We start from the raw sequence: 115,343 nt of genomic DNA on the forward strand, positions 1-115,343 counted from the left end.
CGGATCGCCTGGTTGCCGAGTATTGGAGCCTCTTCATGGAGTGGCTGCAACGGGAAGTTCCGTCCATTAACGGGTGGATGGCCAAGGCGAGAGTTGACGTGCAGGGTACGCAGGTATCATTGATGTTGCTCGATAACATCGGGCTTGAACTGGCTCGGAAGAAAAACATCGACATGTATATCAGGAACTTTTTTCATAACTATTTTCAAACGGAATTATCTGTGAAGTATTCGCTCAGCGATGCGTCGGAAACCGAAGCGGAGTATGAGAAGTTCGCCAAACAGCGCGCTGAAGGGGAAAAATCGTTCACGCAAGAAATCATGATGTCGATTGAGATGGAGGAAGAAGATACCCTCGTTTCGGATGACGAGCTGAAGCTGGTCATGGGCTACGAAATCAAAGAGGTTCCGACGCCGCTCAAAGACATTCAGGAAGAAGAAAAGAAAATTACCGTGCAAGGAACGGTTTTCGGCCTGGAAGTCAAGGAACTGCGGAACGGCAATACGCTGTTCTCCTTTAACCTCACCGATTTTACGGATTCCATGGCGATGAAGATGTTCGCGAAGACGAAGGAAGACGTCAAGATCCTCAGCCTTCTGTCGAACGGGACGTGGGTGCGCGCCAGAGGGAAAGTCGAGTATGACCGCTTTATGCAAGTCCCTGAGCTGGTTATGATTCCGAACGACTTGACGGAAGTCATGGCGCCGAAGGACCGCATGGACGATGCCGAGGAGAAGCGGGTCGAGTTCCATCTGCATACGAATATGAGCACGATGGATGCTTTGACTCCTGTGGACCAGCTCGTGAAGACGGCTGCCAAATGGGGCCATAAAGCGATTGCGATTACCGACCACAGCAACATTCAGTGTTACCCGGATGCGGGCAAAGCGGCGAAAAAACACGGTATTAAAGTTATCTACGGCCTAGAAGCCAATGTCGTGAACGATGCCGTTCCAATTGTCATGAATCCGATTGATATCGAAATGAAGCAAGGCACGTATGTCATCTTCGACGTGGAGACGACGGGGCTCTCGGTGACGAATAATAAAATTATCGAGCTCGCCGGCGTCAAAATGCAGGACGGGAAAGAAATCGACCGGTTTGCAACGTTTATTAATCCGCATGAACGAATTCCATACAACATTCAACAACTTACGAACATTACGGATGAAATGGTCGCGGATGCGCCGGATATCGAAGAAGAGCTGCCAAAGTTCATTGAATTTGTCGGCGACAGCATCTTGGTTGCGCATAACGCGCGCTTCGATATGGGCTTTTTGCAGGCAAACCTGAAGCGCATGGGACTGCCGGAAGTGAATAATCCCGTACTCGATACGCTGGAGCTTGCTCGATTCCTGTTCCCGGCTATGAAAAATCACCGATTGAACACACTCTCGGACAAGTTCAAGGTTAGCCTTGACAATCATCACCGTGCGATCGACGATTCGATTGCGCTGGGCTTCGTTTTATTTCATTTGATTAATGAGGCCTATGATCGGCAAATCGTCTCCTTGGCGAAACTCAACGATTATGTCGGTAAGGACTTATCGAATCAGCGTCCGTTCCACTGCTGTATTTATGCACAGAATGCGGTGGGCAAGAAAAATTTATTCAGACTGATCTCATTATCTCATACAACTTATTTGCAACGTTCCGCAACGATTCCGAAAAGTGTGCTCGTCGAGCATCGAGAGGGGCTTCTCATTACCTCCGGTTGCGAAAAAGGTGAGTTTTTCGAGGCTGTGCTTAACAAATCGATCGAGGAAGCCGAACAGGTTTCTGAGTTCTACGATATTCTGGAGATTCAACCCGTCAGTTATAACATGCATCTGGTCGAAAAGGGGCTCGTCGGAAGCGCCGAAGACCTGGAAAACGCCGTCCGCCGTGTGTGCGAAATCGGAGCCAAAACCGGCAAGCCAGTGATTGCGACAGGCAACGTGCACTACCTGCATCCGCGAGAAAAAGTGTGCCGTGACATTACGATTAACGGGATTACCGGCTTTAGTCCGCTCAAGGGCACCAAAAAGCCTGATGCACATTTTCGGACGACGAAGGAAATGCTACAGGAGTTTATGTTCCTTGGCGATGAAAAAGCGCATGAGGTTGTCATTCGCAATACGAACGAGCTGGCGGACCGCTTCGAAGTGATCGAGCTGTTCCCGGACAAATTGTTTACACCGATTATTGAAGGCGCAGACGATGAAATTCGGACGACGTGCTACAATACGGCGAAAAGCATCTACGGCGAAGAGCTGCCGGAAGTGATCGTGGCGCGGCTTGAAAAAGAGCTTGTGCCGATCATCAAATACGGCTTCTCCGCGAACTATCTCATCTCTGAACGACTCGTGAAAAAATCGAATGCGGACGGCTACCTTGTAGGATCCCGGGGATCCGTAGGCTCATCCGTCGTTGCGATGATGCTCGGCATCTCCGAAGTTAATCCGCTGCCGCCGCATTACATTTGCTACAGCTGCCAGCACAGCGAATGGTTCCTGGATGGCAGTGTGCCGAGCGGATTCGACTTGCCGAACAAAGTTTGTCCGAACTGCGGCGAGCCGATGAAAGGCGACGGGCATGACATTCCGTTCGAAACGTTCCTTGGTTTTAAAGGGGACAAAGTTCCCGATATTGACCTTAACTTCTCCGGCGAATATCAGCCTGTGGCGCACAACTACACGAAAGTTCTGTTCGGCGAAAAGAGTGTATTCCGTGCCGGAACGATCGGTACAGTAGCGGAGAAGACGGCATTCGGCTTCGTGAAAAAATACGAAGAGGAAATCGGCGCGAAATGGCGCGGCGCCGAACTTAATCGTTTAGCTGCCGGCTGTACGGGCGTCAAGCGGAGTACGGGCCAGCATCCCGGCGGGATCGTCGTCGTGCCGGATTATATGGAAGTCGACGACATTACCCCGGTGCAATTCCCGGCCGACGATAAAAATTCCGAGTGGATGACCACGCACTTCGATTACCACGCCTTTGACGCGAATTTGCTCAAACTCGATATTCTGGGACACGACGATCCGACCATGATGCGGATGCTGCAGGATTTAACGGGCATCGATCCAACGACCTTGCCGATGAACGATGCGAAGGCGATGAGTATTTTCTCCTCGACGGAAGCGCTCGGCGTGACGCCGGAGCAAATTCGCTCCCCGGTAGCCACGTATGGCGTTCCCGAAATGGGGACAAAATTCGTGCGCCAGATGCTGCAAGAGACGCAGCCGAGTTCGTTTGCCGATTTACTGCAGATTTCGGGATTGTCGCACGGAACAGGTGTTTGGCTTGGCAATGCGCAGGAGCTGATCAAGAAAGGCATCTGCAACATTAAGACGGTTATCGGTTGTCGTGACGATATTATGCTCTATCTGATTTATAAGGCCGGCATGGATGCAGGCCTGGCGTTTAAAATTACGGAAAGCGTGCGGAAAGGGAAAGGGCTCACAGACGAGTGGAAGGAAGAGATGAAGCGCTGCAACGTGCCGGCGTGGTACATCGAATCCTGCGAGCGCATCGAGTACATGTTCCCGAAAGCTCACGCCGCCGCTTACGTTATTTCCGCGGTGCGTACCGCGTATTTCAAGGTGTACCATCCGATTGCCTACTATGCGACTTATTTTAGCGTTCGGGCGGCGGACTTTGATTTGGACCTGCTGTGTCAAGGCTACGATGCAATTCTGAAGCGGCTGATCGAGATCGAGGAGAAGGGCTTCCAGGCGCTGCCGAAAGAAAAAGCGATGATTTCGATTCTCGAAATGGCGCTGGAAATGACGGCTCGCGGCTTCAGTTTCAAGCCGATCGACATTTACCGCTCACATGCGACAAAGTTCATCATCGACGGTGATTCGCTGATCCCACCGTTTGCCGCACTGTCCGGCATCGGTGAGAACGCGGCGAAGAACATTGCGGCCGCGAAGGAAGAAGGCGGCGATTTCCTCTCTATCGAGGATTTCCAGAATCGGTCGAAGGCGTCCAAAACCGTCATCGAAATGTTAAACAGCATGGGCTGCTTCCGCGGTTTGCCGGAGTCGAATCAATTGTCCTTGTTCTAACCCCTGTCAAGTGAAAATCGTTTACAAGTTTGCTATTGTAATGCAAAACAAGGTTATGGTATAATTTTTCTTGGCAATAATGAGGATTATCATCTTGTGATTAGAGAGTGGGGCAACCCACTCTTTACATTTTGATATAGGACTTTTTCGGGTGCATCGAGAGAAAGTCGAATTTAGGAGGGTCATGGCCATTGGCTACGCAAGGGCAAATCAAATCCATTATTGAGGACATGCTGAAGCAATATTTCGAGGACAACGGATTTGAGCTCGTGGATGTCGAGTATGTCAAGGAAGGCAGCAATTGGTTCCTTCGTGTCTATGCTGACAAAGAAGGCGGTATTGATATAGATGATTGCGGCCGCATCAGCGAATTTTTAAGCGGGAAGCTGGATGAGAAAGATCCGATTCCGGATGCGTATTTCCTGGAAGTTTCTTCGCCTGGGGCGGAACGTCCGCTTAAGAAGCCGCAAGATTTTTATAAAGCCGTAAACAGTCATGTCTTTGTGACGACCTACGAGCCGATCGACGGCGCCAAAGAGTTCGAAGGACGCTTGCTGTCCTATGATGAAGAAACGCTCATTATCGAATTCGGCAAAAAGAAAGTCAGTGTTCCGGCTGCCAAACTGGCAAGCGCGCGCCTGGCGATTGTCTTTTAGGATTGCATTTATTGAAAGGGGGGACTCAGTTCAAATGAATTCAGATTTTATCGAAGCGCTGTCGGAAATTGAACGTGAGAAAGGGATTTCGAAGGAGTTATTGATCGACGCCATCGAAGCGGCGATGATTTCCAGCTATAAGCGCAATTTTAATACGGCACAAAATGTGCGCGTGGATATTAACCGGAACACGGGTCTCATTAAAGTTTTTGCGCGTAAAACCGTAACGGAAGATGTGCTTGACCCGCGTCTGGAAATTTCGCTTGATGCAGCACGTGAAATTAATCCGAACTATCAAATGGAAGATATTGTGGAGATTGAAGTGACACCTCGCGACTTCGGCCGCATCGCCGCGCAAACGGCGAAGCAGGTTGTCACGCAGCGGATTCGCGAAGCGGAGCGCGGCTTGATCTACAATGCGTTCATTGACAAGGAAGAGGATATCGTGACCGGTATTCTTCAGCGCCAAGATCAACGCAACATCTATGTGGACTTGGGCAAGGTGGAGGCGGTGCTTCCGCTGACGGAGCTCATGCCAACCGACAAGTTCAAACAGGGAGACCGTATCAAAGCGTATATTACCAAAGTGGAAAATACGACAAAAGGGCCTCAAATTGTGCTGTCGAGAACGCATCCGGGGCTGCTCAAGCGTCTTTTCGAACTTGAGGTGCCGGAGATTTTCGACGGCGTTGTAGAAATTCGTTCCGTAGCGCGCGAAGCGGGCTTCCGTTCCAAAATTGCCGTGCATTCCCGCAATCCTGAGGTTGATCCGGTCGGCTCCTGCGTCGGTCCGAAAGGACTTCGCGTTCAAACGATCGTGACAGAGCTTCGGGGCGAGAAGATCGACATCGTCCGCTGGATGGAAAGCGTGGAAGAGTATGTGGCGAATGCGCTGAGCCCTTCCAAAGTGCTGGAAGTTCAAATTCACGAGAGTGAGAAGATGGCGCGCGTTATCGTACCTGATTATCAACTTTCGCTTGCAATCGGAATTAAAGGTCAGAATGCGCGGCTGGCTGCCAAGCTGACGGGCTGGAAAATCGACATCAAGAGCGAGACGCAAGCCGAGCAAGAATTCGGCAGAGCGAAAACGTATACTGGAGAAATGCATCAGGATTCCGTAAGCATTGACTAAGGAAGTGCCGGAAGCAAGGGGTGAGCGTAATGAAGCAGAGAAAAATCCCTCTGAGAAAATGCGTAGCCTGTCAGGAAATGATGCCGAAGAGGGACCTTATCCGCGTCGTTAAGACGCCTGAGGATGACATTCTCATTGACCTGAAAGGGAAGAAGTCCGGGCGCGGCGCCTACCTGTGCGGGAAAGTTTCGTGTTTTAAACTAGCGAAGAAGAGCAAAGCCCTGGATCGTGCGCTCAAGCATACGGTGGGGCCTGATATTTACGATCAGCTCGAACAAGACTTTATTCGGGTGGAAGACGAGTTCCTCGCTTCTAAAGCGGAGGGGGACGACGAAGATGAATCCTAAGCTGCTGAATCAACTGGGACTTGCGATGCGGGCAGGCAAACTTGTCACCGGCGACGAAGGCGTATTGAAGGCCATTCGCTCGGGAGAAGCCAAATTGGTTGTCATGGCAGCCGATGCGTCTGCCAATACGCGGAAGAAGTTTCAGGATAAGTGTCAGTTTTATGGGGTGCCTCTCATGGAAACGGGGACGAAATTCGAGTTGGGTCGCAGCATTGGGAAGGAAATGCGTGTCACCATCGGCGTTACGGACGTAGGCTTCGCGCAGATGCTGCAGAAGAGTCAAGAAATTCCTGCGGAGGTGAAACATATTGACCAATAATCAAGATAATAAAGACAATAAAACCCGCGTATATGAATACGCCAAGCAGCTCAATATGAGCAGCAAAGAGATTATTACGATTCTCAAACGTCTCAATATTCCTGTTAACAACCATATGAGCGTTATGGAAAATGATGCGGTAAACTCGGTTGAAAAGTTTTTTAGAGATATTAAAGCCAATGCGGCTGCCAAGCGAGCAGCTACGGACGGAGGAAATGTGAGTTCAACAACGACGAATCAGAATCCTGCATCGCAGGCTCAAGCACAAGAGAATAAAGGTGCAGCAGCGGCTCAGAAGCCGACTGCTTCCGAGACATCCAGCCAACAGACTGCTACAGGCGGTACTTCCGCTTCACAAGGGCAGTCGTCCCCCAGCAATGAACGTTCCAATTATCAAGGACGCGATCAGCGTTCCGGCGGTCAAGGCAATTATCAAGGCAATCGTTCCGGCGGTCAAGGCGGCCAGCGTTCTGGCGGCTATCAAGGTCAAGGGCAAGGCGGACGTCCGCAAGGCTCCGGTCAGGGCGGTCAGCGTACAGGCGGGTATCAGGGCCAAGGCGGCAACCGTTCCGGCAGCGGCTATCAAGGTCAAGGCGGCCAAGGATCTGGTCAAGGTGGTCAGCGTACTGGCGACCGTCCTCCGTTCCGTTCCGGCGAGAACCGTCCATCCGGCGGCGGCGGTTATAACAATCAACGCTCCGGCGGCGGCCAAGGGAACTACCAAGGCGGTCAAGGCGGCGGGAATTCCGGTCCGCGCAGAGAAGGCGGCGGCGGCTTTCAAGGTTCACGCCCGGCGTCGAGCGGCGCACCGAGCCCGAGCGTGACGCCTGCGGCATCAACCGGTCGTCCGCAAGGTCCTAACCGCGGTGCCGGCCCTAATCGGCAGAACAAGCCATACGAGAGCCGTAACCATAACCAAAGCGGCAGACCTGTTGTTCAGGAAGCAAAGCCGCAATTCCATGTGGGCGCCAGCGCAGCGGAGCTTGATGATGCAGCGGCACGCGCTGGGGTTATTACGACGAAGAAATCCAAGCCTTCACCGAAGCGTTTTGACGACAACCGTCAAGGCGGCAACCGGAGTCAAGGCGGCTTCAAAGGGAATCAGCGCGGCAACCGCGGTCGTTACCAACCGGAACCGGTGAAGAAAGAGAAAATCGACAATACGCCGAAGAAAATTATCGTTCGCGGTACAATGACTGTAGGGGAAACGGCAAAATTGCTTCATAAAGATGCTTCCGAAGTCATCAAAAAGCTTCTGATGCTCGGTACGATGGCAACAATTAATCAGGAGCTCGATCTGGAAGCGATCGAACTGATTTCGTCCGAATTCGGCGTTGAAGTGGAAATTAAGATCAAAGTCGAAGAAGACAACTTTGAAACGTTCGAAGAAGTCGATGATGAAGCTGATCTGCTTGAGCGTCCGCCGGTCGTCACCATTATGGGACACGTCGACCACGGGAAAACGACGCTTCTGGATGCGATCCGCAAAACGAGCGTAACCGAAGGCGAAGCCGGAGGCATCACGCAGCATATCGGTGCGTACCAAGTGGAAGTCAATCAGAAGAAAATTACGTTCCTCGATACGCCTGGTCACGAAGCGTTCACAACGATGCGTGCCCGCGGCGCACAAGTAACGGATATTACAATTATCGTCGTAGCTGCGGATGACGGCGTTATGCCGCAGACCGTAGAAGCGATCAACCACGCGAAAGCGGCTAACGTGCCGATTATCGTAGCGGTCAACAAGATCGATAAAGAAGGCGCGAATCCGGATCAAATCAAACAGGCGCTTACCGCTTATGAGCTTGTACCGGAAGAGTGGGGCGGCGAGACGATTTTCTGCGAAATTTCCGCAAAACAGCGTATTGGCCTGGAAAACCTTCTTGAAATGATCTTGCTCGTTGCCGAAGTACAAGAATTCAAAGCGAACCCGAACAAACGTGCAAGAGGAACCGTTATCGAGGCTGAGCTCGATAAAGGCCGCGGTCCGGTGGCTCGCGTACTCATTCAACACGGTACGCTGAAAGTCGGGGACAGCTTCGTAGCGGGCGTATGTTTCGGTCGTGTCAGAGCGATGGTCAATGACAAAGGCAAGCGCGTGAAAGAAGCTGGACCGTCAACTCCAGTAGAAATTACGGGTCTAACCGAGGTTCCGCAAGCGGGGGATCCATTCCTTGCTTACGAAGACGAGCGCAAAGCGAGAGATATCGCAGACCGCCGCTCGATCAAGCTGCGTCAATCCGAAATGTCAGCGAATTCCCGCGTCACGCTGGATGACCTGTTCAAACATATTAAAGACGGCGAAATCAAAGATCTGAACGTGATCATTAAAGGGGACGTTCAAGGTTCGGTTGAAGCGCTGAAGAGCTCGCTCGAGAAAATCGAAGTGGAAGGCGTTCGCGTTAAAATCCTCCACCATGGCGTTGGCGCGATTACGGAAACGGATGTCACCCTGGCGTCCGCATCCAATGCGATCATTATCGGCTTCAACGTGCGTCCGGAGCCTGCCGCGAAAGCGACAGCAGATCAGGAAAAAGTTGATATCCGTATGCACAACATCATTTACAACGTGATTGAAGAAATCGAGCAAGCGATGAAAGGCATGCTGGATCCGGTCTTCAAAGAAGTCGTTATCGGTACGGCTGAAGTACGCAACGTCTTCAAAATTACCGGCGCCGGCGTTATCGCGGGTTGTATGGTTACCAACGGCAAAATCGCCCGGAATGCGCAAATGCGCCTGATCCGCAGCGGCATTGTCGTGCACGAAGGCAAGATCGATTCTTTGAAACGATTCAAAGACGATCAAAAAGAAGTTGCTCAAGGCTACGAGTGCGGTATATCTCTGGAGAAATACCATGATATTAAGGAGGGCGACATTATTGAAGCCTTCATCATGGAATCTGTGGAGAGGTGATAACGCATGGCTAGAGTTCGCGTAGGCCGCGTAGGTGAGCAAATCAAGAAAGAACTGAGTCAGATTGTGCAGTCCGAGCTTAAGGATCCGCGCATCGGATTCTTGACGGTGACGGGTGTAGAGGTCACGAACGACTTATCCTTAGCGCGCGTTTTCCTAAGCGTGCTGGGAACGGATGAGGAGAAGGCTGCGAGCTTAAAGGCGCTGAATGCCGGCTCCGGCTACATTCGCTCTGAGCTTGGCAAACGGATTCGTCTTCGGAAAGTACCGGATCTGCAGTTTAAGTTTGACAGTTCCATGGACTATGGCAGCCACATTGATTCGCTGCTTCATAAAATCAATCAGGAAGGAAATCCGAACGTATGAGTGATGGAATGAACCATGCCACCGAGTATGACCGGCAGCTTGCTTTGGCTGCCGCCTTTATCGAGCAGCATGATGATTTCCTGGTCGTATCCCACATTCAACCGGATGGGGATGCGGCCAGCTCAACGTACGCGACGGGGTGGATGTTAACCCAATTGGGCAAATCGTTCACCTTGATTAACGAGGGCGCTATGCCCTCCAAGTTTTCCTTTTTGAAACAGAGTGAAACTTGCCTCGAATTAAAAGATCATCCGTCTGATCGTCTATACAAAGCGGTCATAAGTGTGGATTGTGCTGATTTCTCCCGAATCGGAAGGGTCAGCACTCTTTTTGATGAAGATGTGCAGTTGCTGAACATCGATCATCATCCGACGAATGATTACTTCGGAACGTGCCATTTGCTCAAATTCGATGCCGCGGCAACCGTGCAAATTTTGTACGATCTGGCGCTGTACATGAAGCTGAAGCCGACGGTAACGTTCGGTGAATACATTTATACCGGTCTGCTGACGGATACAGGCGGTTTCCGTTACTCCAATGCGTCACCAGAAGTGCTTCAAATCGGCGCTTCGCTGCTCGCACTGGGTGTTCAGGGCTCGGACATTGCGGAGCAAGTGCTTGAGCGCATGACGTATCCGCAAATCGTGCTTTTGCAAAAAGCGCTGTCCACGCTTTCCTTTGCCTACGATCGGAGGATCGCTTGGCTTGCGGTTTCCTTGGACGATCTGGCGCTGACCGGTGCCTCATCAGAGGATTTGGACGGGCTCGTCAACTACCCGCGTAATGTGGAAGGTGTCGAGGTTGGCATGCTCTTCAAAGAAAAAGCGCCCGGGGTCATCAAAGTTAGTTTGCGTTCATCCGGGCATGTCGACGTCGCTGCGATTGCGCAATCCATTGGCGGAGGCGGACATGTCAGAGCTTCCGGCTGCACGGTTTACGGTACGCTGGAAGATGCTGTTGTGAAAATGATCCAAGAAGTAGGGAGCAAGCTGATATGACGGTAGAAGGCATATTGCCTGTATGGAAGCCGGCGGGCTTTACCTCGCACGATGTCGTAGCCAAAGTCAGACTCATCGTTGGGATGAAACGCGTCGGTCATACGGGAACGCTGGATCCGCAAGTTACAGGAGTGCTGCCGCTTTGCTTGGGACGAGCAACTCGTATGGTCGAGTTTATTCAGGATTTGCCGAAAGAGTATGAAGCAGAGCTGCGGATCGGTGTCTCAACCGACACGGAGGACGCGACGGGAACCGTTTTGGAGGAAGTCGCGGAAGTGAAGTTGACGGAGACGCAGGTCCGCTCGGCGCTTCAATCTTTCGTTGGAGAAATCGAGCAGGTGCCTCCGATGTACTCGGCTGTCAAAGTTGACGGCAAGCGCCTTTATGAGCTGGCGCGCGAAGGTAAAGAGGTGGAGCGTAAAGCGCGAAAAGTGAAGATTTACAAGATTGAGGTTCTCGAGATGGATCTCGCCGCGCAGCATCCTGTCATTCGTTTTCGGGCCCTCTGTTCGAAAGGAACGTACATACGAACGCTTTGCGTCGATATTGGAAGGGCGCTCGGGTACCCGGCAACGATGGCCAGTTTGATTCGTACTTCAACCGGCAATATCCGCAAAGAGCAATGTTATACGTTCGAGCAAATCGAGCAGATGAAGGCAGATGGGACATTGGAGCAGCGCATGATTCCTATGGATCAAGCGATTGCACATTTGCCAAGCGTTTCGTTGACGGAGCAAGAGTCCGTGAGCGCTCAGCAGGGCAAGCATGTGCGCTTGGATAGCGCAAGAATTGAGCAAGTGAAAGACAATCCCACACCGCTTTATCGCGCGTATGCGCCGGATGCACGGTTTTTGGGATTGTACGAATGGCATAGCAAAAACCGTGTCTTGGTCCCGGCCAAAGTGTTTCTCTGATGTTGACGTCCAGGGACGGGTTGAAACGGGTAGGTGAACTCTCTTAATGAAAATTGTACCAATCGCATATCCCTTGAATATGGATGAAGTCGGCTTTTTCGAGGGGAAGCAAGTTGTCGCGATCGGCGATTTTGACGGTGTGCATTTAGGCCATCAAGAAGTGATCGGACGTGCGCTCAGCACGGCGGAGAAGCTTGGACTTCCGTCCGCCATTATGACCTTTCACCCGCATCCGCGGGCCGTAATGGGGCAAGGTAAGTATGAAGCGGCGCTTACGCCGCTGGAGCGGAAAATGGAAATTTTCGAGTCGATGGGTGTCAATCATGCCTATGTGGTCACATTCGACGCTTCCTTGATGCGGCTTTCGCCGGAGCTGTTTGTGTCTGACATGTTGGAGAAGCTTGGTGTAGAGAGTGTCATTTGCGGCTTTGACTTTACGTTTGGCTTTCAAGGTAAAGGGACGCCGGATACGCTCTGTGAGCTTAGCCATGGCAAATTTTCAGTTGAAGTGGTGAGACCTTTTCATATGAATGGAGAAAAAGTAAGTTCAACGCGCATTCGCGAAGCGCTGCAGACAGGGGATTTGGACTCGGTAGCGCATCTGCTTGGGCGTCCGTACAGCATAACGGGAACTGTTGTCGACGGAGAGAAGCGAGGCAGACAGCTTGGTTTCCCTACAGCCAATCTACAGCTGGATGAACCTTATGTGAGCCCGTCCAACGGCGTTTACGCGATTAAAGCGACAGTTCGCGGGGCAACCTACCTAGGCGTTATGAACATCGGTGTGAAGCCGACCTTTACGACAGGCGAGCTGAAACCGTCTTATGAAGCCCACTTGTTTGATTTTGCCCAAGACATCTATGGGGAGAAAGTGACTGTCGAACTCATTTCATTCCTTCGTGCCGAACGTAAATTCAGCTCCCTTGATGAGCTCGTCGCACAAATTAAGCGGGATTCCGAGCATGCAAAGCAGAAATTAGCCGAAAACCTGTAGCAAGCATTTACTTTGCATAGATAATTATGATATACTACTCAATGTTGCCTGAAGGAAACATCCTTTTGGCATGAACCTTGGCTTGGATTGTCGCTTTCATCGGCGTTTTCTAGGCTTACGGGGATACTATAAGAAATTAGGAGATGAACACAATGGCATTGACGCAAGAGCGCAAAACACAACTGATTCAAACTCACAAAGTACACGACACGGACACAGGTTCACCTGAAGTACAAGTTGCGATCCTGACTGAGAACATCGTTAACTTGACAAACCACCTTCGCACACACAAGAAAGATCATCACTCCCGCCGCGGTTTGCTGAAAATGGTTGGTCAACGTCGTAAGCTGCTTGCTTACGTGAAGAACAAAGATGTAAACCGTTATAGCGCATTGATCGAGAAGCTTGGTTTGCGTCGATAAAACCGACAACGAGAAGCAACCTGTTGCTCCTTTGCTGGGCTTGAATAAAGCTTTGGCGAAGAGCAGCACAAGGTTGCTTTTTCTTCATACCTTTGTGTATTTTTAAAACGGTAAAAGCAGGAAATACTAAACATAGCGCAGAATTAGAGGAGTCATTACATACGAATTGAGATCATCAATTCCTTTAGGAGGATAACATGGAGAAAAGGGTACAAATGGAACTTGGCGGTAAGCCGTTCATCCTTGAAACAGGCCGACTTGCCAAACAAGCCAACGCCGCTGTCACCGTTCGCTACGGGGATACCGTCGTACTGTCAACAGTGACGGCTTCCAGCGGACCGAAGGATCTTGATTTCTTCCCGCTGACGGTAAACTATGAAGAAAGATTATATTCGGTAGGTAAAATTCCCGGCGGCTTCATTAAACGGGAAGGTCGTCCAAGTGAGAAAGCAATTCTGGCGAGCCGCTTGACAGACCGTCCGATTCGTCCGCTGTTCCCGGAAGGCTTCCGGAACGACGTGCAAATCGTATCCATCGTGATGAGTGTGGATCAGGAATGCCCGCCGGAAATCGCGGCCATGATCGGTACGTCCGCTGCGCTGGCTATTTCGGACGTGCCATTTAATGGACCGGTCGGCGGCGTGATCGTAGGCCGCGTTGATGGCCAATTCGTGATCAACCCAACTGGTGAAGTCGCGGAGAAGAGTGACCTGCACTTGACTGTAGCAGGAACAAAAGACGCAATCATGATGGTAGAAGCCGGCGCGAACGAAGTTTCCGAAGAGGTTGTGCTGGAATCCATCATGTTCGGTCACGATGTGATTCGTCAAATCGTTGCCTTGATCGAAGAACTCGTCGTCGAAGCAGGCAAACCGAAAATGGAAGTGACGCTGCACGCGGTGAACGAAGAGGTTAACCAAGCGGTTCGCGCGTTTGCACAAGCTAGACTGATCGATGCGATCAAAATTTCCGAGAAGCATGCTAGACAAGAAGCGATTGACATTGTGAATGCGGAGGCTGTTGAACATTTTACAGCTTTGTATGCGGAAACGCCTGAACTTCTTGGTGACGTGAAAGAGACGCTGTACGACATCGTCAAAGAAGAAGTACGTCGTTTAATCACGCACGATAAAGTAAGACCGGATGGACGGAAGCTGGATGAAATTCGTCCGATCGAGTGTGACATTGACCTGCTGCCGCGGACTCACGGCTCCGGCTTGTTTACGCGCGGTCAAACGCAAGCGCTTAGCATTTGTACACTTGGCGCGCTGGGCGACGTGCAAATTTTGGACGGCCTGGACTTGACGGAAACCAAACGTTTCATGCATCATTACAACTTCCCGCCATTCAGTGTTGGTGAAGCGAGACCGCTTCGTCCGCCAGGCCGCCGCGAAATCGGTCACGGTGCACTCGGCGAACGTGCACTCGAGCCGATCATTCCAAACGAAACGAGCTTCCCATATACGATTCGTCTCGTATCCGAAGTACTCGAGTCAAACGGTTCTACGTCCCAAGCGAGCATTTGCGCAAGCACATTGGCGCTGATGGATGCAGGCGTGCCGATCAAAGCTCCGGTAGCCGGTATTGCTATGGGACTGATCAAAGACGGGGACCATTTCTCCATTTTGTCCGATATTCAAGGTATGGAAGATCACCTCGGCGATATGGATTTTAAAGTAGCCGGTACGGCGCAAGGCATCACTGCTCTGCAAATGGATATTAAAATCGACGGCATCAACCGCAGCATCCTGCAGCAATCGCTCGAGCAAGCCAAGGAAGGCCGTCTGTACATCTTGAATAAAATGCTGTCGCGCATTACGGAGCCTAAATCTTCGTTGTCGCCATACGCACCGAAAATTATTACGATGAACATCAATCCGGACAAAATCCGCGACGTCATCGGAGCCGGCGGTAAAATCATCAACAAAATTATTGAAGAAACCGGCGTGAAAATCGACATCGAGCAAGACGGCCGCGTATTCATCGCTTCCTCCAATCAGGAGATGAACGAAAAAGCGCGTTCCATCATCGAAGGCATCGTGCGCGAAGTGGTGGTCGGCGAGACGTACCTGGGTACGGTGAAGCGCATTGAGAAGTTTGGGGCGTTCGTTGAGATTTTGCCTGGGAAAGAAGGGCTTGTTCACATTTCCCAAATATCCACAGAGCGCGTAGCAAAGGTAGAAGATGTGGTGAGCATCGGCGATCAAATTACGGTGAAAGTCACGGAAATCGACAACCAAGGCCGCGTCAACCTTTCCCGCAAAGCGACGTTAACTGCACAAGTTCCAGCACAAAGCTAAACAACATTGGCGCTTAGGTGCCATGCATAGTTTTGAATAAAGAGTCAGACGAGTCTGTCTCTTTTTTGTTTTTTCATAAGGCAGGGCTGAGCCGGACAGGCAAAGGTTCTACTCTTGTCCTCTTTCGCATAACAATCAGGAGATGAGGAAAGGGGACCTAAGTATGCTCCATAAAAAATGGCTGCTCATGGGGAGTTTTTTTGCTATGGTTCTGATCGGGTTGCAGGCGCTCCCTGGTATTGGCACATTCATTACAGATCGAAAGATTTCGTCTGCCGCTCAGCGGGCAGGAGAGGGTGGCGATGCTCGCCCTGTATTTGCACTGGCTCGTTCGGACAAACAGAGTGTCTTGCTTGATACGATTACGCAGGAGGCGGCGAAACGCAGAGTAGCGCCGATCAATGCCAAGATCGATCCGGTTTGGAAGGCCATTCCAGGCTACAACGGGCTTGAAGTGGACATCGACGAGACGCTCAAGTTGGCGGAACACGGGATTTCGCCAAATCAAATACATTACGTCATGAAAGAAGTCGAGCCGAGCATTCAGTTAAAGGATTTGGGGCCAAGCCCCGTGTATAAAGGAAATCCCAAAAAGCCGATGGCTGCTTTTATGATCAATGTCGCCTGGGGCAACGAGTACTTGACGCCTATGTTGGATACACTGCGTAAAGAAAATGTGCATGCGACGTTTTTTTTAGATGGAACCTGGCTTCGGAAAAATCCGGATATGGCGAAGCAAATTCTTAGTGAGGGCCATGAACTGTCCAATCATGCGTATTCGCATAAAGATATGCGAACAATTTCCCGCAGCAAGGCTGTGGAGGAAATCTCGAAGACTGAAGAGCTTCTAAAGCAGTTAGGGGTCAAAAATACATTGTTTGCCCCGCCTTCCGGCTATTTTTCGCAAGAAACGGTGCAAGTGGCCGCGGAATTCCAACTGCAGACTGTCTTATGGACGTTTGATACGATCGACTGGAAAAATCCCGGGGCCGACCGCATTTTGCAGCGCCTTTCGAGCAATGTGGAGCCTGGCACGCTGATTCTAATGCATCCCACATCTTCTTCCCGCGATGCTTTGCTGGGAATGATTAAGACGATTAAAAACAAAGGGCTGACATTAGGAACGGTCTCCGAAGTGCTCTCCTCCAAACGCCTCCCGGCAGAAGGACAGACGAACGTCAAATAGCCGAAAAACGTCCGCAAAGTTGAGGAGACGGCACATTTTTGTTAGACTGGTGAAGTATAATGGGAGAATAGGGAAATTAGGAGTTACTATCGAGGAGGAACCTGGGTGATTAAATATCGCTTGCATAATGGCTTGAGAGTCGTCATGGAACAAATTCCTACATTTCGTTCCGTGACGTTCGGAATCTGGGTGAAGACGGGTTCTCGCAACGAGTCGAAGGAAATGAACGGGATTTCCCATTTTATTGAGCATATGCTGTTCAAAGGGACGGCGCGTCATACCGCCAAAGATATTGCGGAGATTTTTGACGGGATTGGCGGCAACGTGAACGCGTTCACGTCCAAAGAATATACGTGCTACTACTGCAAGGTGCTGGATGAGCATCTGCCGCTCGCGATGGACGTGCTGTCGGATATGTTCTTTCATTCGTCGTTCGATACGGAAGAGCTGGAAAAAGAAAAGAACGTCATCTACGAAGAAATTTCAATGTATGAGGATACGCCGGATGATCTCGTCCATGATCTATTGGCCAAAGCTTCGTACGGCTCGCATTCCCTGGGCTATACCATTCTGGGAACAGAAGAAAACCTGTCCCGAATGAACTCGGACGATCTGCGCGCTTATATGAAGGCGAACTATAACATTCAGAATACGGTGCTCAGCATCGCCGGCAACATTGACGACAATGTGAAAGCGCTGATTGAGCAGCATTTTGGCGATTTTGCGCTGTCCGGCGAAGAAACGTCCTATCATGCGCCTGACTTCTTGAGCGAGTTGATCTATCATGCCAAAAAGACAGAGCAGAATCACATCTGCTTGTCACTTCCAGGTTTATCGCTGCAGGAAGACAACTTGTATCCGATGGTGCTGCTGAATAACGCGATCGGAGGCGGCATGAGCTCCAGGTTGTTCCAGGAAATCCGCGAGAAGCGCGGACTTGCTTATTCCGTGTATTCTTACCACACGTCCCACATCGACAGCGGCATGTTTACGATCTATACCGGCACAGCGCCGAAGCAGACGGAAGAAGTGCTGAATGTGACGATGGAACTGCTGCATGATATCGTCGTGAATGGCATGACGGACAATGAATTGAAAAAAGGTAAAGAACAGCTCAAAGGCAGTTTGATTCTAAGTCTGGAAAGCACAAGCTCGCGGATGAACCGTTTTGGGAAAAACGAGCTTATGACCGGCAAGCACTACAGTCTGGATGAAATGTTGGCCCGCATTGACAGCGTGCAGATGGAGCATATTCGCCAACTCACGAAATCGCTGTTCAGCACGCCGTTTGCGCTGTCGATGGTCGGCAGCTCGGATAACGCCATTCACAGCTTCAGGAGGGATCAGCTTGTCTCGCTATGAGTTTGACGTTCAAATTAAACGGCTTCCCGGAAACGAAGATGTGAAGCTTCCTCAAAAAATGTCCGACGCGGCAAGCGGCTTCGATCTGCATGCCGCTGTCACCGAACCGGTCGTGCTGGCGCCCGGTGAGCGGAAACTGATTCCGACCGGGTTCGCGCTTGCCATGCCCGATGAGCTGGAAGCGCAGATTCGGCCGCGCAGCGGGCTCGCGTTCAAGCACGGCATCACGTCGCTGAACACGCCGGGCACAATCGACGCCGACTATCGCGGCGAAGTGAAAGTCCTGCTCATCAATCATGGGCAGGAGCCGTTCACGATTCAGCGCAATGAGCGCATTGCGCAAATGGTGTTCCAGCGTGTTCCGCAAATTCAGTTGCGGGAAGTTGACGAACTGACCGAAACGGCTCGCGGCGCAGGCGGTTTCGGCCACACCGGCCGTTGACGCCAGTAGCTGCAGCGTGAAGCAAGAGCATGTCCCGTTATACCGCGTAAAGCGGCCGGGGGACATGCTCTTTTTGCTTTTCAAGCGAGCGGATTCAGAAAGTCACCCATCCTTAGGCGAACGCATACTATAACGTATCGAAAGGGCCGAGGAAGGGGTGTAAGCTAGAAATGCTTACTGGAATTTCGGTTGCTATTATGGGCGGTGACGCCCGGCAGCTTGAAGTGATTCAGAAATTTACGGAGCTAGATGCCACTGTGACGTTGCTCGGTTTTGACAACCTTGGGAGACAGTTTAACGGGGTTACGCATGCCAAGCTGGATAGCGCCGTCTTTCAACATGTCGATGTGCTGATATTGCCAGTCGTAGGCACGGATGATGCCGGCCATGTGGAATCCATTTTCTCCAGCGAAGAGCTGGTTTTGACGGATGAGCTTTTTTCGTCGTTGCCGAAGCATGCCAAAGTGTATACGGGAATGGCGAAAAGTTATTTGAAGCAGATTGGCAAAGCGCACGGCATTGAAGTTGTCGAATTGTTGGAAAGGGATGATATTGCCATTTACAATTCGATTCCGACGGCAGAGGGCGCATTGATGATGGCCATTCAGAACACGGATATCACCATTCACGGTTCCGTATGTATGGTGCTTGGCTTCGGCCGCACCGGTTTCACGATGGCAAAAACACTGCAAGGATTAGGTGCAACAGTCAAGGTTGGCGTAAGGAAACCGGAGCACTTTGCAAGAGCGTGGGAGATGGGTTTTCAGCCTTTTTATACGAAAGATCTATACTCGGAAGTGTCGAATATTGACTTGCTTTTTAACACAATTCCGACTATGATAGTCACAGCACAAGTAATTACCAACATCCCACATCGCGCGCTTATAATCGATTTGGCTTCGAAACCCGGCGGAACGGACTTCCGTTTTGCGGAGAAGAGAGGCATTAAAGCGATGCTCGCGCCCGGATTACCTGGAATCGTCGCCCCCAAAACAGCTGGCCGTATCATGGCGAACACGCTCAGTCAGCTGATCGAGGAAGACTTCAAAGACAGGAGCGATGTGGAATGAACTGGCAAGGAAAAACGGTCGGCTACGCCCTGACGGGCTCTCACTGCACATTGGAAGAGGTTATGCCCCAAATCAAGAGATTCGTAGATGCGGGAGCACGTGTAGTTCCAATAGTTTCGAACACGGTGATGACGACAGATACACGCTTCGGCAAATCGGCCGATTGGCAGCAAATGCTCAAGGACATTACGGGGAATGAGATCATTTCCTCGATTGTCGATGCAGAGCCGCTTGGGCCTTCCAAGTTGTTGGACGTCATGGTCATTGCACCTTGCACGGGCAATACAACAAGCAAGCTTGCGAATGCGATGACGGAAAGCCCTGTGCTCATGGCGGCCAAAGCTCAGATGAGAAATGGCAGACCGTTGGTTTTGGCAATTTCAACGAATGACGGGCTTGGTTTGAATGCGATGAACATTGCAAAGCTGCTGATTACGAAAAATATTTATTTTGTGCCTTTTGGTCAAGATGCCCCGGGAGCGAAGCCAAATTCGTTGGTCGCCCGTATGGATTTGATCGTGGAGGCTTGTGAATCTGCGCTTGAAGGCAAACAGCTGCAGCCGATGATTATTGAGAGATTTAATTACTAACATAGAATGTCTTTCTTGAAGGGGAGAAGCTGGCCGTTGAATGAACGAGTGGCTGGCGTTTCTCCGTCAAGAAATTGAGCTTCAAGCGATCTTTGCAGTCCAGGGGTTCTCTCTGTGGATTGTTTCAGATCGTACTGTCAGGTGCCTATTGGCATGCTGTACACATTGCTGAATATATTGCTAATAGGCAATCATCCAGCAGGCTGCTTAAACTCAGCGGCGAAATTGGGGGAAATTTATGCGAATTCTTGTCCAGAAATTTGGAGGTACTTCGCTTTCCACCGCACAAGCAAGAGATCATGTAATTAGTCATATCCAAGATGCATTAGAAGAACAGTACAAATTAGTCGTTGTCGTTTCTGCGATGGGAAGAAAAGGGGAACCGTATGCGACGGATACACTCCTGGACCTTGTTCGAAAGAACGGGAACGGGTTGCCTCTGCGGGAACTCGATATGCTTATGGGCTGCGGAGAATTGATTTCTGCGGTGCTTTTGTGCAGTTTGCTGCAAGAGAAGGGCATTCGTTCAACGGTTTTGACAGGTGGGCAAGCTGGACTCATCACGAATGACGCGCATGGCAATGCGCAGATCGTGGCGATGCAGCCGGAGCGTATTCTGGCTCATTTGGAGCAGGATCAAGTCGTCATTGTGACCGGTTTCCAAGGGAAAACGACGGAAGGCGAGTTGACAACGCTTGGACGCGGAGGCAGCGATACGTCGGCAACGGCGCTCGGCGCAGCTTTGAAAGCGGAGATTGTCGATATTTTCACCGACGTCAATGGCATTTTGACAGCGGATCCAAGAATCGTTGAAGATGCCAAGCCCCTGGAGCGGGTCAGCTTCACGGAAATTTGCAATATGGCGCATAACGGCGCCAAAGTGATTCATCCGCGAGCGGTTGAAGTGGCAATGCAGGCGAATATTCCGATCCGGGTGCGCTCTACGTTCACGAAAGATCCGGGAACGCTTGTAACAGCAGCCGATCCGGCGTCGCCGGAAACGGGTCGTGTGAAGGACCGTTTCGTAACAGGCATCGCGCATTTTCCGAACATTACACAGATCCAGGTGTCTGCCGTAGAAGGGCAGTTTGATCTGCAGCTTCGCGTGTTCAAGACGATGGCCCAACATCAGATCAGCGTTGACTTTATTAACGTGAACCCTTCGGGGGTCATATATACGGTTTTCGACCATGAAGCAGAGCGAGCTGTCAAGCTCTTGGAGGCGCAAGGCTACGAGCCCAAGTTCGCCAAAGGCTGCGCCAAAGTATCCGTCATCGGGGGCGGTATGAACGGTGTCCCCGGCATTATGGCGCATATTGTCGAGGCCTTGACGATGGAGGATATACGCATTTTGCAGTCGGCGGACTCCAATACCACCATCTGGGTCCTCGTCCAGGGCGAAGATATGATCTCATCCGTTAGAGCACTTCATCGAAGATTTCATTTATTCAAATGACATGATAGAGCAGGAGGCGTCACCGTGAGTTTTGGAAGAGTTGTCACAGCCATGGTTACTCCATTTGACGAGCAATTGCAGATTAATTGGGGACAGGTAGAAACATTAGTCAATTATTTGATCGAGGAACAGCAGTCCGATAGCCTTGTGATTTGCGGGACAACAGGGGAATCGCCTACGCTAAGTGAAGAAGAGAAGCTGAAGCTTATTGAGCTTTCTGTTCGCGTTGCCGGCGGCCGCTGCAAGATTATCGCAGGCACAGGCAGCAACGACACAGCGCATACCATCCACTTCTCGCAAAAAGTTGCAAAATTGGGTGTCGACGCTTTGCTCCTGGTCGCGCCTTACTATAATCGCCCGTCGCAAGAAGGGCTGTATCAGCATTTTAAAGCAATTGCTGAGTCTGTCGATGTTCCTTGCATGCTGTATAACGTACCTGGCCGTACAGGCGTCAATCTGGACGCGGATACGACGGTTCGCCTTTCGCATGTGCCGAACATTGTGGCGACCAAAGATTGCTCGAATACCGATCAAATGACACGTATTTTGAACAATGCGGCTCCTGGCTTCCTCGTGTACAGCGGGGATGACAGTGCAACGCTGCCGGCGTTATCCATTGGCTGCGAAGGCATTGTCAGCGTCGCGAGTCATGTGATTGGAAAAGAAATGCAATCTATGATAAAGTATTATCTGGAAGGCCATATCAAACAAGCAGCTGAACTACATCGCAAGCTTCATCCTGTATTTACCGGCATTTTCTGCGCGCCAAGCCCTGCTCCAATCAAGCATGCGCTAGCGCTGAAAGGTATTCAGACAGGTGGAGTCAGATTACCGCTAGTGCGCGTATCCGAGCAAGAAGGACAATTCATCCAATCACTTTTTGAATGATCATCCCTAATGAATCGGTGCCCCCTTGGCATCGGTTTTCTTTTTTAGGGAAACCTATAGGTTACTCAGATTAACTTGTATTTGCTGTTTTTTATCATGTATAATGGTTGCAAGTGACTCGTTCGGTTTTTCATTTAAAATTCGTCGTCCAATCTAATAAGGAGGTATAATCTTGTCCAAAAAAAATAACGATAAACTTTTGATCTTCGCTCTTGGCGGCGTGGGCGAAATCGGAAAAAATATGTATTGCATTCAATATGGGAACGATATTGTCGTCATTGACAGCGGTTTGAAATTTCCAGAGGAGGACATGCTGGGGATCGACATCGTCATTCCGGATATTGGCTATTTAACGGAGAATCGGGACAAAGTACGCGGCATCATCATTACTCATGGTCATGAGGATCATATCGGCGGTTTACCTTATGTGCTTAAGCATCTGAATGTTCCACTCTACGCGACCAAGCTGACGATGGGACTGATCGAGGCGAAGCTGAAGGAAGCGAATTTGCTCGGTACAACGAACCGCATTCTGATTAATGCAGATTCCGTCCTTTCTCTTGGGACGCTGACAGCAACATTCTTCAAAACGAATCACAGTATTCCAGACTCCGTGGGTGTGGCTGTGGATACACCGGAAGGTGTCGTCGTTCATACGGGTGACTTCAAGTTCGATCAGACACCAGTGAACGATCAATACGCAGACCTCCACCGCATGGGTGAAATCGGCAAAAAAGGTGTACTGGCCTTGTTGTCCGATAGTACAAACGCAGAGCGTCCAGGCTATACAGGCTCCGAACGCGGCGTAGGAATTGAGATTGAAGAAGTGTTCCGCAAGGCGAAACAAAGAGTTGTCATTGCAACGTTCGCGTCGAATATTCATCGTGTTCAACAAGTATTTGATGCCGCTGCAGCGACAAACCGGAAAGTAACTGTGATCGGCCGGAGTATGGTTAACGTCGTGTCGATCGCAAGTGAGCTCGGTTATTTGCATATTCCGGACGGTATGTTGATTGAGCCGGAGGAAGTTAACCGTTTGGCCGCTGACCGCGTCGTCATTTTGTCGACAGGCAGCCAAGGTGAGCCAATGTCCGCTTTGACGAGAATGGCCCGTTCCACCCATCGCAAAATTGATATTTTGCCTGGGGACACGGTCATTATCGCGGCGACGCCGATCCCGGGGAACGAGCGTTATGTAGGCCGTACCGTAGACGAATTGATGCGCATTGGCGCACACGTCATTTATGGTCCGGGTTCCGTAACGGGTGTACACGTTTCGGGTCACGGCAGCCAGGAAGAGCTGAAGCTCATGCTCAACTTGATGAAGCCAAAGTACTTCATTCCGATTCACGGGGAATATCGGATGCTGCGTCAGCACGGTTTGCTTGCTGAATCCGTCGGCATTGCGAAAGAAGATATTTTCCTCTGCGACATCGGTGATACAGTCGAAATTCAGAACGGTGTTGCCCGCAAAGGCTCCAAAGTTCAGAGCGGCAACATTTTGATTGATGGATTGGGAGTAGGCGACGTGGGCAATATTGTCCTGCGCGACCGCAAATTGCTTTCCCAAGACGGTATCCTCGTTGTTGTCGTGACACTCAGCAAGCAAGACGGGAAAATTTTGTCCGGTCCGGATATTATCTCCCGCGGCTTCGTCTACGTGCGTGAATCCGAAGGTCTGCTTGAAGAAGCAAACCGCATCGTGACCAATACGTTACAAAAGCTGATGAACGAGAATGTCAACGAATGGGCATCACTCAAAACAAATGTAAAAGATGTGCTCGGACGCTTTTTATATGAACAAACCAGAAGAAGACCGATGATTCTTCCAATTATCATGGAAGTCTAGGAATTTGAACAGTCACTTAAACCTATGCATATAGAAAGCTCTCTTCGCGTAAGCGGGGGGAGCTTTTTTCAGCATTGACGGCATGCATGAAAGTGCGTCCCCAACCTCATACTATGGGAGATTTGGCAAGCTATTGTAAATTGGAAAGGGGAACCCCCAGTGCCTACACCTACGAATCCATCCGCGCCGAGCGGAAAAGAGCAAGAACCAGGAGCGGAAGAAATCAAAAAAAATCCGGTGGTTGAAAACATTCAGCAGCTCGGCCAGACGAATACAATTACCGGAGAGGCATCGAACATTTTTTGTTTGACGATTATCGGGCAAGTGGAGGGCCATATCGTACTCCCTCCGCAAAATAAAACGACCAAGTATGAACATCTGATTCCCCAGCTCGTAGCCGCTGAGCAGAATCCGAAAATCGAAGGCGTCATGATCATTCTGAATACGGTGGGCGGCGATGTGGAAGCGGGGCTGGCAATTGCCGAAATGGTCGCTACACTGTCCAAACCAACGGTCACGCTCGTGCTGGGCGGCGGCCACAGCATCGGTGTTCCGATCGCGGTTTCTGCAAATTATTCAATTATTGCAGAGACGGCAACGATGACGATTCATCCGATTCGGCTGAACGGACTCGTCATTGGGGTGCCGCAGACGTTCGAATATCTGGATAAAATGCAGGAACGGGTCGTTCGCTTTGTGACGAAGCATTCGAACGTGACGGAGGAAAAGTTCAAAGAACTGATGTTCAAAACCGGCGAGCTGACGCGGGATATTGGTACGACGGTTATCGGCGCAGACGCAGTCAAGTACGGCCTTATCAATCAAGTCGGCGGCATCGGCGATGCGATCCGCGAGTTGAATAAGCGTATAGACGAGAAGAAGGCTGCGGACACCGGGGGGCTTGTCCAATGATTCACTACTCGGTGCTCCCTATGGACGTTGTTTTTGAGGGTATGTCATCATACACGCCGGAATTCGTGGATATTGAGCAGAACGGCATGTCCATGCAGGTTGAACCGATCGGCCGCTTTCAAGCCAAGATCGTAAGGCTCTACAGCTGCAATCCGCAGGACTACTTAAATGCCAAATATGCTCCCGGGACGATTATTTCGTACAATCCAGGCCTATAGACGAATTGACAGACACCCCCTTGTTCCCGTATCTTACCATGAGAGGATTATGGTATAATATGGACTTGGGGGTGAAAGTGTTGGCAAAACGCAAGAAGAAAACGAAACCGGTGAAAACAAGTCTGTTGTTTGAACTGTACGGCATTCTCATCTTGATCTTCTCTGTCATTGCGATTGCCCGTCAAGGGCATGTTGGGAACTCGCTTTATTATTTATTTCGTTTTTTTGTGGGAAGCTGGTATTCCTTAATCCCATTAATCTTTATTTATGTCGGCTTGTATGCCATGATTAAGCGGGATTGGCCGCTGTTGATAACCCCCAAGAAGCTAGGAATTCTATTGCTTATTCTAGGCTTGCTGATCAAGAATCATATCGATCTGTTTACCCAGCTGTACCCGGATAACAATTTCTCCTCGGGTAAAATCATTTCGTCGACGTGGGACGCGATGCTGGGCGGGTTGGCTCCGACCGACGCTGGGCATGAAGCGATAGAGCATGGCAGCGGAGGCGGCATGATTGGCGCATTGCTGTACAGCATCTTGTATTTCCTGTTTGACTATCTCGGTGCAAGATTAATTCAATATATGCTGTTTGTGATGGGCTTTATTCTGGCTACCGGGATTTCCTACATCGATGTAGGGAATATCGTTAAGGGGCGGTTTCAGAATGTGGGGCAAAACTTTAAAGACCGCATGAAGGAATGGCTGCAGGACCGAGAATCCAGGTCGCCGCAACCGGCGAGCGCCGCTAGCAGCAATGCGACGAGGGCAAAGAAACCGGTCTATGTGCCGGTTGACGATGAGTTTGATGAAGAAGTATTCCAACCGGTGAAACGGGCGAAGAAGACGCCGTTGTTTATGGAACTGATTAAGCCGATTAAAGAGGGACGGAAGAAGAAGGCCGCTGTGAGTGCCGGTTCGCACGAGGATGAGGATGATTTGGACGAGCTGTCCACAAACGAATCTCCATCCGCGAATGAGGAAGTTGTGTACAAAGTAGCAGGCGACGTGCACGAGCCGGAGGCGCCGCAGGCGGCTGCGCCAAGCCTGGATCCAATCATCCGGGACTTCCAGGAGCAAGTGATGCAGGACATACAGCTGGCGGAAAGAACGCAGCCTTCGAGCCCGGCTCCGGCCGCTGTGCCAGTGGCAGTAGCCGCTCCGCATGCGAAAGCGCAGGAGGACAGTGAATCGAACGAACCGGTTACCGTCGAGTTTCAGGAAGCGCCGCCTGTCATGACGAAGCCGTACGAGATGCCGTCGCTGGAGCTGCTCGCTAAGCCTGCGCTCGGCAAAGGCAGCGAATTGGCGGATTATAAAGCGAACGCAAGGAAGTTGGAAGCGACGCTGGAAAGCTTTGGCGTGAGGGCCAAAGTGCTGGAGGTTGTCCGTGGGCCGGCCGTGACGCGGTATGAGATCCAGCCGGATGTCGGCGTGAAAGTCAGCCGGATCGTGTCGTTGACCGACGATATTGCGTTGGCGCTCGCCGCAAAAGACATTCGGATGGAGGCGCCGATTCCAGGCAAATCCGCCATCGGTATCGAGGTGCCGAATTTGGAAGTCTCGGTCGTGACGATGCGTGAGGTCATGGAGACGTCAGCGTTCCAGGAGTCGAGTTCCCGCCTCTCTGTCGTGCTGGGCCGCGATATTTCCGGTCAGCCGATCGTCGGCAATCTGGCGCGCATGCCGCACTTGTTGGTTGCCGGGGCGACGGGCTCAGGGAAATCGGTCTGTATCAACGGTATTATTACGAGCGTGCTGTATAAAGCGAAACCGAACGAAGTGAAGTTCCTCATGATTGACCCGAAAATGGTCGAGCTTAACGTCTACAACGGCATTCCGCATTTGCTGGCTCCGGTGGTCACCGACCCGCGCAGAGCATCGCTTGCGCTGAAAAAAGTCGTTGTGGAGATGGAGAAACGGTACGAGCTGTTCTCTAAAAGCGGTACCCGGAACATCGAAGGGTACAACGCGATGCTAGCGGAAACCGGAACGGCGGCGCCGCTGCCGTATTACGTCGTTATCGTGGACGAGCTTGCCGACCTCATGATGGTTGCGGCGAACGATGTCGAAGACTCGATTTGCCGCTTAGCGCAAATGGCGCGCGCAGCCGGCATTCATTTGATTATAGCGACGCAGCGTCCATCGGTGGATGTCATCACCGGGGTCATCAAAGCGAACATTCCGTCGCGGATCGCCTTTGGGGTATCGTCACAGGTGGACTCCCGGACGATTCTGGATATGGTGGGCGCCGAGAAACTGCTGGGTCGTGGCGACATGCTGTACCTGCCGGTCGGCGCGTCCAAGCCGGTGCGCGTGCAGGGGGCGTTCCTGTCCGACCAAGAGGTCGAGCAGGTTGTGAGCTTTGTTCGCACGCAGGAGCAAGCCAACTATCGCGAGGAATTGGTTCCGCAGGTAGAAGAGGCGCCGGAGCAGCAGAACGAGATCGAGGACGAACTGTACGATCAAGCGGTTCAAATCGTGCTGGAAGCGAAGCAAGCCTCGGTTTCTTTGCTTCAGCGCCGCATGCGCGTCGGCTACACGCGCGCTGCGCGTCTGGTTGACGCGATGGAAGCCAAAGGCGTCGTCGGCCCGTACGAGGGCAGCAAGCCGCGTGAGGTGCTGATGTCCCTCGAGCAATATCAGCATAACCGAATGAGTTCATAAGGTTATATCTATTGAAGAAGGCACACGCTGGAGTGTGTCTTTTTCTTTTACCGCTATGCACAAAGTCTGGATCGTGAAAACGTATTTTCTGCATAATGGACGCCACGCTTTCTCATAATAAGCAAGAAAAGGTTAGGCAAAATGAAAAGCGAGGTTGATTACAGGAATGACGAAACGGATCCTTCTGATTGCATGCAGCATTGCAGTTGTACTTGTACTAGGCTTTCAACTCAAGGACAAACTCCGTCAGCCAGCCGAGGAAACGTTCAGTTCCAATGAAATTCGCTATGGCGCTACAGGGACGGATGTGAATGAGCTGCAAGGCAGGCTTAAATTCATCGGTTTTTACGGCGGCTCGGTGGATGGTGATTTTGGATATAAAACATTAACGGCAGTGAAACGGTTCCAAGGTGAATTCGGCATGAAAGTGGACGGGATTGTCGGTTCCAAAACGAAGCTGAAGCTATGGGAAGCGACGAAAAACTGGAAGCCCACAGGTCCAAATATGGGTGAGGCGAAAAGCGGAAGCTCCGGAAGCCCCGGAAGTGCGGGGACCGGTGGCGGCGGGGCAGCTGCCTCTACGGCAAACGATAAGCCTGCCAATTTGACGCCATCCAACAATTTAGGCTACTCCGAGCAGGATATTAACTTAATGGCCAATGCCGTGCACGGCGAGGCGCGCGGGGAGCCATACATCGGACAAGTGGCGGTGGCGGCAGTCATTTTAAATCGGGTCAAATCAGCCAGTTTCCCGAACACGATTTCGGGCGTTATTTTTCAGCCGGGCGCTTTCACTGCGGTAGCTGACGGCCAGATCTGGCTGACGCCGAACGAGTCGTCGAAGAAGGCGGTCAAAGACGCGCTGAACGGTTGGGACCCGACCGGCGGCTGCATCTATTATTTTAATCCGGCGACCGCCACGTCCAAATGGATTTGGAGCCGGACGCAAGTGAAGACCATTGGCAAACATATTTTCTGTATATAATAACGAAGGAACATGGAGAAGGAACCGGCATTGGTTGCTTCTCCTCTTCGTATAGGAATATAATGGAACTAACTTAACGATAGAAGGGAGACCGACCTTTGGAGCCAAAATTTGAGCGCAGTACTTTGAAGCACATTCGCCTGCACGTTTTGCCCACGGATCGATTCAAAACGTTTGCCATCTCCGTGTACATAGGCCGCCAGCTTGAAGAAGACAACGTGACCGGCACCGCGCTTACGCCATTTATTCTTCGCAGAGGTACGGCATCCTTGCCGGAGACGAAGCAGTTCCGCGAGCATCTAGACGATTTGTACGGAGCGGGCTTCGGATTCGATATTTATAAGCGCGGCGATTATCAGATCGTTCAGCTGAAAATGGATATTATTAACGACCGTTTCGTCAAATCGGCGGATTCCCTGCTGAAACAGGGGCTTGGGTTCGTCGGTGAAACGTTGACACGCCCTGCAACAGAAAACGGACATTTCCGTCAAAAATATGTCGATGCGGAAAAGCAAACGCTTCAAAAACGTATCGAATCCATCGTTAACGATAAAATCCGTTATGCAGCCGAGCGCTGCCTGGAGGAGATGTGCAGCAATGAGCCGTATCGCCTCCATCCGTTAGGCAAAATTGAAGATTTGGCTGAGCTCAGCGCGGCAAGCCTGTTTGAGCAGTACCAGAACTGGCTGCGCACGTCGCCGATGGATATTTATGTGGTTGGCAATACGACGCTCGCCGAAGTCGAAGGGATTGTGAAGCAGGCGTTCGATATTGACCGCGACGCAGGAGCAGCCTATGTCACTTCGGTGCCCCGCGGCGCCTCCGGCGAAGTCAAAACGATCGTCGAACGTCTTGATGTCAATCAAGGAAAGCTGAATATGGGGCTGCGGACTAACGTCTCCTACAAGGACGATCTGTACCCTGTAGCGCTTATGTATAACGGCGTGTTGGGCGGTTATCCGCATTCGAAGCTGTTCACCAATGTGCGCGAGAAAGCCAGCCTGGCGTACTATGCTTCATCCCGTTTTGATGGACATAAAGGCATCCTGACGATTCAATCCGGCATTGAGATGGCCAATTATGAGAAGGCGGTCGATATTATCCGGAAGCAGTTGAAAGCGATGGAGGATGGCGACATCACGGACATCGAGTGGGGACAGACACGGGCGATGATCAGCAATCAGCTGCGTGAAATTCAAGACTCGGCGTTCGAAATGATTTCGTTTGATTTTAACGCAATTTTATCGGGGAAAGAGCGTACGGTTCCCGGCTTGATCGAAGCGATTGAGAAGGTCGATATTCCGGCGATCGCCGAGGTGGCGAAGCGGGTTCAACTCGATACGATATACTTTTTACGGGATCAGAAGGGGGAGTAGGGCATGCAAACAATTCCATACGCGCAGCTGGGTGAAACCATTTATCATGAAGTGCTCGATAATGGCTTGCATGTGTTTGTTCTTCCGAAGGAAGGCTTTCAAAAAACATACGCCACCTTTTCAACGAAGTATGGCTCGATCGATAATCATTTTCAGGTGGCAGGCAAGCCGGAAGTGCAGGTACCGGACGGTATTGCACATTTTCTTGAGCATAAAATGTTTGAAGAGCCGGAAGGCGATATTTTCGCCACATTTGCAACGAACGGCGCCTCCGCGAACGCCTTTACCAGCTTTGACCGGACGGTATACCTGTTCTCGTCAACGGACCGTTATCTCGAGAATTTAACGACATTAATTAATTTTGTTCAGAATCCGTATTTTACAGACGAGAATGTTGAGAAAGAAAAAGGCATCATCGGCCAGGAAATTAAGATGTATGAGGATAATGCAGATTGGCGCAGCTATTACGGCCTCATTGAAGCCCTATACGCCAAGCATCCGATTCATATCGATATCGCGGGGACAGTCGCTTCGATTTCGGAAATTACGAAGGAAACGCTTTATGAGTGCTACCACACCTTTTACCATCCCAGCAATATGAGTTTGTTCGTTGTGGGTGGTGTGAATGCGGAAGAGGTAATTAACCTCGTTAAACAAAATCAAGCCGCGAAAACATTCCCGCCACAAGGCGCGATTCAGCGCTTCTTTCCGGAGGAGCCTGCTCAGGTGAGAGAAGCCCAAAGGTTGATGCATTTGCCTGTCTCCATGCCCAAGTGCTTGATGGGCTTTAAGGAACAGCCGCCTGCGGAAACCGGTAAACCGCTTCTGGTCCGCGAACTGACGACGAAGCTGATGCTCGATATTTTATTCAGCTCCAGCTCGGATATTTATCAAAGCCTGTATGACGACCAGTTGATCACGGATAACTTCGGTCATGAATACAACTGCAGCGAAGGCTACGCCTTCTCGATTGTTGGCGGCGATACGAAAGATCCGGAAGGGCTGACTGCCCGCATCCGCGAAGAAGTGGAGCAGCGCAAAGCAACCGGCGTAGATCCAATTGCCTTCGAACGGAGCCGCAAGAAGAAAATCGGCAATTTCCTCCGCATGATGAATTCCCCTGAATCCATTGCCAATGAGTACACGAAGTATCGGTTCAGAGGCATTGATTTATTTGATATTTTGCCGGTATATGAACAAATAACATTGGAAGATGTAAACGCGCGTTTCCGCGATCATTTTGACTGGTCGAAGCTGGCCGTTTCCATCGTTCGAAGCCGCGAATAGCGGGTATGACCAATAAACCGTTCCACGAGCAGACGGTGCTGATTACGGGAGCCAGCAGGGGAATTGGCGCCGCAATCGCGCAGCGTTTTGCCGCGGAGGGCATGCAAATCGTCATTCATTACAGGGAATCGCATGAGGCTGCCAATGAGGTGGCGCGGGCGTGCATGAAAAAAGGCGCAAAAGTGCTGACTGTTTCCGCCGATATGCAGTCTCGGGATCAGATTCTCAAGATGCGTGACAAATTGGAGCAGATGGGGATGGTGCCGGACATTGTCGTGAACAATGCGGGCATTTCTCATTATGGCTTGTTAACCGACATTTCCGAAGAAGATTGGGACTACGTGATGAATGTGAATCTGAAAGGCGTGTTTCTATGCTCTCAGGCGTTTGTCCCAGCGATGATTTCGCAGAAGTTTGGACGCATCATTAATGTCTCTTCCATCTGGGGCATATCCGGCGCGTCCTGCGAAGTTGCTTATTCCACAGCCAAAGGCGGACTTAACGCTTTTACCAAGGCGCTTGCGAAGGAATTGGCCCCGTCTGGCGTTACGGTGAACGCGGTTGCTCCCGGCGCGGTGGAGACGGATATGATGGCCGGTTTTCACGTTGACGAGAAAGTCGCGATTGAAAATGAGATTCCTGTCGGCCGTTTTGGGATGCCGGAAGAAGTCGCTTCGCTCGTTTACTTCCTGGCCCTGCCGGAGTCGGGCTATATTACAGGCCAAATTATTAGTCCAAATGGGGGCTGGCTGACCTGATTCTTATATTTTGCCATTTCTGCATACCTGGAAGCATCGCATAATTGAGGCTTGAGAAGCGCATATTACTTTTTGTAATGACCATTTCTCATAACTCAAAGGAGGCTTCTTACAATGGCAACTGTACTTAAAGTGTTCGACAAATGGAAAGAATTTTTGGCTGAACGCGTGAGTCAGGCTGGGCATGCAGGAATGAGCGAAGAAACGATCGCTAAGCTTGCCTTTCAGATCGGTGAGTTTCTATCGAACAAAGTAGATCCGGAAAACGAACAAGAACGTTTACTCAAAGAGTTGTGGGATGCTGGCGATGAGCAAGAGAAGCAGACAATCGCACGCCTTATGGTGAAATTAGTAGACAAAGGTTAATTACCGTTTTACAATTTAATCAGGTATAATGGGAAAGCCTCCTTTTCGGAGGCTTTTGCATGCTTTCATAGCAAAGAAAGGATTAACGACAGGTATGCGTACGCTTCGAAACGGAATGGTCATAATTTTACTTATCTGCTTGATTGCCGGCTGCACTAGCCGCGGTATTCCTACAATCCAACAAGATATGTTTGAACGAAAAATATCGGTGCTAATGCTTTCAAGCGCTGAACTCCCAGACGCAGCGAAACAATCGATTGGGCAAGCTTTGCTGAAATGGCGGGATCAAAGCTCGATCGCTTTCGATTGGGTAAAGGACTTGCAAACGGTGGATGCCGATGCCGTCGCGAAATTGAAAACGGCTTCGTACGATTACATATATGTGGCTGGGAATGGCCTGTTTTCATCGGCTGCGGCATGGATGGGGGCTAATCCAACCTCAGGGAAATGGACGTTTCTGCAGAGCGAGCCTGATGCAGCCAATCAAAGCGCTGCAATTGCCGACAAAGCGGCGCTGCTGCAAGTGGATACGGCTCAAATCGAGACGATGAAAAAGACATGGGTTCAAAGCCTGTTGGACCAACAGACGCCGATCGAATGGGTAACGAAGGCCGAGCGGCCGATTCCTTCCGTATGGGCGCCTTCCGAAGAAAGCGATCATATCGTATTGCTGGATAATAACCCGCAATGGTTCCAGCAGCTTGCTTTTCAGGTGAACCAGCATCATGCGAAATGGGTCGTTTTTTATGCTCAGGCTGAGGAAGCCCAGGTTCAGAAAGCGAAGACGCTCGGCATTTCCGTGATGGATTTGACGGCAGCCCTGTCCGCAAATTTGAGTTGGGATGACATTTTAGCGAATCGCTTAGGAGTTATGATGAATCATAGCTGGCAAGCAGGGGTGCAGAATTACAATTTGCAAGAGCTGAAAGAACTAAAAATGAAATAATCCGGCTTGTCCGTTGAGGTTGAGAAGGATATTGACGAATTTTGTAGAAATGTTTTAAATACGTAGATTAGTCGCTGTTTATGCGGCATACAACTTAATGAGGTGGAAGACGTGGACGTTAAAGAATGGTACATGGAATACAAAATTCATAAAAATCGGCCGGGTCTCCTAGGGGACATTGCTTCCCTGATGGGGATGCTGGATATTAATATTGTGACGATTAACGGGGTTGAGGATCGCACGCGCGGCATGCTTTTGCAGACCAACGATGAAGAAAAAATTGACTTAATGGGTAAAATGTTAAAAAAAGTAGATAATATTACTATTACTGCTTTGAGACCGCCCAAATTAGTGGATATTTTGGCTGTACGTCACGGCCGTTACATCGAGCGCGACTCCGACGACCGCAAAACCTTCCGTTTCACGCGCGATGAACTGGGGCTTCTCGTCGATTTCCTGGGGGAAATTTTCAAACGCGAAGGCAATCAGGTTGTGGGGCTGCGCGGGATGCCGCGCGTCGGGAAGACGGAATCGATTATCGCCGGCAGTGTTTGCGCCAATAAGCGTTGGACGTTCGTATCGTCCACACTGCTTAGACAAACGGTCCGCAGCCAGCTTTCCGAGGATGAAATGGCGCCTAACAACGTCTACATCATTGATGGCATCGTTTCCACTATTCGTTCCAACGAGAAGCACTATGGGCTGCTGCAGGACATTATGTCGATGCCGTCGACGAAAGTGATCGAGCACCCCGATATTTTTATTCGTGAATCCGAATATACGTATAGTCACTTTGATTATATTATTGAACTGCGGAACAATCCGGACGAGGAAATCAATTACGATTCGTTCACGTATACATCTGAACCTTTTTAGGGGATGTATCGTCCATTTACGAGGATATTCTTCTAGATGAGGAGGTGACCATGTGTCTGCTGACTTAGGGTACATATTGCGCAAGACCAGGCTGGAAAAAAAGATGTCGCTCGACGAGCTTCAGGAAGTGACGAAAATTCGCAAACGGTACTTGGAAGCGATTGAAGAGGGGAACTACAAGGTTCTTCCGGGAAGCTTTTATGTCCGGGCGTTTATTAAAAGCTACGCGGAAGCACTTGGGCTGGATCCGACGGAAGTCTTGAGCATGTATCAATCGACGAATCCGACGCCTGTTGTGGAGAAACCTGTTGTTGAAGCCATCCGGCCAAACCGTTCGAGCGTTCATAATACCGAGAAAATGAGCAGATGGGCCTCCAGTTTAATGTTTGTGTGCTTCATTTTGCTGATTTTCGGGATTGTGTACTACTACACGTACAAAAATTATAAGGGGACGCCGGCCGACGAGACGCCTTCGCAAACATCGACAACGCGTATTACGGATTCAACGAATCCGAATCCGTCGCCAGGCACGTCGGTGAACGCGACTGGGGCGAGCAATCCGTCTCCGATTGTCTCCACTGCGCCAACACCTTCACCTACACCTACGCCGACCCCGCCGGCCGTTCAAGTGAAATTCACTTCTGCGGATAAAGGCGTTGACAACTATGCGGTGACAGGAGCGCCTAAGCTAAGCATTCAAATGACAATAACGGGGCCCTGCTGGATTCGAATCGATGCGGTCAAAAGCGACGGGAGCAAAGAAATGCTGAGACAGAAGCTGTATAACGCCGGTGATACGGATACGTTCGAACTGGATAATTCGGCTTACTTGAATGTGGGAGCGGCAAGCGCGCTGCAGCTGAATGTCAACGGAACGCTTGTTCCAGTCGGCGATACGCCGAATCCGAAGCGGCTACAGCTGAACCTGCAGAAAAGCTAGCTTTTTGACACTTCCTGCGCTTTCCCCGGAAATAAAAATGAGGCTGGGAAATATTCGCGTGCATGCACCGGATATTTCCTTTTTTATGCGTTCTTGCTATAATGCAAGAAGTAATTTGAAGGAAAGGGTGTTCGTGAGAAATGAGTTCAGAAAGCTCTTTTGATATTGTTTCCAAGGTGGACATGCAGGAATTGAACAATGCGATCCAGCAAGCGGAGAAGGAAATGCTGAATCGTTTTGACTTTAAAGGGAGCAAGAGTTCCATCAAGCTGGAGAAGGATCAGCTCGTAGTCGTCTCTGACGATGAATTCAAGCTTCAGAACGTACTGGATATTTTGCATGCCAAAATGACCAAACGCGGAATCTCCATTAAGAATCTCGATTATTCTAAAGTGGAGCCGGCGGCAGGACAAACCGTCCGCCAAAAAATCAGCTTAAAGCAAGGCGTCGATCAAGAAAACGCCAAGAAGATCAACATTTTGATCCGCGATTCAAAGCTCAAAGTCAAATCGCAAATTCAAGGCGACCAAATTCGGGTCACAGGCAAAAGCAGAGACGACCTCCAAGCCGTCATCGCCATGCTGCGGAAGGCGGAAATCCCGCTAGATCTGCAGTTTGTCAATTTGAAATAATCCAAAGTCCCCCTATGGAAGTAGGGGGCTTTTAGTTTTTGACACCCCATAGGGCATGTATTATACTGATAGGTAGCGTTCGAGGACTATTGGAGGTTGTTTTATTCATGACAGAGAAGGTAAAAGTTGTTACGCTCGGGTGCGAGAAGAACCTGGTCGACTCCGAGATTATGTCAGGGCTGATTCATGGCCGCGGCTACCAACTGGTTGATAATAAAGAAGAGGCAACCGTTATTATTGTAAACACTTGCGGGTTTATTGATGCGGCCAAGGAAGAGTCCGTCAATACGATTTTGGATATGGCCGAACTGAAGCAGACTGCCAATTTGAAAGCGTTGATCGTTTCCGGTTGTTTGACGCAGCGTTACAAACAGCAATTAATGGATGAAATGCCGGAGATCGACGGCATTGTCGGCACCGGTGATTTTGATAAAATCAATCATATCGTGGATGAAGCGCTGCGTGGCAAGAAACCGGTTCTGATTGGGAATCCGGTATTTAACTATGACGCAGATCTGCCGCGCCTTGTGACGACACCTCGCTATACGGCTTATGTGAAAATTGCGGAAGGCTGCGACAATGCATGCACGTTCTGCTCGATCCCGATTATGCGGGGGGCTTTCAAGAGCCGGTCCATCGAGTCGATTGTAGCGGAAGTCGCGAATTTGGCGGCACAAGGCGTGAAAGAAGTCAGCCTGATTGCCCAGGACTCCACGAATTACGGAACAGATTTGTTTGAAGGCCGTTTCATGCTTCCTACCTTGCTGAATAAAGTGAGCGAAGTGGAGGGCATCGAGTGGGTACGTCTGCACTATGCGTATCCAGGCTTCTTCAGCGATGAGTTGATCGACGTCATTGCGAACAATCCGAAGGTGTGCAAATATATCGATATGCCGCTGCAGCACAGCGAAGATTCGATTTTGAAAAGAATGCGCAGACCGGGCCGTCAAAAGGATACCCGCGAACTGGTGCGTAAAATCCGTGAGGCCATTCCGGACGTCGCGCTTCGCACGTCCTTGATCGTCGGTTTCCCAGGCGAAACTGAAGAAGATTTTGAGAACCTAAAAGCATTCGTTCGCGAGATGCAATTTGACCGCCTTGGCGTGTTCGCGTATTCCCAAGAGGACGATACACCTGCTTCGCGTCTGCCGAATCAGGTGCCGGATGAAGTCAAAGAATATCGCGCGAATGTCATCATGGAAATTCAACGCGAGATTTCCAATCTCCGCGGAGGCCGCCGCATCGGTCAAGAAATTGATGTGTTGATCGAGCGTTATGACGGAAGAAGCGACGTTTATGTCGGTCGTTCGCAATTCGATGCGCCGGAAATCGACGGCGAAGTCTTCGTCTCCAATGCCAAACTGAACATTGGCGAGCTGGCAAGAGTCCGCGTTACCCATTCCTATGAGTTCGATTTGTCGGGGGAGGTCATTGCATGAATCTGGCCAACCGCATCACCGTAGCGAGAATTTTATTAGTACCGATCATCATGTTTTTTCTGTTGGTGAAGGTGAAATTCCCACATATACGGATAGAGGAATTCAGCATCACGTATAATCAAATTATTGCCGCTTTAATTTTCATTGTTGCGGCGAGCACAGACAGTTTGGACGGCTACATTGCCAGAAAGCGCAATCTCGTTACGAATTTGGGCAAGCTGCTCGATCCCTTGGCGGACAAGCTGCTTGTCACCGCCGTGCTCGTCTCATTGGTGGAAATGGACAAAGTGGATGCCTGGATTGTCATCGTCATCATCAGCAGGGAGTGGGCCGTTACCGGTCTGCGGCAAATCGCTTTGCTTGAAGGAACGGTTATGGCGGCCAGCAAGTGGGGGAAAGCGAAGACCGCAGCACAAATTACTGCGATTATCGCCCTGTTGATCAATAATTTTCCGTTTACGTTCCTAGATTTTCCTTTTGATGTGATTGCCAGCTGGGCGGCAGCGATTATTACAGTTTATTCCGGTATTGAATATTTCGTTAAGAATAAACATGTTATTGATTTTACAGATAAGCAGTAGTACATAGGGAGCTTTCCGAAATTTATGCCTGCTGTTTCAGATAAAGCCTCTGGAGTTCACGGAGATTTGCTTGAAACATATCGGTACGGTACTTGATTTCGGAAAGTCCCCATAAATGCCTCTAATCACGGCAGCACCATGCTGGCCAGGGTGGAGGTTTTCTCACTTTGAGGGGGTTATGATACGTATGAAGGCGGAGATCATTGCGGTAGGAACAGAACTGCTGCTGGGGCAGATTGTGAACACGAATGCGCAATTTCTGGCACAGGAATGTGCGGCGCTGGGGATCAACGTATACTTTCAGACGGTTGTCGGCGATAACGAGCAGCGACTGATGGACAGCTTGAAGCTGGCGGCATCAAGAGCCGATGTCGTGATTTGCACAGGCGGTCTTGGACCGACCCAGGATGACCTCACGAAGGACGTGCTAGCCGCTTATGCTGGGTGTAAATTAATCTTACACGAACCCTCGATGAAGGCGATTGAAGACTTGTTCGCCTCACGAGGCATCCATATGGTGGAAAGCAATCGCCGGCAGGCGCTCATGCTGGAAGGCAGTACGCCGCTAATCAATGATGCCGGTCTTGCCGTTGGGAATGCCGTAACGATTCAGGGGACGCATTTTGTCCTGCTGCCCGGTCCTCCCAAAGAAATGAAGCCGATGTTTACGAACTATGCGGCCAAATGGTTAAGTGCGTTAATGAATGAACCGGTGCCTCTCTACTCTAAAATGCTCAAATTTGCCGGCATCGGGGAGTCGACACTGGAGCATCAACTGCTGGACCTGATTCAGACGCAGACGAATCCGACTATCGCCCCTTATGCCAAAGAAGGCGAAGTGGCAATCCGCCTAACGACCCGGGCGCATACGGAGGAAGAAGGCGAGGCGTTGATGGCGCCGACGATGCAAGAGATTCGGGGACGTGTAGGCGAGTACCTCTACGCCGTTCAGAATGTGCCGTTAGAAGCCGTAATCGTGCATAGGCTGATAGAGACCGAGCGAACGTTAAGCGTTGCAGAGAGCTGTACAGGCGGTCTGCTTAGCGATCTTATTACCGGAGTCTCGGGCAGTTCGCAGCCGTTTCTTGGGGGCATTATATGTTACACGAATGATGTGAAGCACGGCTTGCTAGGCGTTCCAAAGGACGTTCTGGAGGGAGAAGGGGCTCCGGGAGCAGTTAGCCAGGAAACGGCGATGCTCCTGGCTGAGGGGCTGCTGCGCACGCTTGGGAGCGATATCGGTATCTCCGTGACCGGAGTTGCTGGGCCGAATCCGTCGGAGGGGAAACCGGTCGGGCTCGTTTATGTCGGCTTGGCGCAGAATGGCAAGGAGACGCAGGTGTTCACGCTGCAGCTCTCGGGTAGTCGGGGCATGATCAAGCTGCGTGCCGCCAAAAGCGCACTCTACCAATTATGGAAGCAGTTGAAAGAAAACTAGATTTCCAGTATAATGGGAAATATGTTGGCGGAAGAACCGCAGCAAAGCGATAACTTTGTTGCGGTTCTTCGTTTGTTCGCAGAAAAACGAATGTATGTTCGAAAAAATGCTTGGCAAACGGACCAAAACAAGTTATCATATACCTATAATGATAGAAGGAAGTGGTCGTTTTGTCAGATCGTCGTGCCGCATTAGATAACGCATTACGTCAAATTGAGAAGCAATTCGGTAAAGGCTCCATCATGAAACTTGGGGAATCAACACACATGCAGGTTGAAACCATTTCATCGGGAGCATTGGCACTTGATATAGCGCTAGGAATCGGTGGGTTCCCGCGCGGAAGAATTATTGAAGTTTACGGACCGGAGTCTTCCGGTAAAACAACCGTCGCTTTGCATGCTATCGCAGAAGTGCAAAAGGTTGGCGGACAAGCCGCATTTATCGACGCAGAGCATGCGCTTGATCCTTTGTATGCCAGTAAGCTGGGCATCAACATCGACGAATTGCTGCTTTCCCAACCGGATACCGGGGAGCAGGCGCTTGAAATCGCCGAAGCGCTTGTGCGAAGCGGCGCGGTGGACATTATCGTGATCGACTCCGTCGCAGCGCTCGTTCCGAAAGCGGAGATTGAAGGCGACATGGGGGATTCCCACGTTGGTTTGCAAGCACGCTTGATGTCTCAAGCGCTGCGAAAGCTGTCCGGCGCCATTAACAAATCCAAAGTTATTGCCATCTTCATTAACCAGCTGCGTGAGAAAGTCGGCGTCATGTTCGGCAATCCGGAGACAACGCCTGGCGGGCGCGCATTGAAATTCTATTCATCCGTTCGTTTGGACGTTCGCCGCGTTGAGACAATTAAACAGGGTAACGATATGGTAGGGAACCGTACGCGCATTAAAGTCGTGAAGAATAAGGTTGCACCTCCGTTCAAGCAGGCTGAAGTCGACATTATGTACGGTGAAGGGATTTCTCGCGAGGGCAGTATTGTCGACATTGCGACAGAAATGGACATTATTAATAAAAGCGGCGCTTGGTATTCGTTTGAAGGCGAACGCTTAGGTCAAGGTCGCGAGAATGCGAAGCAATTCTTGAAAGAGAACAAAGCGATCTCTGATACAATCGAAGGCAAAATTCGCGAAAACAGCAATTTGATTAAAGTCGTCGGCCCGAATGTTGATGACGAAGAGGACGAAATAGAATTAGAACTTGAATAAGTGAAGTTGAGTCGAGAAGCACCTGACACCTTGTGTGGAGGTGCTTCTTTTTTGAATGGAGTGAGCGCATAATGAGTGAGGAACAGCCACGAGTACTTGTCATTACCAAGGTAGAGAAGCAAAAGCGCGGCAAGCATAGATATAATATATTTTTGAACGAAGAATATGCGTTTTCTGTACATGAAGATATTTTAGTGAAGCATCGCTTAAATAAAGGCGAGACATTGTTCCAAGAACAACTGCAAACGATTGTGCAGGATGAAGAGCGGAATTTGGGCTATGTGAAAGCGCTGCATATGGTCGGGAGAAGACCCCATTCCTTGGCAGAACTGAAACGGAAGCTCAAAGAAAAGGGTTTTGAGCCGGACATCGTTGAGTGGGTCGCGAATAAGCTGGTGGAACAGAACTACATTAATGATGAGGAATATGCGAAGATGCTTACGGATCATCGTGTCGTGTCGCAGAAGAAGGGCAGGCATCTCATCCGGCACGAACTGCAGCAGAAAGGGATTCACAAAGATGTGGTGAAGGATTCCATCGAATCGATCAACCCGGAGGATGAATACGCCGCTGCCTTCAAGATTGCGCAGACAAAATGGAAACAGACTTCTGGTAAGACGGTGGATCGCAAACGAAAAACCGCTGCGTTTCTCATGCGCAGAGGGTACGCGGGCGCTCTCGTACAGAGAGTTTTAAATGAGCTCAGTCAAGGCAACGAGGGCGAAGAGATGGATTTTGACGATGAGCATTTTGTGGGTGATTTTTATTAATGTCATTAAATATTCGAAATTCAATTAATGTCATTAATAAAAATTAAAAGACAGTAAAATCACGCTCCCTTGGACATCCGCTTGACAAGCTTCTTCGACAAAAGCTAAAATAATAATGTATATTTTCATAATGTATTCAAAATCATACTATTTTCATTGATTTTGAGCTGACAGCTGTAAAAATCGCCAATTTTTGCACTGTTAATTATGGACAATTAGCACGGTTACGTCTATTGGGACGATCGTGCGCATTCCTTTAAAAGCCATACTCTGCAGCATTTGGGGTATGTACGACTAGCCAAACAATTGAAAATCGGAGTAAAGAACCGAAGGGTATCCCAAGCTCACACCTTGGAGAAACCAACGAGGAGGTGAACAAGATGACGATCGTCTGGATCGCGATCATTCTCATTGTTGGGGCTGCATGCTTAGGGATTGGTTATTTTATCCGAAAATCTCTTGCAGAAGCGAAAATTTCCAGTGCTGAGACAGCCGCTGAGCAGATCATTGAAGCTGCAAAGAAGGAAGCCGATGCGCTGAAAAAGGAAACGGTTCTGGAAGCCAAGGACGAAGTACACAAACTGCGGTCCGAAGCTGAAAAAGACATTCGTGAGCGTCGTAACGAAATTCAACGACAAGAACGGCGACTGTTGCAAAAAGAGGAATCCCTGGATAAAAAATTAGAATCCCTTGAGCGCAAAGAAGAGTTGGTTGCCAACAAGGAGAAGCGGATCGAAGAAACACAATCACAAATTGATCAGCTTTATAAAACACAAGTCACAGAGCTGGAACGCATTTCCGGTTTGACGATGGACGAAGCGAAAACAATCATTCTTACCAATGTAGAGCAGGAAGTTCGTCACGAAACGGCTCAGCTTATTAAAGAGATTGAGCAGCAGGCGAAAGAGGACGGAGAGAAGAAAGCACGCGAAATTATCACACTCGCTATTCAGCGTTGTGCGGCAGATCACGTGGCTGAAACGACCGTTTCCGTCGTCTCGTTGCCTAACGAAGAAATGAAAGGCCGGATTATCGGTCGTGAGGGAAGAAATATCCGCGCACTGGAAACATTGACGGGAATCGATCTCATCATTGACGATACGCCGGAAGCCGTAATTCTATCGGGCTTTGATCCGATTCGCCGCGAGATTGCCCGCACATCCCTCGAGAAGCTTGTCGCCGATGGTCGTATCCATCCGGCGCGCATTGAAGAGATGGTTGAGAAGTCCCGCAAAGAAGTGGACGAGCGAATCCGGGAATACGGTGAGCAAGCGACCTTTGAAGTCGGCGTTCACGGTCTACACCCCGACTTGATTAAGATTCTTGGACGTCTAAAGTTCAGAACAAGTTACGGTCAAAACGTATTGAAGCATTCTATGGAAGTGGCTTACCTGGCCGGATTAATGGCTGGAGAGCTCGGGGTAGACGTAACTTTGGCGAAACGTGCCGGGCTGCTTCATGACATCGGTAAGGCGTTAGACCACGAAGTAGAAGGTTCACACGTAGAAATCGGTGTGGAAATCGGGAAGAAATACAAAGAACATCCGGTCGTTATTAATAGTATTGCCTCCCACCACGGCGATGTGGAAGCAACGTCGGTTATCGCGATGCTGGTTGGCGCTGCAGATGCTTTATCTGCCGCAAGACCTGGCGCACGCCGCGAGACGCTGGAGACGTACATTAAGCGTCTCGAGAAGCTGGAAGAGATCTCAGAATCCTTCGACGGTGTTGAGAAGTCCTACGCGATTCAAGCAGGCCGCGAGGTTCGCGTTATGGTTCAGCCGGAGAAAGTGGACGATACGGAAGCATTCCGTCTAGCTCGAGATATTACGAAGAAAATCGAGGGTGAACTCGATTATCCGGGACATATTAAGGTTACGGTCATTCGCGAAACGAGAGCGGTCGAATATGCGAAATAAGTAACGGATGGGAAAAGTGGCTGACTAGGCCACTTTTCCTTATTTTTTCTCACTAAAGGAGTTAACCAAGACAATATGAAAATTGTATTTATCGGTGATATCGTTGGTTCAGTCGGAAGAAAAGCGCTTAAGAACATGATGCCGCGGCTAAAACAGAAGTACCCGAATGCCGTGTTTATTGCAAATGGAGAGAATGCTGCGGCAGGCAAAGGCATAACCTCAGCGATTGCCAAAGAAATCTATGAAATGGGTATTCAGGCGATGACGATGGGGAATCACACATGGGATCAGAAAGAAATCTTCGATTTCATCGACCGCGACGATAAAATGGTGCGACCTGCGAACTTTCCGCCGGGGACGCCGGGGAGAGGTCACACGGTTATTAAGGTGAAGGATCAGGAGATTTTGATCATAAATCTTCAAGGCCGAACCTTCTTACCGCCAATCGATTGTCCCTTCCGGAAAGTCGATGATATTCTGGATCAAGATAAGAAGAAACACAAATTCGTATTCGTTGATTTTCATGCAGAAGCGACGTCGGAGAAGATTGCCATGGGCTGGCACCTGGATGGTCGCGTATCAGCCGTCGTAGGGACGCATACGCACGTTCAGACGAACGACAACCGCGTACTGCCAGGAGGTACGGCTTATGTGACCGATGTGGGCATGGTAGGGCCGCGTGACGGCATTCTTGGCGTTGAACGTAATGCCGTACTGCAGAAGTTTAAGACGCAGCTCCCCGTTCGTTTTGTGACGGATGAGGGGAAGTGGCATTTCCATGCGGTAGCAATTGAACTGAACGACGATACCGGCATGGCGAAGGAGATTCAGCTCATTCGTTATGATGAAGATCATGTTTTTTTCGAATAAATGATGGATAGATAAGAAATCGATAAAGTAGCATGTTTAGTCAAGCTCGAGAATATGATGGGTAATGGAATCTAACCATCATTCCCGAGGAGGTACTATTCATGGATGTATTAAAAGTTTCAGCAAAATCTAATCCAAACTCCGTAGCAGGTGCATTGGCGGGCGTTTTGCGCGAGCGTGGAGCAGCTGAGCTTCAAGCGATTGGCGCGGGCGCGTTAAACCAAGCTATCAAAGCAGTAGCGATCGCAAGAGGGTTTGTCGCACCCAGCGGAGTCGATTTAATTTGTGTACCGGCCTTTACGGATATTGTGATTGATGGCGAGGACCGTACCGCGATTAAATTGATTGTCGAGCCGCGATGACTCTTCTTACATATAAGAGATGCGCAATAGATAGCCTGATGACCTGCAAAAGATTGAATCGTATACACACGCAAATGAAACCTCTGTTATAGAGGTTTTTGTGTTGTTTGGACATCGATAAGGAGGCGGGGTAGATGAGAATCGTGGATGCTCACTGTGATGCGCTGACCAAGTTAGCACTCAATGAGAGGTTGGATTTTGATAGAGAGCAGGAGGAACTAGACGTCTGCTTTCCGAGACTACGCCAAGCGGGTGTGAAAGTTCAGTTGTTTGCCATGTATGTATCAGAGTCGATTCGCAACTCGGGCTTTGATCATATTTTACATATGATAGATGTCTTTAATCGAAAAATCGGGCGTCACCCGCAGATGCAGATCATTCGTACGTCCGAAGATTGGCTGAAGGTAGAGGCGTCCTCCAAGATCGGGGCCATTCTAACCTTGGAAGGGTTGGATGCGCTAGGGGGCAATTTGGCATATATCCGGCTGCTGCACGAGCTGGGCGTAAGAGCGATCGGACTGACGTGGAACTATGCGAATTGGGCGGCTGATGGCGTCATGGAGCCGCGAAACGGCGGATTCACAAGAAAAGGAAGAGGGATGTTAAAAGAATTAGAATCTTTGGGTATAATAGTCGATGTATCTCATCTCTCTGTCGCTGCTTTTTGGGAGCTGACGAACGTATATCCAAAGCCTTTCATCGCTTCGCATTCCAATGCGCAGGCCCATTGCGCTCATCCAAGAAATTTATCGGATGATCAGATCAAAGCTATCATCACATGTAAAGGAATGATGGGTCTCACATTCGTACCATATTTTGTGGAAAGTGGGAAAGAACATGTCCCGATTTCCGCGTTGCTGAATCACATCGATCATGTGTGTGCACTCGGAGGAGAGAAGCATATAGGCTTTGGCTCCGACTTTGACGGGATTGAGCAGTGGATGGTAAATCTTCGGCATACCGGCGATTACGCAAATATTCGGGAAGCGTTAAGCAAAAGCTATACGGAGACCCAAGTTGAAGCGTTTTTGTACGGAAATTGGCGCCGTTTTATGGTCGCTAACCTACCGAGATGCAAAAATCCCGATCAATCTAACTTTGATATGGATACAATCTAAAAAAGCTATCTTTGAAATGGTTGAAAACACTTGCATTTTAGTTGGCGAAGGCATAGAATTTGTGTGATGGTGAAAGGAAATTTTTATTGATCTTCTTTACTTACTAAAGGAATGGTGTAGTTCAAGTGTCTTCATGCAGCTACAATCAAAAGGAGTGGACGTACGGTGATTAGTCAGTTATCTTGGAAAATCGGAGGTCAGCAGGGGGAAGGGGTCGAATCAACAGACCGTATTTTCTCTACTGCATTGAACCGTCTCGGTTATTATTTGTATGGGTACCGTCATTTCTCTTCGCGGATTAAGGGGGGGCATACAAATAACAAGATTCGCATCAGCACCAAACCGATTCGCGCAATTTCAGATGATTTGGACATTCTGGTAGCTTTCGACCAAGAAAGTATCGATTTCAATGCACACGAGCTTCGTGACAATGGTGTCATCGTTGCAGATGCTAAATTTAACCCGGTATTGCCGGAAGGTATTAAAGCTAGACTATTTCCTGTGCCGATTACGGCTATTGCAGAGGAATTAGGCACTTCCCTATTTAAGAACATGGCTGCGTCAGGCGCTTCTTGGGCTTTGCTTGGTTTGCCGCTTGACGTGTTTAATAAAGCAGTAGAAGAAGAATTCGGCCGTAAAGGCGCAGCAGTTGTTGAGAAAAACATCGAGGCTGTCCGTAAAGGCGCTGAATCCGTATTGGAGCTTGCTGGCGGACCGATCGCCGACTTCCAATTGGAACCGGCTGACGGTAAACAAAAACTGTTTATGATCGGTAACGATGCGATCGCGCTTGGAGCTGTAGCTGCAGGTTGCCGTTTCATGCCTGCTTATCCGATTACGCCTGCCTCCGAGGTTATGGAGTACTTGATCAAAGCTCTTCCTAAATTTGGTGGCACAGTTATTCAAACCGAAGATGAAATTGCTGCTTGCACAATGGCAATCGGCGCTAACTATGCAGGCGCTCGTGCATTGACAGCTTCCGCGGGTCCTGGTCTTTCCTTGATGATGGAGGCAATCGGGCTTGCCGGTATGACAGAAACGCCGGTTGTTATCGTGGATACGCAGCGCGGCGGTCCAAGTACAGGTCTTCCAACGAAGCAAGAGCAATCCGACTTGAACGCAATGGTATACGGAACGCACGGTGAGATTCCGAAAATCGTTCTTTCCCCAAGCACGATCGAAGAGTGCTTCTACGATACGATTGAAGCGTTCAACTTGGCTGAGAAATACCAATGCCCGGTTATTTTGATGACGGATCTTCAACTTTCCTTGGGTAAACAATCCGCAGAAATGCTGGACTACAACCGCATCGTGATCGACCGCGGCGCCCTGGTGACAGAAGCGCCTGAGCTGGAAGCTAATCAACTGTTCAAACGTTACGAATTTACTGCTAACGGTATTTCGCCGCGCGTAATTCCGGGCGTGAAGCACGGTTTGCACCACGTAACAGGCGTTGAGCACGACCAAACAGGCCGTCCGTCCGAGAGCACGGAGAACCGTCAAAAAATGATGGATAAACGTCTTGAGAAGCTGAAGCACATCCAAGTAACGGATGCGATTAAAGTGGATGCTCCGAACGAAAACCCAGATATTTTGATTATTGGCATGGGTTCCACTGGCGGTACAATTGATGAAGCTAGAAGTCGCGTTGCCGCACAAGGCATCACAACCAACCATGCGACTGTTCGCTTGATTCACCCGTTCCCGGCTGAACAATTGAGACCATATGTTGAGAAAGCGAAGACAGTTATCGTTGTCGAAAACAATGCAACAGGTCAACTCGCTGATCAAATTAAACTGCATGTCGGTCATGCAGATAAAATCAAGAACATGCTGAAGTACAACGGCAATCCGTTCTTGCCAGCAGAAATCGAACAAAAAATTAAGGAGTTGACCCTAGCATGGCAACGTTAAAAGATTTTCGCAACAATGTGAAGCCGAACTGGTGTCCAGGATGCGGAGACTTCTCCGTACAAGCGGCGATTCAAAGAGCAGCAGCAAATGTTGGTCTGGAGCCTGAGGGCTTGGCGATCGTTTCCGGTATCGGTTGCTCCGGTCGTATTTCCGGTTACATCAACGCGTACGGTTTCCACGGTATTCACGGAAGATCTCTGCCAATCGCACAAGGCGTGAAAATGGCGAACCGTGAATTGACAGTTATCGCATCCGGCGGTGACGGTGACGGCTTCGCGATCGGTATGGGGCACACGGTTCACGCGATTCGTCGTAACATCGATATCACGTACATTGTTATGGATAACCAAATCTACGGTTTGACAAAAGGCCAAGCATCTCCACGTAGTGCAGAAGGCTTCAAAACGAAAAGCACGCCGCAAGGAACAATCGAATCTGCAATTTCCCCGTTGGAAGTTGCAATGGCGGCAGGTGCGACATTCGTAGCGCAATCGTTCTCAAGTAACCTAAAACAATTGACGGCGGTTATTGAAGCGGGTCTGAACCATAAAGGTTTCTCCTTGATTAACGTATTCTCTCCTTGTGTAACGTTCAACAAGGTAAACACGTACGACTGGTTCAAAGAGAACATCGTTGACTTGGATGAAATCCCTGATTACGATCCAACGAACCGCGTAATGGCGATGACGAAAATCATGGAAACGAACTCCATGCTGACAGGCATCATCTACGAAAACAAAGATAAGAAGAGCTATGAATCTTCCGTTCCAAACTTCTCTGAAGTGGGTATTGCCAATCAAGATCTGAAAATTTCTGAAGCGGACTTCAGTAAAATGCTAAAAGAATTTATCTAATTGCACATATAAACAAGGCATATGGAGAATTCCGTATGCCTTTTTCTTTAGCGGCTAGACCGAAGATGAAGAGTTGAAGGAAGGATGATCGCTTTGATGTTGATTCCAATCGGGGTTTCGGCAAGACATATTCATCTTACAGCAGAACATGTGGAGCAATTATTTGGAAAAGGCGCCGAGTTGACTGTATTCAAGCCGTTATCGCAGCCGGGACAGTATGCGGCTAATGAAACAGTAGCCATCGTAGGCCCGAAAGGCCGTTTTGATAAAGTGAGGATACTCGGTCCAGTGCGGCCTAACACGCAAATCGAAGTTTCGCGCACGGATGCCTTTGCTTTGGGGATCCAACCTCCGGTAAGGGAATCCGGCAATATAGCCGATACGCCGGGCCTTCGGGTCATTGGGCCTAAAGGTGAAGTCGAACTGGACAAAGGAGTGATTGTCCCGGCAAGACATATTCACTTCCATACGTCCGATGCCGAGCGCTGGGATATTCAGGACAAGCAGCTGCTTCGTGTGAAAGTCTCCGGCGAAAGACCATTGGTGTTTGAAGACGTCATTGCACGGGTATCCGATCAATTTACGCTTGACTTTCATATCGATACGGATGAAGGCAATGCGGCAGGAGTTAGAACCGGGGATCAAGCGGAATTGCTGAAATAGATAATTAAGGGCATTAACTATCGGGTTACGAGAAGCATCTCAAATTCGCATGCGATGATGAGGTGCTTTTTTACGTGCCGCGCAGGGATTTCTATGAAAATAGTTTTTTAGCAATTTTGAGGCATTCGTGATAGAATAAGGCCAAAACCATCCAATTTACGACAATATTCGCGTCATGAAAGGAGATTGCCTGATGGACACACTAGCAAGTACATATTATTTACCTTTGGTACTTTTTTCGATCCTGATCGCGATTGTCGCATCGTTCGCTGCGCTTGACCTGGGGATTCGGATCCATCGTGCCAAGGGCTACGCACGGTACCTATGGGTGTCCGGAGGCGCTTTTGCCATGGGGATGGGCATCTGGTCGATGCATTTTATTGCGATGCTCGCCTTTCATTTGTCGATCCCTGTCACGTACGACATAGCTATTGTAATCAAATCGATAATCCCGGCGATTTTGGCTTCGTGGCTGGCTCTGCATTTAATCAGCAAGCCGACGATGCGCGTATCACAAGTGTTCGTGGGTGCAACGTTGATTGCAACGGGCATTGTCTCAATGCATTATGTCGGCATGGACGCAATGGTGATGGGCGCAACGCTTACTTATAATCCGTTTCTGTGGGTGCTTTCCGTGATTGTCGCTTATGTCGTATCCCTGGCGGCACTTTATTTATTGTATAAAGTGAAGCAGCAGTCGGATTCACCAGGCATTTTTGTGAAAAAACTCGGCAGCGCTGTTGTGATGGGTCTTGCTGTCGTCGGCATGCATTATACAGGCATGTCCGCGGCTACATTTCGTCAGCATGGTCATGAAGCCATGGCGGTGAGCACGATCAACAATACCCTTTTGGCGTATTTAGTTGGCTTCGGTGTATTATTTATATTAGGAGTGGCTTTCATCAGCACCTTTATCGATCGCCGATTTGAAACCCAATCGCTGATGTCGGAGCGTAAGTTTCGCGCCGTTGTGGAATCCGCAAACGATGCGATCATTTTGACGGACAATCACGGTACCATCATTTCGTGGAATAAAGGGGTGCATGCCATTTTTGGCTATGAGGAATCCAGCATTATGGGAAAAAGTCTCCTGACGATTATTTCTTTTGGCGATCAAGGGGAACAGGAGGAGCTGATTTCCATGCGCTTGAAATCCGCCCAGTTGATAGGGAAAACCTGTGAAGTGCAAGGGATTCGCAAAGATAAAGCAATAATCCCGATCGAGCTCTCAATCGGCCTCTGGACAGATGAAGGAAAAACGTATTTTAGCTGTATTATGCGTGACATCACGGAGCGCAAACAGGCGGAAGAGAAAATTAATCAAATGGTCTATCTTGACCCATTGACTGGACTCCCTAATCGCCATTTGCTGAATGACCGTTTAATTCATGCCTTGGATCAGGCGCAAGAAAATAAGCAGATGATCGGCATCATGTTTATCGATTTGGATCGGTTCAAATATATTAACGATTCCTTGGGTCATGCAACAGGGGATAAATTATTAATCGAGGCCGCCAAACGTTTTCAAGATTGTGTCAGTAAATTTGAAACTGTCTCACGCCAAGGCGGGGATGAATTTATCATTTTGTTTCCCAACACTACGTCAGACGAGATTACGAAAAAAGCGCGTACCATTGTTCGAGCCTTCGCGCAATCTTTTTCCATTGACGATAACGAGCTGTTTGTTACACCGTCCGTCGGCATCAGCATGTACCCGGGAGACGGCAACGATCTGGACACTCTGATTAAAAACGCGGATACCGCGATGTATCGAGTGAAAGAACTTGGCAAAAATAGTTTCCAATTCTATACGCCGGATATGAACGATGCCGTCTCTAAGAAAATGCAGCTGGAAATCGGGCTGCGCAAGGCATTGGAACGGGGAGAATTCCAAGTGTATTATCAGCCGCAGATCAATGTGGCAACCGGCGGCATTATTGGTGTCGAGGCGCTCATTCGTTGGCAGCATCCAGAGCTTGGACAAATATCGCCAGTTGAGTTTATCCCGATGGCTGAAGAAACCGGGTTAATTATCCCGATCGGGGAGTGGGTATTGAAAGAGGCGTGCCGCCAAAATAAAGAGTGGCAGGAACTCGGCTTTCCACCGATTCGCATGGCGGTCAACATCTCGTCCCGTCAGTTCCAGCAGAGCAACTTAATTGAAGTCGTAAGCCAGACGTTGAAGGAGACGGGACTCGATGCGAAGTATCTGGAGCTTGAGTTGACGGAAAGCATCATCCAAGATTCCAAATTTGCCATTTCCACAATGCAAAAGTTAAAGGGTATGGGGATCTTTTTATCCATCGACGATTTTGGAACCGGCTATTCTTCACTTAGCTATTTAAAATTGTTTCCCATTGACAGCTTGAAAATCGATCAATCGTTTACACGTAATATGTTTGAAAATGTTAAGGATGCCGCACTTGTTCATACGATTATTTCGATGGCGCATAATCTGGATCTCAAAGTGATTGCAGAAGGTGTTGAAACACAGGATCAACTGGCGTTTCTAGTGGAGAAGCAGTGCAATGAAGCGCAGGGCTATTTGTTCAGCAAGCCGCAGAATGCCGAGCATATCTCGGTGCTATTAAGAGACCAATCATCGCTTTCCAATAAAATGGCATGATGGATATATCCCGCTTAACTATGTTATAATGTTGTATTGGATTATCAACTGTAGGATGAACTAGATTGAAATAAAAGGGAAGTGAATTCAACATGTCACATGAGAACCGGAATACATCGGACTTAAAATCCGACAAGGTGAAGGACTACTCCAAATACTTTGACTTCTCCGATGCAAAATTGATTAGTCAAGAAGACGGCAAGTCGACTTATCGCATAAAAGGGCGCAATATTCAGATCAATGCCGCACCAAGCTATCGCGATGAGAAACAGCGAGGGAAAGAGGACGTTCAGGTCCTTTACGATTTTGCAATTCCGGATGATATGCAGGAATTCGGCCAAGGCAAGTATTATCTCATTGCTACGTATGGCTGCCAAATGAATGAGCACGATACGGAAGTCATGCGCGGCCTGTTCGAGCAGATGGGCTACCGTTCGACGGAAGATAAGCATGTGGCCGATGTGATTCTTTTAAATACATGTGCGATTCGTGAAAATGCAGAGGACAAAGTGTTTGGCGAGCTTGGTCACCTCAAGGCGTTGAAAGCGGAGAAGCCTGATCTGGTTCTGGGGGTATGCGGCTGCATGTCCCAGGAGGAAGCGGTCGTTAACCGGATTATGCAGAAGCATCCGTTTGTCGATATCATTTTTGGGACCCATAATATTCATCGCCTCCCTGTGCTCCTCAAGGACGCGTACTTCAACAAGGAAATGGTCGTTGAGGTGTGGTCGAAGGAAGGCGACATTATTGAGAATCTGCCTAAGAAACGCGAAGGCATCCGCGCTTGGGTCAATATTATGTACGGTTGCGATAAGTTCTGTACGTACTGTATCGTTCCGTATACCCGTGGGAAAGAACGCAGCCGCAGGCCGCAGGACGTTCTCGCGGAGGTGCGGGAGCTGGCGCGGCAAGGTTTTCAAGAGATTACGCTGCTTGGACAAAACGTCAATGCTTACGGCAAAGACTTTGAAGATATAGCCTATACGTTCGGCGATTTGATGGATGATATCCGGAAGATCGACGTACCGCGCATTCGCTTTACAACTTCACATCCGCGCGATTTTGACGATCACCTGATCGAAGTGCTGGGCAAAGGCGGCAATCTCGTCGAGCATATTCACCTTCCTGTGCAAGCCGGCAATACCGAAGTGCTGAAGCGGATGAGCAGAAAGTATTCGCGCGAGCAATATTTGGAGCTTGTTCGCAAGATCAAAGCTGCAGTTCCGAACGCAGTGTTGACAACCGATATTATCGTCGGGTTCCCGGGCGAAACGGCAGAACAGTTCGAGGATACGCTTTCGCTTTACGATGAAGTTGGCTTTGATTTCGCCTTCACGTTCATCTATTCTCCACGCGAAGGAACGCCTGCGGCAGACATGGAAGACAATGTCTCGATGGAAGAGAAGAAGCACCGTTTGTACCGCCTCAATGAGCTAGTGAACAAACACAGTAAGTTGAGCAATGAGCGCTTGCTGAATACGGTAGTTGAGGTGCTGGTCGAAGGCGAGAGCCGGACGAACGCGGATGTATTGGCCGGTCGTACGCGGTCGAATAAGCTGATTCATTTTACAGGCGATAAGTCTCTCGTCGGGAAAATGGTGAATGTGCAAGTTACTCACGCGCAAACGTGGATCTTAAAAGGTGAAATCGTTGCGCAGCCCATACAGTTGTCTATTTAATTGAACAGGAGTGTGTCCCTATATGTCCCATTGTGATCATGACCATAATGATAACCAACCTCATAAATACGATGTTCCGGAGTTTACGAATACGGAAATGATCGTACGCGAGGACATTCTGGCGAAAGCGAAAGAACTGGCGAATCTGCTGACGACTTCGAACGAGGTACAATTTTATCAAAAGGCGGAGAAGCAGATTGCTTCCAACACAGAGATTCAAACGCTGATCTCCTCGATTAAGAAGAAGCAGAAAGAGATTGTTGCTTTCGAAACGTTCCAAAATGAGAAGATGGTTAAAAAAATCGAAGGTGAAATCGAGCAGCTGCAAGATCAATTGGATGAAATTCCGATTGTCAGCGAGTTCAAACAGACGCAAGAGGACATTAATTACTTGCTTCAACTCGTCATGTCGGTTGTACGCGATACGATTTCTGAGAAAATTAATGTAGAAGCCGGAGCGACGGAAGCTCCCAGTTCTTGCGACTAGAATCAAGCAGAAGACAGCCAAATCGCCCTCAGCGCAGGCCCTAGCACTTGATCTGAGCGGCGGTTTTTTGCAAGCTAAGGAGATTTTTCCGGAATAAGTACTGCTAATCCCGGAAAGCTCCCTAGAGTAGCTTACGTGAAGGAGAGTTGGGATGCTGACCGTTCGTAATTTAAGTAAAGTTTTCCCGCCGGATATTGGGGTACTGTCACAAATCAGCTTTCAAGTCGATCCAGGAGAGTTCATCGCCGTCATCGGCAGCAGCGGAAGCGGGAAAACGACCTTGCTGCGCTGCATTAGCCACCAAGAAAAATGGACAACGGGTCAATTGATCTACCAGTCGAAGGATATTACGAAGCCCAATCTCTGGGAACGCTTCAAACTGGGCAGAGACTTCGCGTATCTTGAAGAGAAGCCGGTGCTCAATCGAAATAAAAGCGCTGTCAAGAATGTGCTCAGCGGCAAGATTTATAAAGCCCCGCTGCGTATCCTTGCCGGGCTTACCTCGCGTGACGAGCATGTGGATAGTATGGACTACCTCGAAAAAGTCGGACTTTTGGATAAAGGAGAGCGGAAAGTCGGTGAACTCAGCGGCGGGGAGCGTCAGCGCGTGGCGATAGCGAAAGCGCTGATTCTCGGACCTAAGGTGCTGGTCGCCGATGAGCCGGTTTCTGGACTGGATCCGAAGTCGACCGAATATATTTTACAGGATTTGAAATCGTTGTGTAAGGATCGCAATATGAGCGTCATTGCTACGCTGCATAATGTCGAGCTCGCGGAACGCTTCGCCACACGGATCTGGGGCGTTTCCGAAGGAAGAATCGTGCTGGATATCCCGGCTAGACCGCTTTCTTTGAAAGAAAAAATGCTCGTGTTTGGTACGATATGATTAAGGTTTTATTCGTGTGTCTGGGGAATATTTGCCGATCACCGATGGCGGAAGCCGTGTTTCGCCATCAGGTTCAGGCCGCCGGGCTGGAGCAGCGGATTGAGATCGACTCGGCAGGGACGGGCGATTGGCATATTGGCCATCCCCCTCACCAGGGGACACGCGCCATTCTGGATCAGTATGCGATCAGCTATGCAGGAATGAAGGCTAGGCAGGTATGCAGCGATGACTTCACGTCATTCACTTATATCATAGCGATGGATGAGAGCAACGTACGGAATTTATCGGCATTTGCCCCGAAAGGCCAAGGAACGGCGTCAATTCACAAGCTGCTGGATTTTGCACCGAATCGCCGTGTGAAGGACGTGCCTGACCCGTATTACACAGGGAATTTTCAAGAAGTTTATGAGATGGTTGAGGAGAGCTGCAGACGGTTGCTCGATCATATTGTGCGTGAGCATCGATTGGCGTAGGAATAATGAAGGGCAAGCCCTAGTGGCTTGTCCTTCTTTGTTATTTCAGCTGAAACAAAATGGAACAATTGGTACCGTGGTTCAGGGAGCTGGAGAACGAAATTTTGCCGTTCATCTTCCGGATGATACTCATGACAATGACGAGGCCGAGACCAGTTCCGTTTTCCTTGGTGGTATAAAATGGCTTGCCTAGCGATTTCAGTTGTTTATTCGACATGCCGATGCCTGTGTCCATGATGGAGATTTGCACGGTATTCGCATATTTGAGCGTTCGCAGGGAGAGCGTCCCGCCTGTGGGCATGGATTCGATCGCATTCTTAATGAGGTTAATTAAACATTGCCGCAGCTTCTGGGATTCGCCGAGAATATAAAGCGGGGCATCATACTCATGTGAAATATCGATGCTCACATTGGCATCGTTCGCATAAGGCATCATGAACCGGACGGTGGATTCAAGCTCTTCGCGAATATCGAGTTGCTCCCGGAGAGAGGTGGACGGCTTGGCGTAGGTGAGAAACTCTTCCAATAGCGAAGCGGCTTGCTCGACACCGGAAATGGCATGTTCTGCATATTTCTTCTTTTCAAAGGTAAGCTCAGGTTGAGCCAGCAGTTGCAAAAAACCGCGTGTTGTCGTTAGGGAGTTGCGGATTTCATGCGAGATCGTGGCAGTAGATTCCACCAGCATGCGGTTTCTTTCAAGCTCGAGAAGCTGCTCCCGCTGAACCTTATATCTGTGTACACTTTCGAGCAAAGCGACCATGATCCATAGTGAGAGTATGGCAAAGATGATGGTATATTGCACGTACAAGGATGCATAGGATGTCAGGTAGGCCGAAAATGGCGCGTACAAGAGCTGATAGATGAACATGATGCAAGTGGCATAGCTAATTTTATAAGGGAAAGAGAGTTTGGTCAGCCGCTTATGCAATAATACCGCGCAAAGGAGTAAGAAGCTCGAACTAAGCAGCGCTGGAACGAACTGGTCGCCCAGTACGTACAAGCAACCTGCATTTAAAGCGACCCATGTCATAAACGTGCGCAAAGGTCCCAGCGTCAACGAAACCATAATGATGGAGACGGGAAGCATTTGCAGCGAATAGACGAAGGGATCTGAACCGGCAAAGTTCCAATAGAGCAAGCTGAAGAGGAGTAAAATAGTGCCAAACAACAGCTTTAATCGAAGCGTTTGATTGATGAAATGGGGAGCAAGCACAAGATGCAGGAGCGCTGCGCTCATGAAATACAGCAAACCTTGCAGTTCGCTGCCAATGATGGAGTAAAGCAAGAGGTACCATCCTTTCCACAATTCGACAAAAATCCTATGATTTCTACATTATCTCATGGAATTTCATCGAATCAAGAGAAATCGGCGTTTTATTATGCTAAAGATTTGATAAAGTCTTCTGGTCAATCGGAGAGCCACCGCGTATAATAGAAAAAAACACGTTGTGCAAACGTTTACAATATGGCTATCCGAAACCAGGGAGAGATGTGCGATGCGGAGCTGCTCACATGTGTGCGGAATTGTATTTAACCCGATTGAAAACGATTATGTAGACGTATGCGAGGAGTGTGGGGGGACCGAGGAGGAAGCGCAGGAGGAGCGAGAATCTGCCAGTTTCTATTTAGGACAGTGTGGATTAATCATGGACTATTTGCTGTAAACGGTTGCAAAGTTAAACGGCTTCGCCGTCCTTCGAGGACGGTGCATTTACTGATGCCTTAGAGCCACGTCGAGGATATACTTCTGTTAGGCTAAAAAAAGGTTGCTTACCCGCTATTTCTTGTTACAATGAAAATAGATTTACTATTCATACTTTTCACTCTAAATGCAGTTCACTTCTGAAAGGAGACCATGCATGGTAACTTTGCCGAAATTGAACGATCTCGGATTTTTCGAGATAAGACTGGAGTCCATCGGCGGTTTGGGTGCGAATCTGGCCGGGAAGATGCTGGCGGAAGCCGGTGTCGTTGGCGTTGGTTTGAATGGTGTCAGCTTTTCGTCCTATGGGTCGGAGAAGAAAGGATCGCCTGTCAAAGCGCACATCCGTTTTTGCGATATGGATACGCAGATCCGGGACACTTCGCCAGTGGAAAGGCCGCATGTCGTTGGAGTTTTTCATGAATCGCTTTCGAAGACTGTAAATGTTATCAGTGGCATCTATGAGGATAGTACCGTATTAGTAAATTCAGCGAAGACACCAGACGAGCTTAAGGAAAAAATGAAGCTGCGGGGCGGCACCATCGCGGTGGTCGATGCGATCGCAATTGCGCTCGAAGAGAAAAATCGCGTAAATATGGCCATGCTTGGGGCACTATTTCGGCTTTGTGATTTTCTTGACGCGGAAGCGATGCGAGGCGTTATCCGCAAGTCGCTCGAGAAGAAGTATCCGCTGGCGGTAGCCCCGGCGATTCGCACGTTTGACCGTGGCTACAACGAAGTGCAGTTCCAGACGTACGCGCTGCCGGAAGGCGAGAAGATGCCGGACTTCGTCCGTCTCGATACGCCAGTACTCGGTTATGAAACGCAACCGCTCGGGGGCATGGTGGTCAATCCCGGCAACAGCATTTTAAAAGATTTGAGTATTTCCCGTGCGGGGATGATGCCGCATTTCCATGAAGATAAATGCATACACTGCGCGTCCTGCGATAATGTGTGCCCGGATTTTTGTTTTGTATGGGATGAGCTTCCGGATAAGAAGGGCCGCCCGCAAATGTTCCTTCAAGGCATTGACTATCAATATTGTAAAGGTTGCCTCAAATGTGTACAGGCTTGTCCGACCGAAGCGCTTTCCCAGGAACGGGAAGAAGACGGTTATGCTGACGCCAATCGCATGCCTCACCGATTCAATCTGGCTTTGTAAGCTTAGAGAGTAATTAAGGGAGAAGGGTGGAACTGCCGCATGTCTATTGATATTAAGAAGGAATTAGGACAAGCCAAAATCGAGCAGCGTATCGTCTATGAGTCAGGCAACGAGATGGCTGCCTATGCCGCTCATCAAATTAACTATCATGTGATGGGCTACTTTCCGATTTCGCCGTCCACCGAGGTGGCGCAATTCTTGGATTTGATGAAAACGAATGGACAACACGATATCGTTCTCATTCCCGCAGACGGCGAGCACGGCTCGGCCGGAATCTGCTATGGCGCATCGACGGCAGGCGGCCGCGTGTTCAACGCGACGAGCGCCAATGGTTATCTATACATGCTTGAACAAATGCCGGTGCAATCCGGTACGCGTTTCCCGATGGTGATGAATCTGGTTTGCCGGTCGGTGTCCGGCCCGCTCAACATTCACGGCGACCATTCCGATCTCTACTACGCACTCAATACAGGATGGCCTATCATCATGTGCCGCGATCCGCAAGCTGTTTATGATATGAATATTATGGCAATCAAGTTAGCGGAAGATCCGGCCGTTCGATTGCCGGTGCTCGTCGCGTCGGACGGTTACTTTACGTCCCACCAGAAGCGGCGCGTGCAAACGTTTGCACATCGCGAGGATGTGCACGCGTTCATCGGCGAGCAGCCGCAAGGGTTCCCGGATACGCTTGATCGAAATCATCCGATTACCGTCGGCCCTTATATGAATGAACCGGACTACATTAATAACTGTTATCAGCAGTCGATGGCGATGTACAACGCAGAAGAAGTTTACGATCGTATTCAGAAGGAATACGCGGAACTCACCGGACGCGAGTACCCGATCCTCGAGCTGTATCGTATGGAAGACGCGGATGTCGCGGTGTTCTTGATGAATTCGGCTTCCGAAATCATCAAGGACGTCGTCGACCAGCTCCGCGCGAAAGGCATTAAAGCCGGATCGATCGCGCCAAACATGATCCGTCCTTTCCCGGCGAAGCAAATTGCGGCTGCGCTGGCAAATGTGAAGGCGGTCACGGTCGGCGACCGCGCCGATTCGTATGGCGGCCATGGCGGCAACATGGTCAACGAGATCAAAGCGGCTTTGTTCACCCATGGGAACAAAGACACGCTCGTTATCAGCCGCATCTATGGCCTCGGCGGCAAAGACTTTTATGCCGAGGACGGGCATAACCTGTTCCAGTTCGCGATCGATGCGATGAACGCGGGCAAGGTGGAGGTGCCGTTCGATTACTACGGGCACACGCCGGGCGATCCGGCCAAGGCGCCGAAGCGGGTGCTCGAACCGATGAAATATGAGGACTTGAAAACAGGCCTCATTACGGTGACGCCGGATGAGAACACCGGCAAGCTCAACGTGCGGATCCCGCCGCTTCGCTCCTTGACGAAGAAGCCGAAGCGCATTGCGCCAGGGCATGGCGCATGTCCGGGCTGCGGCATTTTCTCCGGGCTGGAGCTGTTCTTCAAAGGCATCGAGGGCGACATCGTCTCGATCTTCCACACCGGCTGCGCGATGGTTGTGACAACCGGTTATCCGTACTCGGCGCATAAAGCGACGTACATTCATAACCTGTTCCAGAACGGCGCAGCGACGCTCTCCGGCGTCGTAGAAATGTTCTGGGAGCGCAAGCGCAGAGGCGAGCTTGACCATCTCGGCCTCAAGGACGATTTTACCTTCGTCATGATTACTGGCGACGGCGGCATGGATATCGGCATGGGCCCGGCGATCGGGGCTGCGCTGCGGAATCACAAAATGATTATCCTCGAGTACGATAATGAAGGTTACATGAACACCGGCGCACAGTTGTCCTACTCGACACCGATGGGCCACCGCACGTCGACGTCCAACGTCGGGAAGCACCAGGGCGGCAAAGTGTTTCATCACAAAGACACCGCGCAAATTATGGCGGCGACGCATATTCCGTACGTCTTCACAGGCTCGGAAGCGTACCCGCAAGATCTCGTGAAAAAGGCTGCCAAGGCGCAGTGGTACGCTCAGAATGAAGGGCTCGTGTACGGCAAGATTCTGATCGCTTGTCCGCTCAACTGGCTGTCGGACGACCAGGAAGGCTCTAATATCGTCGGCGCGGCGGTGGACTCCTGCTTCTTCCCGCTCTACGAAGTCGAGCACGGGGTGACGACGTTGACCTACAATCCGGAGGACAAGGGCAAGAAGATTCCGCTTTCCGATTGGCTCAAGACGATGGGCAAAACGAAGCATCTGACAAAGCCGGAGTATGCCGGTTCACTGCAGGCGTTCGAGACGGAAGTCGAGCGTCGTTGGAACCGATTGAAAGCGAAGCACGAGAATCCGTATTTATAACATCAGCGGCACATTCACCCCCTCGGTGGATGTGCCTTTCACTTGAAGGGAGAGTGTCTAGATGCCTTACGTGCTGCAGCATAAAGAAACGAAGCAAATCTATACGACTATGCTGGTCAACCATTATGAACTCGCTTATTATGGGGTGAAGTTTTGGGCCGAAGCTCAGGAGGCTGAACGGGATGCGGCAGCTTTTTTGCAGGCCAAAGGGGTTGTAGATGCGTCATCTTGGGAGCTGCTTCACCTGGATGAACGCGAAATGAAGCTGTGCAATGTGAAGCTGAGAAACGATCCGAGGCTAAGCCTCTATTGGCAGGCAGACCGTAAACCGGAGGTGAATTGACTGGAAAAAAATGACGCCGCGTCAATAGGCTGAACGCCGTGTACGCTTGTCCAAGAATCCGTTCCTTTCACCTATATTCGCCTCCAACCCCCGCAATCTATAATTAGGTTACGAAAGAAAAAATTACTATTCACTGATTGCGAAAAAAGCCATCATCAAGGGAGGCAAAACATGAAAAAATGGGTTCTGATTTGTGCAGTTGTTCTGCTAACGATCGTCGGCTTGCTGCCGCAAGGCGGCTATGCGGAGGAGGCGGTAACAACGAAAGGGCAGATTGTGGCTGGCGTCAGTTTCCGGGATGAGCCGAATACATCGAGCAATGTGATGCGGCTTTTGAAAGCGAATGAAATCGTCACGATTACGGACTACGTGTCTGCCAGTTGGTATGGCGTGAAGGATGCACAAGGGGTGCAAGGCTATGTATCCACGAACGCGAAATACATAAAAGTGATCAGTAACGCCCAAGTCATTTATGGCGTTAACTTTCGGACCCAGCCTGCTACCGACAGTTCCTCCAGAGTCATTCGGATGCTTGCCAAAGGGGAAGACATCCTGATCACGGATAAATTGAACGATAGCTGGTATAAAATTCAGGACGCAAACGGCACTGTAGGCTACATCAGCACAAGTTCGAAGTATACGGCGGTTGACTTCTCTATCGCGATGCCGAATTTGCCGGTTGCAGATGCGATTGAAGCGGTAATTGCCGTAGGCCAGCGATATCTAGGCACACCGTACGAGTACGGTTCCCAGCGCAACGATCCAACGACATTCGATTGCTCCGATTTGGTTCAAACGATGTTCTGGCAAGGGCTGCGGTATGTGCTGCCCGGCGACTCGGCGGCGCAAGGCACGTATGTGCAATCACTGGGGCCGATCGTCACAGATTGGACGAAGCTGAAGCGCGGGGACCTGCTGTTCTTCTCGGCTTACAAAGGTGCAAAACCGTCTGATTATGATGGAGTGAACATTCTGAAGGAGCCGATCACGCATGTCGGCATCTACTTGGGGAACGGCGAAATGCTGCATACGTACTCGGTGGAATCCGGCGGCGTGCGCATCGATACGATTGCAGGGAAGCAGTGGGAGAATCGTTTTTTATACGGCGGATCGGTTTTACGCTAACTTGATGGTTCGATCAGCGCAGGTTTGCCATATACTATAGAAAGAGGCGGGTGCAGCCTTTGCATCCGCCTCTTGCTCATCCATTGACTCTATAGAGAAAGGGAGCGCCTATCTTTGAAACCAGCGACGATGGACCAACCTCTGGAATTCAGGAACACGACGGAAAGTGGGCTTAACCTGGACACGGTGCATGAGCGCATTTTGCATTTTATGCGACTTGACCCGGCAGCGACGTATAAATTCATTATCGGAACGGATTGTCAGGTACATCCAGGTCATACGAAGTTTATCACGGGTGTTGTTATCCAGCGGATGGGGAGAGGAGCGTGGGCATGCTATCGTCAATATGTCGTGCCTCGCGCGATGCATTCCATTAAGGAGAAGCTTTCAATGGAAACTGCGCTGAGTGAAGAGATTGCGATGTTTTTTGATGAGTCGAAACGGCAGGATATGGAAAATGTAATACTTCCTCATCTTTATCAAGGTGCGACCTTCGATATGTTCATTCACATCGATGCCGGCGATGATGCGGACAAGAACCGGACGGCCAAATTCGTCCAGGAAATGGTTAGACGTGTCGAATCCGTCGGCATGGTGCCGGTGATCAAGCCGGATTGCTACGTGGCATCGGCTTATGCCAACCGGTTTTCCAAGAAGCCGGTACGACTGCATTATGAGGAGCGAGATCGGATGGATGGAAGCTTATAGCAGCCTTGGGAGGACCGTCGGCCCGGCAGGTGGAACGGAACCTGCGAGCTGACGGTTTTGTTTCTTTTTCAGCTTAGCCGGAAAGAAGGGTTTCCCTTCCTTAGCAGCGAAATAATGCAGAGTAAGTTGGTACATGGGGGGATTGACATGAGCAAGACGTTTATTATTGAAGCCGTGATGCTGGCGGTGCACGGACAGCTGATGTTGCCCGCGAAGCCGGTCACGTACGTAATTCCGTATACGACGATACAAGAATTATATGAATTGCAAACGAGTACGGTGCCGATTATGATGGACGAAGAAGATGACGGGTTCGTCAAAACCTTGATTACCGAGCTCATTCAGTTCTTTGAGGAACCGTTCAATAAGAAAAAAATCGAGAAAGCGCTCACCATGCCCTGGGGCAAAAGTCCGCCGCTGCCGATTAACGATAATGTTACGCTTTGTATCGTGAACAGTATTGACAACGAGGCGTATGGCGAGCTGTTCGATCCGATTGAGACCGAGCTGATTATGGCGGGGATCCGGGAGAAGGCGGTGCTGCTAACCGACCAGCTGGATTTTATCGACCGTGTCATTAATGGCGGAGTGCCGGTGGAGACGGTGGACGTCGAGGATTTCGACTTTATTCTGGACGACGATCTTCAAGTGTAAAAGGAGTGGAGCTGCCGATGACGACGAAGCATAACTTGGACATGCTACTGAATGAACTGCCTGCATTTTGGTTCCCGCAGCGGACGTGGACGCTGCGCGAAGGTGTCGGCGGGATGAACAATACGACGCGCTTTGTGGAAGTAGACGGAGCGACCTATGTGCTCCGGCTGTATGAGACACACCGCGATAGGAACAAAATCGCGTTCGAGCACCGCGTGCTGCTGGAGCTGGGAAGACAGCAGCACGCGCTGGATTTCGCCATTCCTCAGCCGCTGAAGCGGCCGAATGGCGAGACGATGGTGACGCTGCCCGGCGGGAAGCTGGCGGCGCTGTTCACCTATACCGAAGGCGAGAACCCGGGTGCCTTCGCGTTATCCCAACTGCCGTACATCGGCAAGGCGGTCGGGCAGTTATCCGCTGCGCTCAGCCGGATCGAACTGGATGTGAAGCCGGAATATGCGCCGTATTACGAAATCGAGCAGATTCACCCGCGCTGTACGCCGGATGCCATCCGGGCGTTTTGTGAGCAGCCGCCTGGGCCGTTTGCGAAGCAAAAGGGGGAGTTGGCGTATATTTTTGCCCGATACATGGCGATTTACGAAGCGATTCCGTTCATTCGCAGCTTGCCGCATCAGCTCGTACACGGCGATATTAACGGCTCGAACATGCTGATCGACGAGGAAGGGCAGTTAGCAGCGATCTTGGATTTTGAATTTGTGACACGCGATGTGAGGGTGATGGAACTGGCGGTGTGCTTGTCCGATCTGATCGATCCGAGCCGCAGCGAGTCCGAACTGCGTCATCAATGCGATGCGTTCTGCGCCGGCTACCGCCAGCATATTCAGCTGTCGCATGCGGAGATGCGCGTGCTGCCGCTGCTCATTGAGCTGCGCCGCCTCGACGTGTTCATTCATTTCCTCGGCCGGTATTTGGACCAGGTCGATTCGCAGGCCGTTCTCATCGATATTATACAAAGTACGCACGAGAAGACGAAATGGCTGCAGCTCCATGGCGCAAGGCTGTTGTTTGCGCATCAATAAGGGCGACTACTAACCTTGACGTAAGTAAGACACGTTTTTTTCAGTTCTTCCGCTGCTCGAACGGTTCACGTATACTGGACTTAGAAAACTGAGACTAGCAACTGGGTATACCCCTGATAAACGGCTTCGCCGACCTTCTAAGACGGAGCGTTTACTGATGACATAGCGCCACTTCGAGGGCATACTATCGGATATGCTGAGTACAGTTTTCGAATTGAATTATTCCGAGGAGGAAGAAGTAGACATGGTATATCAAGCAAGCGCAACGCGTTATGCGGAAATGAAATATAATCGCTCAGGCCGCTCCGGGCTGAAGCTGCCGGCGATTTCTTTGGGGATGTGGCACAATTTCGGCGGACTCGATCTGCACGAGAACGGCAGAGCCATGCTGCTGCGTTCGTTCGATTTGGGGATTACGCATTTTGATCTGGCGAATAACTATGGGCCGCCTCCTGGTTCTGCGGAAGAGCTGATGGGCCGCGTGTTGAAGAGCGATCTGGCCGCGTACCGCGATGAATTGATCATCTCGACCAAAGCGGGCTATTACATGTGGGAAGGGCCGTACGGCGAATGGGGCTCCCGCAAGTATCTGATTTCCTCGCTGGATCAAAGCTTGAAGCGGATGGGGCTCGAGTATGTCGATATTTTCTACTCCCACAGACCGGATCCGAACACGCCGTTTGAAGAAACGATGCAGGCGCTGGACAGCATTGTGCGCTCCGGCAAAGCGCTCTACGTGGGCTTGTCCAACTACACGGCTGAGCAAACGAAGGAAGCGGCTTCGATTCTGAAAAGCCTCGGCACGCCGCTGCTCATCCACCAACCGTCTTACAGCATGTTCAACCGCTGGATCGAAGACGGCTTGCAGGATGTGCTGGACGACTTCGGTGCCGGCAGCATCGCGTTCTGTCCGTTGGCGCAAGGCCTGCTGACGAACAAATACGTGAGCGGCATCCCGACGGATTCCCGCGCAGCGGGCAAGAGCGCCTTCCTGAACACGAAGGACATCACGGAAGAGAAGCTGAACCAGATTCGCCAGCTGAACGAGATCGCGGTTTCCCGCGGCCAAAGCCTCGCGCAGATGGCGCTTGCTTGGGTGCTGCGCGGCGGCCGTGTGACGTCGGCCTTGATCGGCGCAAGCCGCGTGTCGCAGATCGAAGAGAACGTGGCGGCGCTGAAAAATCTCGAGTTTTCCTCGGAAGAGCTCGACCGTATAGAAAAAATCCTGAAGAAATAATCCTCAGGATTCCGCTCTTTTATCAATCGCTTCAGACATCGTCTTGTCGGTGAGATGCGCGTAGATTTGCGTCGTCTCCGGCGAGGCGTGGCCGAGCTGCTCTTGCGTTTTGTACAGATCATTCTGCAAATAATAATCGGTTGCGAACGAGTGTCGCAGTTTATGCACCGACAAGTACGGCTTGCCGAAGCGCTTCGCGTACTTGACGACTAATTCCTGGATCGCACGTTTCGTGATCCGCTCGCCTTCTTTCTTGCCATTTGCGATGGCCAAGAAGAGGGCTTTTTCTTTTTTCGCAGGCTTGTAGCGGGTGGAGCGAATGGCTAAGTACTCGGTCAGCATTTCGACAGCTTCGTTCCGGAAATAAACGGGCGTCTTGAAGCTTTCGTCGTTGTTCCCTTTGCGGTAGACGTAAACGAGCTTCTTTTTCAGATCAATGTCGTCGACATTCATATTGTACACTTCGGACACGCGCAGGCCGGAATTGAGAATCAGCGTCACGAGGCAGGCGTCCCGGATTTTATTGAGCTCGTAGGCATACAGCGCCTGCTTGTTCGTTGCAATATCGTGTTCGTACGCTTCCCGCACGTAGTAAATAAACTCCGTAATTTCTTCCTCTTGCAGCAGTTTGCCTTCCAGCTTGGCCGCGATGTCCTTCGGCTTGGAGGCGCGCTTGATTTCCACCTTCGCCATGACATTGCGCTTCAGCAGCGGATAAAAGTTCTCGTCCTCAGCGATTTGACTCAAGTAGTGGAACAAGGAGCGAAGGGCGGACAGCTTGCGGTTGATCGTCGTTTTACCATTACCTTGTCCTTTACGGGTTGCGAGGAACATGCGAAAATTGCTTATGCTCTCCATATAGAGCGTCTCCAGATCGAGCAGCGTCACTTCTTTGATGGAGGCGGCGGTCGACAGCCCTTCGGCGATCAGCCAGCCCAGAAATATCTCATAATCGCGTACATATTCGAGCAAGGACGAAGGGGATAGATCCGGAAGTTTGTAGTTAATAAATTGCTCGATAAACCAAGGCATGGTCGGAATTCGTTTGTCGAGTTCCTGGCGGTCTTTGATTTTAATGATATTCATGATCGTCTCTCCTCCCAGTTTTCAGTATAGCAGTGCATGGTCAAAATTGGTAGAAAAGCGCCAAACTATTCTGCGCCTTCGTACGTCTTACCTGCAGGACTACAGATCTTAATGAACGTTGGACGGTAAAAGGAGCGTTATCCGATATGGCAATCAATCCGAAATTGGAGAGTCAGCTTATCGCTTGCATTACGGAGCATCAAGAGAATGTATACCGGCTTGCGTACAGCTATGTAAAAAATCAAGAAGATGCCCTGGACGTCGTCCAGGAGGCGATTCAGAAGGCTTTTGCCGCTGCCGGCTCGCTGAAAAACACAACCTCGCTCAAAAGTTGGTTTTATCGCATTGTGATCAATTCCGCGCTGGATTGCTTGCGGAAGAAGAAGAAAGTACACATTGTCGACGACAAGGCCATGGAGTTGATCGCCTCAGGCAGCGAAGACGCTTATGCGGACATTGATCTGGAGCGGGCGCTCGACGACTTGCCGGATATGTACCGGAGCGTGATTACTCTGCGGTACTTTGAGGATTTGAAGATCGAAGAGATCGCCGACGTGTTGAAAGAGAATACGAATACGATCAAGACGAGGCTGTATCAGGCTCTGAAGCTGCTCAAGATCCGCATGAACGATGATGCGCTGGTGGAGGTATAACCGATGGAAGAGAAAATGGAGAAGATGAAACAAAACTATATGGATATTCCGATCCCTCAAGAACTGAACTTTGTCGTGCAACAGGCGATTCGTAAGCATAGACCAAAGCGCAGCGGACGCAAATGGGCGGCGGGCGCAGCCGCGGCGGCATTGGTTTTCGTGGCAGGCTTGAATACGAGTCAGGCGTTTGCCGATACGCTCTCGGAAGTGCCTGTGCTTGGCGAGCTCGTAAAAGTGCTGACGTTCCGAACGTATCATTACGAGGATAAGGGCTTTCAAGCGAATGTCGAGGTGCCGGCGATCACGAATTTGGATAATAAAGAGCTGCAGGAATCGCTTAATAGCAAGTATCTGGAGGAGAGTAAACAGCTGTACACTTCGTTCATGGCCGATATGGAGAAAATCAAAGCGGAGCATCCCGATGCGCATATGGGGGTAGACAGCGGCTTTGTCGTGAAGACGGATAATGAGCAGATATTGTCGGTCGGACGTTATGTGGTCAATATTGCGGGGTCTTCCTCAACGACGTTCCAGTACGACACCATTGATAAGAAGAATCAACTGTTGATTACGCTCCCAAGCTTGTTTAAGGATGATCGTTACATTGAGTTGATCACCGCCAACATCAAGGAACAGATGCTTCAGCGGATGAAAGATCAGCCGGGCAACATCTATTGGGTGGAAGGCGGGTCTCAGCAAGTTCCCAACATGGAGCTGTTCAAGTCCATCAAAAGAGACCAAACGTTCTACATCAATCCCCAGGGCAAGCTTGTGATCGTGTTCCAGAAATATGAGGTCGGTCCCGGCGTGATGGGCGTTCCGGAATTCGTCATTCCGACGTCGGTGATCCAAGATGACCTCAGCACGCACGCTTACTTGACTTCGGAGTAGCTAGCATCTTGCACAAAATCTTGCATAAAATGCCAATCGGATACTCACATTAAGCAGGAAGTTACATTTTCTTCCGGAGGGATCCGATATGCAGCAGCAGGACCAACAAGGCAATGGGCAAGATTCGCAAGGCTTTGAACGCATAAAAGAAGCCGCTCACAAGGCGGAGCAAGCGGCGGAACAAACGCTGCAAATGGCCCAGCAAATTTATTCGCAAGCAACGGAAGCCGCGCTGAGCGCAGCGGAGCAGCAGCTCGAGGAGCTGCAAGGGCAAATCAAGCAGGCTCGGCAGAAAACCGAGGATTTGAAGCAGGAGCTACAAGATTCCAAGCAGCAGCAACAATGAGTGGACCAGGAGCCGCTTGCCGCAGGGCAGGCGGTTTCTTGTGCTTTGGGGACGCCGAAATGGTGAAAAAGCTGCCGGGAAATCCCGGCAGCCAAGGGCAGGTGCTGAAGGCGTTTGCAGCTTACTTTTTAACGAATCCCATAGCATACTTGAGTACGACACCTAGAGCACCGATATAGTACGCAATTTTCACGATAAAATCGGTGTGGTCCAGCGGCATCAGGTTGACGAGCAGGAAGAGCGGGAACACGTAGTAGAGCAAGTCTTGCAAGTAAGACAGAATCATAGCGGAAGAGAATGTGCCGGCCGACATCGATTTGAACAAATCAACGACGAAGCTAATACCCATTACCGCCAAGACAAGCCACATTGCGTAAAGCATTAATCCGGAAAGGGCAAATGTCATTGTGATTCACCTCCACGCAAGGAAGATTTGCTTCCACTGTATCTTATGCAGCGAGGTGACAAGTTGTACTGGGCAACTGTGGAACTGCCGTACAGGCTTTGCAGATCAGGTGTGAACCGTATTGCGGAATATTTGCGGCGCAACGCCGACGTACTTTTTGAAAATACGCGAAAAGTAGAACACGTCTTGGTAACCGAGTTCGAGGGCAATTTCTTTGACGGCTTTGTCTGTATTGAGCAAAATGTTTTTGGCTTCGGCCATTTTCATCCGATGGATATAGGTTCCGAGCGGGTAGCCGGAGTAATCGTTCACAATGCGGCGCAAGGTGGAGACCGAAATATGGTGCCGCTTGGCAAACTCACGCGCGTCAAACGACTGGTAGATGGCATGGTTCAGCTCCTCGATGAGCTTGATGACTTGCTGGGCTTTGGTCGGCGATTCCGTGGTGGCTTCCGCGCGCAGCATGAATTCGAAGATCAGTGACTCCACCAGCAGGGAAGCCCGATCAATATTGGCGGGGCTGCCGCTTTCCATCAGTTGAAAAATCAGCTCGATCCGCCCGATTTGGGAGCCGTCTTCTTTACCTACGAAGGTGACGCGGTCGGCATCCGTAATCCAGCTCTGGAGCCACTCGTTGATCCGGTTGCCCTCGAACGAGAAATAATACTCGTCCCAATAGCCGCCGGGGTTGGGGCCATACTCGTATTCGGCACCAGGTCTGAAAAAAAACAGCGACCCGCTTTCCACGTGCTGCACGGGGCCTTGATTGATGCGGAAAACGCCGCTGCCGCCGGCAATGTATACCGCAGCCCACTTCTCAAAGGAAGCGTGCGTCCGATAATGGATGCGTCCAGGCAAATGGCCGACGCTATAAATAATGAGCGATTGCAGCTTTAATTTGCTGGCATCGATCGGGATCGTAATGAGGCGTAGCGGATATGGGCTAATCGTATTATCCATGATTCTGGGCATCGTGTACATTCCTTCCAAAATGGCCGTTATGCTGCACTGAGGGAAATTAATCGCATTAACTTTCTTTGAGTTCATTATAAAGGACAGTTTGCGATGGCGAAAGACGGCCATGCGTATTTTCTTTGCCCGAAAGAGAGAGTGAATCCGTTATAACGATTCTTTCCCTTGAAAAAGCACGTATACATCTTGTAACATAAAGCAAATCATATCCCAAAGCGTTGACCAAAGACACGATGTCCCCGCCCCGAACCGCACAGAGAGAGAAGCCTCGGCTGCAAGCTTCTTCGGATTCGACTGCGACGTTACCCCTTTGCAGCTGTGCCGTCCAACCCGCTTTCCTTGCGGTAGTAGAAGGCAACGATTCATCCTCGATACCGGATGACAATAAGGACGACAGAATGGCTGTCGTTGAAATTGGGTGGAACCACGAGCTGAACGCACTCGTCCCTTGGTGGATGGAGGCGTTTTTTTGCGTTCAAATATAAATGAAATCGTGAGAAAAGGAGGAAGCAAAATGGCATTTGGCAATCAATCAAAATTAGAGGTGATGCGCCATACGACGGCGCATGTGTTGGCGCAGGCCGTGAAGCGCTTGTATGGCGCAGGCGCGGTCAAGCTTGGCATCGGCCCTGTGATCGCCGACGGCTTTTACTACGACATGGCGCTGGAGAAGCCGCTGTCGCCGGAAGACCTTGCTGCGATTGAGCAGGTAATGGCGGCCATTGTTCGAGAGAATTTGCCGATCCTGCGCAAGGTCGTGTCCCGTGAAGAGGCGCTGGCCTGGTTTGAGGAGCTAGGGGAGACGTTTAAGCTGGAAATTATTCGAGACTTACCCGAGGATGCGGAGCTGACCGTCTATGAACAAGGTGAGTTTGCGGATCTGTGCCGCGGGCCGCACGTGTCGTCAACTGGCGAAGTAGGCGCGTTCAAATTGCTGCATACCTCAGGCGCGTATTGGCGTGGCGATGCGGCGAATGTGATGCTGCAGCGCATCTACGGTACAGCCTTTGGCAGCGTGGAGGAGCTTGAGGCGCATTTGGCATTAATTGAAGAAGCCAAGAAGCGGGATCATCGCAAGCTGGGCAAAGACCTGGATCTGTTCATGTTCTCCGAGGAAGCTCCAGGCATGCCGTTCTTTCTGCCGCAGGGGATGATCATTCGCAATGAGCTGGAAGGTTTTGCGCGCGAGCTTCAGCGAAAGCGGGGCTACGAGGAAGTAAGAACGCCTTTGATGATGAATAATCGCGTCTGGGAGCAATCCGGACATTGGGATCACTACAAAGACAACATGTATTTTACGCAAGTGGACGACGTAAAGTTTGCGCTGAAGCCGATGAACTGTCCCGGCCATATGTTGATCTTCAAGAACAGCTTGCATTCGTACCGCGAACTGCCGATTCGCATCTCCGAGTTCGGTCAGGTGCATCGCCACGAAATGTCGGGCGCATTGAATGGGATGATGCGGGTGCGGACATTTTGCCAGGACGACGCGCACTTGTTCGTGCTGCCAGAGCAAATCGGCGAAGAGATTGGCCAGGTTATCGAATTGATTCATCATGTATACGACGTGCTGGGATTTGCGTACACCGTAGAGCTGTCGACTCGCCCGGACGAGAAGCTGGGGTCCGACGAGCTGTGGGATCAAGCGGAGCAGGCGCTCCAGAACGTGCTGGATCAGCGTGGCATTCCTTATCAGATCAATGAAGGCGATGGCGCGTTCTATGGGCCCAAAATCGACTTTCACATCCTGGACAGCCTGAAACGAAGCTGGCAGTGCGGCACGATTCAGCTCGATTTTCAGATGCCGGATAAGTTCGATCTCGCCTATGTGGGCGAGGATGGCCGCAAACACCGGCCGGTGGTGATTCATCGCGCCTTGTACGGCTCGATGGAGCGGTTTATCGGCATGCTGACCGAGCATTTTGCCGGCGCATTCCCACTATGGCTGGCGCCGACACAGGTCATGATCTTGCCGGTTTCCGAGCATCAGGCCGCGTATGCTTATCAAGTGAAGCAGCTGCTGACGCATGCAGGCGTTCGCGCGGAAGTGGATGCGCGGCAGGAAAAGCTCGGCTATCGCTTGCGGGAAGCACAGCTGCGCAAAGCGCCGTATGTGTTCGTCGTCGGCGATCGTGAGATGCAGGCGGGCGAAGCGTCCGTCAGAGCAAGAGGAGCCGCTCAGGGAACTGTGTGCAACGTGGAAGAGATCGCGACGCAGCTGGCGGCGGATATTCGGGATCGGAAGCGGTAGGCGGCAAGTCGTTGACAGGCTTAATGAGGCCGCGAGGGTTGCGGTGGCGTTAAGCCTGCTTTTATGCCAGGGATTGGAGACCGTTCTGTTCGTTATGCTATAATGAGGGTCACATTAAAAGATGAGGCAGGCGAACACCATGAATGGACAACTGCGGAAAAATATCGTTCCCGGACTCCAGGTTAACATTGTATTGAAGCAGGATCAGCGTAGCGGAAAGCTGACGAAAGGCATTGTGAAAGAGCTGTTGACGAACTCACCGACACATCCCCACGGCATTAAAGTGAGATTAACCGACGGCCAGGTGGGACGGGTGAAGGAAATATTGTCGGGCCCTGCGGAGGCGTAGGGGAGACCGGACTATAGGGCATAGAAGAAGGCCCAACTCAGCCAGAGACAGAGCGGCGTAAATAAAAAGTAATCGTACCGGGCAAATCGCGAGGTGCGGTTTGTTTTGAAAAGACCGACGTATTTAAAATCGCCGATGCAGCGAAGACCAAATGCGATGGCCGATAAGAGGCAGCCCCATCCTACGAGCTTTGACGGCAGGGCAAGCGGGAGCAGATCTCCTTGGATACCGAGCAGGCAGGCATCGAGGATAACGACACAAGAGGAATTCGCAAATAACAGCTTACGCTGGGAGCAGAGCGGTCACATCTTTGATATATGAAAACGTTCTCAACTCGCTTTTTGATGCATACATTGCTACAGCGCAAAGATGTGCACGATATCTCAACATGTAGTTGACATAGTAAATGTTATGTAAACTTTTGTTGCAGTTCCTATTTTTAGCGCTGTCTTTTATTCAGGAAGACAAAAAATGGTGAAATTGACCGACGTATATTTAAAAATGATCCTTAAGGTTATATAATGGTACACAATCAGTAGTTCAACTTACCTCAATGCTTCCGTGTGTTCGCAGGAATGGGAGGGCCGATGGATGAATTCAGATCGTGCTGGGCAGCATGTGGACATTTCACTCGATGGCGTATGGGTAACCGCTGGCAAAAAAGGCAAGACGAGCACCGTGCTCCAGGACATTACGTTAGATGTTGGCCGTCATGAATTTGTCACGCTGTTAGGGCCGATAGGCAGCGGCAAGTCGACGCTTCTGCGTCTTATGGCGGATCTCCAGCAGCCGTCCAAAGGGCAAATCTCGCTGCACAAAGCGCATCCGCGCGAAATCCGATTGCGGCGTAAGTTCGGCATTGTCAGCGCGCAGCCCGGTCTGTTCGAATGGCGCACCGTCCGGGAAAATATTGAACTCCCTCTGGAAATTGCTATGCAGAACCGTTCCCTCATCCAAGACAAGATTGACCACCTTCTTGACATCGTCGGCTTGACGAAATTCAGTGATTACTTTCCGTGGCAGCTAAGCCCCGGCATGCAGCAGCGCGTCGCGATCGCGCGTGCACTTTCCCTCGATCCGCCGATTCTTTTTCTCGATGAACCGTTCTCCGCTTTGGATGCTTTTACCCGTGAAAAACTACAAGATCAGCTTCTGCACCTGAAGGAAAAAACGAACCTAACGATCGTTTTCGTCTCGAACAGTGTGTCGGAGGCTGTTTTTTTATCTCATCGCATTCTGATCATGGTGCCGAATCCCGGACGCCTTCACTCCCAGCACGAGATTCATCTCGGTTCCGAACGTGTGCCGAACGTCCGTGAAACCATGCTTTTCCACGAACTCACGGCAGCGATTCGCAACTGTTTCCCGGCAGCGGCCGATCTCATTCAGGATCAATTGGGATAGCCTCGCGCATACAAGCATAATCATAGATTAAGTGAAGCAGGAATTAGGGAAAGGGTGGCGGCGATGGCGATCAACGATCCGGCTGACAAAGAAGCATTATTGGAAAATGACCGCAAGTACGTCTGGCATCATATGACGCCGCATAATGACAATCCGATGATCGTCGCGTCCGGAGATGGAAGCTGGGTAACGGATGTGGACGGCAATCGCTATCTTGACGGCATGTCAGGGCTGTGGTGCGTGAATGTCGGTCACGGCAGGAAGGAAATCGCGGAAGCTGCCGCTCAGCAAATGATGACACTTGCCTACGCCACGATGGTTCAGGCGCACATTCCATCCATTGAACTTGCAGCAAAGCTGAATGCCTGGTTGGAAGGGGAGTACCGGATCTTTTTTTCCAATTCCGGTTCCGATGCCAATGAAGTTGCCTTCAAAATCGCCAGGCAGTACTTTCATCAAAAAGGGAAGCCGGCGAAGCATAAATTCATTTCGCGGCATCGTGCTTATCACGGGAATTCGATGGGGGCGCTCGGCGCGACGGGGCAAGCGCAGCGCAAGCTGAAATATGAGCCGCTTGGCGTCGGCTTCTCGCACGTAGCGCCGCCGTACTGTTATCGATGTCCGTTCGGTCAAACGAAGGACAACTGCTCCCTGCAATGCGCTGAGGCGATTGAGCAGGCCATCGCCTGGGAAGGGCCGGACTCCGTCGCCGGCGTCATCCTCGAGCCGGTGATCACCGGCGGCGGCATGCTTGTCCCGCATGAAGGCTATCTGCCGGCGGTAGCTCGCATTTGCGAAAAGTACGACGTGCTGCTCATCGTCGATGAAGTGATCTGCGGCTTCGGGCGCTCCGGCCGGAAGTTCGGCCATCACAATTACGGGGTCAAGCCGGACATTGTGACGATGGCCAAAGGACTCACCAGCGCCTATTCGCCTTTGTCGGCGACGGCGGTCTCGGCGGAGCTGTACGAGGTGTTCAAAAGCGGCGGCGACACGAGCCATTTCCGGCATGTGAATACGTTCGGCGGCAATCCGGTGTCGTGTGCCGTCGCGCTTGCCAACCTTCGCGTCCTAGAGGACGAAGGGCTTATCGCCAGATCGGCGGTGATCGGGGAAGCGTTCGCGGCCAGGCTGGCTCGGCTACGGGAGCACCCGAACGTCGGCGATATGCGGATCTTCGGCTCGGCGATGGGCATTGAGTTGGTGGAGGATCGGGACACGAAGGAGCCTGCGAAACCCGAGCGCGTGGCTGCTATCGTTGCCGCCTGCAAGAGCAAAGGGCTGCTGATCGGTAAAAACGGCGATACCGTTCCCGGGTTTGCGAATATTCTGACATTGAGCCCCCCGCTCAGTTCAACCGATGACGATGTTGATTTTATCGTGAAGACGCTGCTGGAAGTATTTAGTGTCGGATCTATTTCGTCGAAAGGATGATGCAAGTTGCCAATGAACAAGCCGTTATCGATTAATACTCCCCGTTTGCATCAGCACATTCAGGCACTTGCTCAAATCGGGAAGCTCGGCGAGACCGGCGTGTGCCGGTTGGCGCTCAGCAAGGAGGACAGAGAAGGCGTCGATCTTGTGCGTTCCTGGATGGAGGAAGCGGGGATGACCACACGCATCGATGCGTTTGCCAATCTGATCGGCGTTTGGAAAGGCCGGAATCCGGAACTGCCGGTGCTGATGCTCGGATCGCATGTCGATTCCCAGCCCTACGGTGGGAGATTCGATGGCGCGATTGGGGTGCTTGGCGCGATCGAAGCCGTACAGACGATGGCCGAGCAAGGGATCGTGCCGGAGCGCGATGTGGAGGTTGTTGCTTTTTGCGATGAGGAGGGCTGCCGATTTAATAAAGGCTTGTTCGGGGTTCGCGGGATGACAGGCAAGTTGGAGCCGGATGAGCTGGAGCGCACGGATAAAAATGGCGTTACGCGACGTCAGGCGTTGCTCGAATTCGGCGTCGATCCGGCGGAGCAGGCCGGTTATGCATTCCAGGCCGGGCGGGTCGGCACTTTTCTCGAGCTGCATATTGAACAAGGGCCGGTACTGGAGGCGATGGATCTCCCGATCGGCATTGTCAGCGGCATTTCCGGGCCGCTATGGCTGACGGTCGAAATGACCGGCTTCGCCGGACATGCCGGCTCGGTGCCGATGGGGATGCGGCGCGATGCGTTGGTTGGAGCGGCCAAGATCATCGTGGCGCTCAATGAGCTCGCCAGCCGGGAACCGGGGGCGCCAACGGTAGGAACGGTCGGCTCGCTGCAGGTGTTTCCGGATTCGCGTAATATTATCCCGGAGAAGGTGGCGTTCACGGTCGATTTGCGCGATATTGATTTGTCCCGCCGCCAAGTGCTGGAGCAGGAGTTGTTTGCTGCTTTGGAGCGCGTTGCAGATGAGCACGGACTGGCCTATACCGTTCGCGAGGACACGAACAGCGAACCGCGCTATTGCGCGGATTGGATTAAGCGGACGATGCGTGAAGAGGCGGAAGGCATGGGGATTGCGCCGCCGCCGGAGCTGATGAGCGGACCGTTTCATGATTCGCTGGCGATGTCGTACGTGTGCGATTATGGCATGATTTTTGTTCGCTGTCTGGCCGGTATCTCCCACAATCCGAAGGAGTTTTCGTCTCCGGAAGATATTGCGCTTGGGACGGAGCTGCTGTACAGAACGGCTAGGCGGATTGCGCTGCAGGAATAAAGATATTGACTCGGTAGCATGAAGTAGAGGCAGGGAAGGGGCGCATAGGATGGGATCTTCATGGATTTCTCTCACGGATTTGAAGCGAAACTTTGCGGAAGTGAAGGACGGGATGAAGCCGAAAGAGGCGTTGGAGGAATCTAATCGCTGTTTGTTTTGCTATGACGCGCCTTGTACGCGGGCTTGCCCCAGCGGTATCGACGTGCCGTCGTTCATTAAAAAGATTGCCACCGGCAATCTCAAAGGCTCGGCGCGCACCATTCTGGAAGCGAATCCTGTGGGCGCATCGTGCGCACGCGTATGTCCAACCGAGGAGCTGTGCGAAGGGGCCTGCGTCCTCAATCAGTCGTCCAAGCCTATAGCGATTGGACAGCTCCAGCGGTACGCGACGGATTGGGCGATTGCCCACGATCCGGAGTTGTTTGAGGCCGGACCGAGCAACGGTAGATCCGTTGCCGTGGTCGGCGGCGGCCCCGCCGGGCTGTCGGCCGCTCGTGAGTTGGCGAGGCTCGGCTTCGAGGTCGCCGTCTATGAAGCGAAGCCGCAAGCCGGCGGCTTGGATACGTTCGGTATCGTTTCCTTCCGCTTGCCGGAGGAAATCTCGCTGTGGGAAGTACGCCAGGTGGAACGGCTTGGCGTGACGTTTCATTTGAACATGCGCGTCGGCGTGGACATCAGCAGCGAGGAGCTGCTGAAGCGGTACGACGCCGTGCTGCTTGCCGCCGGCATGGCGCAAGTGCCGATGCTGGGCATTCCGGGCGAGGGGCTGGACGGCGTCCACGATGCGATTGATTTTGTGGAGCGGACAAAAGCGGGGCTTGGCGCTGGCGGCTCACTCGACACGTCGCTCATCGGCAAGCGCGTGGCCGTGATAGGCGCCGGCAACACCGCGATCGATGCGGCGACGTGCTCGGTCCGCCTCGGCGCAGCGGAGGTGGAGATCGTGTACCGGCGCTCGGCAGCGGAGATGACGGCGTATGATTTTGAGTACGAGTTTGCGAAGCAGGATGGGGTACGCTTTCGCTGGCTGACGGCGCCAACGCGAATCGTTGGCGATGCGTCCGGTCGCGTCGTAGCCCTGGAATGCATTCGCATGGAGCTTGTGGATGCGGGCAACGGGCGCAAGCAGCCGAAGCCGGTCGCGGGCTCGGCGTTTGAAATTCCCGTGGACGCGGTGGTGAAAGCGATCGGACAGACGCGGCATCTTGCGCTGATCGAGGCGTTCGGCCTGCAGCATTTGAACGGTACGGTGGTTGTGCAGCCGGCCACCGGCGCAACCTCGCATCCGAAGGTGTTTGCGGCGGGAGATATTCGTTTCGGCGCGGGACAAGGGGAAGCGATGGTCGTCTCCGCTGCGCAGCAGGGGAAGGATGCGGCCTACGCGATCCATGAGCAGCTTCTGAAGGGGCAGGAGGCGTCGGCTTAGTTGCGCCGGGAGGTAAGTTGTAAGGTCGGTCGGTTGCGGGGCGCTGGGAAAGCCCGGGAAGCGGCATTGAGAGCCGCTAGGGGAGTGGAGATTCAGCGGCTGCTCGCGAGCAGGTTCGCGTCTGGAGGATCGTGCAGCCGAGGCCAGTGTAGCGGATCAAAGCCTGCAAAAAGGCAGGTATTTTCCAGAAAACTAGGGTAAAAATGAAAATTCCTGCGTAAAGGCAGGCATTTCGGCTCATTTCACAAGAAAATGGATAAAAAATTGTAAAAAGATGCATATTCGCAGGCATTCCGAATAATCGGAGCTTTTGCAGGGAAATACCTGCTTTTTTGCAGGCTTTTAATGGTCGCCTTGGCTGGAACGGGAGGCGTTGGCTAAGCCACGCTGAGAGCTGCACGAGTGACAAGCTTTTGACTCGATCAAGTACACAGAGGAGGGATCCGGCATGGCGGATTTACGCATCAATCTGGCTGGTATTTCTTCACCGAACCCATTCTGGCTCGCTTCGGCGCCGCCGACGAATACCGGGTATCAGGTACAGCGCGCATTTGAAGCGGGGTGGGGAGGCGCGGTTTGGAAGACGCTCGGCGATCCGATTATCAATACATCGTCGCGTTTTGCGGCGGTTCATTTTAACGGGCAGCGGGTGGCTGGGTTTAACAATATTGAGCTGATTACGGATCGGCCGCTTGAGGTGAATCTGAAAGAAATCTATGAGACCAAGAAGCGGTTCCCCGATCATGCGCTCGTCGTGTCCCTGATGGTGGAGCCAAAGCGTGAGAAGTGGCATGAAATTGTCAAAAAAGTGGAAGCGGTCGGCGTCGATGGGCTGGAGCTGAACTTTGGCTGTCCGCACGGCATGGCGGAACGGGGGATGGGATCAGCCTCCGGACAGCAGCCGGATCTCGTGGAAGCACAGACGATGTGGGCGAAGGAAGCGGCGCAAACGCCGGTCATCGTCAAGCTTACGCCGAATATCACGGATATCACGGCGACGGCGAAAGCGGCGGTGCGCGGAGGCGCTGACGCGATCTCGCTGATCAACACGATCAATTCGCTCGCCGGCGTCGATCTGGATACGTGGAACACCATCCCGCATGTCGGCGGGAAAGGCTCCCACGGCGGCTACTGCGGTCCTGCGGTGAAGCCGATTGCCTTGCACATGGTCGCGGACTGTGCTCGCAATCCGGCGATTACAGTGCCGATCTCCGGGATCGGCGGTGTTTCCTCCTGGCGCGATGCGGTGGAATTTATGCTGATGGGCGCCACAGGCGTGCAGGTGTGCACAGCGGCGATGCATCACGGCTTCCGCATTGTGGAGGACATGATCGACGGATTGAACAATTACCTGGATAGCAAAGGGATTGCCAGTGTGTCCGAGCTGGTTGGCAAATCGGTTCCTAAATATTCGGATTGGGGCCATCTTGACCTCAATTATGCGGTCGTAGCGCGGATCGATACCGAGACGTGCATCTCGTGCAACAAGTGTCACATCGCCTGCGAGGACACGTCCCACCAATGCATCGAGCGTACGGTCGATAGCGGTGGCAAGGCGATTTTACAAGTGAGGGAAGAGGACTGTGTCGGCTGCAACTTGTGCGCGATCGTCTGCCCGGTTGAGGGAGCGATCTCCATGGTGGAGGTAGTGGGAACCGAGCCGCCGATGACTTGGAACGAGCGCCAGACGGTAGTGGCCAAACTCAGTGAGGGTCAAGACGGAAGCAAGAAGGAGGCGATGTAGCATGGCGAAAATCATTCGGGGCGGCACCATTGTGACAGCGTCGGATACATATCAGGGGGATATTAGGATCGAAAATGGGTTGATTACCCAGCTTGGCAAAGGGCTCAGTCAGGAGGGCGCGGAAGTCGTCGATGCTTCGGGACTTTATGTATTTCCCGGCGGGGTCGATCCTCACACCCATCTCGATATGCCGTTCGGAGGAACGGTAACGGCCGACAATTTCGAGACCGGCACAAGGGCGGCAGCGTTCGGCGGGACGACGACGGTTATTGATTTTTGCCTGACGAATAAAGGAAAACCGCTGCGGGAATCCGTGCAAACGTGGCATGCCAAAGCCGAGGGCAAAGCGACCATCGACTATAGCTTCCATTTGATGATCGCAGAGATTACGGATGAGGTGCTGACTGAGCTGCCAGCGATCATTGAGGATGAGGGCATCACTTCGTTCAAAGTGTTCATGGCGTATAAAAATGTGTTTCAAGCCGACGACGGCACCCTCTACCGGACGCTGCTCGAGGCCAAAAAGCATGGTGCGCTCGTCATGGTGCATGCGGAGAACGGCGATGTGATCGATTATTTGATTCGTGAAGCGCTCGAAGCGGGCAACACGGATCCGATCTACCATGCGCTCACCCGACCGTCGATCATTGAAGGGGAGGCGACAGGGCGAGCAGCGAAGCTGACGGCGATGGCGAACTCGCAGCTCTATGTGGTGCACGTGACATGCGAGGAAGCGGTGAAGCAGATTACCGAGGCGCGCAATCAGGGTGTCGACATTTGGGGCGAGACGTGCCCGCAGTATTTGATGCTGGATCAGACGTATTTGGAAAAGCCGGACTTTGAAGGAGCCAAATATGTATGGTCGCCACCGCTTCGACCGAAAGCGCATCAGGAAGCGCTGTGGACGGCACTTAGCAGCGGGCAGCTGCAGACGGTGGGCTCAGATCAGTGTTCGTTTAATTTTAAGGGGCAAAAGGAGCTGGGACGCGGTGATTTCAGCCTCATTCCGAACGGCGGGCCTTGTATCGAGGATCGGTTTTCGATTTTGTTTTCGGAGGGCGTGCGCAAAGGGCGGTTGACGCTCAATCAGTTCGTGGACGTGGTGTCGACGCGGAGTGCGAAGCTGTTCGGCCTATTCCCGCAAAAAGGCACGATCGCCGTCGGCAGCGATGCGGACCTCGTGCTGTTCGACCCGGATGCGGCGCGCACGTTGTCCGTGCAAACGCATCACATGAACGTGGACTACAACCCGTTTGAAGGCATCGCGATTACGGGAGAGCCGGTCAGCGTGCTGTCTCGAGGCGAATTCGTCATCCGTGATAAGCAATTCGTCGGCCAGGCGGGGGCGGGGCAGTATCTCAAGCGGAAGCGGTATCAGGGCGCAGCCTACGCAGGCAGTCCTGCCAAGGCGAACGGAGGTGCCGACCATGTCTGAGTTCGAGCAATTTCAAGCGGAGAAGGAAAAGCTGGACGGCTATGTCGCGCAAAAGTTTCAGATCGTCGGTGTCAAAGAAGATCTGGAGGGCGCTTGGCTCGATCTTGAGCATCCCGGCGGCGAAACGGCTAAGCTACATTTGAAAACGGCGAATGCCCGCAAATATTATGTGAATGTCCTGCTGATGCAGGGGCGCACGAAGCCGTAACGGGGAAGTTTGGGGTGGCGGTTTACGAGAACAGTGCCCAATAGTAACAATTCCTGTGAAGTTTGTGCAGCGGTGAGGAGGGCTGATATGACAGAGGTAAAAAATCTCATTGGCGGCGCCTGGGTGGACGCGGAGGCGGGGCAGCGTCAGGCTGTTTTTGATCCAGCGACGGGGGAGATGATTGCGGAGGTGCCGCTTTCGTCCACATCGGACGTGGACCGGGCGGTTGCCGCTGCGGAAGCCGCTTGGGATGGCTGGCGGCGGACGCCGGTGCCGAAGCGGGCGCGTGTGCTTTTCAGTTATTGGCAGCTTTTGCAGGCGCATGAGCGGGAGCTGGCCGAGCTGATTACACTGGAGAACGGCAAAAGCTACAAAGAAGCGCTCGGCGAAGTGCTGCGCGGCATCGAATGCGTCGAATTTGCCGCCGGTGCGCCGACACACCTGATGGGCGCGACGCTAGCGAACATCTCGGCGGAGATGGACTCGGAGCTGTTCCGCTTCCCGCTCGGCGTCGTGGGCGGCATTACCCCGTTCAATTTCCCGATGATGGTGCCGTGCTGGATGTTCCCGCTGGCGATTGCCTGCGGCAATACGTTTGTCTTGAAGCCGTCCGAACGGACGCCGCTGACGGCGAACAAGCTGGCTTCCTTGCTGCAGGAAGCCGGGCTGCCGGACGGCGTACTGAACGTCGTTCACGGCGCGCACGATGTTGTGAACGGCTTGACGACGCATCCCGCCGTCAAAGCGATCTCGTTTGTCGGGTCGCAGCCCGTCGCCAAGTACGTGTACGAGCGCGCGAGCGCAGCCGGCAAGCGTGTGCAGGCGCTTGCCGGCGCCAAAAACCACCACATCGTCATGCCTGACGCTGTGCCGGACAAAACCGTGGAGAACATTATCATGTCCTCCTTCGGCAGTGCCGGCGAGCGCTGCATGGCGTGCTCGGCCGTGGTTTTGGTCGGCGACGGGGACGCCGTCCTGGAGCCGCTGGTGCGAGCGGCCGAGGGGCTCGTGCTCGGCAGCGGCATGGATGACGGCGTGTCCCTGACGCCGGTCATCCGCGAGGAGCAGCGCGCGCGTATCAGCGGCTGCATCGCGCAAGGCGTCGCCGAGGGCGCGACGCTGCTGCTCGACGGGCGCAAGGCGGCCGCCTGCGCCGGGCCGGGCTACTTCCTCGGCGCGACGCTGTTCGATCATGTCCGGCCGGACATGTCGCTTGCGCGCGAGGAGATTTTCGGGCCGGTGCTGTCGATTCTCCGGGCCGGGAGTTTGGATGAAGCGATAGCGATCGTGAATCAATCGCGTTTCGGCAACTCCGCCGTCATCTATACGGAGAATGCGAAGGCTGTCCGCCAATTCCGCGAGGACGTGGAGGCGGGCATGCTCGGTGTGAACGTGGGGGTGCCGGCGCCGATGGCGTTTTTCCCTTTTTCAGGCTGGAAAGATTCGTTCTACGGTGATTTACATGCTAATGGCAAGGATGGAGTGGAGTTTTATACGAAGAAGAAAATGATAACATCGCGTTATTATTGAGCGCGGGTTAGTATAGCGGCTGTCCTGAGGCGGGGCTTTGGGGCAGTTTTTTCGTGTTTCCTATCCAATCCATAAAATGTAAAATGATGATGGCTACGCTGGCACCTGTCGAGGTTGTGAGGGTGGATTCCTGCGATTATGCAGGAATTTTCCGCAAAAATGGCGTTTTCAGCGAAATGCCTGCGATAAGACAGTTTTTTGGACTGAGTCCGCTTAAAAAGAGGGTTCTCCTCCAAAAATGCCTGCCGAATCGCAGGTATTTCATCGAATCAGGAGGGGCAGGATGGAAATTCCTGCTTATTTGCAGGTTTGGATGTCTTGGTCTGAATGTACGATGCTTGGTTAATTTTGTTCTGAAGGAGTAGTTTTATGAATATTGTTTTCGCATCTGATTCGGATTATGAATACATCAAAGAGCGTGATCATCACATGCTAGAATACCTAATTTTACCGAAAATAAGGCAGAACGAAATTTTCATCTTAAAGAATGATGATTGCGGAAATATTGGATGGATGCGCTACAGTTACTTTTGGGATAATACCCCGTTTATGAATATGCTTTGGATCGATGCTCCTTATCGAAAGAAAGGAACTGGAACAAAGGCAGTTCTCTTTTGGGAGGACGAAATGAAGAGAAACGGGTTTAAACTCTTGATGACCTCAACTTTGGCAAGTGAAGAAGCTCAACACTTTTATAGAAAGTTAGGTTATAGGGACTCGGGCTGCTTATTGCTTGAGGGTGAACCGCTGGAGATTCTGTTAACAAAGAGTCTTTAGCGTAACACTGCTTCCTTATTGTTAAACGAACAGGCAGGATACTTCGAATGAAGTGAGAATAATTAATATTAAAACTGTCATATTTTCAAGTAATCCGTGAGACGAAAAGGGGAAGCCGAAATGAAAACGATTAAGTCAATGATGAATCACCTATACTGGGCGGATGGACGCATCTTGGACGCCCTCGAGGATAGTAAAACGAGAAATAAGGACCTTCTGAAGCTGGCTCGGCACGTCGCGGTTGCGGAACGAGTCTGGCTGTCCCGATTGCAGGGTAAGGGCAGCGCGCAATATTCGTTGTGGGAGGAAGCGGAAGACCTGACGGCGATCCGGACGATGTTCGAAGAAAATGCCGAGCAATATCGCACCTATATCGAAGAGCTTCAGGAAGCCGAGTTGGATGAGATGATCGACTATTCGAACCAGAGCGGGGTTCCGTTCCGAACGTCTGTCCGGGATATCCTGCTGCAGGTCCTCTTACATGGGCAATATCACCGGGGGCAGATCAACCGGGCACTTCGGATCGAATCGGCAGAGCCTGTCCAAGTCGATTACATCACGTTCGCGAGGCTCTAACATCCTGTGGTGGCGATGTAAGGTTGTGGCAACTGACAAAGGAGTACGAAACCATTGAAAAAGTTTATACTCTTCGATCATGATGGAGTTCTGGTTGATACGGAATTCTGGTATTATAAGGCGGGAGAACGCGCTTTGGCTGACATTGGATTTACTTTGGATAAAGATCAATACCTCTGCGATATGACCCAGTCATTGGGCACTTGGTCCCAAGCTAGGGCGGCAGGCATTGATGAACAGATCATCAGCAAGCAGCGAGAGGTCCGCAACATCTATTATCAGGAATATCTAAGAACAGAAGCCATAGAAATTGAAGGCGTAGTTGATACTCTAACCGAACTGTCAAAGTACGTCCGCATGGCCATCGTGACGACTGCAAAGCGTGCGGATTTTCAACTTATTCATGAAAAGCGCCAGATTACACAATTCATGGAATTCGTCCTTGTACGCGAAGACTATGAGCACACCAAGCCGCACCCCGAACCATACTTGACCGGACTAAAGCGCTTCGGAGCTATCAAAGAAGAGACCCTGGTTGTTGAGGATTCAAATAGAGGGCTAAACTCCGCTGTGGCGGCTGGTATCGATTGTGCTATTGTCCATAATGATTTCACAAAAACACACGACTTCTCACAGGCCAGCTATCGAATCAAGACTCTGATTGAACTTAAGGACATTATTCTGTATACAAAATGAGAGAATATTCGTCAGCGTGTCCCTTACTCACTTTAAAAGTGAAGATCGGTGCCGGCGGCGCGGACTCATTTGGGATGAGGCCAATTAACAATTTTGCAGAAGTTAAAAATCTAGCAAAGTTAGATAGCTAAGGCAGCCTAGTTGGCGTATGGGGAGCAATAGAATGGGTGATCATCAAGGACAATTTGAAAGATGGGAGGACCTCAATGCATTTAAATGAAACCGGAGATTATTATGAATAAACGAGAACGAATTACAACTATTTTCTTATATAGTGTGTTCATTTGTTACATAGTTTTTTTGATGAAATTATTGATCTTATCAAGAGTTTCGTTTCTGGAAATATTTAGTAACCAAAGGACGTTCCACAGGTCAATCAATCTTATTCCTTTTAATAGTATAGGGGAATATATATTTAGTAGTTCGATGACGATAAAAAACTTCGCTTTTAGTAATGTTGTTGGTAATATCCTTATTTTTATTCCTCTCGGTACTTATTTGTTATTATTCAAAGAGAACAAAAGAGTAACAACCAATCTATTGATCATATTCTTTGTAAGTTTATCTGTTGAAATAATTCAGGGGCTTTTAGGCATCGGAGCATCAGACATTGATGATATCATTTTAAATGGTTTGGGTGGCTTGATTGGGATTTTGGGGTATAAGTTATTAGCGTTTCTATTACGTGATGAGAAAAAAGTACGTACCGTGATCACACTACTATCTGCACTAGGATTACCTGTAATCTTCTACTTGTTATTCATGATCAGATTACGTTTATAGATCCTCCAAGAAGACACCTTACAGAATGTAACGTAATGAGGCGAAAGGAGGAAGTAGGGATGATCCGCTATCCTAAATAGAACTGCCGCCGTTTTTCAATAATTTTTGCCATAAGCGAAAACTGAACACATTCTTTAGAAGAAGGGAAAAACGACAAATGAATCCAGCAACCATTCGTCACATGGTCATTTTTAATCTGAAACATCCGAAAGGTTCACTAGAAGCGGAGAAATTTCTAGAGGACGGAAAAAATATATTATCTTCCATTTCCGTTGTACAGAAATTTGAAGTTTTCCGTCAAGTTAGTAAAAAGAACGATTTTGATTACGGGTTTTCCATGGAATTTTCTAGTCAAGCGGACTATGATGCGTATAATGAGAATCCGCTTCATGTAATGTTTGTTGAGCAACGTTGGCAGGTGGAAGTAGAACGGTTTCTGGAGATTGATTTTCAAGCATAAATCAATAATTTAACTTGAAAGTGTATCTTGGCGATGGAACCGAACCATTGCTTTACAATTATTTTTGGGGTAGGGCTGTTTTATTTTCGCCGTGAGCACATGGGACCCGAGAGGGAGCTAAAATTGTAGTTGTCTAACTTGGGTTTCACTAAAAAAGAACCTCGACAAAAATTGTCGGGTTCTTCGTATTGCACATCCATAGGCACGATGATATAATCAATTCACGTCCGTCTAACTGATAAATAGACATAAGTAATTCATCTTACAATTTAATTTTATCATGACGGTAAGCTCATTGTCAAATGGTTTTTCAAATTTCATGGTTAGGGGAGATAGGAATGCGTGATTTGGTTCTCAGCTTTCAGGAAATGGATAAATCGCAGCTAGCGCTCGTCGGTGGAAAAGGGTTGAATTTAGGGGAATTATCTAAGATCCCTGGCATCCAAGTACCTCAAGGATTCTGCGTGACCACAGTCGGCTTTCGAGAAGCCATCGCCCACAACGAAGCGTATCATGGCTTGTTGAAGCAGCTAGCAGTTTTGAATGCAGAAGATCGAGAGCGGATTGCGGAAATCAGCGGGAAGATTCGCCAAATCATTACCGAAGCCGCAATTCCTTCCGATGCTGTGGAGTCCGTTACGCACTATCTCTCGCAATTTGGCGAGGAGCATGCTTACGCGGTTCGTTCCAGCGCGACTGCTGAAGATTTGCCGCATGCTTCATTCGCGGGTCAGCAAGATACCTTTTTAAATATAATCGGCCGCGACGCCATTTTGAAGCATATCAGCCAATGTTGGGCTTCGCTATTTACGGATCGTGCAGTTATTTATCGCATGCAAAATGGATTCGATCACAGTCAAGTATATGTATCCGTCATCGTTCAAAAAATGGTATTCCCTCAGGCTTCGGGGATTGTCTTTACCGCGGATCCCATGACCTCGAACCGAAAGCTGCTCTCCATCGATGCCGGTTACGGCCTCGGCGAAGCGCTGGTCTCCGGCTTGGTCTCTGCCGATTCTTATCAAGTAAGGGATGGGAAGATTGTCAATAAGCGAATCGCAACGAAGAAATTGGCGATCTACGGACGGCAAGGAGGAGGAACTGAGATTCGGGAGCTTGATGCTGAACAGCAAATAGCGCAAACCCTTACCGAGCCGCAAATTATACAGTTGGCGCAGCTTGGAAGACAGATCGAAGCGCATTTTGGCAGCCCGCAGGATATAGAATGGTGTCTGGCGGATGATCAATTTTATATTGTTCAGAGCCGGCCGATTACGACGTTATTTCCGATCCCGGGAGCGAAGGATGGCGAGAATCACGTCTATATCTCCGTTGGGCATCAACAAATGATGACCGATCCGATCAAGCCATTGGGATTGTCGATGTACCTGTTAACGACGTCTGCTCCAATGAAGAACGCAGGCGGGAGGCTTTTTGTCGACGTCACACCTATGCTGGCTTCGCCTACCAATAGAGAAACTCTTTTAAATATGTCAGGACAGTCAGATCCCCTTATCAAAGATGCCTTGATGACGATTGTAGAACGTGAGGATTTTATCAAAGTGCTGCCGGATGCTCAAACAGCGCCGATGCCGAACAGAAATAATACGGATATGCTTGCGCAATTTGACGAAGATCCGTCCCTTGTATCTGAGTTGATCAGCCTCAACCAAGACTCGATTGAAGCGTTAAAAAGGAGCATTCAAACGAAATCTGGAGTAGCTCTATTTGATTTTATTGCAGAAGATCTGGAGCAGTCCAAAAAGGTGTTATTTGAACCGCGAAGTATTCGTATCATTATGGCGGGAATGAATGCCGCGGCTTGGCTCAACCAAAACATGAAGGGATGGCTGGATGAAAATGCGGCTGCCGATACGCTTGCGCAATCTGTCACGGGCAATATTACTTCGCAAATGGGCCTTGCACTTATGGATGTTGCAGATCGGATTCGTCCTTACCCGGAAGTTATTGCGTATTTACAACATGTCCGGGAGGCAACCTTCTGGGAAGACCTGGCGCAATTGGATGGAGGTCAGGAAGCCGTCGACGCCATTACCGACTATCTCAGCCTTTATGGTATGCGCTGTCCCGGTGAAATTGATATGACCAGAACGCGTTGGGTCGAAAAACCGACAGCGCTTGTTCCCATGATTTTGACGAATATTAAAGTCTTCGAGCCGAATGCCGGTAAACGGAAATTTGAGAAAGGCCGGCAGGAGGCTTTGGAGAAAGAACAGACGTTATTAGCACGATTGCGGCAATTGCCAGACGGGGAGGACAAAGCTGCGGAAACAAAACGCATCATCGACATCCTCCGGAATTTCAGCGGTTATCGCGAATATCCCAAGTATGGGATGGTGAACCGTTATTTCATCTATAAACAGGCTTTGTTGAAGGAGGCGGAGCGACTCGTACAAGCCGGCATTCTTCACGAGAGCGAAGATATGTACTATCTTTTTTTCGAAGAGCTTCGTGAAGTTGTGCGAACCAAGCAAGTTGACTACGGGATCATTTCACAGCGGAAAGATGACTACAGGTTATATGACAAATTAACGCCGCCGCGTGTGATCACGTCGGATGGCGAAATCGTGGCAGGCAAGTACAAGCGAGAGAATTTGCCGGTGGATGCAATTGTTGGTCTGCCTGTTTCATCGGGTGTGATCGAGGGAAGAGCGCGCGTCATCCTCAACATGGCAGAGGCTGATTTGGAAGACGGGGACATCCTCGTCACGACGTTTACCGATCCAAGCTGGACGCCGTTGTTTGTCTCAATCAAAGGTCTGGTCACGGAAGTTGGCGGCTTGATGACACATGGCGCGGTCATTGCGCGTGAATACGGCCTGCCGGCCGTTGTCGGCGTCGAGCATGCGACCACACGAATTCAAGATGGGCAGCGCATTCGTGTGAACGGCACGGAAGGATACATCGAACTTCTGTAACAGCTAGGGACTGCTGCTTTACGGAAATCGGGTATTTTATGGAAAAAGTTTTTGTAGACACATCTCTTATTTATGGCGATTATTATTTTGTTGAGGCTTTATTGAATTTAAAGGAGGACTATGGGCATGCTACTGCAAAAAAATGAAAAATTAATCATGATTGGAGATTCCATCACGGATTGCGAGAGAAAGCGCCCACTTGGAGAAGGATTGTTCGGAGGAATTGGCAAGGGTTATGTTTCGTTGGTGGACGCATTGATACAAAGCACTTATCCAGAGCTGGGCCTCCGGATTATCAATATGGGGATCAGCGGGAACACGGTGCGGGATCTGAAGAACCGTTGGGAAGAAGATGTGGAGAATCTGAAGCCGGACTGGCTCTCCATCATGATCGGCATCAATGATGTATGGCGGCAGTATGATCAGCCGACGATCCGAGAATCTCATGTATACCCTGAGGAGTATGAGGCGACGCTGCGCGAGCTCATCCAGCGTACGAAGCCCCAGGTCAAAGGCATTGTGCTGATGACTCCGTTCTACATCGAGCCCAATCGGGAAGACGCGATGCGGAAGCGGATGGACGAGTACGGGACGATTGTGAAGCGTATCGCGGAAGAGACTGGCTGCTTACTGGTAGATACGCAGGCTGCATTTGAGTCGGTGCTGCGCGACATTTACCCGGCTACCTTGGCCTGGGATCGTGTGCATCCGTCTGCGGTGGGGCATATGGTGCTTGCCAAGGCGTTTCTCGCTGCAGTCGGGTATGAGTATCAGTAGTTCGAACGTGAAGTATTAGCGTGAATGGGCGATCAGCCGGGCGTATGTTCGGCTGGTTTTTGCGTTTGAGGGTTTGAGGAAGGGAACGCTTTCCATGGGAAAGACGGATGTGCTATAATGCTCACTGTTCAAAATGAGGTTATACAAAATAGCTTACATGGAACAGGAGATGGACGAGATGGCTTTCGGAATATCCAGACATGAACTGAATGCATGGAAAAGCAAATGCCAACAGGGGGAAATCGCTTTTTTGACCCATTACTGGGTAGAATCTCGCTTTCCAGGAATAAAGACGATTACTAAAGTGGGCTGTTGCAATCTGGAAATATTGAAGGACTGGTGCTTGGCCAACGGTTTGGATCCAGCTTACCTACATCTTCGTGATGAATATCCACACTACGACCTAATAGGCAACAAGCAAATTGAAATCCTAAAGAAAGAACATTTGACCGAACAACTACTCAGATTCAAGCTTGGCGAGACCATTAAACCTATTTAACTTGGTCAATACATCAAAAAGTGAGAGGATGTATCACCGAAATGAAATTAAGAGTCATTGGGCGATGGGGCGCTTATCCAAAAGCGGGGGAAGCCACTTCAGGCTATCTAGTAGAAATAGGAAATCATAAAATTTTACTCGATTGTGGCAGCGGTGTATTGTCAGCTCTACAGAAATTTATTGAATTAAGAGAACTAACATGTGCCTTTCTGTCTCATCGCCATTTTGATCATATGGCAGACTTAGGTTGCCTTCAATATGCATGTTTAATTGATATGGATCTTCAACTTAGGGATAGGCCCCTGAGGCTGTTAACTTCAGTGGAGGCTGAGGAGGGATGGTCAATTCCTGTCATGAAAGGCACATATGAAACAGGTGTGAACGAGAGTGCTGCTGTTACATTTGAGGATGGCCTAACTTTAGCATTCTTCCGTACAAATCATGAGGGTTATTGTTTAGGCGTTAGGGTTGAATTTGAGGGGAAAGTATTGGTATATACTGCTGATACACGATACGATGAGACACTTGTCCCTTACCTCAAAGACGCAGATCTCCTGATTACTGAATCTTCTTTTTATTCAGATTTTAATGCAGCTCAGTATGGCCATATGAATGCGCATGAGGCAGGGAGACTAGCTGCGATGGCAGGTGTAAAGAAACTGCTGTTGTCGCATTTTCCTCATTTTGGAGATATTCAAGTAATGAAAGATGAAGCTTCTGTTATGTTCGATGGCGATATACTTTTAGCGGAATTCGGAATGCAAGTCGAAATTTAACGTGTGAAAAAAATCATGACGACAGATAGGAGTTAGAAGCGATGATCAAAGGGTTCGGAGGCATTTTTTGGAGAACTAAGAATCTGGAAGCTGTTAAAAAGTGGTACAGTGAAGTTCTGCAGATTGAAATCGGAGATTGGAATGGGGCTGTGATCCAGCCTCAGTCAGGAAATGAGACGATCTTTTCTTTCTTTACCGAGCAGGACCGTTATTTTCCAACAGAACAACAAGTCATGTTAAATTTCCAGGTTCATGACTTAAATGAGACGTTGAAGCATCTTGAACATCTTGGAGTCCCTCTTGCAAAGCAAAAAGAGGAGGGGGATTTTGGCAAATTTATTTGGATTGAAGATCCTGAAGGACGTCTAATCGAGCTCTGGGAAAAGTAAGCGGCAGGAAGTAGAACGCCGCGGCAGAGGTACGGTGCAGCCAAGTTCGATAGTTTAAGCATTGTTGCGACTGTATCGGAAGATCAATCAGGAAGAAATCATTACACATACAAAACACGCAGTAGCGTTGGCCCAGGGAAGTGCCAACGCTTTTTGTTTTTATACAACCCTTTAAGAAGAGCGAACCTTCGTTTTATCTTCCGAGATACTTTTGGTATGCGGCTTCTTGTTCGGCGGTGGCTTGCGGAATTGTCATGCCTTTTTCCCAAATAGTGATCCTGTCATCCTTATTGATCCCTTCGAAATAGATCCCAGTCTTCTCTTGGTTCGTCTTCGTATTCTTAGTGGACAACCAGCTCTCGGGCATGGTGACCGCGCTTTCTTTCTCCTTGGTAAACAATTGTCGATGCTCGAAAATTCGATATACCTCCGTATGCCCGTTGCCATGGGTGGAAACACGGCTTACAAAACCTTTCACATTGGCGGTGATGCGATAATGAATCGTGCCATCTTGGGTCTGAAACACTTCGCCGATCTTCGCCTCGCTGGCAGGAACCGGAAAATCTCTCGTTCCGAAGAGAAAATAGGCGCCAATCAGGAGCGCGACGGCAATCGTGACGCTGGTACCTGCGATGATCAATTGTCTTCGCTTCACTTTTTTCAGAAAGTTGATGTGCTTTGGAGGCACAACTTTAATCTCTTGCGAATCGCGCGTCATTTGCTCCAAGACTTTCCTGCATTCACCACAGGTCGCAAGATGTTCTTGAATGGACGTATTCGTAATATCGCTAGTTAGTCCCTCAATATAGTTCGGTAAAAGATCTTGAACGATCTGGCAATTTAATCTTGGTTCCATTCGGATCTTCCTTTCGACATTTTTTGTTTCCCACGGTAGAAGGTGACCCTCGCCCAATTCTCACTCTGCCCAAGAATGTCCCCGATTTCGCCAAAGCTCAGCTCACCAGAGAGACGGAGATACATGACTTCTTTGGTCTTCGCATCCAATTGCTGAAGTGATCGGAACATAGCGAGCTTCTCCTCGTTCAGCAAAACATCCTTCTCCATATTCCCGGCAGCGGGGAGGGGGGGCTCCATCTCTTCTAAGGAGATGGACGGTTTTTTTTTATTCTTGTTCAGCTCTTTATACCACGCTCGCTTTGCGATTTGACATAACCAAACGGATAGTTTGCACTCGCCTCGAAATTGATGGATGGTCTTCATTGCCTGGTAGAACGTTTCCTGAGTCAACTCCTCGGATAGATCAGCGTTTTGGGTAATGCTGTATAAGTACCTATAAACGGTTTGAGCATAGTTCTCGTAGAGCTGCTCCATACTTTCCATCGATTCACCTCCCATAATATAAGTAGCGATAATGGAGATTTCGTTACAGTATGTTCGCATTTTTTAAAAAAACTTGTTTTAGCGTAGTTTTGTTTCCAAAAAACCGAACGTAGGTAGACCTGTTAACTGAGCAAAAACTTGTATATTGTTCGAATAGGCAAAAACCGAGTACGATTCAGGAGGAATATTTTAGTGAAATATTCCAATACCAAACGAAAGGGGTTACTTATGTTATTGAGTAAAAACCTGGTTTTGAAAGCGCTTATATTTGTGCTGGTTCTGGGTGTCTATATGACGACACTCCCCAATCAACCTGCCTATGCGGCAGATGAGTATGACACCTTGCGAGCGAAAATGTATGATTTTACCACCGGCGGCTCTACGTACGACCCCAATGATCCAGACATCAGCGTCAAGATCACCAATATTACGAGCCTTGCACAGTCAAACTGGGATACGATGAACAAGAGTTCAGGCCGCACGTATTTGTGGAGCGACTTGGCAACGACAACGGAATCCGAGCACGTTTCACAGAGCTATCAAAGACTGGAGGCGATGACACTCGCTTATGTAACAAGAGGTTCATCTTTGAAAGGCAACACGACTTTGCTCGCGGATATTATTAGTGCCATGGATTGGATGTATACCAATCGCTATAATACTAGCATACCGAAGAGAGGGTATGACAATTGGTTTGACTGGCAGGTCACATCGCCGCTTGTTATTAATAACATCACGACTTGGTTGTATGACAGCTTAACGCCAACGCAAATTAGCAATTGGCATGCCGTCATCGATTATCAAGCGCTTGCTTGGGGTCCCGGCTTAACGGGAGCGAATCGCGTATGGGCTTGCTACATTAAAATTCAAAGCGGGATTATTGTCAAGAACGGCGCTAAAATTATCGAGGGTAGAGACCAGCTTAGCTCGGTATTTGATTATGTTACTTCTGGAGAAGGAGTGTACAGTGATGGTTCCTTCATTCAGCATACCGCGCTTATTCCCTACAACGGGGGGTATGGTACAGCCTTGCTCGATAATTTGACCAAATTGATGTATGTTGTAGCAGGATCCACTTGGGATATCGTAGATCCGGATGTGAATAACATTTATCAATGGATTTATACGGCTTTTGAACCGCTATATTATAATAACTCCATGTTTGATGATGTCAGAGGAAGAGGGATTGCTGGCTTTAGAGACGATGATAAAGGGTTAACATCGATTAAAGCAATTGGACCTTCCGTGGTTCGGATGGCACTCTCCGCACCTAATGCCAGTGATCGGGCCGCCTATAAATCAATGGTCAAAAAATGGCTGCTGGAAGCCACTTCGCCTACGAAATATGCGGATTTGGTCATGATGAGCGATATCGTCCAAGCGAAGCAAATAGAGGCTGATCCAGCTATTACGCCAAGAGTGCAGCTGATCATGAACAAACAATACCCGAGTATGGCTAGAGCTGTTCACCATAGACCGGGATTTGCCTTTGGCATCAGCATGTCCTCCAACCGAATCGGAAATTATGAACAGATCAATGATGTTAATTTAAGAGGGTGGCATACCGGAGACGGGATGACCTATCTGTACAATTCGGACTTGAAACAATATAAAGATTCCTTCTGGCCTACCGTCAACAGTTATCGCATGCCAGGTACAACCGTTAATCAGAATACCACGGCAGCCGCAAATGCCAAAAATCCAAATAGTTGGGTCGGAGGCACAGAGGTCTCAGGCTTGTACGGAGCAACAGGCATGCAATATACGGCGAATGGCTACAATCTCACAGCGAAGAAATCCTGGTTTATGTTTGATGATGAAATTGTGAATTTAGGTTCCGGCATTACGTCTACAGACAATAAAGTTGTAGAAACGATTGTCGATAACCGCAAGTTGAACAGCAGCGGAAACAATGCGCTTACAGTAAACGGTGCAGCTAAACCGACAGCAATTGGGTGGAGCGAGACGATGACGGGTGTCAATCGTGTTTACTTGGCCGGAAGTGTGCCCGGCTCGGATGTCGGTTATTACTTCCCTACGACTACAACGCTTAAAGGGTTGCGGGAAGCGCGAACAGATCAATGGTCTAGTATCAATCATTACAATCTTGGCACCGATTATACGACGGATATTACACGAAACTACATGAATCTATGGTTCGATCATGGCACGAATCCGACCAATGGTACCTATGCTTATGTGCTGCTGCCAGGCAAATCTAGCGGGCAATTGGACACTTATGCTGCAAATCCGGACATTACTGTGGTTGAGAACTCAGCAGATGCTCAAGCCGTGAAGGAAAATTCATTGGGTATCCTAGCAGTTAACTACTGGAACGACGCGGTAAAAACGGTGAGCGGTGTCACCAGCAACAAAAAAGCTTCCGTGATGGTCCGCACGACCGAGAACGGGACTGAGGTTTCCGTAGCTGATCCGACGATGGCGAATACAGGAACGATTCAACTTACGCTTACGCAAAATTTAGGACCGGTGGCGTATAAGGATTCGCGAATTTCTGTCAGCACGAGCGGAGGTACGACTACGCTCACGATCAATGTGAATGGTGCGGGAGGCAAAAGCATCAAAGCCTACTTTGCCACACCAATCGCGGGTCAGATAACTGGCTATACGGTGAACGAAAATTTTGACGAGATGATGCTTGGCTCGCTGACTGGCCAAGACGGCTGGATTTTCAATAATGCTGGAGTGACAGCGAATACGGTTGTCGTTCAGCCGACTAACACAGATAACTCGGCTAAATCGCTGAAAATCACGACCGGCTCGACATCCGGCAGCGCAGAGGCGTATCGGCTATTTAACGCCCCGCAGGGTGGCTACATCACAGCGGAAGCCACTGTCACAGCTGATGACGCGAACTGGAAAAATGCTCTGATTGTAGCAGACAGCAGTTTGGCAGCCAATAACAATGCCGCTCAACTTGTTATGCAATCAGGTAAAATCTGGGGGTATAACGGCAGCACTAAAACGGATGTGATGACAGGGATCACAAATGGCCAGCCATACCGACTGAAAGTCATTATCAACACGTCGGCAAAAACATATGATGTCTATGTTAATGATGTGCTTCTTGCTGCGGGCTGGAACTACCGTTACGCTGTGAATACACTTGATAAATTCTCGGTTTCCATTGCCGGCAATGCCAGTTCGATGAGTGTTGACGATGTAAAAGTATCTTATGAACCCTTGACGTTAGTCAAACTCATCCATGAAGACTTCAATGCGATGACAGTTGGCAATTTGAATGGGCAAAGCGGCTGGGTGTTTGATAACGGCGGCATTTCAGGAAATACGGGGCTCGTGCAGACGGTAAGCGGATCGATAGCTGACAAAGAAGTTAAACTGACAACAACGTCAACCAGCGGAAAGGCTGAAGCATACAAAGTGTTCAGCGCGCCGGCAGGTAGTATGGTCATCGCCGAAGTGACGGTAACCGCCGATGATGACAACTGGAAAAATGCTTTGATCGTATCGGACAGCAGTCTCACTTCGAACGGAAGCGCCGTTCATCTCATTATGCAGAACGGTAGAATTTGGGGGTACAACGGCGGAACACAAACGAACGTGTTGACCTCGATCACGAACGGTGAGCCTTACCGTCTGAAGGTAATTATCAACACAGCAACGAAAAAATTCGATGTATACGTGAATGGTGAATTGAAAGGCTCACAATGGAACTATCGTTATACCGGATTGACCAAAGTTGATAAGCTTAGCTCATCGATCGGCGGCAACGCCAGTTCAATGCGTATTGATGATGCCAAGGTAAGTTATAATCCATAGGAGCAACTTGTAAATTCCTTATATAAAAAAAGATCCGTATTTGTTGTCAAATACGGATCTTTTTTTATTTTTAGCCCATGGTCGTAGCCTGGATGGCCCGTGAAACCCGTTCGCCAAGCTCGGCAGACGCCCTGTAAAGGTGGCTGAGCACGATGTTTTGTGTTTCTTGCGAGACTTGCACAAGATCGCCGGCGAGGTTCGCAACGAGATGCTCTTGCTGCAGCGGTGCAAGTGAGCGGTAGAATTCACCCGCCTGCATAAAGTCATCTTGCTTTGGAATGTCTGTACGCTCAAGGTGACCTTCAACAAATCTTCCGTTGCCGCTGGTCACTTGGGAATTTGGCGACCAGAATTGCTGGTGATTGATCGGAATGCTGCGGAAATCCGGACCAAGCCGTCGCCGCTGTGAATCCCAGTAAATGTTTGAACGCCCTTGCAGCAGTTTATCATCCGACAGTTCTGCACCTGCCAGCAGATTCGCAGGGGAGAATGCCAGCTTCTCGACTTGCTCGCTGTAGTTGTCCGGATTACGGTTTAAGACCAGATTGCCGACCGGAAGCAACGGATACTGCCGCTCATCCCATATCTTCGTATCGTCCAACGGGTCAAATGGAAGGGTAGCCTCATCTTGAGGGTCCATCAACTGCACATACAGGCCGTATTTGACCTCTTTGCCAGTCTGCAGAGTATCGAATAAATCCTTAGCGGCATAATCGGGATTCTCGGCTGAAAGTCGGGAGGCTTCTTGCTGGTCGATGTACTGAATGCCGGCGAGAGGCATCCAGTGATATTTGACATAGGTTCGCACACCTTGCGCATTTTTCCAGACATAGGTGTTGACGCTATGGCCCGGCATGTGGCGAAGGCTCTTAATAGTGCCAACATCAGAGTATTGCCAAAGCACGAAGTTGGTGGCCTCCGGCGCCCGAGCGACGAAGTTCCAGAACCGTTCCGGTTCAGCTAAGTTCGTGACGGGCGAGGGAAGAAGGGAATGGATAAACTCCGGAAAACGGATGGCGTCCCGGACGGAGAACACCGGGATGTGGTTGCAGACCAGATCGAACACGCCCTGCTCCGTGTAGAACTTGGTCGCGAAGCCGCGCACATTGCGAGACGTATCCGGCGTCCCCCGATTGCTGACAGCAAGCGAAAATCTGACAGTGACGGGGACCTGCTGGCCAGGATGTTGCAGGAAACAAAGCTGTGTGTAGGCTGTCATCGCGTTTACAGTCTGGAAGTAGCCAAAGGCGCCGCACCCTTTGACATGTACGGGTCTTTCCAGCGGCTTCTCGTGGATAAATGTCTCCAGTGTTTCGTGGAGCACGCTATCTTGTTCCAACACAGGACCGCGACTTCCTACCGTCTGCGAATGTTCACCCTCAGAATGCTCTCCTAGCCAGAGGCGTTTTTCTGTATTCTCTTTCATCTATATACCTCCCAAGCCGCTCATTTAATTGTATGGACATATTAAGCTATGAGGCGCTTGGCTAGGAATATGCCGGGGAGATTTCCGAATGGAGGAGACTCCGAATATAGTCAAACCCCCGGAATGATAATCTCCACCTCTTTGCGGGTTTCGGACGAACGCAGAATACCGTCGATGATGGCTTGATTGAACAGGATTTGCTCGGCAGGAATCGGTGCTGGCCTCTCATTGCGAATGGCCTGGACGAAATCGTTCACTTTTTCGAAAAACCGGTCAACCTGGTGCTGGAGGACAGGGATGTTGGTCTCGACATGTCTCCCGATTTCGTCATGATACAATGTGATCGAGCCGACACCGCCGTCCCAAACACCGTTCCACGGGCTGCCGTTATAAGGCGTGGTGACTTTCAGTCCGGCGTCGGTGCCGAGAAAGTACGAGGCGCCAAGCGTGTCCATATGCATTGCCCAAGAGATTTTGAACTGCAGCGTGATGTCTCCTTCGAGACGAATAAAAGCAGCGCCAAAGTCTTCGACCTCAAAGTCGGACGCTTCTTTGTGATACTTAGGGTTCGTTCCAAAGTAATTGGAGGTAACGGCTGATACGGTGAGCGGCTTCGGATATCCGAGCGCATTGAGCGCCATATCCAGTGAATAACAGCCGATATCAGCCATAGCGCCAGCGCCGGCGAGCTCTTTCTTAATAAAAGTGCCGCCTGGCATGCCTCTGCGACGACCGCCTCCGGTTTCGACGTAATAGACTTTGCCAAGCTTTCCGGACTGGACCAATTCTTGGATAGCAACCATATTGGGGTCATAGCGGGGCTGGAAGCCGACACTCAGCATCTTGCCTGTCTGCTTGGAGGCTTGAACCATCTCAATGCCCTGCTGCAGTGTAACGGCTAGCGGCTTTTCGACAAGCACGTGCTTGCCTGCCTGGAGTGAATCAATGCTTGCGCGGTGATGGGCTACGTTTGGTGTACATACACTGACTCCGTCGAGGTTCAGCTCGAGCATCCGGTTATGATCCGCGAACGCTTTTGCGCCGTGCAGCTCATGGTTGGCGATGAATTGCTCCGCCTTACCCGGAAGAATGTCAGCAATGGCGACGATTTCAACGTCTGGTATTTGTTTATACGCTTTCGCATGCGCACCGGCTATGCCGCCGCTGCCGATAATGCCAATTCGAATATTCGATTTCATATGGGATGCCTCCAGTCGTTAAATAAGATGCTCCCCTCATTATATCGTAGCGGGTAGCAGAGAGTAGTCCGAGGAGGCGTCGCGCGAGGTGCAAAAAGATGACACGATAGGAAAGGCGTTTTAAAATAAAAGGGCAAAGAACACTTGTGTGGCAGAGTTTTAGTGAAATCAAACTCTCCGTTGTCGATCTCGAGCCAATGAAGTATGATGAAATATACGTCACTTAATTCTACGGAGGACCTCTTTGGCATGAGTAAGTCTGTACGCAATAAAAATAACGCTGGTCAATACAAGGAGTTGCTGGGCCGTTATTTGTTTCCTCAAAAAGGAACGCTGCTGACATTAACGATCCTATTGTTCGCTTCGATCGGACTTCAACTGGTCAATCCGCAAATCATTCGCTACTTTATCGATCAGGCGGGGCAGCAGGGAGCGATGCAGCCGCTGATTAACGCGGCGCTGCTTTTTATCGGGTTTGCTTTGGTGCAGCAGCTCGTTTCGGTCGCTGCGACGTATTTCAGCGAAAATCTCGGCTGGACCACGACCAACAAGCTGCGCGTCGATTTGGCGGCGCACTGCTTGTCGCTGGACATGTCGTTCCACAAAAATCATACCTCAGGCTCGCTGATTGAGCGGGTGGACGGCGATGTGAATGCGCTTGCGAATTTTTTCTCCTCCATGATCATTCATCTTGTCGGCAATCTGCTGCTTATGGCCGGCATCATCGTACTGCTGTTCCGCGAAAATTGGTTGATCGGGGTCGGGATGGCGTTGTTCGTCGTTTTTGCCGTGTATCTGATCCAGTGGATTCGGAAGTTTGCTGTACCGGTGTGGTCGAAGTGGCGGCAGGCGAATGCCGAGTTTTACGGCTTTATCGGCGAGCATCTGGAGGGAACAGAGGACATTCGCGCGAACGGAGCGGTCAGCTTCGTAATGGAGCGATTCTATACGATGCTGCGAAAAATGCTGCCGCTCCGGATCAAAGCGTTCCTCGGCTTTTGCGCGATGTGGAATACGTCGATTTTCGTGTTCGCTCTGGGGAATGCGATGGCGTTTGCGATCAGCGCTTATCTCTGGCATGCAGGGAAAATTTCGATCGGCACCGTGTACTTGATCTTTTTCTATACCGAGCTGCTGGCCAAGCCGATTGAAAAAATCCGTACGCAAATGGAAGATTTGCAAAAAGCGGACGCCAGCATTTCGCGGATTCGGGAGCTGTTCGCCATCGAATCGAATATTCGAGACGGCAAGGGCGCGCCGCTGCCGCAAGGGCCGCTTGGCGTCGAGTTCAACGACGTCACGTTCAGCTATGACGGCGATCAGGCGACGCTGGAGAAGCTCAGCTTTTCGCTGAAGCCGGGCGAAGTGCTCGGCCTGCTGGGCAGAACCGGCAGCGGAAAGTCTACGCTGGCCAGGCTACTGCTGCGCTTTTACGATCCGCAGCAGGGTACGATTTCACTGAGCGGAACGAATATCCGCGACTGCACGCTCACCGAGCTGCGCAAGCATGTCGCCCTGGTGACGCAAAACATCGAAATCATGCAGGGCACGATTCGTGATAATCTAACCTTCTTCGATAACGGTATTGCGGACGAGACGATTATCGAAGTGCTGAGCGAGCTTGGGCTCGGCGCCTGGTTCGACGCGCTGCCGGAAGGGCTGGATACGATGCTTGCCTCCGGCGGGGGCAGCTTATCGGCCGGGGAAGCGCAACTGCTTGCGTTTGCGCGGGTGTTTTTGACGAAGCCGGGCCTTGTGATTATGGACGAAGCCTCCTCGAGGCTGGATCCGCTTACCGAGCAGCGCATGGAGAAGGCAGTTTCAAAGCTGCTGGATGCCCGCTCCTGCATCATGATTGCCCACCGGCTTGCAACGGTGCAGCGCGCGGATCATATCCTTATTTTGGAACATGGTAAGGTGATCGAATCGGGACGGAGAGAGGAGCTCGCCGCCAATCCGAATTCCCGCTTCTCGCATCTGTTGGCAACCGGGCTTGAGGAGGTGCTGGCATGACCACATTTCAATATTTATGGAAACTGATTGCCTATAGACCGATGCGGTATACGCTGAATGCGGTGATGTGGACGCTGATTTATTTGGCACCGATTGCGCCGGGGCTTGTGACTAAGGAGTTTTTTGATACGCTCACAGGGCATGCAAAACTGGACTATGGCGTCTGGGGACTGATTGCGCTGCTCATGGCGGCGGCAATTGGAAGGATGATGCTGATCATCATCGGGTTCATCACCGACGTCAACTTCCGATTCCGCATGAGCATGCTGCTTCGCCGCAACCTGCTGGAGCATGTGCTCAAGCAGCCTGGCGCTCAAGCGATTCCGGTGGCGCCGGGCGAAGCGATCTCCCATTTCCGGGATGATGTCGATCAATCCGAGGAAGCCGTAAGCTGGTCAGTTGATGTGTTCGGACTGACGTGTTTTGCGCTGGTGTCGGGTTATATCCTGATTCGTATCGATGCCCAGATGACACTGCTCGTCTTTATGCCGATCGTGTTGGTCATCACTGCCGCGCAGCTCGCGACGGTGAGATTGCAGAAGTACCGCGCTGCCAGTCGCGAAGCAACGTCGAAGGTGACGGGCGAGATCAGTGAAATGTTCGGCAACGTGCAGGCGATTCAAGTTGCCGGGGCGGAACGTAGAGTGATTGAGCGTTTTGCGAGGTCCGGTGATAACCGCCGGAAAGCGATGCTTAAGGACAAGCTGATGGGGGAACTTTTGGACTCCGTGTTCTCCAACTCGGTGAACCTGGGAACCGGCCTGCTTCTGCTGCTGGCTGGGGCTAAAATGCGCTCCGGCACGTTCACTGTCGGCGACCTCTCGCTGTTCGTGTATTACCTCACGTTCGTGACACAGTTTATTACGAATGTCGGTAAGTTCATCACGTATTTCAAGCAAATGAGCGTGTCGCTTCAGCGGCTCACGTTTCTGCTGCAAGGCGCTTCGGCCAAAGTGTTGACGATGGCGAGGTCCCTGCATTTGAAAGGCGAGGAGGCGGAGCCCGAGCACGAGGTTGCTGCAGCAGCGGTCGCTCCGGCGCCGCTGGAGAAGCTTGAGGTGAATGGCCTTAGTTACGCCTACCCCGATACGGGGCGAGGCATCCATGACATTCACCTGACCCTGCCCCGCGGATCGTTCACCGTCATTACGGGAACGATCGGCTCGGGCAAAACGACCCTGATCCGTTCCCTCCTGGGGCTGCTGCCCACAGGGGAGGGGACGATCAGGTGGAACGGCGTGCCCGTGGAAGATCCGGGCACCTTCTTCGCGCCGCCGCACAGTGCGTACACGGCGCAGGTCCCGCGGCTGTACTCGGACACGCTGCGGAACAATATTTTGCTCGGGCAGCCCGAGGCGGGCCCCGAGAGCTTGCCGCAGGCGCTGCACGCGGCGGTGATGGAGCAGGACGTCCAGCATCTCGCGAACGGGCTGGACACGGTTGTCGGGCCGCGCGGCGTGAAGCTGTCCGGCGGCCAGGCGCAGCGCACGGCGGCGGCACGGATGCTCGTGCGCGACGCCGAGCTGTACGTCTTCGACGATCTGTCCAGCGCGCTGGACGTCGAGACGGAGCAGAAGCTGTGGGAGCGCATGTTCGAGCGGCGACGTGAAGCGACTTGCCTCGTCGTCTCGCACCGCAAAACAGCGCTCGCCAGAGCGGATCACATCGTCGTGCTGAAGGAGGGCCGCATCGAAGCGGAAGGAACGTCCGCCGAGCTGCTGCACAGCTCGCCGACGTTCCGCGAACTATGGCATGGCGACGAGCGGAAAGCTTGAAAAAGAGGGAGCATCTCCTGACTGGAAACAGCAGGAAATGCTCCCTTTTGCTCGAATTGAAGAAGAGAGTCACGCATAGGCTCGGTGACAATCCAAATTTAATGAGTGTGATTAAATGTTAACCACGTTAATTACTGTATTTCTTTTAACCATGGTCATCCACACCGCTGAAACGCTCTCATATTCGATCCGCTACGCAGGTGTGAAGGTCAACAAGCTCGCGGTTGCCTTGTCGCTGGTCGGCATTGTTGTGCTCGTCTCGCGAACGGCGAACTTGATTCAGGCACCGATGACGGCGCATTTTGTGGACTATGCGAAGCGGCATACGGAGTTCGATCTGTTGGAATTTCTACGTATTTCCTTGTTCGCGTCTTCGATCGGGACCATTATCGGAATTGCGCTGTTCCCGTCGTGCATCCACCTCAGCGCGCGCGTGATTGCCCGGTTGGAGGTGACCGGCTCCATCCCTAAGCTTATTTCCAGCGTGACCGTACAGCAGTTGAAGAATACGACAAAATATATCCGCAAACCGAAATTCCGGATCAGCGAATTCCGCTATTTGGGCGTATCCAAGCGATTCCTGTTCATCAACATCGTCGTGACCGCCTTTTATTCCGTAGGGGTGCTCGCTTCGCTCTATGCGGCGCATTTGCTACCGGACCACGCGACAACTGCTTCGCAAGCTTCGGGGCTGATCAACGGGGTCGCGACGATTTTGCTGACCATTTTCATCGATCCGCAGCTTGGACTCATTACCGACAAGGCTCTGCACGACGAAAAACGGCGGGACCAGCTTGGCAAAATCTATGCCCTGCTGATGACAACCCGCTTCCTGGGGACGCTGCTTGCCCAAGTGTTTCTCGTGCCGTCGGCCCTTTTTATCGGCTGGATCGTGAAGCTGTTTTTCTGATTTAAAGAGCTCTGCCTTTCCATCCCCGCGAGCAGTTGGTATAATAACTAATAGTTTTGAGATACAGCCAGATCGGAGTCTTACTATGAAGAAGTTCAAAAAGTTTTACATTGAAATTACGAGCGTATGCAATCTGGCGTGCACATTCTGTCCGCAGACGCAGCGAAAGGCGAATTTTATCAAGAAAGAGACGTTCACGGACATTCTGGATCAGATAAAGCCGCATACGAACCATATTTATTTGCATGTAAAAGGCGAACCGCTCCTGCATCCGAAGATTGACGAACTGCTCGACATCGCGCATGAAAAAGGTTTTAAAGTCAATATCACGACGAACGGCACGCTGATTAACAAAAATCGGCACAAGCTTCTCGACAAGCCGGCGCTGCGGCAGATGAATTTTTCGCTGCATAGCTTTGATGGGCACGAAGGGTCGGAGGACAAGGAAGGCTACGTGATGAGCATCCTGAACTTCGTGAAGGAGATCATCGAACGCTCGAACGTGATTATCTCGTTTCGATTGTGGAATCTCACACAGGACAATCAGACGAATGCTGAGCGGCAGCGCAACCGCGAGATTTTAGAGATGTTGGAACGCACATTTGAGTTGGACTACCAGATTGAGGAAAAGTTTGTCCGCGGCGAGGGCTTGAAGCTGAGAGATCGTGTGTATTTGAACCAGGATCATGAGTTTCAATGGCCGGATTTGAAGGCGCAGGAGATCGAGGGACCGGGCTTCTGCCATGCACTGCGCAATCAAGCGGGGATCCTTGTAGATGGCACCGTCATTCCATGCTGTCTGGATGGGGAGGGCGTCATCAATTTAGGCAATATCAATGAGACTCCGTTCTCGGATATTATCGAGGGCGAGCGGGCGAACCGGTTGTTTGAGGGGTTTTCCCGCCGAGAAGTCGTCGAAGAATTGTGTCGGAAATGCGGCTACCGCGAGCGCTTCAGCTTGGCATAAAGGCAGGGCTCATGCTTGCTGCTTCGGCAGGGAGGATGAGTTTTTTTGCATTTTCGTCGCAACCGTGGGATAATTAAAGTTTGATTCCTTAGAGAGAGTTTGGAGGCACAGAAGGTGGCACGTTACCCGTTTGCGTATGATCGCAGTCAGCCTTATATGAAGCAGGTTTCCGACTGGATTGCGGATATTTTTTATGACATTTTGCCGGAAGCCGGCTTTGAAGTGCGGGATGAGCAAATTTATATGGCGTTTCAGCTGGAGCGCGCCTTTGCGGAGAAGCAGGTGATTTTTGCGGAAGCCGGCGTTGGCACGGGGAAGACGCTCGTTTATTTGCTCTATGCGCTGTGCTACGCAAGGTACAAAAACAAACCAGCCATCATCGCCTGCGCGGATGAGTCACTCATTGAGCAGTTGGTGAAGCCGGGCGGGGACATCGATAAGCTGTCGCGCCATTTGGGGCTTGAAATTGATGCGAGGCTGGCCAAGTCGCCGGATCAATACGTCTGCTTGCAGAAGCTGGACGAAGCGAGATTCGGGCATGAAGAGCCGGAGCTGTATCGGGAGCTTTACGAGGAGCTGCCTGATTTTGTCCATTCACGGGAAGCGCTGCAGCGCTTTTATGCTTACGGTGACCGGAAGATGTACCCGCATCTGAACGACCGGCAGTGGCAGCGGATGAATTGGGATGCTTACCAGGACTGTTTTGTCTGTGAAAAAAGGCATCGCTGCGGGCAGACGCTCTCCCGCGAGGCTTACCGGAAAGCGGCGGATCTGATCATCTGCTCGCACGACTTTTACATGGAGCATCTCTGGACGTATGACAGCCGCAAAAGAGAGGGGCAGCTTCCGCTGCTGCCGGAGCACTGCGCCATCGTGTTCGATGAAGGTCACTTGATGGAGTCGGCGGCGCAGAAGGCGCTGACGTACAAGCTCAAACACATCGTGTTCGAGGAGCTGCTCGTTCGTCTGTTGAAAGGAGAGGTCCGCGAGTCCTTGGCGGTGTGCATTGACAAGGCGATCGACCAGAGCGAGCGCATGTTCGACGTGCTGGAGCGGAGCTGCCGGCCGATTGCAGGCTCGGATCGCAAGCAGATCGCGATGAGCGACGAACTGCTCGTCGAGATTCATCGGCTCTGCGATGTGCTGTCCGAGATCGAGGAAGAGCTTGTTTTTGAAAGCGAAATGTTCACGCTGAACGACTATCAGCTCAAAATCGTCGAAGAGCATCTTGAAATGATGCAGAAGGCGCTTGGTCTGTTCCGGCAAAAGCATTCCTTTATCTGCTGGGCGACAGAAAGCATAACGGGCTTGTCCCTGGTCGTGATGCCAAGGACGGTTAAGGAAGTTCTACGGGAGCACATCTTCTCCTTAGGCATGCCGATTGTGTTCTCCTCTGCCACGCTTTCCGTGGAAGGCAGCTTCGACTACATGGCGAGCAGTCTCGGACTGGACGATTATTTGTCCTTTGCAGTGGACTCTCCGTACGAATATGAGGAACGGATGGAGGTCGTCGTGCCGACATGGACGGAAGGCGGAACGTTCGCCGAGAAAATGGCCGCGGCGGTGCCTTTGCTGCAGCGGACAGAGGGCAGGGCGTTGCTGCTGTTCCCTTCGCAGCAGGAGCTGCAACAGTTCAAGCGGGAGGTAGGCAACGAAACCGGGGTAGCGAATCTTCGGTTCCTGTACGAAGGCGATAGTGAAATCTCGCATCTGATCGCAAGCTTTCAGGAGGACGAGCACAGTGTGTTAGCCGCGGTGTCGCTTTGGGAAGGGCTCGACATTCCAGGGCCTTCGCTCTCGAATGTTATCGTGTGGTCACTGCCGTTCCCACCGAACGACCCGGTGTTTAATAGCAAACGCGAGGCAGCGAGCGCGCCTTATGAAGAGGTCGACATCCCCTATATGCTGCTACGGCTGCGTCAGGGGATGGGGCGTTTGATCCGGACGCGGGAGGATCGCGGCGTGATTGCGATTTTCTCGGAGCGTATTCATACGGACAGCGGATTGCGTCAGCGTGTTGCGCAGATTTTGCCTTCAGGCGTGGAGATGAAATTGGAAGTGTTCGCGGGGGAGTAGTTCACCTGGAGTGAGTCCTTCTCAGTTATGGTCTTGCGATTGCAGACATAAGCTGAATGTACGCGGCATCTTGAAAATAATGAAACGAGGAACATTCACAATGATCGACAATATTGATCAACTTCACGATAAAAAAGTCGAGCGGCGCTCATCTTTCCTGAACAGCCGAACGTCCGTCCTCATCAGCATCGTATTGGCGATGCTCGTCGCGTCGATGGATTCTACCATCATGAATACGACGATGCCGATCGTTGCGAAGGAATTGGGACGCTTCGACTTGTATGCGTGGTCGTTTGCGGCTTACATGATTTTTAACACCGTGTTGGCCCCCGTGGCCGGGCGGATTTCAGATTTATTCGGGCGTAAAAAGGTTTTCGCCTGCGGGATTTTGCTCTTTCTGGTCGGCTCGCTGCTTTGCGGGTTGTCGCAGTCCATGGTGCAGCTCGTCATCTTCCGGGCGGTGCAAGGGATCGGTGCCGGTGTCATGATGCCGTTCCCGATGATTATTGCGGGAGACTTGTTCTCGGTCGAGAATCGTGGGAAAATCCAGGCGCTGTTCACCTCCATGTGGGGCTTGTCTGCGGTGCTCGCTCCAATCTTGGGCGCTTTTTTCGTGGAATACTTGAACTGGCGCTGGATGTTCTATGTCAACCTGCCGATCTGTTTGCTGGCGTTCCTTATGCTCATGCCTTACAAAGAGGTTTACGAGCCGAAGCCGGCCAAAGTCGATTACATCGGCGCAATCTTGTTTACGATCGGGGTCAGCCTGCTGCTGCTTGTCACCGTCATTGAGGAGAACCGTGTGGTGTGCGGCGTTATCGGAGTTATCTTTCTCATTCTGTTCTATTTCTTTGAAAAGAAACAGGCATCGCCGCTCGTTCCGCTCAGCATGCTGGGTGACCGATCCATTCGCTGGGTCAACATCAACTCCTTCGCCGCTTGCCTTGCGCTTTTTGGCATCGGCAGCTTCATTCCGCTGTTTCTGCAAAACTTTGCCGGCGCGAATTTGTTCATGAGCGGCTTGCCGCTGCTCGGCCTGGCCGCCGGATGGATGGTCGTCGCGGTCCCCGCCGGCAAATGGGTGCTGCGCTACGGATTCCGTTCGCTGTTGATCGCGGGTAATATCCTGCTTGTGCTGTCAGGGATATTGTTAACGCTGATCGATGCTGGATCAGGCGTTACTTATGCGACACTCTGCATCACCGTTGTCGGGTTGGCGTTCGGCTTGAACTCGACCGTTGCGATCATTGCGGTCCAGCAGTTGGCGGAGCCGCATCAGCGTGGAATTTCTACGTCGTTCCTCATGTTCTGCCGCAACATTGGAACGGCTGTCGGCGTTACGATCATGGGCGCGATTCTGACGCGCACGCCAGGGATTACAGGATTCCAACATTTATTTCTGTTCGGATTCATTTGCACGCTTGCAGCGTTGGTCACGTCTTTCTTTATCCGCGGCCGCAAAATAGAATCAGGTGCTCCTGCCGCGCAGCGTGCGGAGTAGGTAAGAGGGAAGACTGCCGACTGTAAATAGTCGGCGGTCTTTTTGTATAGGTTCAACCATTGGGACAGGAATCTGACTGCGTGTCATGGAAATATAGAGGATTGATTTTCAGTTAAAGGCGGTGAACGTGATAGAAAAACTATATCTGATTCGTCATTGTAAAGCTGCAGGGCAAGCCGCTGAAGCGGAATTAACAATGGAGGGATTTGCACAAGCCCAAGAACTTGCCGATTTTCTTATGGATCATGGCATTGAGAAAATTGTATGCAGCCCTTTTTTGCGGGCAATTCAATCGATTCAACCGCTAGCCCAACGTTTACATGTAGAGATCGAAATTAAAAACCGTTTGGCTGAGCGGGTTTTGAGTAGTAGGGACCTCCCAGATTGGCTGGACCATTTACGTAATAGTTTTCACGATTTAGATAAATGTCTCCCTGGCGGAGAATCCAGTCGCGCAGCTATGCAGCGTATACGATCGGTTGTTGATGAATTGCGTACTGCGGATCACAAGTGCATCGCTGCTGTAACCCACGGAAATCTGATGTCTTTGCTGTTAAAACATGTTGATAATCGTTTTGGATTCGAACAATGGCAGAGCCTTTCAAACCCGGATATTTACTGTTTGTCAGAATTCGATGCTGAACCAAAGCTTCAAAGGATTTGGACTTCAAAAGAGATCTGAGCATACGGGGGAAATTCGTTGTTGTATATTCCTTACAAGCCAGGCAGGATAATTCCAATATGTGGTGGAACAAGTATAATTGAGATTTTATCACATGGAAGGAGACTCCCGCGATGAAAAAAATTATATTGAGCTACTTTCCTTTTTTATATAAAGTCAGAGTCCAGCAGCTGATCTGGAAGCGGCGTTTGCTTAATCTGAATCCGAAAGTTCGGTATGCCTATCGCAAAGAAGCTGCAGCGTTTCCGTTTGTTTGCAAGAAGCACAAGTCCATTTTAAGGAGAGTCTTGGCTAATTCAGACCCGATTTTACAAGAGAACAAGATTCAGAACCTAAAAATCGCGCTTGCGCATGTCGATGGAATCGTGATTCACCCTGGGGAGACTTTTTCTTTCTGGCAGTTGATTGGTAAACCCACGAAGGCCAAAGGTTATATAGAAGGCCTGATGCTTTCGCATGGGGAAGTTCGAACGGGAACGGGGGGAGGCCTTTGCCAGTTGGCCAACATGCTGTTCTGGCTGTCGCTTCACTCACCGCTTGAGATTAAAGAGCGTCATCATCACAGCTTCGATATTTTTCCCGATGATCGCAGGGTGATTCCTTTCGGGACGGGTACGAGTGTGTTTTATAACTATGTCGATTTGCAGTTTTACAATGGCACGAACGACAGCTTTCAATTCCATATACGGGTGACGGAGGAGTTCTTGGAAGGGGCAATTCGGAGCAGCAGGGAGTTAGACGTTCAGTATAATATTGAGGAAAGACATCACCAGTTTTATGAGAAAGCGAATACATGGTACCGTAAAAACGAAATTTGGCGGATTGCCACGGCGAAACAAGATCCCGCTTCTGTAAAAGAGGAATTGATGATCCGAAACAATTCGGAAGTTAAGTATATGAAATCGCAAGGAGGGCCATCACGCCATGAAGAAAATATTAGTTGCTAGTTTCGCAGTTATCTTCATTTCAACGTATCCCTATGCCGCTGCTGAAACGGCAGGCAGGACCGTCAAAGTTGCACCTAACATGGTTTCACCGGAATCGCTGCGAATTCCTGCCAGTATCACGCTGCTCAAAGAAACATCGTTTTACTCGGATCCCGAAGATTGGTTAGCTGGAGAACCAGCGGGCTCACTAGCTCCACAAGAAGGCGTTAAAGTATTAGGCGGTGAATATACCTGGGCACGAGGGAAAAGCTGGTGGAAAATATCGACGGACCGCGGACCCAAATGGATCTCTCCCGAGCCCTGGAATGTCGATGTGCCTCCTCCGGAGAAGATTGTTCTTTTCAACGATACCCCGATCTATGCGACGATGGACGATACGCAAGAGCCCTCGGCGATTTTATCTCCACAGGAGGTGCAGGTCACCGGAGCTGAAAAGCAATGGTTTTATGCAAACGGCCCTGACGAGAAGCGCTGGGTTCGCATCCACACCTCTTGGCTCGGGGATCAGTGGGTACACCTTCCCGTAGCCAAGATTGGGTACATCAAGCCGGTTGACTATTATTCGTATTATCGGCAGGGCCAGTACTTATTGGATGATCCGACATATAACGGCCCTTATGGCTCAATGGCGGGTCCGATGTTCAAATGGCTGGGCAATGAAACAGCGCATGTTACCGGCGAATTTGTGAGTGTCTATGATACCAATTACCAGCTAGAAACCGAGACAGGTGTGAAATATGTCCACGAAAAAGGAATCCCGATCGTCCGCGGTAACGAAACGATAACCTTGAAGGCGGATACGCCTCTTTTTGCTGCTGCGGATGGGAGTCAAGGCGTTGCGTTGGTTTTACCGAAACAATCCCTCTCTTCCTATGAGAAGATTCCGAGTTTTAACCTGTATCATGTCCATACGAGCTTGGGGGATGGTTGGGTCAATCCCGACTTGGCAGAACCGACGAACGTGGTAAAAGTCAATACCAAGGTTGAACTCCGCGGACAGCATACCTTATATCGTTTTCCGTCGGAGGGGTTGACTTTAGGGGGCTTACATGTAATGGATGCCGTCGTTGAGCCAAGCGCTTATTGGGAGGACCCGCATGGGGCGATCTGGTACCTGCTAGAAACCAAAGACGGGAAGGCCTGGGTGAAGAAAGAGGCGGATTTGGAGAGGTAGGAAATCGTATGCTGGAAGGCATAAGGCGCTGCTAGCACTTGGCGGAGTATGCAGGGTAAGGCAGCAATGAATTTTAGAAAGCGCGTGTCAAAACTTGAATGAGATTTTTCAATGATGACAAGGTCCCGGCATCCGTCACAAGGCCGTCCGCTCCAACGATTTTGCTGGCAAACGGTATCGAAACCGTGGCTTCGTCCGGGATTACTGCGCTCATCATAGTGAGCGTTAGTGTCAACGAATGCAGCGCGATGGCGCCGCCATCCGGGTGCGGGGACGCGCTGATGACCGCCGTTGGCTTGCCCACGAATTCGCCTGAGGAGACGACCCAATCGAGCGCGTTTTTGAGCGAACCTGGCACGCCTCGCGCATACTCCGGCGTACAGATCATGATTGCGTCAGCCGCCTTTAACTGTGCTCGCCATATGTGTACGGCTTCATCCTCCTGAGCAGGATCATGATCGAAGTCGGGGTTGAAATGCGGCAGAGCTGCAAGGTCATCATGCATGTGGAACACTACACCCTCGGGCATCATTCCCCCGATGAACGAGAGCAGACGTGTGTTGGTGGATTGTTTGCGCAGACTGCCGGATATACCGAGTACGACGGGAAGTCGTTGGTTCATAAGAATTCACCTCATCTGAATGTGATTAGTTGCAGTATAACCCCTACCATTAGTGTCATAGTCAAGAGGGCGTATTCTTTTAAATCTGGTAAAGATTACTTGACGGTGTTTAATATATAAAATATAATTACTTACAAAAAGTAACCTGATTCAAGTTTTCAATTACATCGTGTTCATGAATGGGGGAGAATGTCATGATTCAACAACAGACAGAATTTGCTGCTTTACTGAAAGCGCGCAGATCCGCAAATAAATTTCAACTAGGCGTCGACATTCCGAATGAGGTGCTGGATGAGATTTTCCAACTGGTGAAGTATGCACCGTCCGCTTTTAATTTGCAGCATGCGCATTATTTGGTCGTGAAGGATCCGGACCTGAAGCAGCGTGTCTACGAGGCTTCCGGTAAGCAGTATAAGGTGCAGTCGGCGTCGGCTGCGATCGTGGTTTTGGGAAGAATGGACGCCTACAAAGACGTCGCCAGGCTGAATGAGGGGTTTCTGCATTTAGGCGCGATCAGCAAGCAGGAGTTTGACATGACAGTGGAATCGGTCACGAGTTTCTACGAGGGTAGAGGCGAGACGTTCATGAGGGAAGAGGCAATTCGCAACGCGAATCTGTCCGCGATGACGTTCATGCTGGCTGCGAAAGACAAGGGGTGGGATACTTGCCCGATGATCGGATTTGATGAGGAAGCGCTGAGAAGCGCCTTGCAGATCCCGGATGTGTATGTCCCGGCACTTCTCGTCACCATCGGTAAAGAGGATACAACCAGCCAAAGACCGCGAGGCTACCGCAAACCGGTAGGGGAATTCGTCAGCTATCATACCTTATAAAAATGGCTGAGCCAGCCGCTGGTACGAATTTCTGTGTGGTACCGAGAGGGATTCGGAGCGGGGGAGGGGCAGCAAAGCCTGCAAAAGAGCAGGAATTGTCATCCGCCACCACCCGATTTGGGAAATGCCTGCGATTTTGCAGGCTTTTTTAATGAGAACCCGCTTTTGGGGCTGACTCGGCCTTAAAAACTGCTTTCTCGCAGGCATTTTGCTGAAAACACCTTTTTTGTGTAAAATGCCTGCGTATCCGCAGGTATCCTCCTGTCTACCATGACAGGTATCTGATTGTTTATACGTTATACGTGCCAGGCAGCCGAAGCCCACACCAGCCGCCTACATTACACTGGCCGTATGCATTATCACCTACAGCAACCACAGTGCCGTCCGATTAAGCCCGACGGTATGCGTACAGCCCGCTGCAATCGCCACAATATCGCGCCAACCACTTATTTGACATTGGCCATGTTTGTCACAACCCACAACCACGACCGTACCGTCCTAAGTAAGCCCGATCGTATGCGCATTCCCCGTGTTCGTTGCCATATGAACATTCCCCGCCGTCACCGCCACAATATCACGCCAACCGCCTACATCACATTGTCCGTATTTATTATCGCCTACAGCCATCACCGTGCCTTCCGATGTAAGGCCGACCGTATGGCGACGTCCCGCCGCTATGGAAGGCAAGGGGATATTCCGTTCAAGAATCTCGCTCCTTTGCGGGTAGATGTTTCCGTTTCCAAGGTGCATCTTTATTAAACCATAGTTCCTTCTTCTTCGCATAAAGATTTGGCTTGACAATGGCTGCGATTTCTTACGATAATAATAAAACGACCAGTCAGTCATTTTTGTGTCAACCGGACGAAGAAGGAGGAGGACTTCCATGCCAACTTTTCAAGAAAAATTACATACATACGCGGTTCTAGCCATCAAGCTGGGCGTGAATTTGCAGCAGGGACAGACGCTTGTTATTTTTGCTCCGATTGGCGCTGTTGAGTTCGTGCGAAGCTTGGTCACGCGGGCTTATGAGAGCGGTGCCAGACATGTTTATGTCGAATGGTTCGACAGCTACACGACCCGAATCAAATACGAGCTGGCTCCATATGAGGCGCTACTTGAATACCCGATGTGGCAGGCGGACGGCTACGAGGAGCTTGCCAAGCAGAACGCCGCTTTTCTGTACGTAGAAGTCAGCAAGCCGGACCTGATGAAGGGGATCGACCCACAGCGTCTGCAAACGGCCAGCAAAACGGCGAATGCCGCCTTGACGGGGTTAACCAACGCCAGGCTGACGAATAAAGTCAGTTGGGCGATTGTTGCCGCTCCCTCACAGGAATGGGCGGATAAAGTGTTTCCGGCTATACCGCAAGAAGAGCGGGTAAACGCATTGTGGGAGGCGATTTTCAAGGCTACCCGCGTGGACCTCGCCGATCCGATCGGCGCCTGGAAGGAACATGCAAGTACGCTGGAGACCAAATCGGGCTACCTCAACGAGAAGCAATTCAAGTCGCTTTATTATCGCGCGGAGGGGACCGACCTGATCGTCGAACTGCCGAAGGATCACCTCTGGGTTTCAGCGGGGAACAGCAACCAGCAGGGCACGGCGTATATTGCGAATATCCCGACGGAAGAGGTGTTTACATCGCCGCTCAAAACCGGTGTCAACGGAACGGTCAGAAGCACGAAGCCACTGGTCTATAACGGGGTGCTGATTGAGAACTTCTCCTTAACGTTTGAAGCGGGGAGAGTCGTTGCCTATCAAGCGGAGAAGGGGCAGGATATGCTCAAAACACTGATTGAATTGGACGAGGGCTCCCATTACCTGGGGGAAGTCGCGCTGGTTCCGCATCGCTCGCCGATTTCGGATACCGGTCTTATCTTTTACAATACGTTGTACGACGAGAACGCTTCTTGTCATTTGGCGATCGGCCGTGCCTTTCCATTTTGCCTGAAGGATGGCGTCACGATGAGTGGGGAAGAATGGCAGCAGCGCGGTTTGAACACGAGTCTGACGCATGTCGATTTTATGATGGGCGGGGAGGACTTGAGCATTGACGGCATCATGGAAAATGGCGAGACCGTAGCTGTATTCCGGCACGGCAGCTGGGCATTTTAAATACGGCCAAGCGCATGCGGAAAGGAAAAGCGTATGTCACCTAAAGTCTCGAAAGCGTATAAGG

The 115,343-nt window shown here is 50.7% G+C and carries 103 protein-coding genes and 1 pseudogene (1 of these 104 running past the window's edge); 93 read left to right on the forward strand and 11 right to left on the reverse strand.

The window, feature by feature from the left end:
- The 49 genes from EJQ19_RS20950 to EJQ19_RS21190 all read left to right on the forward strand — a co-directional run.
- Window positions 1–4,049, forward strand: a 4,049-nt coding sequence (locus EJQ19_RS20950; RefSeq protein ID WP_126143195.1) for a PolC-type DNA polymerase III, incomplete at its 5' end; no start/stop codon positions are given.
- A gap of 191 nt (window positions 4,050–4,240) precedes the next feature.
- On the forward strand, window positions 4,241–4,705 hold the full coding sequence (rimP, locus tag EJQ19_RS20955) for a ribosome maturation factor RimP (RefSeq protein WP_126143196.1): 465 nt from the start codon (window positions 4,241–4,243) through the stop codon (window positions 4,703–4,705).
- Between the two features lie 34 nt (window positions 4,706–4,739).
- On the forward strand, window positions 4,740–5,837 hold the full coding sequence (gene nusA / locus EJQ19_RS20960; protein WP_126143197.1) for a transcription termination factor NusA: 1,098 nt from the start codon (window positions 4,740–4,742) through the stop codon (window positions 5,835–5,837).
- Window positions 5,838–5,866: 29 nt separating this feature from the next.
- Window positions 5,867–6,184, forward strand: coding sequence for an RNase P modulator RnpM (rnpM, locus tag EJQ19_RS20965; protein WP_126143198.1), 318 nt, complete (start codon window positions 5,867–5,869; stop codon window positions 6,182–6,184).
- Complete coding sequence (locus tag EJQ19_RS20970) at window positions 6,174–6,503, forward strand: L7Ae/L30e/S12e/Gadd45 family ribosomal protein (RefSeq protein ID WP_126143199.1); 330 nt, start codon at window positions 6,174–6,176, stop codon at window positions 6,501–6,503. Before rnpM ends, EJQ19_RS20970 begins: the two co-directional genes overlap by 11 nt.
- Window positions 6,493–9,417: a translation initiation factor IF-2 gene (infB, locus tag EJQ19_RS20975; RefSeq protein ID WP_126143200.1), complete on the forward strand. Its 2,925-nt coding sequence runs from the start codon at window positions 6,493–6,495 to the stop codon at window positions 9,415–9,417. The genes EJQ19_RS20970 and infB overlap by 11 nt, the downstream gene beginning before the upstream one ends.
- 6 nt (window positions 9,418–9,423) lie before the next feature.
- Complete coding sequence (gene rbfA / locus EJQ19_RS20980) at window positions 9,424–9,783, forward strand: 30S ribosome-binding factor RbfA (RefSeq protein ID WP_126143201.1); 360 nt, start codon at window positions 9,424–9,426, stop codon at window positions 9,781–9,783.
- Window positions 9,780–10,781, forward strand: coding sequence for a DHH family phosphoesterase (locus EJQ19_RS20985; RefSeq protein ID WP_241243019.1), 1,002 nt, complete (start codon window positions 9,780–9,782; stop codon window positions 10,779–10,781). Before rbfA ends, EJQ19_RS20985 begins: the two co-directional genes overlap by 4 nt.
- Complete coding sequence (gene truB, locus EJQ19_RS20990; protein ID WP_126143202.1) at window positions 10,778–11,695, forward strand: tRNA pseudouridine(55) synthase TruB; 918 nt, start codon at window positions 10,778–10,780, stop codon at window positions 11,693–11,695. The genes EJQ19_RS20985 and truB overlap by 4 nt, the downstream gene beginning before the upstream one ends.
- A 46-nt stretch (window positions 11,696–11,741) precedes the next feature.
- On the forward strand, window positions 11,742–12,689 hold the full coding sequence (locus tag EJQ19_RS20995) for a bifunctional riboflavin kinase/FAD synthetase (protein ID WP_126143203.1): 948 nt from the start codon (window positions 11,742–11,744) through the stop codon (window positions 12,687–12,689).
- 152 nt (window positions 12,690–12,841) lie between these two features.
- On the forward strand, window positions 12,842–13,111 hold the full coding sequence (gene rpsO / locus EJQ19_RS21000; protein ID WP_126143204.1) for a 30S ribosomal protein S15: 270 nt from the start codon (window positions 12,842–12,844) through the stop codon (window positions 13,109–13,111).
- Between the two features lie 197 nt (window positions 13,112–13,308).
- On the forward strand, window positions 13,309–15,411 hold the full coding sequence (locus EJQ19_RS21005) for a polyribonucleotide nucleotidyltransferase (protein WP_126143205.1): 2,103 nt from the start codon (window positions 13,309–13,311) through the stop codon (window positions 15,409–15,411).
- Between the two features lie 163 nt (window positions 15,412–15,574).
- Window positions 15,575–16,597, forward strand: coding sequence for a polysaccharide deacetylase family protein (locus EJQ19_RS21010; RefSeq protein ID WP_126143206.1), 1,023 nt, complete (start codon window positions 15,575–15,577; stop codon window positions 16,595–16,597).
- A 105-nt stretch (window positions 16,598–16,702) separates the two neighbouring features.
- Window positions 16,703–17,959, forward strand: a complete 1,257-nt coding sequence (locus tag EJQ19_RS21015) for a M16 family metallopeptidase (protein WP_126143207.1) — start codon at window positions 16,703–16,705, stop codon at window positions 17,957–17,959.
- The gene (gene dut, locus EJQ19_RS21020) at window positions 17,946–18,401 is read left to right on the forward strand and encodes a dUTP diphosphatase (protein ID WP_126143208.1); all 456 of its coding nucleotides are present in this window, start codon (window positions 17,946–17,948) and stop codon (window positions 18,399–18,401) included. Before EJQ19_RS21015 ends, dut begins: the two co-directional genes overlap by 14 nt.
- A 170-nt stretch (window positions 18,402–18,571) precedes the next feature.
- A complete protein-coding gene (gene dpsA, locus EJQ19_RS21025) occupies window positions 18,572–19,471 on the forward strand; it encodes a dipicolinate synthase subunit DpsA (RefSeq protein ID WP_126143209.1) in 900 nt (299 codons plus the stop codon).
- A complete protein-coding gene (locus EJQ19_RS21030) occupies window positions 19,468–20,061 on the forward strand; it encodes a dipicolinate synthase subunit B (protein ID WP_126143210.1) in 594 nt (197 codons plus the stop codon). Before dpsA ends, EJQ19_RS21030 begins: the two co-directional genes overlap by 4 nt.
- 238 nt (window positions 20,062–20,299) lie before the next feature.
- Window positions 20,300–21,517 carry an aspartate kinase gene (dapG, locus tag EJQ19_RS21035; RefSeq protein WP_126143211.1) on the forward strand — a complete coding sequence of 406 codons (1,218 nt, stop codon included), beginning with the start codon at window positions 20,300–20,302 and terminating at the stop codon, window positions 21,515–21,517.
- Window positions 21,518–21,541: 24 nt separating this feature from the next.
- On the forward strand, window positions 21,542–22,405 hold the full coding sequence (gene dapA, locus EJQ19_RS21040) for a 4-hydroxy-tetrahydrodipicolinate synthase (protein WP_126143212.1): 864 nt from the start codon (window positions 21,542–21,544) through the stop codon (window positions 22,403–22,405).
- Window positions 22,406–22,577: 172 nt separating this feature from the next.
- Complete coding sequence (locus EJQ19_RS21045; protein ID WP_126143213.1) at window positions 22,578–24,254, forward strand: ribonuclease J; 1,677 nt, start codon at window positions 22,578–22,580, stop codon at window positions 24,252–24,254.
- A gap of 159 nt (window positions 24,255–24,413) precedes the next feature.
- Window positions 24,414–25,166: a ClpP family protease gene (locus EJQ19_RS21050; RefSeq protein ID WP_126143214.1), complete on the forward strand. Its 753-nt coding sequence runs from the start codon at window positions 24,414–24,416 to the stop codon at window positions 25,164–25,166.
- Window positions 25,163–25,384, forward strand: a complete 222-nt coding sequence (locus tag EJQ19_RS21055; protein ID WP_126143215.1) for a YlzJ-like family protein — start codon at window positions 25,163–25,165, stop codon at window positions 25,382–25,384. Before EJQ19_RS21050 ends, EJQ19_RS21055 begins: the two co-directional genes overlap by 4 nt.
- 80 nt (window positions 25,385–25,464) lie before the next feature.
- Window positions 25,465–28,050, forward strand: coding sequence for a DNA translocase FtsK (locus EJQ19_RS21060; protein ID WP_126143216.1), 2,586 nt, complete (start codon window positions 25,465–25,467; stop codon window positions 28,048–28,050).
- Between the two features lie 166 nt (window positions 28,051–28,216).
- A complete protein-coding gene (sleB, locus tag EJQ19_RS21065; RefSeq protein WP_126143217.1) occupies window positions 28,217–29,035 on the forward strand; it encodes a spore cortex-lytic enzyme in 819 nt (272 codons plus the stop codon).
- Window positions 29,036–29,133: 98 nt separating this feature from the next.
- Window positions 29,134–30,411: an EF-P 5-aminopentanol modification-associated protein YfmF gene (gene yfmF, locus EJQ19_RS21070; protein WP_126143218.1), complete on the forward strand. Its 1,278-nt coding sequence runs from the start codon at window positions 29,134–29,136 to the stop codon at window positions 30,409–30,411.
- A 3-nt stretch (window positions 30,412–30,414) separates the two neighbouring features.
- Window positions 30,415–31,698, forward strand: a complete 1,284-nt coding sequence (gene yfmH / locus EJQ19_RS21075; protein ID WP_126143219.1) for an EF-P 5-aminopentanol modification-associated protein YfmH — start codon at window positions 30,415–30,417, stop codon at window positions 31,696–31,698.
- Window positions 31,699–31,703: 5 nt separating this feature from the next.
- Complete coding sequence (gene ymfI, locus EJQ19_RS21080) at window positions 31,704–32,456, forward strand: elongation factor P 5-aminopentanone reductase (RefSeq protein ID WP_126143220.1); 753 nt, start codon at window positions 31,704–31,706, stop codon at window positions 32,454–32,456.
- Window positions 32,457–32,570: 114 nt separating this feature from the next.
- Window positions 32,571–32,822 (forward strand): DUF3243 domain-containing protein, encoded by a 252-nt coding sequence (locus EJQ19_RS21085; protein WP_126143221.1) that lies wholly within the window; start codon window positions 32,571–32,573, stop codon window positions 32,820–32,822.
- Window positions 32,823–33,030: 208 nt separating this feature from the next.
- Window positions 33,031–33,768: a hypothetical protein gene (locus EJQ19_RS21090; protein WP_164716651.1), complete on the forward strand. Its 738-nt coding sequence runs from the start codon at window positions 33,031–33,033 to the stop codon at window positions 33,766–33,768.
- A 132-nt stretch (window positions 33,769–33,900) separates the two neighbouring features.
- On the forward strand, window positions 33,901–34,644 hold the full coding sequence (locus tag EJQ19_RS21095; RefSeq protein WP_420901693.1) for a DUF3388 domain-containing protein: 744 nt from the start codon (window positions 33,901–33,903) through the stop codon (window positions 34,642–34,644).
- A gap of 52 nt (window positions 34,645–34,696) precedes the next feature.
- A complete protein-coding gene (locus tag EJQ19_RS21100) occupies window positions 34,697–35,584 on the forward strand; it encodes a helix-turn-helix domain-containing protein (RefSeq protein ID WP_241243020.1) in 888 nt (295 codons plus the stop codon).
- Between the two features lie 140 nt (window positions 35,585–35,724).
- Window positions 35,725–36,216 carry a YajQ family cyclic di-GMP-binding protein gene (locus EJQ19_RS21105; RefSeq protein WP_126143224.1) on the forward strand — a complete coding sequence of 164 codons (492 nt, stop codon included), beginning with the start codon at window positions 35,725–35,727 and terminating at the stop codon, window positions 36,214–36,216.
- Between the two features lie 107 nt (window positions 36,217–36,323).
- Window positions 36,324–37,655 (forward strand): 30S ribosomal protein S12 methylthiotransferase RimO, encoded by a 1,332-nt coding sequence (gene rimO, locus EJQ19_RS21110; RefSeq protein ID WP_126143225.1) that lies wholly within the window; start codon window positions 36,324–36,326, stop codon window positions 37,653–37,655.
- Window positions 37,652–38,236, forward strand: coding sequence for a CDP-diacylglycerol--glycerol-3-phosphate 3-phosphatidyltransferase (gene pgsA / locus EJQ19_RS21115; RefSeq protein ID WP_126143226.1), 585 nt, complete (start codon window positions 37,652–37,654; stop codon window positions 38,234–38,236). The genes rimO and pgsA overlap by 4 nt, the downstream gene beginning before the upstream one ends.
- Before the next feature lie 187 nt (window positions 38,237–38,423).
- Entirely contained in the window at window positions 38,424–39,674 is a 1,251-nt protein-coding gene (locus EJQ19_RS21120) for a competence/damage-inducible protein A (RefSeq protein ID WP_126143227.1), read from the forward strand.
- 170 nt (window positions 39,675–39,844) lie between these two features.
- A complete protein-coding gene (recA, locus tag EJQ19_RS21125) occupies window positions 39,845–40,888 on the forward strand; it encodes a recombinase RecA (protein WP_126143228.1) in 1,044 nt (347 codons plus the stop codon).
- Between the two features lie 71 nt (window positions 40,889–40,959).
- Window positions 40,960–41,658: a regulatory protein RecX gene (locus EJQ19_RS21130; RefSeq protein ID WP_126143229.1), complete on the forward strand. Its 699-nt coding sequence runs from the start codon at window positions 40,960–40,962 to the stop codon at window positions 41,656–41,658.
- Between the two features lie 380 nt (window positions 41,659–42,038).
- Window positions 42,039–43,577: a ribonuclease Y gene (rny, locus tag EJQ19_RS21135; RefSeq protein ID WP_126143230.1), complete on the forward strand. Its 1,539-nt coding sequence runs from the start codon at window positions 42,039–42,041 to the stop codon at window positions 43,575–43,577.
- Window positions 43,578–43,652: 75 nt separating this feature from the next.
- Window positions 43,653–44,447 carry a TIGR00282 family metallophosphoesterase gene (locus EJQ19_RS21140; protein ID WP_126143231.1) on the forward strand — a complete coding sequence of 265 codons (795 nt, stop codon included), beginning with the start codon at window positions 43,653–43,655 and terminating at the stop codon, window positions 44,445–44,447.
- 101 nt (window positions 44,448–44,548) lie between these two features.
- The gene (locus tag EJQ19_RS21145) at window positions 44,549–44,809 is read left to right on the forward strand and encodes a stage V sporulation protein S (protein WP_028558349.1); all 261 of its coding nucleotides are present in this window, start codon (window positions 44,549–44,551) and stop codon (window positions 44,807–44,809) included.
- 134 nt (window positions 44,810–44,943) lie between these two features.
- Window positions 44,944–45,927, forward strand: a complete 984-nt coding sequence (locus tag EJQ19_RS21150; RefSeq protein WP_126143232.1) for a dipeptidase — start codon at window positions 44,944–44,946, stop codon at window positions 45,925–45,927.
- Between the two features lie 165 nt (window positions 45,928–46,092).
- The gene (locus EJQ19_RS21155; protein WP_126143233.1) at window positions 46,093–47,841 is read left to right on the forward strand and encodes a 2-oxoacid:acceptor oxidoreductase subunit alpha; all 1,749 of its coding nucleotides are present in this window, start codon (window positions 46,093–46,095) and stop codon (window positions 47,839–47,841) included.
- On the forward strand, window positions 47,829–48,695 hold the full coding sequence (locus EJQ19_RS21160; protein WP_126143234.1) for a 2-oxoacid:ferredoxin oxidoreductase subunit beta: 867 nt from the start codon (window positions 47,829–47,831) through the stop codon (window positions 48,693–48,695). Before EJQ19_RS21155 ends, EJQ19_RS21160 begins: the two co-directional genes overlap by 13 nt.
- 84 nt (window positions 48,696–48,779) lie before the next feature.
- On the forward strand, window positions 48,780–49,358 hold the full coding sequence (gene pduL, locus EJQ19_RS21165) for a phosphate propanoyltransferase (protein ID WP_126143235.1): 579 nt from the start codon (window positions 48,780–48,782) through the stop codon (window positions 49,356–49,358).
- A 193-nt stretch (window positions 49,359–49,551) separates the two neighbouring features.
- Window positions 49,552–51,984, forward strand: coding sequence for a bifunctional diguanylate cyclase/phosphodiesterase (locus EJQ19_RS21170; RefSeq protein ID WP_241243021.1), 2,433 nt, complete (start codon window positions 49,552–49,554; stop codon window positions 51,982–51,984).
- A 92-nt stretch (window positions 51,985–52,076) separates the two neighbouring features.
- Window positions 52,077–53,663, forward strand: coding sequence for a tRNA (N6-isopentenyl adenosine(37)-C2)-methylthiotransferase MiaB (gene miaB / locus EJQ19_RS21175; RefSeq protein ID WP_126143237.1), 1,587 nt, complete (start codon window positions 52,077–52,079; stop codon window positions 53,661–53,663).
- A 22-nt stretch (window positions 53,664–53,685) separates the two neighbouring features.
- Complete coding sequence (locus EJQ19_RS21180) at window positions 53,686–54,150, forward strand: YlbF/YmcA family competence regulator (protein WP_126143238.1); 465 nt, start codon at window positions 53,686–53,688, stop codon at window positions 54,148–54,150.
- Between the two features lie 151 nt (window positions 54,151–54,301).
- Window positions 54,302–55,036 carry a phosphonate ABC transporter ATP-binding protein gene (locus EJQ19_RS21185; protein WP_126143239.1) on the forward strand — a complete coding sequence of 245 codons (735 nt, stop codon included), beginning with the start codon at window positions 54,302–54,304 and terminating at the stop codon, window positions 55,034–55,036.
- Complete coding sequence (locus EJQ19_RS21190) at window positions 55,033–55,509, forward strand: low molecular weight protein-tyrosine-phosphatase (RefSeq protein ID WP_126143240.1); 477 nt, start codon at window positions 55,033–55,035, stop codon at window positions 55,507–55,509. The genes EJQ19_RS21185 and EJQ19_RS21190 overlap by 4 nt, the downstream gene beginning before the upstream one ends.
- A gap of 40 nt (window positions 55,510–55,549) precedes the next feature.
- Here the strand turns inward: EJQ19_RS21190 and EJQ19_RS21195 are convergent, their stop codons facing one another.
- Window positions 55,550–56,794 (reverse strand): sensor histidine kinase, encoded by a 1,245-nt coding sequence (locus EJQ19_RS21195; RefSeq protein WP_126143241.1) that lies wholly within the window; start codon window positions 56,792–56,794, stop codon window positions 55,550–55,552.
- Between the two features lie 574 nt (window positions 56,795–57,368).
- Here EJQ19_RS21195 and EJQ19_RS21200 point away from each other — a divergent pair.
- The 8 genes from EJQ19_RS21200 to mgrA all read left to right on the forward strand — a co-directional run bounded on the left by EJQ19_RS21200 (window position 57,369) and on the right by mgrA (window position 65,823).
- Entirely contained in the window at window positions 57,369–58,373 is a 1,005-nt protein-coding gene (locus EJQ19_RS21200; protein WP_126143242.1) for a 2-oxoacid:acceptor oxidoreductase family protein, read from the forward strand.
- Window positions 58,374–58,412: 39 nt separating this feature from the next.
- Window positions 58,413–60,716: a thiamine pyrophosphate-dependent enzyme gene (locus tag EJQ19_RS21205; protein ID WP_126143243.1), complete on the forward strand. Its 2,304-nt coding sequence runs from the start codon at window positions 58,413–58,415 to the stop codon at window positions 60,714–60,716.
- Window positions 60,717–60,777: 61 nt separating this feature from the next.
- Complete coding sequence (locus EJQ19_RS21210) at window positions 60,778–61,059, forward strand: hypothetical protein (RefSeq protein WP_126143244.1); 282 nt, start codon at window positions 60,778–60,780, stop codon at window positions 61,057–61,059.
- Window positions 61,060–61,230: 171 nt separating this feature from the next.
- The gene (locus EJQ19_RS21215) at window positions 61,231–62,184 is read left to right on the forward strand and encodes a C40 family peptidase (protein WP_126143245.1); all 954 of its coding nucleotides are present in this window, start codon (window positions 61,231–61,233) and stop codon (window positions 62,182–62,184) included.
- Between the two features lie 114 nt (window positions 62,185–62,298).
- Window positions 62,299–62,892 (forward strand): ribonuclease H-like YkuK family protein, encoded by a 594-nt coding sequence (locus EJQ19_RS21220; protein WP_241243022.1) that lies wholly within the window; start codon window positions 62,299–62,301, stop codon window positions 62,890–62,892.
- A 147-nt stretch (window positions 62,893–63,039) separates the two neighbouring features.
- A complete protein-coding gene (locus EJQ19_RS21225) occupies window positions 63,040–63,546 on the forward strand; it encodes an ADP-heptose synthase (protein ID WP_126143246.1) in 507 nt (168 codons plus the stop codon).
- Window positions 63,547–63,563: 17 nt separating this feature from the next.
- Entirely contained in the window at window positions 63,564–64,586 is a 1,023-nt protein-coding gene (locus tag EJQ19_RS21230) for a phosphotransferase (protein ID WP_126143247.1), read from the forward strand.
- Between the two features lie 244 nt (window positions 64,587–64,830).
- Window positions 64,831–65,823, forward strand: a complete 993-nt coding sequence (gene mgrA, locus EJQ19_RS21235) for an L-glyceraldehyde 3-phosphate reductase (protein ID WP_126143248.1) — start codon at window positions 64,831–64,833, stop codon at window positions 65,821–65,823.
- Window positions 65,824–65,826: 3 nt separating this feature from the next.
- On the opposite strand, the gene xerS is transcribed toward mgrA, so the two are convergent.
- Entirely contained in the window at window positions 65,827–66,909 is a 1,083-nt protein-coding gene (gene xerS, locus EJQ19_RS21240; RefSeq protein WP_126143249.1) for a tyrosine recombinase XerS, read from the reverse strand.
- Window positions 66,910–67,055: 146 nt separating this feature from the next.
- On the opposite strand from xerS, the gene EJQ19_RS21245 reads away from it, so the two are divergent.
- From EJQ19_RS21245 to EJQ19_RS21255, 3 genes are all read left to right on the forward strand, one after another.
- Entirely contained in the window at window positions 67,056–67,562 is a 507-nt protein-coding gene (locus EJQ19_RS21245) for an RNA polymerase sigma factor (RefSeq protein WP_126143250.1), read from the forward strand.
- Between the two features lie 3 nt (window positions 67,563–67,565).
- Entirely contained in the window at window positions 67,566–68,453 is an 888-nt protein-coding gene (gene rsiV, locus EJQ19_RS21250) for an anti-sigma-V factor RsiV (protein ID WP_126143251.1), read from the forward strand.
- 88 nt (window positions 68,454–68,541) lie between these two features.
- A complete protein-coding gene (locus tag EJQ19_RS21255) occupies window positions 68,542–68,799 on the forward strand; it encodes a hypothetical protein (protein ID WP_126143252.1) in 258 nt (85 codons plus the stop codon).
- Between the two features lie 121 nt (window positions 68,800–68,920).
- Here EJQ19_RS21255 and EJQ19_RS21260 read toward each other — a convergent pair whose 3' ends face one another.
- Both EJQ19_RS21260 and EJQ19_RS21265 read right to left on the reverse strand, forming a co-directional pair.
- Window positions 68,921–69,205 (reverse strand): hypothetical protein, encoded by a 285-nt coding sequence (locus tag EJQ19_RS21260; RefSeq protein ID WP_126143253.1) that lies wholly within the window; start codon window positions 69,203–69,205, stop codon window positions 68,921–68,923.
- A gap of 105 nt (window positions 69,206–69,310) precedes the next feature.
- Window positions 69,311–70,177 (reverse strand): helix-turn-helix domain-containing protein, encoded by an 867-nt coding sequence (locus tag EJQ19_RS21265; protein ID WP_164716652.1) that lies wholly within the window; start codon window positions 70,175–70,177, stop codon window positions 69,311–69,313.
- Window positions 70,178–70,691: 514 nt separating this feature from the next.
- Here EJQ19_RS21265 and thrS point away from each other — a divergent pair.
- A complete protein-coding gene (thrS, locus tag EJQ19_RS21270) occupies window positions 70,692–72,428 on the forward strand; it encodes a threonine--tRNA ligase (RefSeq protein ID WP_126143255.1) in 1,737 nt (578 codons plus the stop codon).
- A gap of 139 nt (window positions 72,429–72,567) precedes the next feature.
- Window positions 72,568–72,777, forward strand: a complete 210-nt coding sequence (locus EJQ19_RS21275) for a YwbE family protein (protein WP_126143256.1) — start codon at window positions 72,568–72,570, stop codon at window positions 72,775–72,777.
- Between the two features lie 11 nt (window positions 72,778–72,788).
- Here the strand turns inward: EJQ19_RS21275 and EJQ19_RS21280 are convergent, their stop codons facing one another.
- A complete protein-coding gene (locus EJQ19_RS21280) occupies window positions 72,789–73,058 on the reverse strand; it encodes a DUF3995 domain-containing protein (protein ID WP_126143364.1) in 270 nt (89 codons plus the stop codon).
- A gap of 310 nt (window positions 73,059–73,368) precedes the next feature.
- Between EJQ19_RS21280 and EJQ19_RS21285 the strand changes: the two genes are divergently transcribed.
- From EJQ19_RS21285 to EJQ19_RS21370, 18 genes are all read left to right on the forward strand, one after another.
- On the forward strand, window positions 73,369–74,181 hold the full coding sequence (locus tag EJQ19_RS21285) for an ABC transporter ATP-binding protein (protein ID WP_126143257.1): 813 nt from the start codon (window positions 73,369–73,371) through the stop codon (window positions 74,179–74,181).
- 63 nt (window positions 74,182–74,244) lie between these two features.
- The gene (locus EJQ19_RS21290; RefSeq protein ID WP_126143258.1) at window positions 74,245–75,615 is read left to right on the forward strand and encodes an aspartate aminotransferase family protein; all 1,371 of its coding nucleotides are present in this window, start codon (window positions 74,245–74,247) and stop codon (window positions 75,613–75,615) included.
- Between the two features lie 12 nt (window positions 75,616–75,627).
- Window positions 75,628–76,881: a M20 family metallo-hydrolase gene (locus tag EJQ19_RS21295; RefSeq protein ID WP_126143259.1), complete on the forward strand. Its 1,254-nt coding sequence runs from the start codon at window positions 75,628–75,630 to the stop codon at window positions 76,879–76,881.
- A 49-nt stretch (window positions 76,882–76,930) separates the two neighbouring features.
- A complete protein-coding gene (locus EJQ19_RS21300; RefSeq protein ID WP_126143260.1) occupies window positions 76,931–78,307 on the forward strand; it encodes an NAD(P)-dependent oxidoreductase in 1,377 nt (458 codons plus the stop codon).
- A gap of 448 nt (window positions 78,308–78,755) precedes the next feature.
- Window positions 78,756–80,051: an NAD-dependent dihydropyrimidine dehydrogenase subunit PreA gene (gene preA / locus EJQ19_RS21305; protein ID WP_126143261.1), complete on the forward strand. Its 1,296-nt coding sequence runs from the start codon at window positions 78,756–78,758 to the stop codon at window positions 80,049–80,051.
- 1 nt (window position 80,052) lies between these two features.
- A complete protein-coding gene (gene hydA, locus EJQ19_RS21310) occupies window positions 80,053–81,486 on the forward strand; it encodes a dihydropyrimidinase (RefSeq protein WP_126143262.1) in 1,434 nt (477 codons plus the stop codon).
- The gene (locus EJQ19_RS21315) at window positions 81,479–81,694 is read left to right on the forward strand and encodes a hypothetical protein (RefSeq protein ID WP_126143263.1); all 216 of its coding nucleotides are present in this window, start codon (window positions 81,479–81,481) and stop codon (window positions 81,692–81,694) included. Before hydA ends, EJQ19_RS21315 begins: the two co-directional genes overlap by 8 nt.
- Window positions 81,695–81,781: 87 nt before the next feature.
- Entirely contained in the window at window positions 81,782–83,224 is a 1,443-nt protein-coding gene (locus tag EJQ19_RS21320) for a CoA-acylating methylmalonate-semialdehyde dehydrogenase (RefSeq protein ID WP_126143264.1), read from the forward strand.
- Between the two features lie 369 nt (window positions 83,225–83,593).
- Window positions 83,594–84,001 (forward strand): GNAT family N-acetyltransferase, encoded by a 408-nt coding sequence (locus EJQ19_RS21325; protein ID WP_126143265.1) that lies wholly within the window; start codon window positions 83,594–83,596, stop codon window positions 83,999–84,001.
- A 120-nt stretch (window positions 84,002–84,121) separates the two neighbouring features.
- Entirely contained in the window at window positions 84,122–84,577 is a 456-nt protein-coding gene (locus EJQ19_RS21330; RefSeq protein ID WP_126143266.1) for a DinB family protein, read from the forward strand.
- Between the two features lie 54 nt (window positions 84,578–84,631).
- Complete coding sequence (locus tag EJQ19_RS21335; protein ID WP_126143267.1) at window positions 84,632–85,273, forward strand: HAD family hydrolase; 642 nt, start codon at window positions 84,632–84,634, stop codon at window positions 85,271–85,273.
- Window positions 85,274–85,576: 303 nt separating this feature from the next.
- A complete protein-coding gene (locus EJQ19_RS21340; RefSeq protein WP_241243033.1) occupies window positions 85,577–86,056 on the forward strand; it encodes a VanZ family protein in 480 nt (159 codons plus the stop codon).
- A 157-nt stretch (window positions 86,057–86,213) separates the two neighbouring features.
- Complete coding sequence (locus EJQ19_RS21345) at window positions 86,214–86,516, forward strand: Dabb family protein (RefSeq protein ID WP_126143269.1); 303 nt, start codon at window positions 86,214–86,216, stop codon at window positions 86,514–86,516.
- Between the two features lie 338 nt (window positions 86,517–86,854).
- Entirely contained in the window at window positions 86,855–89,455 is a 2,601-nt protein-coding gene (ppsA, locus tag EJQ19_RS21350) for a phosphoenolpyruvate synthase (protein ID WP_126143270.1), read from the forward strand.
- A 126-nt stretch (window positions 89,456–89,581) separates the two neighbouring features.
- Window positions 89,582–90,232: an SGNH/GDSL hydrolase family protein gene (locus EJQ19_RS21355; protein WP_126143271.1), complete on the forward strand. Its 651-nt coding sequence runs from the start codon at window positions 89,582–89,584 to the stop codon at window positions 90,230–90,232.
- Between the two features lie 178 nt (window positions 90,233–90,410).
- Window positions 90,411–90,731 carry a hypothetical protein gene (locus EJQ19_RS21360; protein WP_126143272.1) on the forward strand — a complete coding sequence of 107 codons (321 nt, stop codon included), beginning with the start codon at window positions 90,411–90,413 and terminating at the stop codon, window positions 90,729–90,731.
- A gap of 41 nt (window positions 90,732–90,772) precedes the next feature.
- Window positions 90,773–91,507 (forward strand): MBL fold metallo-hydrolase, encoded by a 735-nt coding sequence (locus EJQ19_RS21365; RefSeq protein WP_126143273.1) that lies wholly within the window; start codon window positions 90,773–90,775, stop codon window positions 91,505–91,507.
- Between the two features lie 41 nt (window positions 91,508–91,548).
- Entirely contained in the window at window positions 91,549–91,896 is a 348-nt protein-coding gene (locus tag EJQ19_RS21370) for a VOC family protein (protein WP_126143274.1), read from the forward strand.
- A gap of 193 nt (window positions 91,897–92,089) precedes the next feature.
- Here EJQ19_RS21370 and EJQ19_RS21375 read toward each other — a convergent pair whose 3' ends face one another.
- Window positions 92,090–92,752 (reverse strand): zf-HC2 domain-containing protein, encoded by a 663-nt coding sequence (locus EJQ19_RS21375; protein WP_126143275.1) that lies wholly within the window; start codon window positions 92,750–92,752, stop codon window positions 92,090–92,092.
- Window positions 92,737–93,237: an RNA polymerase sigma factor gene (locus EJQ19_RS21380; RefSeq protein ID WP_126143276.1), complete on the reverse strand. Its 501-nt coding sequence runs from the start codon at window positions 93,235–93,237 to the stop codon at window positions 92,737–92,739. The genes EJQ19_RS21375 and EJQ19_RS21380 overlap by 16 nt, the downstream gene beginning before the upstream one ends.
- Before the next feature lie 228 nt (window positions 93,238–93,465).
- Between EJQ19_RS21380 and EJQ19_RS21385 the strand changes: the two genes are divergently transcribed.
- The gene (locus EJQ19_RS21385; RefSeq protein ID WP_126143277.1) at window positions 93,466–97,038 is read left to right on the forward strand and encodes a polysaccharide lyase 8 family protein; all 3,573 of its coding nucleotides are present in this window, start codon (window positions 93,466–93,468) and stop codon (window positions 97,036–97,038) included.
- Between the two features lie 70 nt (window positions 97,039–97,108).
- Here the strand turns inward: EJQ19_RS21385 and EJQ19_RS21390 are convergent, their stop codons facing one another.
- Together EJQ19_RS21390 and EJQ19_RS21395 are read right to left on the reverse strand one after the other, a co-directional pair.
- Window positions 97,109–98,464 carry a catalase gene (locus EJQ19_RS21390; protein WP_126143278.1) on the reverse strand — a complete coding sequence of 452 codons (1,356 nt, stop codon included), beginning with the start codon at window positions 98,462–98,464 and terminating at the stop codon, window positions 97,109–97,111.
- A 110-nt stretch (window positions 98,465–98,574) separates the two neighbouring features.
- Entirely contained in the window at window positions 98,575–99,663 is a 1,089-nt protein-coding gene (locus EJQ19_RS21395; RefSeq protein WP_126143279.1) for a Gfo/Idh/MocA family protein, read from the reverse strand.
- Window positions 99,664–99,912: 249 nt separating this feature from the next.
- On the opposite strand from EJQ19_RS21395, the gene EJQ19_RS21400 reads away from it, so the two are divergent.
- The 9 genes from EJQ19_RS21400 to EJQ19_RS21440 all read left to right on the forward strand — a co-directional run bounded on the left by EJQ19_RS21400 (window position 99,913) and on the right by EJQ19_RS21440 (window position 111,708).
- Window positions 99,913–101,676, forward strand: coding sequence for an ABC transporter ATP-binding protein (locus EJQ19_RS21400; RefSeq protein ID WP_126143280.1), 1,764 nt, complete (start codon window positions 99,913–99,915; stop codon window positions 101,674–101,676).
- Window positions 101,673–103,451 (forward strand): ABC transporter ATP-binding protein, encoded by a 1,779-nt coding sequence (locus EJQ19_RS21405; RefSeq protein ID WP_126143281.1) that lies wholly within the window; start codon window positions 101,673–101,675, stop codon window positions 103,449–103,451. Before EJQ19_RS21400 ends, EJQ19_RS21405 begins: the two co-directional genes overlap by 4 nt.
- Window positions 103,452–103,566: 115 nt before the next feature.
- Entirely contained in the window at window positions 103,567–104,361 is a 795-nt protein-coding gene (locus EJQ19_RS21410) for a lipid II flippase Amj family protein (protein ID WP_126143282.1), read from the forward strand.
- An 85-nt stretch (window positions 104,362–104,446) separates the two neighbouring features.
- The gene (locus EJQ19_RS21415; protein ID WP_126143283.1) at window positions 104,447–105,328 is read left to right on the forward strand and encodes a radical SAM/SPASM domain-containing protein; all 882 of its coding nucleotides are present in this window, start codon (window positions 104,447–104,449) and stop codon (window positions 105,326–105,328) included.
- A 114-nt stretch (window positions 105,329–105,442) separates the two neighbouring features.
- A complete protein-coding gene (locus EJQ19_RS21420) occupies window positions 105,443–107,404 on the forward strand; it encodes an ATP-dependent DNA helicase (RefSeq protein ID WP_126143284.1) in 1,962 nt (653 codons plus the stop codon).
- Window positions 107,405–107,561: 157 nt separating this feature from the next.
- Window positions 107,562–108,905, forward strand: a complete 1,344-nt coding sequence (locus tag EJQ19_RS21425) for an MDR family MFS transporter (protein WP_126143365.1) — start codon at window positions 107,562–107,564, stop codon at window positions 108,903–108,905.
- A 127-nt stretch (window positions 108,906–109,032) separates the two neighbouring features.
- Window positions 109,033–109,587, forward strand: a complete 555-nt coding sequence (locus EJQ19_RS21430) for a histidine phosphatase family protein (RefSeq protein ID WP_338143341.1) — start codon at window positions 109,033–109,035, stop codon at window positions 109,585–109,587.
- Between the two features lie 188 nt (window positions 109,588–109,775).
- On the forward strand, window positions 109,776–110,534 hold the full coding sequence (locus EJQ19_RS21435) for a VanW family protein (RefSeq protein ID WP_241243023.1): 759 nt from the start codon (window positions 109,776–109,778) through the stop codon (window positions 110,532–110,534).
- A complete protein-coding gene (locus EJQ19_RS21440; RefSeq protein ID WP_126143286.1) occupies window positions 110,512–111,708 on the forward strand; it encodes a hypothetical protein in 1,197 nt (398 codons plus the stop codon). The genes EJQ19_RS21435 and EJQ19_RS21440 overlap by 23 nt, the downstream gene beginning before the upstream one ends.
- A 73-nt stretch (window positions 111,709–111,781) precedes the next feature.
- Here the strand turns inward: EJQ19_RS21440 and EJQ19_RS21445 are convergent, their stop codons facing one another.
- Complete coding sequence (locus EJQ19_RS21445; protein WP_126143287.1) at window positions 111,782–112,330, reverse strand: NADPH-dependent FMN reductase; 549 nt, start codon at window positions 112,328–112,330, stop codon at window positions 111,782–111,784.
- Between the two features lie 194 nt (window positions 112,331–112,524).
- Here EJQ19_RS21445 and EJQ19_RS21450 point away from each other — a divergent pair, with 194 nt between their 5' ends.
- Window positions 112,525–113,163, forward strand: a complete 639-nt coding sequence (locus EJQ19_RS21450) for a nitroreductase family protein (protein WP_126143288.1) — start codon at window positions 112,525–112,527, stop codon at window positions 113,161–113,163.
- A 325-nt stretch (window positions 113,164–113,488) separates the two neighbouring features.
- Here the strand turns inward: EJQ19_RS21450 and EJQ19_RS21455 are convergent.
- Window positions 113,489–113,913, reverse strand: a pseudogene (locus tag EJQ19_RS21455) (chromosome condensation regulator); the annotation flags it as partial.
- Window positions 113,914–114,046: 133 nt separating this feature from the next.
- Here EJQ19_RS21455 and EJQ19_RS21460 point away from each other — a divergent pair.
- Together EJQ19_RS21460 and EJQ19_RS21465 are read left to right on the forward strand one after the other, a co-directional pair.
- A complete protein-coding gene (locus tag EJQ19_RS21460; protein WP_126143289.1) occupies window positions 114,047–115,279 on the forward strand; it encodes an aminopeptidase in 1,233 nt (410 codons plus the stop codon).
- Window positions 115,280–115,312: 33 nt separating this feature from the next.
- Window positions 115,313–115,343, forward strand: partial view of a TetR/AcrR family transcriptional regulator gene (locus tag EJQ19_RS21465; protein ID WP_126143290.1) — the beginning only. 578 nt of this gene lie beyond the right edge of the window; the window shows 31 of its 609 coding nt (coding positions 1–31); its start codon is at window positions 115,313–115,315; its stop codon lies off the right edge, out of view.

This window comes from Paenibacillus whitsoniae (assembly GCF_003955665.1).
Taxonomy (GTDB): Bacteria; Bacillota; Bacilli; order Paenibacillales; family NBRC-103111; genus Paenibacillus_E; species Paenibacillus_E whitsoniae.

Bases quoted from the DNA above. Each gene is read 5' to 3' on its own strand.
- thrS (WP_126143255.1), top strand. From the start codon at position 70,692: ATGGCATTTGGCAATCAATCAAAATTAGAGGTGATGCGCCATACGACG.
- xerS (WP_126143249.1), bottom strand. From the start codon at position 66,909: ATGAATATCATTAAAATCAAAGACCGCCAGGAACTCGACAAACGAATT.
- EJQ19_RS21180 (WP_126143238.1), top strand. From the start codon at position 53,686: ATGTCCCATTGTGATCATGACCATAATGATAACCAACCTCATAAATAC.
- EJQ19_RS21190 (WP_126143240.1), top strand. From the start codon at position 55,033: ATGATTAAGGTTTTATTCGTGTGTCTGGGGAATATTTGCCGATCACCG.
- EJQ19_RS20985 (WP_241243019.1), top strand. From the start codon at position 9,780: ATGAGTGATGGAATGAACCATGCCACCGAGTATGACCGGCAGCTTGCT.
- rny (WP_126143230.1), top strand. From the start codon at position 42,039: ATGACGATCGTCTGGATCGCGATCATTCTCATTGTTGGGGCTGCATGC.
- EJQ19_RS21230 (WP_126143247.1), top strand. From the start codon at position 63,564: ATGACGACGAAGCATAACTTGGACATGCTACTGAATGAACTGCCTGCA.
- EJQ19_RS21205 (WP_126143243.1), top strand. From the start codon at position 58,413: ATGTCTATTGATATTAAGAAGGAATTAGGACAAGCCAAAATCGAGCAG.
- rnpM (WP_126143198.1), top strand. From the start codon at position 5,867: ATGAAGCAGAGAAAAATCCCTCTGAGAAAATGCGTAGCCTGTCAGGAA.
- EJQ19_RS21300 (WP_126143260.1), top strand. From the start codon at position 76,931: ATGGGATCTTCATGGATTTCTCTCACGGATTTGAAGCGAAACTTTGCG.
- EJQ19_RS21295 (WP_126143259.1), top strand. From the start codon at position 75,628: ATGAACAAGCCGTTATCGATTAATACTCCCCGTTTGCATCAGCACATT.
- rsiV (WP_126143251.1), top strand. From the start codon at position 67,566: ATGGAAGAGAAAATGGAGAAGATGAAACAAAACTATATGGATATTCCG.
- EJQ19_RS21410 (WP_126143282.1), top strand. From the start codon at position 103,567: ATGTTAACCACGTTAATTACTGTATTTCTTTTAACCATGGTCATCCAC.
- rpsO (WP_126143204.1), top strand. From the start codon at position 12,842: ATGGCATTGACGCAAGAGCGCAAAACACAACTGATTCAAACTCACAAA.
- EJQ19_RS21210 (WP_126143244.1), top strand. From the start codon at position 60,778: ATGCCTTACGTGCTGCAGCATAAAGAAACGAAGCAAATCTATACGACT.
- EJQ19_RS21360 (WP_126143272.1), top strand. From the start codon at position 90,411: ATGGCTTTCGGAATATCCAGACATGAACTGAATGCATGGAAAAGCAAA.
- miaB (WP_126143237.1), top strand. From the start codon at position 52,077: ATGTCACATGAGAACCGGAATACATCGGACTTAAAATCCGACAAGGTG.
- EJQ19_RS21170 (WP_241243021.1), top strand. From the start codon at position 49,552: ATGGACACACTAGCAAGTACATATTATTTACCTTTGGTACTTTTTTCG.
- hydA (WP_126143262.1), top strand. From the start codon at position 80,053: ATGGCGAAAATCATTCGGGGCGGCACCATTGTGACAGCGTCGGATACA.
- pgsA (WP_126143226.1), top strand. From the start codon at position 37,652: ATGAATCTGGCCAACCGCATCACCGTAGCGAGAATTTTATTAGTACCG.
- EJQ19_RS21415 (WP_126143283.1), top strand. From the start codon at position 104,447: ATGAAGAAGTTCAAAAAGTTTTACATTGAAATTACGAGCGTATGCAAT.
- EJQ19_RS21380 (WP_126143276.1), bottom strand. From the start codon at position 93,237: ATGGAAAGTATGGAGCAGCTCTACGAGAACTATGCTCAAACCGTTTAT.
- EJQ19_RS20995 (WP_126143203.1), top strand. From the start codon at position 11,742: ATGAAAATTGTACCAATCGCATATCCCTTGAATATGGATGAAGTCGGC.
- EJQ19_RS21130 (WP_126143229.1), top strand. From the start codon at position 40,960: ATGAGTGAGGAACAGCCACGAGTACTTGTCATTACCAAGGTAGAGAAG.
- EJQ19_RS21095 (WP_420901693.1), top strand. From the start codon at position 33,901: ATGGAATACAAAATTCATAAAAATCGGCCGGGTCTCCTAGGGGACATT.
- EJQ19_RS21445 (WP_126143287.1), bottom strand. From the start codon at position 112,330: ATGAACCAACGACTTCCCGTCGTACTCGGTATATCCGGCAGTCTGCGC.
- EJQ19_RS21160 (WP_126143234.1), top strand. From the start codon at position 47,829: ATGGCAACGTTAAAAGATTTTCGCAACAATGTGAAGCCGAACTGGTGT.
- EJQ19_RS21340 (WP_241243033.1), top strand. From the start codon at position 85,577: ATGAAATTATTGATCTTATCAAGAGTTTCGTTTCTGGAAATATTTAGT.
- mgrA (WP_126143248.1), top strand. From the start codon at position 64,831: ATGGTATATCAAGCAAGCGCAACGCGTTATGCGGAAATGAAATATAAT.
- EJQ19_RS21330 (WP_126143266.1), top strand. From the start codon at position 84,122: ATGAAAACGATTAAGTCAATGATGAATCACCTATACTGGGCGGATGGA.
- EJQ19_RS21450 (WP_126143288.1), top strand. From the start codon at position 112,525: ATGATTCAACAACAGACAGAATTTGCTGCTTTACTGAAAGCGCGCAGA.
- yfmH (WP_126143219.1), top strand. From the start codon at position 30,415: ATGCAAACAATTCCATACGCGCAGCTGGGTGAAACCATTTATCATGAA.
- EJQ19_RS21355 (WP_126143271.1), top strand. From the start codon at position 89,582: ATGCTACTGCAAAAAAATGAAAAATTAATCATGATTGGAGATTCCATC.
- EJQ19_RS21245 (WP_126143250.1), top strand. From the start codon at position 67,056: ATGGCAATCAATCCGAAATTGGAGAGTCAGCTTATCGCTTGCATTACG.
- EJQ19_RS21005 (WP_126143205.1), top strand. From the start codon at position 13,309: ATGGAGAAAAGGGTACAAATGGAACTTGGCGGTAAGCCGTTCATCCTT.
- EJQ19_RS21275 (WP_126143256.1), top strand. From the start codon at position 72,568: ATGAATGGACAACTGCGGAAAAATATCGTTCCCGGACTCCAGGTTAAC.
- EJQ19_RS21265 (WP_164716652.1), bottom strand. From the start codon at position 70,177: ATGCCCAGAATCATGGATAATACGATTAGCCCATATCCGCTACGCCTC.
- EJQ19_RS21055 (WP_126143215.1), top strand. From the start codon at position 25,163: ATGATTCACTACTCGGTGCTCCCTATGGACGTTGTTTTTGAGGGTATG.
- EJQ19_RS21145 (WP_028558349.1), top strand. From the start codon at position 44,549: ATGGATGTATTAAAAGTTTCAGCAAAATCTAATCCAAACTCCGTAGCA.
- EJQ19_RS21030 (WP_126143210.1), top strand. From the start codon at position 19,468: ATGAACTGGCAAGGAAAAACGGTCGGCTACGCCCTGACGGGCTCTCAC.
- EJQ19_RS21325 (WP_126143265.1), top strand. From the start codon at position 83,594: ATGAATATTGTTTTCGCATCTGATTCGGATTATGAATACATCAAAGAG.
- EJQ19_RS21345 (WP_126143269.1), top strand. From the start codon at position 86,214: ATGAATCCAGCAACCATTCGTCACATGGTCATTTTTAATCTGAAACAT.
- EJQ19_RS21395 (WP_126143279.1), bottom strand. From the start codon at position 99,663: ATGAAATCGAATATTCGAATTGGCATTATCGGCAGCGGCGGCATAGCC.
- EJQ19_RS21375 (WP_126143275.1), bottom strand. From the start codon at position 92,752: ATGGAACCAAGATTAAATTGCCAGATCGTTCAAGATCTTTTACCGAAC.
- ymfI (WP_126143220.1), top strand. From the start codon at position 31,704: ATGACCAATAAACCGTTCCACGAGCAGACGGTGCTGATTACGGGAGCC.
- EJQ19_RS21365 (WP_126143273.1), top strand. From the start codon at position 90,773: ATGAAATTAAGAGTCATTGGGCGATGGGGCGCTTATCCAAAAGCGGGG.
- EJQ19_RS21150 (WP_126143232.1), top strand. From the start codon at position 44,944: ATGAGAATCGTGGATGCTCACTGTGATGCGCTGACCAAGTTAGCACTC.
- preA (WP_126143261.1), top strand. From the start codon at position 78,756: ATGGCGGATTTACGCATCAATCTGGCTGGTATTTCTTCACCGAACCCA.
- EJQ19_RS21320 (WP_126143264.1), top strand. From the start codon at position 81,782: ATGACAGAGGTAAAAAATCTCATTGGCGGCGCCTGGGTGGACGCGGAG.
- EJQ19_RS21400 (WP_126143280.1), top strand. From the start codon at position 99,913: ATGAGTAAGTCTGTACGCAATAAAAATAACGCTGGTCAATACAAGGAG.
- pduL (WP_126143235.1), top strand. From the start codon at position 48,780: ATGATCGCTTTGATGTTGATTCCAATCGGGGTTTCGGCAAGACATATT.
- EJQ19_RS21255 (WP_126143252.1), top strand. From the start codon at position 68,542: ATGCAGCAGCAGGACCAACAAGGCAATGGGCAAGATTCGCAAGGCTTT.
- EJQ19_RS21085 (WP_126143221.1), top strand. From the start codon at position 32,571: ATGGCAACTGTACTTAAAGTGTTCGACAAATGGAAAGAATTTTTGGCT.
- EJQ19_RS21010 (WP_126143206.1), top strand. From the start codon at position 15,575: ATGCTCCATAAAAAATGGCTGCTCATGGGGAGTTTTTTTGCTATGGTT.
- EJQ19_RS21215 (WP_126143245.1), top strand. From the start codon at position 61,231: ATGAAAAAATGGGTTCTGATTTGTGCAGTTGTTCTGCTAACGATCGTC.
- dapG (WP_126143211.1), top strand. From the start codon at position 20,300: ATGCGAATTCTTGTCCAGAAATTTGGAGGTACTTCGCTTTCCACCGCA.
- EJQ19_RS21440 (WP_126143286.1), top strand. From the start codon at position 110,512: ATGAAGAAAATATTAGTTGCTAGTTTCGCAGTTATCTTCATTTCAACG.
- EJQ19_RS21105 (WP_126143224.1), top strand. From the start codon at position 35,725: ATGAGTTCAGAAAGCTCTTTTGATATTGTTTCCAAGGTGGACATGCAG.
- rbfA (WP_126143201.1), top strand. From the start codon at position 9,424: ATGGCTAGAGTTCGCGTAGGCCGCGTAGGTGAGCAAATCAAGAAAGAA.
- EJQ19_RS21200 (WP_126143242.1), top strand. From the start codon at position 57,369: ATGGTAACTTTGCCGAAATTGAACGATCTCGGATTTTTCGAGATAAGA.
- truB (WP_126143202.1), top strand. From the start codon at position 10,778: ATGACGGTAGAAGGCATATTGCCTGTATGGAAGCCGGCGGGCTTTACC.
- EJQ19_RS21315 (WP_126143263.1), top strand. From the start codon at position 81,479: ATGTCTGAGTTCGAGCAATTTCAAGCGGAGAAGGAAAAGCTGGACGGC.
- EJQ19_RS21225 (WP_126143246.1), top strand. From the start codon at position 63,040: ATGAGCAAGACGTTTATTATTGAAGCCGTGATGCTGGCGGTGCACGGA.
- rimO (WP_126143225.1), top strand. From the start codon at position 36,324: ATGACAGAGAAGGTAAAAGTTGTTACGCTCGGGTGCGAGAAGAACCTG.
- EJQ19_RS21405 (WP_126143281.1), top strand. From the start codon at position 101,673: ATGACCACATTTCAATATTTATGGAAACTGATTGCCTATAGACCGATG.
- EJQ19_RS21285 (WP_126143257.1), top strand. From the start codon at position 73,369: ATGAATTCAGATCGTGCTGGGCAGCATGTGGACATTTCACTCGATGGC.
- EJQ19_RS21260 (WP_126143253.1), bottom strand. From the start codon at position 69,205: ATGACATTTGCCCTTTCCGGATTAATGCTTTACGCAATGTGGCTTGTC.
- EJQ19_RS21460 (WP_126143289.1), top strand. From the start codon at position 114,047: ATGCCAACTTTTCAAGAAAAATTACATACATACGCGGTTCTAGCCATC.
- EJQ19_RS20970 (WP_126143199.1), top strand. From the start codon at position 6,174: ATGAATCCTAAGCTGCTGAATCAACTGGGACTTGCGATGCGGGCAGGC.
- dpsA (WP_126143209.1), top strand. From the start codon at position 18,572: ATGCTTACTGGAATTTCGGTTGCTATTATGGGCGGTGACGCCCGGCAG.
- EJQ19_RS21185 (WP_126143239.1), top strand. From the start codon at position 54,302: ATGCTGACCGTTCGTAATTTAAGTAAAGTTTTCCCGCCGGATATTGGG.
- ppsA (WP_126143270.1), top strand. From the start codon at position 86,855: ATGCGTGATTTGGTTCTCAGCTTTCAGGAAATGGATAAATCGCAGCTA.
- EJQ19_RS21140 (WP_126143231.1), top strand. From the start codon at position 43,653: ATGAAAATTGTATTTATCGGTGATATCGTTGGTTCAGTCGGAAGAAAA.
- EJQ19_RS21370 (WP_126143274.1), top strand. From the start codon at position 91,549: ATGATCAAAGGGTTCGGAGGCATTTTTTGGAGAACTAAGAATCTGGAA.
- nusA (WP_126143197.1), top strand. From the start codon at position 4,740: ATGAATTCAGATTTTATCGAAGCGCTGTCGGAAATTGAACGTGAGAAA.
- EJQ19_RS21120 (WP_126143227.1), top strand. From the start codon at position 38,424: ATGAAGGCGGAGATCATTGCGGTAGGAACAGAACTGCTGCTGGGGCAG.
- sleB (WP_126143217.1), top strand. From the start codon at position 28,217: ATGACGAAACGGATCCTTCTGATTGCATGCAGCATTGCAGTTGTACTT.
- EJQ19_RS21290 (WP_126143258.1), top strand. From the start codon at position 74,245: ATGGCGATCAACGATCCGGCTGACAAAGAAGCATTATTGGAAAATGAC.
- EJQ19_RS21385 (WP_126143277.1), top strand. From the start codon at position 93,466: ATGTTATTGAGTAAAAACCTGGTTTTGAAAGCGCTTATATTTGTGCTG.
- EJQ19_RS21390 (WP_126143278.1), bottom strand. From the start codon at position 98,464: ATGAAAGAGAATACAGAAAAACGCCTCTGGCTAGGAGAGCATTCTGAG.